117 protein-coding genes are annotated in these 115,343 nt (G+C 41.3%); 29 read left to right on the forward strand and 88 right to left on the reverse strand.

Going from position 1 to position 115,343, the window contains the following annotated elements:
- Positions 1-237: 237 nt before the first annotated feature.
- Positions 238-1,752: a M14 family zinc carboxypeptidase gene (locus tag N780_RS10365; RefSeq protein ID WP_052115008.1), complete on the reverse strand. Its 1,515-nt coding sequence runs from the start codon at positions 1,750-1,752 to the stop codon at positions 238-240.
- 169 nt (positions 1,753-1,921) lie between these two features.
- Complete coding sequence (gene trhO, locus N780_RS10370) at positions 1,922-2,899, reverse strand: oxygen-dependent tRNA uridine(34) hydroxylase TrhO (protein ID WP_036783515.1); 978 nt, start codon at positions 2,897-2,899, stop codon at positions 1,922-1,924.
- A 352-nt stretch (positions 2,900-3,251) separates the two neighbouring features.
- On the opposite strand from trhO (N780_RS10370), the gene N780_RS19830 reads away from it, so the two are divergent.
- Complete coding sequence (locus N780_RS19830) at positions 3,252-3,395, forward strand: hypothetical protein (protein WP_156969144.1); 144 nt, start codon at positions 3,252-3,254, stop codon at positions 3,393-3,395.
- 64 nt (positions 3,396-3,459) lie between these two features.
- Here the strand turns inward: N780_RS19830 and N780_RS10375 are convergent, their stop codons facing one another.
- Together N780_RS10375 and N780_RS10380 are read right to left on the reverse strand one after the other, a co-directional pair.
- On the reverse strand, positions 3,460-4,368 hold the full coding sequence (locus N780_RS10375; RefSeq protein ID WP_036783518.1) for an RluA family pseudouridine synthase: 909 nt from the start codon (positions 4,366-4,368) through the stop codon (positions 3,460-3,462).
- Positions 4,369-4,436: 68 nt separating this feature from the next.
- Complete coding sequence (locus N780_RS10380; RefSeq protein ID WP_036783523.1) at positions 4,437-5,420, reverse strand: 3'-5' exoribonuclease YhaM family protein; 984 nt, start codon at positions 5,418-5,420, stop codon at positions 4,437-4,439.
- Between the two features lie 183 nt (positions 5,421-5,603).
- Here N780_RS10380 and N780_RS10385 point away from each other — a divergent pair, with 183 nt between their 5' ends.
- The 3 genes from N780_RS10385 (at position 5,604) to N780_RS10395 (ending at position 9,222) form a co-directional block, all read left to right on the forward strand.
- Entirely contained in the window at positions 5,604-7,124 is a 1,521-nt protein-coding gene (locus N780_RS10385) for a glycine betaine uptake BCCT transporter (protein ID WP_036783525.1), read from the forward strand.
- A gap of 444 nt (positions 7,125-7,568) precedes the next feature.
- On the forward strand, positions 7,569-8,219 hold the full coding sequence (locus N780_RS10390) for a 5-bromo-4-chloroindolyl phosphate hydrolysis family protein (protein WP_052115009.1): 651 nt from the start codon (positions 7,569-7,571) through the stop codon (positions 8,217-8,219).
- The gene (locus tag N780_RS10395; RefSeq protein ID WP_036783529.1) at positions 8,212-9,222 is read left to right on the forward strand and encodes a toxic anion resistance protein; all 1,011 of its coding nucleotides are present in this window, start codon (positions 8,212-8,214) and stop codon (positions 9,220-9,222) included. Before N780_RS10390 ends, N780_RS10395 begins: the two co-directional genes overlap by 8 nt.
- Positions 9,223-9,424: 202 nt before the next feature.
- On the opposite strand, the gene N780_RS10400 is transcribed toward N780_RS10395, so the two are convergent.
- The 5 genes from N780_RS10400 to N780_RS10425 form a co-directional block, all read right to left on the reverse strand.
- A complete protein-coding gene (locus N780_RS10400) occupies positions 9,425-10,693 on the reverse strand; it encodes an L-lactate MFS transporter (protein WP_036783532.1) in 1,269 nt (422 codons plus the stop codon).
- A gap of 616 nt (positions 10,694-11,309) precedes the next feature.
- Positions 11,310-11,636, reverse strand: coding sequence for a hypothetical protein (locus N780_RS10410; protein WP_036783536.1), 327 nt, complete (start codon positions 11,634-11,636; stop codon positions 11,310-11,312).
- Positions 11,637-11,904: 268 nt separating this feature from the next.
- Complete coding sequence (locus N780_RS10415; protein WP_084599522.1) at positions 11,905-14,427, reverse strand: heavy metal translocating P-type ATPase; 2,523 nt, start codon at positions 14,425-14,427, stop codon at positions 11,905-11,907.
- 37 nt (positions 14,428-14,464) lie between these two features.
- Positions 14,465-14,818 (reverse strand): ArsR/SmtB family transcription factor, encoded by a 354-nt coding sequence (locus N780_RS10420; protein WP_156969145.1) that lies wholly within the window; start codon positions 14,816-14,818, stop codon positions 14,465-14,467.
- A gap of 205 nt (positions 14,819-15,023) precedes the next feature.
- Positions 15,024-16,562: a flotillin family protein gene (locus tag N780_RS10425; RefSeq protein WP_036783543.1), complete on the reverse strand. Its 1,539-nt coding sequence runs from the start codon at positions 16,560-16,562 to the stop codon at positions 15,024-15,026.
- A 632-nt stretch (positions 16,563-17,194) separates the two neighbouring features.
- Here N780_RS10425 and N780_RS10430 point away from each other — a divergent pair.
- On the forward strand, positions 17,195-17,401 hold the full coding sequence (locus tag N780_RS10430; protein WP_036783545.1) for a helix-turn-helix transcriptional regulator: 207 nt from the start codon (positions 17,195-17,197) through the stop codon (positions 17,399-17,401).
- Entirely contained in the window at positions 17,401-17,826 is a 426-nt protein-coding gene (locus N780_RS10435) for a hypothetical protein (RefSeq protein ID WP_036783547.1), read from the forward strand. Before N780_RS10430 ends, N780_RS10435 begins: the two co-directional genes overlap by 1 nt.
- Positions 17,827-17,889: 63 nt before the next feature.
- Here the strand turns inward: N780_RS10435 and N780_RS10440 are convergent, their stop codons facing one another.
- The 3 genes from N780_RS10440 to N780_RS10450 form a co-directional block, all read right to left on the reverse strand.
- Positions 17,890-19,575, reverse strand: a complete 1,686-nt coding sequence (locus tag N780_RS10440) for a glycoside hydrolase family 13 protein (RefSeq protein WP_036783549.1) — start codon at positions 19,573-19,575, stop codon at positions 17,890-17,892.
- 55 nt (positions 19,576-19,630) lie between these two features.
- Positions 19,631-20,632, reverse strand: a complete 1,002-nt coding sequence (locus N780_RS10445; RefSeq protein WP_036783551.1) for a LacI family DNA-binding transcriptional regulator — start codon at positions 20,630-20,632, stop codon at positions 19,631-19,633.
- A gap of 231 nt (positions 20,633-20,863) precedes the next feature.
- Positions 20,864-22,999, reverse strand: coding sequence for a 5'-nucleotidase C-terminal domain-containing protein (locus N780_RS10450; RefSeq protein WP_036783553.1), 2,136 nt, complete (start codon positions 22,997-22,999; stop codon positions 20,864-20,866).
- A 328-nt stretch (positions 23,000-23,327) separates the two neighbouring features.
- Between N780_RS10450 and N780_RS20270 the strand changes: the two genes are divergently transcribed.
- Positions 23,328-23,456: a hypothetical protein gene (locus tag N780_RS20270; RefSeq protein ID WP_269746705.1), complete on the forward strand. Its 129-nt coding sequence runs from the start codon at positions 23,328-23,330 to the stop codon at positions 23,454-23,456.
- A gap of 88 nt (positions 23,457-23,544) precedes the next feature.
- Here N780_RS20270 and N780_RS10455 read toward each other — a convergent pair whose 3' ends face one another.
- From N780_RS10455 to N780_RS10490, 8 genes are all read right to left on the reverse strand, one after another.
- Positions 23,545-25,521 carry an ATP-dependent helicase gene (locus N780_RS10455; RefSeq protein ID WP_036783555.1) on the reverse strand — a complete coding sequence of 659 codons (1,977 nt, stop codon included), beginning with the start codon at positions 25,519-25,521 and terminating at the stop codon, positions 23,545-23,547.
- Between the two features lie 190 nt (positions 25,522-25,711).
- Complete coding sequence (locus N780_RS10460; protein ID WP_036783557.1) at positions 25,712-26,266, reverse strand: NAD(P)H-dependent oxidoreductase; 555 nt, start codon at positions 26,264-26,266, stop codon at positions 25,712-25,714.
- A 21-nt stretch (positions 26,267-26,287) separates the two neighbouring features.
- A complete protein-coding gene (locus N780_RS10465) occupies positions 26,288-27,349 on the reverse strand; it encodes a M42 family metallopeptidase (RefSeq protein WP_036783558.1) in 1,062 nt (353 codons plus the stop codon).
- A 229-nt stretch (positions 27,350-27,578) separates the two neighbouring features.
- Positions 27,579-28,115 (reverse strand): hypothetical protein, encoded by a 537-nt coding sequence (locus tag N780_RS10470; protein WP_036783560.1) that lies wholly within the window; start codon positions 28,113-28,115, stop codon positions 27,579-27,581.
- Positions 28,116-28,865: 750 nt separating this feature from the next.
- Positions 28,866-30,665, reverse strand: a complete 1,800-nt coding sequence (locus N780_RS10475; RefSeq protein WP_232299524.1) for a S9 family peptidase — start codon at positions 30,663-30,665, stop codon at positions 28,866-28,868.
- A 222-nt stretch (positions 30,666-30,887) separates the two neighbouring features.
- The gene (locus N780_RS10480) at positions 30,888-32,141 is read right to left on the reverse strand and encodes a metal-dependent hydrolase family protein (protein WP_036783561.1); all 1,254 of its coding nucleotides are present in this window, start codon (positions 32,139-32,141) and stop codon (positions 30,888-30,890) included.
- Positions 32,142-32,156: 15 nt separating this feature from the next.
- Positions 32,157-33,353 carry a hypothetical protein gene (locus N780_RS10485; RefSeq protein ID WP_036783567.1) on the reverse strand — a complete coding sequence of 399 codons (1,197 nt, stop codon included), beginning with the start codon at positions 33,351-33,353 and terminating at the stop codon, positions 32,157-32,159.
- A 288-nt stretch (positions 33,354-33,641) separates the two neighbouring features.
- Positions 33,642-34,682, reverse strand: a complete 1,041-nt coding sequence (locus tag N780_RS10490; protein WP_036783568.1) for a phosphotransferase enzyme family protein — start codon at positions 34,680-34,682, stop codon at positions 33,642-33,644.
- A gap of 177 nt (positions 34,683-34,859) precedes the next feature.
- Here N780_RS10490 and N780_RS10495 point away from each other — a divergent pair, with 177 nt between their 5' ends.
- Entirely contained in the window at positions 34,860-35,039 is a 180-nt protein-coding gene (locus N780_RS10495) for a hypothetical protein (protein ID WP_198135851.1), read from the forward strand.
- A gap of 84 nt (positions 35,040-35,123) precedes the next feature.
- On the opposite strand, the gene N780_RS10500 is transcribed toward N780_RS10495, so the two are convergent.
- The 4 genes from N780_RS10500 to N780_RS10515 form a co-directional block, all read right to left on the reverse strand.
- Complete coding sequence (locus N780_RS10500) at positions 35,124-35,855, reverse strand: hypothetical protein (RefSeq protein WP_036783571.1); 732 nt, start codon at positions 35,853-35,855, stop codon at positions 35,124-35,126.
- Between the two features lie 319 nt (positions 35,856-36,174).
- Positions 36,175-37,002: an ABC transporter ATP-binding protein gene (locus N780_RS10505; protein ID WP_036783572.1), complete on the reverse strand. Its 828-nt coding sequence runs from the start codon at positions 37,000-37,002 to the stop codon at positions 36,175-36,177.
- Between the two features lie 15 nt (positions 37,003-37,017).
- On the reverse strand, positions 37,018-38,040 hold the full coding sequence (locus N780_RS10510; RefSeq protein ID WP_036783574.1) for a FecCD family ABC transporter permease: 1,023 nt from the start codon (positions 38,038-38,040) through the stop codon (positions 37,018-37,020).
- On the reverse strand, positions 38,040-39,092 hold the full coding sequence (locus N780_RS10515; RefSeq protein ID WP_036783576.1) for a FecCD family ABC transporter permease: 1,053 nt from the start codon (positions 39,090-39,092) through the stop codon (positions 38,040-38,042). The genes N780_RS10510 and N780_RS10515 overlap by 1 nt, the downstream gene beginning before the upstream one ends.
- 180 nt (positions 39,093-39,272) lie before the next feature.
- Between N780_RS10515 and N780_RS10520 the strand changes: the two genes are divergently transcribed.
- Positions 39,273-40,016: a (2Fe-2S)-binding protein gene (locus N780_RS10520; protein ID WP_036783578.1), complete on the forward strand. Its 744-nt coding sequence runs from the start codon at positions 39,273-39,275 to the stop codon at positions 40,014-40,016.
- Between the two features lie 46 nt (positions 40,017-40,062).
- On the opposite strand, the gene N780_RS10525 is transcribed toward N780_RS10520, so the two are convergent.
- The 9 genes from N780_RS10525 to N780_RS10565 all read right to left on the reverse strand — a co-directional run bounded on the left by N780_RS10525 (position 40,063) and on the right by N780_RS10565 (position 49,673).
- Positions 40,063-41,040, reverse strand: a complete 978-nt coding sequence (locus N780_RS10525) for an ABC transporter substrate-binding protein (RefSeq protein ID WP_036783581.1) — start codon at positions 41,038-41,040, stop codon at positions 40,063-40,065.
- Between the two features lie 431 nt (positions 41,041-41,471).
- Positions 41,472-43,496, reverse strand: a complete 2,025-nt coding sequence (locus tag N780_RS10530; protein WP_052115010.1) for a sigma-54 interaction domain-containing protein — start codon at positions 43,494-43,496, stop codon at positions 41,472-41,474.
- A gap of 89 nt (positions 43,497-43,585) precedes the next feature.
- Complete coding sequence (gene iadA / locus N780_RS10535) at positions 43,586-44,746, reverse strand: beta-aspartyl-peptidase (protein ID WP_036783583.1); 1,161 nt, start codon at positions 44,744-44,746, stop codon at positions 43,586-43,588.
- Between the two features lie 22 nt (positions 44,747-44,768).
- The gene (nhaC, locus tag N780_RS10540) at positions 44,769-46,220 is read right to left on the reverse strand and encodes a Na+/H+ antiporter NhaC (protein WP_036783584.1); all 1,452 of its coding nucleotides are present in this window, start codon (positions 46,218-46,220) and stop codon (positions 44,769-44,771) included.
- A gap of 245 nt (positions 46,221-46,465) precedes the next feature.
- A complete protein-coding gene (locus N780_RS10545) occupies positions 46,466-46,777 on the reverse strand; it encodes a hypothetical protein (RefSeq protein ID WP_036783585.1) in 312 nt (103 codons plus the stop codon).
- A 450-nt stretch (positions 46,778-47,227) separates the two neighbouring features.
- Positions 47,228-47,665, reverse strand: coding sequence for a hypothetical protein (locus N780_RS10550; RefSeq protein WP_036783587.1), 438 nt, complete (start codon positions 47,663-47,665; stop codon positions 47,228-47,230).
- A 160-nt stretch (positions 47,666-47,825) separates the two neighbouring features.
- A complete protein-coding gene (locus N780_RS10555; RefSeq protein WP_036783588.1) occupies positions 47,826-48,434 on the reverse strand; it encodes an ABC-2 transporter permease in 609 nt (202 codons plus the stop codon).
- Positions 48,415-49,296 carry an ABC transporter ATP-binding protein gene (locus tag N780_RS10560; protein WP_036783589.1) on the reverse strand — a complete coding sequence of 294 codons (882 nt, stop codon included), beginning with the start codon at positions 49,294-49,296 and terminating at the stop codon, positions 48,415-48,417. Before N780_RS10560 ends, N780_RS10555 begins: the two co-directional genes overlap by 20 nt.
- Positions 49,296-49,673, reverse strand: coding sequence for a GntR family transcriptional regulator (locus tag N780_RS10565; protein ID WP_036783591.1), 378 nt, complete (start codon positions 49,671-49,673; stop codon positions 49,296-49,298). The genes N780_RS10560 and N780_RS10565 overlap by 1 nt, the downstream gene beginning before the upstream one ends.
- Positions 49,674-50,142: 469 nt before the next feature.
- Here N780_RS10565 and N780_RS10570 point away from each other — a divergent pair, with 469 nt between their 5' ends.
- Together N780_RS10570 and N780_RS10575 are read left to right on the forward strand one after the other, a co-directional pair.
- Positions 50,143-51,363, forward strand: coding sequence for a hemolysin family protein (locus N780_RS10570; protein ID WP_036783592.1), 1,221 nt, complete (start codon positions 50,143-50,145; stop codon positions 51,361-51,363).
- Positions 51,364-51,525: 162 nt separating this feature from the next.
- A complete protein-coding gene (locus tag N780_RS10575) occupies positions 51,526-51,798 on the forward strand; it encodes a hypothetical protein (RefSeq protein WP_036783596.1) in 273 nt (90 codons plus the stop codon).
- Positions 51,799-52,307: 509 nt separating this feature from the next.
- Here the strand turns inward: N780_RS10575 and N780_RS19230 are convergent.
- The 8 genes from N780_RS19230 to N780_RS10615 form a co-directional block, all read right to left on the reverse strand.
- Positions 52,308-53,693, reverse strand: coding sequence for a sensor histidine kinase (locus N780_RS19230; protein WP_198135852.1), 1,386 nt, complete (start codon positions 53,691-53,693; stop codon positions 52,308-52,310).
- A gap of 8 nt (positions 53,694-53,701) precedes the next feature.
- Entirely contained in the window at positions 53,702-54,406 is a 705-nt protein-coding gene (locus N780_RS10590) for a response regulator transcription factor (protein ID WP_036783599.1), read from the reverse strand.
- 26 nt (positions 54,407-54,432) lie between these two features.
- Complete coding sequence (locus tag N780_RS10595; protein ID WP_036783600.1) at positions 54,433-55,383, reverse strand: ABC transporter permease; 951 nt, start codon at positions 55,381-55,383, stop codon at positions 54,433-54,435.
- Entirely contained in the window at positions 55,384-56,307 is a 924-nt protein-coding gene (locus tag N780_RS10600) for an ABC transporter ATP-binding protein (RefSeq protein WP_036783601.1), read from the reverse strand.
- A 446-nt stretch (positions 56,308-56,753) separates the two neighbouring features.
- Positions 56,754-56,894 carry a YvrJ family protein gene (locus N780_RS19515; protein WP_084599526.1) on the reverse strand — a complete coding sequence of 47 codons (141 nt, stop codon included), beginning with the start codon at positions 56,892-56,894 and terminating at the stop codon, positions 56,754-56,756.
- 58 nt (positions 56,895-56,952) lie between these two features.
- On the reverse strand, positions 56,953-57,168 hold the full coding sequence (locus N780_RS10605) for a DUF2922 domain-containing protein (protein WP_036783602.1): 216 nt from the start codon (positions 57,166-57,168) through the stop codon (positions 56,953-56,955).
- Between the two features lie 31 nt (positions 57,169-57,199).
- On the reverse strand, positions 57,200-57,421 hold the full coding sequence (locus N780_RS10610; RefSeq protein ID WP_036783604.1) for a DUF1659 domain-containing protein: 222 nt from the start codon (positions 57,419-57,421) through the stop codon (positions 57,200-57,202).
- Positions 57,422-57,797: 376 nt separating this feature from the next.
- Positions 57,798-58,604, reverse strand: a complete 807-nt coding sequence (locus tag N780_RS10615; protein ID WP_036783606.1) for an arylamine N-acetyltransferase family protein — start codon at positions 58,602-58,604, stop codon at positions 57,798-57,800.
- A gap of 270 nt (positions 58,605-58,874) precedes the next feature.
- Here N780_RS10615 and N780_RS10620 point away from each other — a divergent pair, with 270 nt between their 5' ends.
- Positions 58,875-59,195: a hypothetical protein gene (locus N780_RS10620; RefSeq protein WP_036783607.1), complete on the forward strand. Its 321-nt coding sequence runs from the start codon at positions 58,875-58,877 to the stop codon at positions 59,193-59,195.
- Between the two features lie 196 nt (positions 59,196-59,391).
- A complete protein-coding gene (locus N780_RS10625; RefSeq protein WP_036783608.1) occupies positions 59,392-59,784 on the forward strand; it encodes a DUF2500 domain-containing protein in 393 nt (130 codons plus the stop codon).
- A 360-nt stretch (positions 59,785-60,144) separates the two neighbouring features.
- Here N780_RS10625 and N780_RS10630 read toward each other — a convergent pair whose 3' ends face one another.
- Complete coding sequence (locus tag N780_RS10630) at positions 60,145-60,354, reverse strand: hypothetical protein (RefSeq protein ID WP_036783610.1); 210 nt, start codon at positions 60,352-60,354, stop codon at positions 60,145-60,147.
- Positions 60,355-60,453: 99 nt separating this feature from the next.
- Positions 60,454-60,750: a hypothetical protein gene (locus tag N780_RS10635; protein ID WP_036783612.1), complete on the reverse strand. Its 297-nt coding sequence runs from the start codon at positions 60,748-60,750 to the stop codon at positions 60,454-60,456.
- 302 nt (positions 60,751-61,052) lie between these two features.
- Here N780_RS10635 and N780_RS19840 point away from each other — a divergent pair, with 302 nt between their 5' ends.
- Positions 61,053-61,211, forward strand: a complete 159-nt coding sequence (locus tag N780_RS19840) for a hypothetical protein (protein WP_156969147.1) — start codon at positions 61,053-61,055, stop codon at positions 61,209-61,211.
- 28 nt (positions 61,212-61,239) lie between these two features.
- Here the strand turns inward: N780_RS19840 and N780_RS10640 are convergent, their stop codons facing one another.
- Complete coding sequence (locus N780_RS10640) at positions 61,240-62,100, reverse strand: phosphotransferase family protein (protein ID WP_036783613.1); 861 nt, start codon at positions 62,098-62,100, stop codon at positions 61,240-61,242.
- Positions 62,101-62,557: 457 nt separating this feature from the next.
- On the opposite strand from N780_RS10640, the gene N780_RS10645 reads away from it, so the two are divergent.
- The 4 genes from N780_RS10645 to N780_RS10660 all read left to right on the forward strand — a co-directional run bounded on the left by N780_RS10645 (position 62,558) and on the right by N780_RS10660 (position 66,457).
- Entirely contained in the window at positions 62,558-63,823 is a 1,266-nt protein-coding gene (locus N780_RS10645) for a hypothetical protein (RefSeq protein WP_036783614.1), read from the forward strand.
- A gap of 193 nt (positions 63,824-64,016) precedes the next feature.
- Positions 64,017-64,862, forward strand: a complete 846-nt coding sequence (locus N780_RS10650; protein ID WP_036783616.1) for an HAD-IIB family hydrolase — start codon at positions 64,017-64,019, stop codon at positions 64,860-64,862.
- A 147-nt stretch (positions 64,863-65,009) separates the two neighbouring features.
- A complete protein-coding gene (locus N780_RS10655; RefSeq protein ID WP_036783618.1) occupies positions 65,010-65,330 on the forward strand; it encodes an ArsR/SmtB family transcription factor in 321 nt (106 codons plus the stop codon).
- 257 nt (positions 65,331-65,587) lie between these two features.
- Positions 65,588-66,457: a permease gene (locus N780_RS10660; RefSeq protein WP_036783620.1), complete on the forward strand. Its 870-nt coding sequence runs from the start codon at positions 65,588-65,590 to the stop codon at positions 66,455-66,457.
- Positions 66,458-66,736: 279 nt separating this feature from the next.
- Here N780_RS10660 and N780_RS10665 read toward each other — a convergent pair whose 3' ends face one another.
- Together N780_RS10665 and N780_RS10670 are read right to left on the reverse strand one after the other, a co-directional pair.
- Positions 66,737-67,180 (reverse strand): GNAT family N-acetyltransferase, encoded by a 444-nt coding sequence (locus N780_RS10665; protein ID WP_036783622.1) that lies wholly within the window; start codon positions 67,178-67,180, stop codon positions 66,737-66,739.
- Positions 67,181-67,192: 12 nt separating this feature from the next.
- The gene (locus tag N780_RS10670) at positions 67,193-67,597 is read right to left on the reverse strand and encodes a hypothetical protein (RefSeq protein WP_036783624.1); all 405 of its coding nucleotides are present in this window, start codon (positions 67,595-67,597) and stop codon (positions 67,193-67,195) included.
- A 184-nt stretch (positions 67,598-67,781) separates the two neighbouring features.
- Between N780_RS10670 and N780_RS10675 the strand changes: the two genes are divergently transcribed.
- The gene (locus tag N780_RS10675; RefSeq protein WP_036783626.1) at positions 67,782-68,096 is read left to right on the forward strand and encodes a hypothetical protein; all 315 of its coding nucleotides are present in this window, start codon (positions 67,782-67,784) and stop codon (positions 68,094-68,096) included.
- A gap of 21 nt (positions 68,097-68,117) precedes the next feature.
- Complete coding sequence (locus N780_RS10680; RefSeq protein ID WP_036783628.1) at positions 68,118-68,624, forward strand: hypothetical protein; 507 nt, start codon at positions 68,118-68,120, stop codon at positions 68,622-68,624.
- 59 nt (positions 68,625-68,683) lie between these two features.
- Here the strand turns inward: N780_RS10680 and N780_RS10685 are convergent, their stop codons facing one another.
- The 5 genes from N780_RS10685 to N780_RS10705 form a co-directional block, all read right to left on the reverse strand.
- Positions 68,684-69,244 (reverse strand): hypothetical protein, encoded by a 561-nt coding sequence (locus N780_RS10685; protein WP_036783630.1) that lies wholly within the window; start codon positions 69,242-69,244, stop codon positions 68,684-68,686.
- A 98-nt stretch (positions 69,245-69,342) separates the two neighbouring features.
- On the reverse strand, positions 69,343-69,645 hold the full coding sequence (locus N780_RS10690; protein ID WP_052115012.1) for a hypothetical protein: 303 nt from the start codon (positions 69,643-69,645) through the stop codon (positions 69,343-69,345).
- A gap of 46 nt (positions 69,646-69,691) precedes the next feature.
- Positions 69,692-69,904, reverse strand: a complete 213-nt coding sequence (locus tag N780_RS10695) for a hypothetical protein (protein WP_036783632.1) — start codon at positions 69,902-69,904, stop codon at positions 69,692-69,694.
- A gap of 241 nt (positions 69,905-70,145) precedes the next feature.
- Positions 70,146-70,331 (reverse strand): hypothetical protein, encoded by a 186-nt coding sequence (locus tag N780_RS10700; RefSeq protein ID WP_036783634.1) that lies wholly within the window; start codon positions 70,329-70,331, stop codon positions 70,146-70,148.
- A 46-nt stretch (positions 70,332-70,377) separates the two neighbouring features.
- Complete coding sequence (locus N780_RS10705; protein ID WP_036783635.1) at positions 70,378-71,064, reverse strand: DNA alkylation repair protein; 687 nt, start codon at positions 71,062-71,064, stop codon at positions 70,378-70,380.
- 293 nt (positions 71,065-71,357) lie between these two features.
- Between N780_RS10705 and N780_RS10710 the strand changes: the two genes are divergently transcribed.
- Positions 71,358-71,774, forward strand: coding sequence for a hypothetical protein (locus N780_RS10710; RefSeq protein WP_036783637.1), 417 nt, complete (start codon positions 71,358-71,360; stop codon positions 71,772-71,774).
- 176 nt (positions 71,775-71,950) lie between these two features.
- Here the strand turns inward: N780_RS10710 and N780_RS19235 are convergent, their stop codons facing one another.
- Positions 71,951-73,171 (reverse strand): hypothetical protein, encoded by a 1,221-nt coding sequence (locus N780_RS19235; protein WP_052115013.1) that lies wholly within the window; start codon positions 73,169-73,171, stop codon positions 71,951-71,953.
- 183 nt (positions 73,172-73,354) lie between these two features.
- Between N780_RS19235 and N780_RS10720 the strand changes: the two genes are divergently transcribed.
- Together N780_RS10720 and N780_RS10725 are read left to right on the forward strand one after the other, a co-directional pair.
- The gene (locus tag N780_RS10720; RefSeq protein WP_036783639.1) at positions 73,355-73,558 is read left to right on the forward strand and encodes a helix-turn-helix transcriptional regulator; all 204 of its coding nucleotides are present in this window, start codon (positions 73,355-73,357) and stop codon (positions 73,556-73,558) included.
- A 1-nt stretch (position 73,559) separates the two neighbouring features.
- Positions 73,560-73,853, forward strand: a complete 294-nt coding sequence (locus N780_RS10725; RefSeq protein ID WP_036783641.1) for a hypothetical protein — start codon at positions 73,560-73,562, stop codon at positions 73,851-73,853.
- Positions 73,854-74,037: 184 nt separating this feature from the next.
- Here the strand turns inward: N780_RS10725 and trhO (N780_RS10730) are convergent, their stop codons facing one another.
- The 12 genes from trhO (N780_RS10730) to N780_RS10785 all read right to left on the reverse strand — a co-directional run bounded on the left by trhO (N780_RS10730) (position 74,038) and on the right by N780_RS10785 (position 91,774).
- Positions 74,038-75,006: an oxygen-dependent tRNA uridine(34) hydroxylase TrhO gene (gene trhO, locus N780_RS10730; RefSeq protein WP_036783643.1), complete on the reverse strand. Its 969-nt coding sequence runs from the start codon at positions 75,004-75,006 to the stop codon at positions 74,038-74,040.
- 134 nt (positions 75,007-75,140) lie between these two features.
- Positions 75,141-77,585, reverse strand: coding sequence for a DEAD/DEAH box helicase family protein (locus N780_RS10735; RefSeq protein WP_232299525.1), 2,445 nt, complete (start codon positions 77,583-77,585; stop codon positions 75,141-75,143).
- Positions 77,572-77,895, reverse strand: a complete 324-nt coding sequence (locus tag N780_RS10740; RefSeq protein ID WP_036783645.1) for a nucleoside triphosphate pyrophosphohydrolase — start codon at positions 77,893-77,895, stop codon at positions 77,572-77,574. The genes N780_RS10735 and N780_RS10740 overlap by 14 nt, the downstream gene beginning before the upstream one ends.
- 95 nt (positions 77,896-77,990) lie before the next feature.
- On the reverse strand, positions 77,991-79,682 hold the full coding sequence (locus tag N780_RS10745) for a DNA cytosine methyltransferase (protein ID WP_036783647.1): 1,692 nt from the start codon (positions 79,680-79,682) through the stop codon (positions 77,991-77,993).
- A 132-nt stretch (positions 79,683-79,814) separates the two neighbouring features.
- Positions 79,815-80,726, reverse strand: a complete 912-nt coding sequence (locus N780_RS10750; RefSeq protein ID WP_036783649.1) for a PD-(D/E)XK motif protein — start codon at positions 80,724-80,726, stop codon at positions 79,815-79,817.
- A gap of 14 nt (positions 80,727-80,740) precedes the next feature.
- On the reverse strand, positions 80,741-82,120 hold the full coding sequence (locus tag N780_RS10755) for a DNA cytosine methyltransferase (protein ID WP_232299526.1): 1,380 nt from the start codon (positions 82,118-82,120) through the stop codon (positions 80,741-80,743).
- Positions 82,077-82,787, reverse strand: a complete 711-nt coding sequence (locus N780_RS10760; protein WP_052115014.1) for a DUF6339 family protein — start codon at positions 82,785-82,787, stop codon at positions 82,077-82,079. Before N780_RS10760 ends, N780_RS10755 begins: the two co-directional genes overlap by 44 nt.
- A 15-nt stretch (positions 82,788-82,802) precedes the next feature.
- A complete protein-coding gene (locus N780_RS10765) occupies positions 82,803-83,747 on the reverse strand; it encodes a hypothetical protein (protein WP_036783651.1) in 945 nt (314 codons plus the stop codon).
- Positions 83,744-85,864, reverse strand: coding sequence for a hypothetical protein (locus tag N780_RS10770; protein WP_052115015.1), 2,121 nt, complete (start codon positions 85,862-85,864; stop codon positions 83,744-83,746). The genes N780_RS10765 and N780_RS10770 overlap by 4 nt, the downstream gene beginning before the upstream one ends.
- Positions 85,861-88,695: a Z1 domain-containing protein gene (locus N780_RS10775; RefSeq protein WP_036783653.1), complete on the reverse strand. Its 2,835-nt coding sequence runs from the start codon at positions 88,693-88,695 to the stop codon at positions 85,861-85,863. The genes N780_RS10770 and N780_RS10775 overlap by 4 nt, the downstream gene beginning before the upstream one ends.
- Positions 88,696-88,977: 282 nt before the next feature.
- A complete protein-coding gene (locus tag N780_RS10780) occupies positions 88,978-90,531 on the reverse strand; it encodes a DNA cytosine methyltransferase (RefSeq protein WP_036783656.1) in 1,554 nt (517 codons plus the stop codon).
- The gene (locus tag N780_RS10785; protein WP_036783658.1) at positions 90,521-91,774 is read right to left on the reverse strand and encodes a DNA cytosine methyltransferase; all 1,254 of its coding nucleotides are present in this window, start codon (positions 91,772-91,774) and stop codon (positions 90,521-90,523) included. Before N780_RS10785 ends, N780_RS10780 begins: the two co-directional genes overlap by 11 nt.
- Positions 91,775-92,031: 257 nt before the next feature.
- On the opposite strand from N780_RS10785, the gene N780_RS10790 reads away from it, so the two are divergent.
- Positions 92,032-92,475: a very short patch repair endonuclease gene (locus N780_RS10790; protein ID WP_036783660.1), complete on the forward strand. Its 444-nt coding sequence runs from the start codon at positions 92,032-92,034 to the stop codon at positions 92,473-92,475.
- A gap of 81 nt (positions 92,476-92,556) precedes the next feature.
- On the opposite strand, the gene N780_RS10795 is transcribed toward N780_RS10790, so the two are convergent.
- The 5 genes from N780_RS10795 to N780_RS10815 all read right to left on the reverse strand — a co-directional run bounded on the left by N780_RS10795 (position 92,557) and on the right by N780_RS10815 (position 97,841).
- Positions 92,557-93,864 (reverse strand): LlaJI family restriction endonuclease, encoded by a 1,308-nt coding sequence (locus tag N780_RS10795; RefSeq protein WP_036783662.1) that lies wholly within the window; start codon positions 93,862-93,864, stop codon positions 92,557-92,559.
- A 4-nt stretch (positions 93,865-93,868) separates the two neighbouring features.
- Positions 93,869-95,257, reverse strand: a complete 1,389-nt coding sequence (locus tag N780_RS19240) for an McrB family protein (RefSeq protein WP_052115016.1) — start codon at positions 95,255-95,257, stop codon at positions 93,869-93,871.
- 21 nt (positions 95,258-95,278) lie between these two features.
- Entirely contained in the window at positions 95,279-95,947 is a 669-nt protein-coding gene (locus N780_RS10805; RefSeq protein ID WP_036783663.1) for a hypothetical protein, read from the reverse strand.
- 394 nt (positions 95,948-96,341) lie between these two features.
- Entirely contained in the window at positions 96,342-96,608 is a 267-nt protein-coding gene (locus tag N780_RS10810; protein ID WP_036783665.1) for a hypothetical protein, read from the reverse strand.
- A gap of 234 nt (positions 96,609-96,842) precedes the next feature.
- Positions 96,843-97,841, reverse strand: a complete 999-nt coding sequence (locus N780_RS10815; RefSeq protein ID WP_036783667.1) for a helix-turn-helix transcriptional regulator — start codon at positions 97,839-97,841, stop codon at positions 96,843-96,845.
- Between the two features lie 301 nt (positions 97,842-98,142).
- Here N780_RS10815 and N780_RS10820 point away from each other — a divergent pair, with 301 nt between their 5' ends.
- Positions 98,143-98,430: a hypothetical protein gene (locus tag N780_RS10820; RefSeq protein WP_036783669.1), complete on the forward strand. Its 288-nt coding sequence runs from the start codon at positions 98,143-98,145 to the stop codon at positions 98,428-98,430.
- A gap of 45 nt (positions 98,431-98,475) precedes the next feature.
- On the opposite strand, the gene N780_RS10825 is transcribed toward N780_RS10820, so the two are convergent.
- Positions 98,476-99,060 (reverse strand): DUF4352 domain-containing protein, encoded by a 585-nt coding sequence (locus N780_RS10825; RefSeq protein ID WP_084599530.1) that lies wholly within the window; start codon positions 99,058-99,060, stop codon positions 98,476-98,478.
- A gap of 143 nt (positions 99,061-99,203) precedes the next feature.
- On the reverse strand, positions 99,204-99,419 hold the full coding sequence (locus tag N780_RS10830; protein ID WP_036783674.1) for a hypothetical protein: 216 nt from the start codon (positions 99,417-99,419) through the stop codon (positions 99,204-99,206).
- A 279-nt stretch (positions 99,420-99,698) separates the two neighbouring features.
- Here N780_RS10830 and N780_RS10835 point away from each other — a divergent pair, with 279 nt between their 5' ends.
- Complete coding sequence (locus N780_RS10835) at positions 99,699-100,205, forward strand: YcxB family protein (protein ID WP_036783677.1); 507 nt, start codon at positions 99,699-99,701, stop codon at positions 100,203-100,205.
- Between the two features lie 57 nt (positions 100,206-100,262).
- On the opposite strand, the gene N780_RS10840 is transcribed toward N780_RS10835, so the two are convergent.
- Positions 100,263-100,697: an OSTA/TMEM184 family protein gene (locus N780_RS10840; RefSeq protein WP_036783679.1), complete on the reverse strand. Its 435-nt coding sequence runs from the start codon at positions 100,695-100,697 to the stop codon at positions 100,263-100,265.
- 58 nt (positions 100,698-100,755) lie between these two features.
- Complete coding sequence (locus tag N780_RS10845; protein ID WP_036783681.1) at positions 100,756-101,598, reverse strand: winged helix DNA-binding protein; 843 nt, start codon at positions 101,596-101,598, stop codon at positions 100,756-100,758.
- 183 nt (positions 101,599-101,781) lie between these two features.
- On the opposite strand from N780_RS10845, the gene N780_RS20170 reads away from it, so the two are divergent.
- Positions 101,782-102,423, forward strand: coding sequence for a lysozyme inhibitor LprI family protein (locus tag N780_RS20170; protein WP_052115017.1), 642 nt, complete (start codon positions 101,782-101,784; stop codon positions 102,421-102,423).
- A 292-nt stretch (positions 102,424-102,715) separates the two neighbouring features.
- Positions 102,716-102,994: a hypothetical protein gene (locus tag N780_RS10855; RefSeq protein WP_036783683.1), complete on the forward strand. Its 279-nt coding sequence runs from the start codon at positions 102,716-102,718 to the stop codon at positions 102,992-102,994.
- Positions 102,995-102,999: 5 nt separating this feature from the next.
- On the opposite strand, the gene N780_RS10860 is transcribed toward N780_RS10855, so the two are convergent.
- The 10 genes from N780_RS10860 to N780_RS20275 form a co-directional block, all read right to left on the reverse strand.
- Positions 103,000-104,037: a serine hydrolase domain-containing protein gene (locus N780_RS10860; RefSeq protein WP_052115018.1), complete on the reverse strand. Its 1,038-nt coding sequence runs from the start codon at positions 104,035-104,037 to the stop codon at positions 103,000-103,002.
- 202 nt (positions 104,038-104,239) lie between these two features.
- A complete protein-coding gene (locus tag N780_RS10865; RefSeq protein WP_036783685.1) occupies positions 104,240-105,493 on the reverse strand; it encodes an aminopeptidase in 1,254 nt (417 codons plus the stop codon).
- A 233-nt stretch (positions 105,494-105,726) separates the two neighbouring features.
- On the reverse strand, positions 105,727-105,927 hold the full coding sequence (locus N780_RS10870; RefSeq protein ID WP_036783687.1) for a hypothetical protein: 201 nt from the start codon (positions 105,925-105,927) through the stop codon (positions 105,727-105,729).
- A gap of 117 nt (positions 105,928-106,044) precedes the next feature.
- Positions 106,045-106,206, reverse strand: coding sequence for a hypothetical protein (locus tag N780_RS19850; protein ID WP_156969149.1), 162 nt, complete (start codon positions 106,204-106,206; stop codon positions 106,045-106,047).
- Positions 106,207-106,243: 37 nt separating this feature from the next.
- Positions 106,244-106,900 (reverse strand): Type 1 glutamine amidotransferase-like domain-containing protein, encoded by a 657-nt coding sequence (locus tag N780_RS10875; RefSeq protein WP_036783689.1) that lies wholly within the window; start codon positions 106,898-106,900, stop codon positions 106,244-106,246.
- 549 nt (positions 106,901-107,449) lie between these two features.
- A complete protein-coding gene (locus N780_RS10880) occupies positions 107,450-107,719 on the reverse strand; it encodes a hypothetical protein (protein WP_036783691.1) in 270 nt (89 codons plus the stop codon).
- A 405-nt stretch (positions 107,720-108,124) separates the two neighbouring features.
- Positions 108,125-108,556 (reverse strand): PH domain-containing protein, encoded by a 432-nt coding sequence (locus tag N780_RS10885; protein WP_036783693.1) that lies wholly within the window; start codon positions 108,554-108,556, stop codon positions 108,125-108,127.
- Positions 108,557-109,034: 478 nt separating this feature from the next.
- Complete coding sequence (locus N780_RS10890) at positions 109,035-109,532, reverse strand: GNAT family N-acetyltransferase (RefSeq protein WP_036783695.1); 498 nt, start codon at positions 109,530-109,532, stop codon at positions 109,035-109,037.
- A 929-nt stretch (positions 109,533-110,461) separates the two neighbouring features.
- Positions 110,462-110,956: a hypothetical protein gene (locus N780_RS10900; protein ID WP_198135853.1), complete on the reverse strand. Its 495-nt coding sequence runs from the start codon at positions 110,954-110,956 to the stop codon at positions 110,462-110,464.
- A gap of 346 nt (positions 110,957-111,302) precedes the next feature.
- Positions 111,303-111,434, reverse strand: coding sequence for a hypothetical protein (locus N780_RS20275; protein WP_269746707.1), 132 nt, complete (start codon positions 111,432-111,434; stop codon positions 111,303-111,305).
- Positions 111,435-112,053: 619 nt separating this feature from the next.
- Between N780_RS20275 and N780_RS10915 the strand changes: the two genes are divergently transcribed.
- The gene (locus tag N780_RS10915) at positions 112,054-112,548 is read left to right on the forward strand and encodes a hypothetical protein (protein WP_036783703.1); all 495 of its coding nucleotides are present in this window, start codon (positions 112,054-112,056) and stop codon (positions 112,546-112,548) included.
- Positions 112,549-112,789: 241 nt separating this feature from the next.
- Here the strand turns inward: N780_RS10915 and N780_RS10920 are convergent, their stop codons facing one another.
- The 5 genes from N780_RS10920 to N780_RS10940 form a co-directional block, all read right to left on the reverse strand.
- A complete protein-coding gene (locus tag N780_RS10920; protein ID WP_036783705.1) occupies positions 112,790-113,182 on the reverse strand; it encodes a hypothetical protein in 393 nt (130 codons plus the stop codon).
- Between the two features lie 85 nt (positions 113,183-113,267).
- Positions 113,268-113,834 carry a DUF2812 domain-containing protein gene (locus N780_RS10925; protein ID WP_036783707.1) on the reverse strand — a complete coding sequence of 189 codons (567 nt, stop codon included), beginning with the start codon at positions 113,832-113,834 and terminating at the stop codon, positions 113,268-113,270.
- Positions 113,821-114,138 carry a PadR family transcriptional regulator gene (locus tag N780_RS10930; protein ID WP_036783709.1) on the reverse strand — a complete coding sequence of 106 codons (318 nt, stop codon included), beginning with the start codon at positions 114,136-114,138 and terminating at the stop codon, positions 113,821-113,823. The genes N780_RS10925 and N780_RS10930 overlap by 14 nt, the downstream gene beginning before the upstream one ends.
- A 200-nt stretch (positions 114,139-114,338) precedes the next feature.
- Positions 114,339-114,665 (reverse strand): hypothetical protein, encoded by a 327-nt coding sequence (locus N780_RS10935; protein ID WP_036783711.1) that lies wholly within the window; start codon positions 114,663-114,665, stop codon positions 114,339-114,341.
- 30 nt (positions 114,666-114,695) lie between these two features.
- Positions 114,696-115,277, reverse strand: coding sequence for a hypothetical protein (locus N780_RS10940; protein WP_036783713.1), 582 nt, complete (start codon positions 115,275-115,277; stop codon positions 114,696-114,698).
- Positions 115,278-115,343 lie beyond the last annotated feature (66 nt).

Here is a 115,343-nt window from a genome sequence, read left to right on the forward strand (position 1 = left end):
GCCATTTTTCCAAAGGCTTGAGTCGCTTACCTTCCTCTTGAGCCAGTTGCACCAAGACTTGAGCCGAATTTTTTGCTTCTTGAGTCGGTTTCAGTTTAGCTTGCGTCACTTCTCATCAGCTTTAGCCGCTTTATTCATGCTTGAGCCGCTCTCCCCGCCCGAACTTGGTCTGACGGTAACCTCTTGAGCCAAACTAAAAAAAAGTCGCCGTGCATGACCTCCATGCACAGCGACTTTTTATTGAATCGTGAACGTCATTTCTACAGGCTCTTCCATCTTTTGACCACCCGCAGATATGAGATCTTTCACATAAATGGTATAGGACTTTCCTTTTCTATAAGATTCTTCAGCATGAACCGTAATAAAGTTGTCTTCAACAACAGCATCTTCAAGAGGGACCGCTTGCCCTTCTGTTGTTTGAATGTATACATTATCCTTATTTACACTCTCTGGATCGATGTGTGTATTCAATTCAATGGTCCACGTTTTATCTTCTTCAATGTCTTTCTGTTCAGGAAGATCTTCAAAGTGAAGCAACTTGTCGAACACTTCATTCAGCTCTGGATCGTTTATCGAACAGTCCCCTTTACATTGCTGATACCAACTATAATACTCAATACTTTCTTCTTGAGATAAATGATAGTCCTCCATAATATCTAAGGCTTTCTCATAATAGTCATCAATATCCCGAGGAGGAAGAATGTCTCTCTCCGTTGCCCGGTCCCCTAAAACAACAGGCTGATCACCAGGAGTGTGTTCTGGAAATTGTAACTTAACCGACTCATTTGCCATCGCTAATCCCGCTTCCTTATTACGCCTCCACGTTTCAGGAAATGTGGCCGGATCCACATGTCTTTCCCCTGCGTATAAACCAAGCTCTGGTGTCAGGCTAGGGCGGTCAAACACCTCATTAATCCAATCCGTGTACCCAGAACCAGCATACGTTGGGACCATACGATAGCCACTAAGAGAAGCGTACAGTTCCGCAATGTCTTGATCGCGCCCTAAGTCTTCTTGATCCACATTAAAGTTCCAATAAATCACTCTACCAGATGTATGATAAGCAAGAGAAACTGCAGGGTTTAACAAATATGTAAGGTCACGCATTACTTTTGCCTCTGGAGCTTGAAATGGGTATTCACCTTTATAGTTTTTCCAACTTGGACTAGTTGTACTAACCTCTTCCCACCCAGAAGGATACTGACGATTCAAATCAATCCCTTGAACGTTTGCTTTCCAACGATCGAAATTAGAACTTCCATTATTCATTGAAATTAATGATTTGTGGATATCTTTTGGAAAAGCCTGCAGCCCTTTTTGTTGAAGAGTTACACCGTCTGGATTCACCATCGGCACAAACCAGAGCGTCCCTTTTTCTAACAATGATCGAACGTCATACCCTTCAATCGTTGTGCCCGCTTCAGCTGCTTCTGCATAAGATTCAATCATCTTCATGTTTAGAATCGTCGTTAACCACTCCCTGGCGTGATGCGATCCGTTATAAAAGGTATCGGCTTGTCCATTCCCCAATCGAACAAGAACGATATCTCTTCCATATACCGACTGCCCTATGGTATATAGTTCGATGAGATCCCCATATGTTTCATCAAGTTCCGCTAAGTCCTTTTTCATAGTTTCATAGGTATACGTGCTGTTTGTGTCTACGACTGATGCGGCTATTGTTTGATTTGATGCGATGAATGCTGTAAGAAAAAACGCCATTATGATTATTTTCTTTACTACTTGATTCATCATTTCCCCCCTTTAGTATAGTTCTTTTCTATTATATAAGACTTTAGGGATCGATAGGGGGAAAAATAACAATCTCCACGGAATGCGAGAGACCATTTGGTACGAAAACTTAATAAAGAAAAAAACCGCTTGGATCTTTATAGGTCCAAGCGGTTTGATACACCAACTATTAATTTGTTTGCTCTTGTGCTTTTTCTTCACCTAAAGCAAGTAGACGCTCGTTCCACTGTTCCTCCGTTAAGCCGTGCTCAACCACGTAGCGGTTACGGTAGTGAGAGCGGCACTCTGGGCTACAGCCGCGTACATATTTGTGCTCATTCTCTTCTGAAGTAATAATTTGTTTATTACATTCAGGGTTTGCACAATTAACATAGCGCTCACAAGGCTCTCCGTCAAAGTAGTCTTTCCCTACAATGTTGTGTTCAACCTGGTTAATCGGTACACTAATACGCTCGTCAAAGACATACATTTGACCGTCCCATAGTTGACCTTGTACTTCAGGGTCTTTCCCGTAAGTGGCAATTCCTCCGTGAAGTTGTCCTACATTGTCAAAGCCTTCACGCTTCAACCAACCAGAGAACTTCTCACAGCGGATACCACCTGTGCAATACGTTAAGATTTGCTTGCCTTCAAGCATTTCTTTGTTCTCGCGTACCCAGTCCGGAAGTTCACGGAACGTCTCAATATCAGGACGAACCGCACCGCGGAAGTGTCCTAAGTCATATTCATAATCGTTACGTGCATCGATTACGATTGTATTTTCTTCTTGCATACGTTTATAGAATTCTTTCGGCTCCAAATACTCGCCGGTTAAATCATGTGGATTAATATCATCTTCTAAACGAAGTGTTACAAGCTCAGGACGCGCGCGGCAGTGCATTTTCTTAAATGCATGACCTTCAGCTGCATCCACTTTGAAAGTAGTGCCTTCGAATAATGGATGATTTTTCATATTTTCCATATACTTTTCTGTTTGTTCGATCGTACCAGAAACCGTACCGTTGATTCCTTCACCAGCAATCAGGATACGACCTTTCAAGCCAAGCTCCTTACAAAACTCTAAGTGCTCGCTTGCTACTTGTTCCGGATCATCAATCTGAACATATTTGTAATACAATAACACCTGATAATTTTGTTGTTTTTCCATCTTAATTCCACCTCTATTTATATTTGCAGGATATAAAATTAGGCTACAATGAAACCAATCATATAATCACTACTACAACACTATATTTTATACACCCTCCCCCCTAAAAGTCAATCTCCATTTTCTTGGAAAACCCTTTAGCGAAGTGAAGCGTGCCAGACACCCTTCTCTCCTTTAGCGTACTGATGCGTGCCAGGCACGCACCTTTTCTTTAAAGCACTGAAGGGTGTCTGGCACGCGTTGCTCCTTTAAGGCGCTGAAGCGAGCTGAATCTTGATGTTTTATGAGGGCGATACAGGGGGAAGTGTTTAGTAACAAATACATTTAATCTATTAAAAGGAGTTGAGATCGAATGGGACTATTATCTAAGGCATATAAGGCTACGAGGTTAAAGAACGATGCGAGTGCCGTGAAGCATGGACGTGGCGGTGAACGGATGAAACATCGCGCAGCTGAAAAAGGGATTCGCAAAGTCGTAAAACGCGTCTTTAAGTAAACATAAACAAAAAGCAGGAAGCGCGTTCAACAATGAACGAGCTTCCTGCTTTTTTAGATTCTTACTATTTCTGCAGCGCCTTCTGAAAAGCCTGAGGGATTTTAGTTTCGAACTTCAATACTTTCCCTGATGTAGGGTGCTCAAAAACAAGCGCTTTGGCATGCAACCCAAGGCGTCCAATCTGATTAGAAGTTGCTCCGTATTTCTTATCTCCAACGATCGGATGGCCAATGTCTTGCATATGGACACGAATCTGATTTTTACGACCCGTTTCAAGCTCAAGTTCCATTAAAGAAAAATACTTATTCCCCTTTAACTTCTTATAATGGGTGACCGCATGTTTCCCGTCATTCTTACGCTGACTTGAATACATTAAGAATGTTTTCGTTTCCTTTAACCAGGACTCGATTTTTCCTTCGGGCTTCTTTACATACCCTTCCACCAACGCCACGTACGTACGCTCTTTGACCATGTCTTTCCAGTTATCCTGAAGCTTCAATTTCGCTTCTTCATTCTTCGCGTACACCATAATCCCAGAAGTGTCACGATCCAAGCGGTGAACGATAAAGACACGATTCTTCAGCTGCTCACGTTTCACATGCTCGGTTAATTGTTTATAAGCCGTTTGTTCCTTTTCCTTGTCTGAAGCCATCGATAACAAACCAGAATCTTTCTCAACAACGATGATATCCTCATCTTCGTGAAGGATCTTCAATCCATTAAACGTAACCTTCGAAGGCGCAGGTGTCTTTAACACTTTGACCGTTTGTCCTTTTTTGATTACAGTACTATGCTTTGTCACAGGTTCATCATTTACGACCACTTGGCCTCGGGTCAGGAATGATTTTATCGAATTTCGGCTCTTGCTTTTTATAGAATCCATTAAAAACGGTAGTAATTCAGTTGTCTCATGAACGTCAAATGTAAAGAGAGGTCCCTTTTTCTTTCTTGGTGTTGGTCCTTTTTTAGCCACAGTATTCCTCCTCAATGTATCCTTGTAAGCGTACCACGTCCAAAGAGGAGGTGCTACACCAATCTGTATTAATCTGATTGCGACGTACGGTAATACAGCCCCATCGGGAAAATTCGTTTCGCTTCGTTTTCCTGCAAGTTCTCATCCTGAAGACCGTACGTAATCATATTAATGCGGCTGTCCATCATATCGATCTGATGCACAACTTCTGCCTCTAGAATCTTACTCTCAACAGGACTCCCGTACTCAAGCTTCCCGTGGTGAGCATTAATGACGTGCATAAGCTCATACACCTCATCCGCTTCCTTGCGCGTCCAAGGAATCTCATCTTTTAACACCTGTACTTTGCGATCGATGAACATATTAATGATCGTAATATGTCCCAGGAAATTACCGACTTTTGAATAGTCAGGAGCGAAGTAATTTGTATACTCGACCACTTTCCCCATATCGTGAAGCGCAATACCAGCCATAACAAGGTCCTTCTTCACCTCTTTATACTGACCGGAAATATGATCACCCAGGCGGAGCATGGATACCGTATGATACAGCAAACCACCTGTGAAACAATGGTGATTTGACTTTGCCGCAGGGTAGGTAATGAACTTGTCTTTATGCTCATCATACAGACGCTGACAAATCTCTCTAAGCACCGGGCTCTCTATATTCCCAATATAATTTTCGTATTCCGCTCTCAAACTTTCAATTGGCTCTGGAGCTGATTCTAAATAATCTTCAACTTGAACAACTCCCTCTTCAGGGAAAGCAAACTCATCGATGGTCAACTGAAGCTGATCGCGATATTCACTCAATTTCCCTTTAATGTGAAGCACGTTCCCATTCTCGAAAACTTTCTTAAGCTGAGCCAAATCATGGTTGTTAAATTTATTCTCCCAAAGCTTTGTTGAAATACTTTTCTCCTGCTTGCCTAATGTAATATTAAAAAAAGGCACGCCACCTTTTGTCGTTGCTTCTTGCGCTGATTTCACAAGGGCGTAGCCATCAAAATAAAGTCCTGATTCATTTAATTCTTTAAAATCTGTAATCGTCATGTCGTTCTCCTCCTCTAATTCCTATCACGAAGTCATGTGAACCTATTATATCAGGATACACCTTAGACGAATAGAACCGATCTTTCCTCAACCAACTTTTGTTTAGACTGGAATGTTATGGGTATAGATGTATTAGACACAGGCCGGCCTTTCTAAATACGTAAAGTACGAAAGGAGAAACACATGAAGAAAGTCACATCAGTTTTTTGGATTACATTAGCCATTACACTAGCCGCATCCCTATGGGGTGTTATCGCACCTAAGAATTTCGAAGCCATATCAGGAAATATCAAAACGTATATATCGGTTCACTTTGGTTGGTATTATTTATTACTTGTATCCATCTTCGTCCTCTTTTGCCTTTATATGATTATAAGTCCATTTGGCAAAATTAAGCTCGGAAAACCAGGGGACAAACCTGACTATAGCTATTCCACATGGTTTGCGATGTTATTTAGTGCAGGTATGGGGATAGGACTTGTATTCTACGGAGCTGCTTCTCCCGTTTCTCACTATATCTCCACACCACCAACCGCTGAAGCAGGAACGAATGAAGCGATTCGCGATTCCATGAGGACAACCTTTTTCCATTACGGCGTTCATGCATGGGCTATTTATGCTGTTGTAGCTCTCGTTCTCGCCTATTTTAAATTCAGGCACGGCAAGCCAGGACTCATTAGCGCCACGCTTGAGCCTCTCTTTGGAGAAAAAATGAAAGGACCACTTGGCAAAACGATCGATGTCATTGCTGTCTTCGCGACTATCGTCGGAGTCGCTACAACACTCGGGTTTGGTGCAGCACAGATTAATGGAGGGTTCACGTACCTTCTTGGCATTGAAAAACAATATTGGATTCAACTCGTCATTATCGCTGTCGTCACTGTTCTTTTTATGCTGTCGGCCTATACTGGCTTGAGCAAAGGGATCAAATATTTAAGTAACGCCAATATGGGAATCGCTGGCGTGTTATTTGTAGCCATGCTCATCATCGGACCTACTATGTATATCTTAAATTCGTTTGTGGATACCCTTGGGAACTATGTTCAAAAACTCCCAGACGAAAGCTTACGTATCTCACCAAACAACGACGAAGAACGCCAGTGGATTATGGACTGGACTGTATTCTTCTGGGCATGGTGGATCGCCTGGGCACCATTTGTAGGGATCTTCATTGCTCGCGTATCAAAAGGACGCACCATTCGCGAATTCCTATCTGGTGTACTTCTGGTGCCATCACTTGTGAGTTTCCTATGGATGACAACGTTTGGTATCTCAGGTATTCAAGCACAAAAAGACGGAGCAGATATCGCAAAGCTTCCAGACGAACAAGCGCTTTTCGGTGTATTTGATCAATTCCCATTTGCCATCGTGCTATCTGTACTCGCCATGATGCTCATAGCAACATTCTTTATCACATCAGCCGACTCAGCCACATTCGTACTCGGTATGCAAACGACAAACGGATCACTCAATCCACCTAAAACCGTAAAATTCGCATGGGGCGTATCCCAATCCACCATCGCAGCTGTCCTTTTATACACAGGAGGACTAACCGCCTTACAAAACGCCCTCATCACAGCAGCCTTACCATTCTCATTCATCATGATTCTCATGGTCTTCTCCCTCTACAAGGCCTTACAACAAGACAAAAAAGAACTAGACCAACAAAAAAACAAAACCACATCAAGCAGTTACTCGGCTTAACAAACTAAGGGCACCTAATTGAGGTGCCCTTAGTTTTGCCATGAGAAGGTAATTGTTTCCTTAGCGATAGGCTAGAGGAAGGTGGTGCTATGTAATAGCTTAGGTTTCACGCCACTTGATTGAGAAATGTGCACTCGTGTTTTCGCCGATTCGAGCCGTTATCCACTATAACGCCAGGGGTGGCTGGGGAACGGGGAGACTCCTGTGGGAGAAAGAGGTCGACGAGACCCCGCAGGGCATGCCTTTTGCCCGAGGAGGCTCGACAGCTCGCCCACGGAAAGCGAGTCGTTCCCCAGCCACCCCTAGCACTTTCCAAGGTAACGGCGTGGTTCCGCATCAATCAAATCGAGAAATTTCATCAACTTTTGAAACCTACCCCTCTGAAAATACGTAAAGATGTCATATAATAGAAGATACAAGGAACTTCTTGAAGGAGTCGATAACATGAAGTCTGTATTAATGAAATTCCTCTATGGCGTTTTAGCATTCCACGTGATGGTGATCTCCTGGTTCATTCTTTTTCTCGGAGATCTGGGATTCACTTCATCAAGCTTGTTGTCTACCGTTTTCGCAATAGGGACCTACTTTGCCCTTCAGTACTTGGGCGATCGCAAGAAATTAGCAACCAACCAGCTGACGCGGAAAGATTACCAATACATTATGAAGAATATAAAAGAAGCAACCGAAAAGAAAAAACGGCTAAACAAAGCATTATTTAGCGTACGTTCTGTTCATGCGTTAAAAGAGATCGGACAACTTAACCGTTCCGTCTCGCGTGTTCTTAAAGTAGTCAAGAAAGAACCAGCTCGTTTTTATGAAGCAGACCATTTCTTCTTTTACCAGCTCGATTCGGTCGTTCAATTAACGGAAAAGTACACCTTCCTGGCCTCACACTCGTTAAAGGATGAAGAATCAAGAAAAGCGTTACATGAAACTGAAGACCTCATCCGTAAGTTAACTTTTGCAGTAGAGAAAGAGCTAGCCTCTATTCTTTCAAATGACTTCGAAGACTTAAGTGCTGAGCGAGAAATTGCTGAACACTCGATCCACTTACAAGGATCTGTTAAACCAGAGAAGGTCAAGCAACATGACTAATTATTCACTTCAACACGTTAGTGAAACGTTCCAAGAATTAACAGGACACCAACAACAGAGAGCGATTGAGCTAGCGCGGGAAATGAATCTGGGTAAGGGAACGATTGATTTTGGACAAGACGTACAAGAACAAATTCGTACCTTTTCCCATACCATCCTTGAGCAAGTAAAAAACAGCAATATGTCTTCAGCAGGAATGATCATGAATGAACTGCTTGAAAACCTTGAACACATTGACCCGGACGAGCTGTCGCATAAGAGGAAAGGCTTTTTCTCCAAATGGTTCCGTAAAGGCGATACAGTTCATGCCACTTTATCTAAGTATCAAAAAATCGGAGCACAAATGGAAAAAACAACTGTCCGATTACGACGCTCTCGGGAAAGCTTACTACATGATAACGAGGTTCTTGAGCAACTTTATCATCAAAACGAGATGTACTATGAGGAGCTATGCACCCTCATTGCTGCGGGCGAAATGAAGAAAGTCGAATGGCTCGAGGAAACACTCCCTAGCTTAAGAGCTGAACTCGAACAGACCGCAAATGACCTGACACCTCAGAAAATTCAGGATCTTGATGACGTTACAGAACAGCTGGACCAGCGCTTATATGACCTACAAGTGAGTCAGCAGATCGCCATGCAAACTGCACCACAGATTCGTATGATTCAAAAAGCGAATCAAACATTAGCTGAGAGCATCGAATCATCCATATTAACAACACTGCCGATCTGGAAACACCAGATCGCCATCGCCCTCTCTCAATATAAACAAAAAGAGGCCGGTCAATCGCAACACAAGTTAAATCGGAGAACAGATGAACTTTTTAAACGAACGGCTCATTTGTACCAAACTGGAACACATTCAAATCCTGCTTTAAACCAAACCTTACAAGAAACCCAGCAGGACTTTGTTGATCAAATTCGAAAAACAATCCAGCTTCAGCTTACAGAAACCGAACAACGTCAGGTCGCCGAACAGACACTTTCTTCATTATCTGAATAGAAAAAGCCTGATCCCTCGGTGGGCTTAACAAATTCGGTTTGGAGTACAAACAATAAAATAACACCCAAAACAAGAGATCCAATTCATATATGAATTGGATCTCTTGTTTTGCTTGATAACCATCCTACTCTTAAGAAAAAAAGTTGAACCCCATCGGTAAGACGGGATCCAACTTTACAATGCAAATCCTTTGGTTTCCTAATTAATAATTAACCGCTTCTTCTTGTTGCTGTTTTAGATCCTTCTCAGTCTTTTTAATGTCTAACTTCATAAGAATGGAGACAACAAGTGCTAAGAATATTAAAGCAAGAAAAACGTAAAATACAGCAGTGTAACTATCGGTTCTAGCCCGAATTTGCGAAACCATCATAGGTCCAAATACGCCACCTAGAGACCATGTAGTCAACAAGTACCCATGAATGGCACCGAGTTGTTTCGTTCCAAACAAATCACCAATAAATGCAGGGAGATTCGAGAATCCTCCGCCGTAACAAGTAACAACCAGTAAAATTAGAAACTGGAATAAGAAGATGTTTGTGGTAATCGGAAGCATGAAGAAAGCAACACTTTGTATTAAGAAGAAGATCATAAAAACATTAGGGCGGCCAATATAGTCTGAAGCTGTTGCCCAGCCAAGACGACCTCCACCATTAAATACACCCATAATTCCAACCATCGTGGCAGCTGCACCGGCTGATAACCCTACCACTTCTTGGGCCATCGGTGAAGCAACTGAAATCATCATAATCCCAGCGGTCGTATTAATAAGCATCATCGTCCATAGCAGCCAAAAACGCTTTGTTCTAACCGCTTCTTTAGAAGTCAATTGTTGTAAATCCTTTTTATAAACTTTATTCCCAGAGGCCATATTTCGTTTCATAGAAGCTGGCATCCAGCCTTCTGGGGGTGGGGCTATGTAAGAAGCACCTAATGTAATAAAAATAAAGTAAGCTGCCCCTAACACATAAAATGTATTAGATATTCCAATTGCAGTCATTAAGTTGGCTGCAACGGGCGCTGTAATGAGTGCTCCTGTTCCAAAACCAAGTACCGCTAATCCAGTTGCTAAACCTCTTCGGTCAGGGAACCATTTCACAAGAGTTGATACGGGTGAAATATAGCCAATGCCAAGCCCAAGTCCACTTGCTAATCCGTAGGACAATAAGAAAAATGGAAGTGAATCAATCGCGATCGCAACCCCTGAACCGGCTTGTCCTAAACCAAATAAAACTCCAGCCAGAATTGCTGATTTTCTTGGACCATTTTTTTCAACAAACTTCCCAAACAATGCTGCAGATGACCCGGCCAGTGCCATCATAATGGTAAATGCAATCGTTACTTGAGTTGGGGTCCAACCCATTTGTTCACTTACGGGGGTAGTATATACGCTATATGCGTAGGCACCTCCGATGGAAAGGTGGATGGAAATAGCTGATAAAGCAATTAACCATCTGTTTTTCATTGCTTGCATATTTTGTACCTCCTTCACTCTTTTTGTAAGCGGATACATAAAAGGATACAACGTGTTTCGCGAAAAATCAAACTATTCGAAATTATTTGATAATACCACAGGACCCATTATAGTATACAGGGAATTACAAAATCCTGCTAAGCGAAGCTTTTTCAGTGTGGATGATCGTTTCTTTAGCATTTTATTTAGTAGATGAACAATTTATATAAAAGCCTACTTAAGCGTTTATGTTGATATTTTCCAATTTCAGAAAGAGTGTATTTGTAGTGGTATTGTAATTAAAATTAAAAAATCTCAGTTTACTGAACTGAGATTTTTTCTATTTATCTTGATTTGCTTATTCAACCAGGGAACCCCTTACTTTAATGACCTCTTCCACTGAACCTTTGATTAAGAAGTGTAATAATAAAATTGATTAGAATACCTATTATTAAGAATAGAAGCAGTAGCATTGGACTGGCATCTTCCCATAAGAATTTTACAATTAAGAATATAATGATTGACCCTAATACTGCTCCTGACCATAATTTGAATTGAAATTTCCTCTTTTTATCTTCCATCTATAACACCATCCCTGTTCAACAATCGCACCTAATAGTGAAGTATCACGGTTCTTTTAATTAAAGCTTTCATTGTAATTTTGTATCCATTTCTTTCGTTTCAAAAATAAGGTTGTAATTAGAACGGCTTCGCCTACGACTAATAAACCGATGCCTAAAACTAATCCTCCAAAGAATAGAAATTCATTTACACCCCAAGCGAAGAAGAACCATCCTATAATTGCAAATACGCCTAATGCCAAGTTAATAGTACCTGCAATTAAGGTTTGCGGTAAAAACAATCCTGTTTTTATAATCATACTGGAACCATATTTAAAACTTACAAAAGTCGCTACAACCATAAAAATAATATATATAATCATCGCAACATCTATTTCCCTCATATACCTCACCCCTTTATATAGGTTTTACTATATAAATCCAACTCTCTTCTTCAACTATCCTGCCGCGTTAGTGTAAGTAGGTTCCTTCACAAAGTCTATATTCATACTAACATAAAATCCCAATATCTACTTTCAGATCATACCATACAAATGGACTCCTAAATAAAACACACAGATAACAAATATCTGTGTGTTTTCGGGTGTGAATTCGCTTTTTGTACTCCAAAATCAAAGACGTTACAGTGGGATCAGGCTTTTTTTCGTTCCATTATTTTTGCCTCATTAACCTCATACTGTTCAAAATAACAATCAGCGCAGCTCCCGTGTCACTAAGAACAGCCATCCATAATGTCAGGAAGCCTGGGAAGATCAGTAGAAGGGCTGCAAATTTTGTAACAAGCGAGAACCATACGTTCTGCTTAATAATCGATAAGGCTTTTCGGCTTAGGCGAATGGTGTGTGGCAATTTTTCAAGGTTATCTGCCATAAGCACAATATCAGCCGTTTCCATAGCGGAATCTGTACCGGCACCGCCCATGGCAATACCAAGGTCAGACGTTGCAAGGGCTGGAGCATCGTTGATTCCGTCTCCGATCATAGCTACTTGTTTTCCTTCTGCTTGTAACTTCTGAATGGCTGTTACTTTATCCTCTGGTAACAGTTCAGCGAAATAGCGGTCAATCCCTGTTTCACCAGCGATACGCTTTGCTGTTCCTTCATTATCTCCAGTCAGCATAACCACTTCATTGACCCCAACTCGCTTAAGCGATTGGATAGACTGGACGGTAATATCTCGTATCGTATCAGCCACTGCTATGATGCCCAGAATTTCGTGGCGTGTCCCTACTACAACAAGTGTATTCCCTTCTTGCTGCAGAGCGTCAAGTTCACCTTCCATGTCTCCAAATGAAACGCTCCATTCTTCGAATAACTTTGGTTTACCAGCAAAATAGTCTACACCATCAATGGTCGCTTGTGCCCCTTTTCCAGCAATAGATTTAAAGGCTTCCCCTTTTTTCGCGACAATTTGACGCTCTTTTGCATACGACGTGATCGCTTGAGCAATCGGGTGTGTGGAGTATTCTTCAATGGTCGTTGCAATCGCAACAAGTTCTTCTTTACTCCCCTTTGCCACTTTAACTTCAGCTACTTTCGGCTTCCCTTCTGTTAGGGTGCCTGTTTTATCAAAAGCCATCGCCTTTATAGCGCCAGCTTTCTCTAAGAAGGTTCCGCCTTTAATAAGGACCCCGTTCTTAGCAGCGTTCCCTATTGCTGAAACAATCGCAACAGGTGTCGAGATCACCAGCGCACAAGGACAAGCTACTACTAAGAGGGCAAGGCCTTTATAAAGCCATTCGCCCCAAGATCCCAAACCAACAAGTGGAGGCAGAATCATAACCGCAATCGCTAAACTAAATACAATCGGTGTATAAATACTAGCAAACTTATCAAAAAAGGCTTGCGTCGGCGCTCTCTTTTCCTGAGCTTCTTCCACCAGATGAATGATTTTCGCAATCGCTGTATCTTTGACTAACTTCGTCACTTTCACTTCAAGTGACCCGCTTTCATTAACGGTACCAGCAAAAACCGGGTCCCCTGTTGTTTTATCAACGGGAAGTGACTCCCCTGTAATCGGAGCTTGGTTGAGACTGGATTCTCCTGCTTCTATATCACCATCAAGAGGTACTTTCTCACCTGGTTTCACGACAATCACGTCGCCTATTTGAACGTGTTCAACAGCTTTTTGAACAAGCTGTCCTCCCTCTTTTACCGTTGCTTCAGACGGTGCCAGATTCATTAAACTCCGAATCGATTCTCGAGTCCGTTCAATGGAACGATTTTGAAGGGTGTTTCCAAGAGCGAACAACCAAACAACCATGGCTCCTTCAAACCATTCTCCAATAATCGCTGCCCCTATTGCCGCAGACGCCATGAGAACGTTCATATCAAGAGAACCGCTCTTAATCGCATAAAAGGCACTTCTGGCTGGCTTCCACCCACCAATGAGAATAGCCAAAGCGTAAAAGGCCGTTACCCAAAAAGAAGGTAGTGCTATAAAGGATCCAACAAACCCAAAGGCTAACAGAGTACCTGAGAGGGCAGTAGCCGAGAAGGAGAATAAACCTTTTTCCTTTGGTTCAGATGAGTCTGACGATTGTAGCGCTGCGTCAAACCCCGCCCGCTGGACTTCTTTTACAATTTCTTTTGACGTTGTAGAATGGCCGACATTCATTTTCCCTGTCGAGAAGTTCACGTGAACCTCTGTCACATTCTTATTCTTACTAAGGTGTTTTTCAATCGTTTTGGCACAGGAACTGCAATCCATTCCTTCTATTTTATAAGTTTCCAGATGTGTATGTTGGCTTACAGGTTCAGCTTCAAAACCAAGCTTTCGAACTTGCTTTGGAATCTGTTCGTACATTTCATTACGCTCAGCTCCAACCGCAAGCTTTCCTGTACTATAGCTAACTTTTGCGAAATGGATGCCTTCTGTTTTCTGCAAGCTTTTCTCAATTGTAGCTGCACAAGATGGGCAATCCATCCCTTTGATGTTGTACTCTTCTATATGTTCATTTGTTGTTGAAAAAGAAGCTTGAGACGTTGCTTCTACTGTAGCAGCTTGTTCTGTTGAACAACAAGAGGATACAGGTTCCTTTTGCTTCGCACTAGAAATGCAAGGATCTTCTCGTTCTGATTCTATTCCATTCGTTGAGCAACAAGAAGTCTCTTCGTCTCCTTCTGTTTGACTAGAGCAGCATGTGTCTTGTTGTTGCACCTTCTTTTCCTCCATTTTGAAAGTCCTCCTCTCTTGAAAGCAAGTGTATTTATTATTCGTTCGCGTGGATTAAGGCAATCGATACAAGTTGATGTACGTGATCATCCGCTAAGGAGTAAAAGACGAGTTTTCCTTCTTTACGAGATTTAGCCAGGTTCATATCACGAAGCATCCTCAAATGGTGAGAGGCTGTTGCGGTAGTGGAACCGATAATATTGGCCACATCACACACGCAAAGTTCCTTCTCAAGCGTTAACGCATAAGCTATTTTCATACGTGTTTTATCAGATAAAGCTTTAAAAAGTTGTTCAACACCTGATGCTTTCTCGATTTGTGGTTGGACACGCTGCACGAGTTCTTCATCGTAACAAAATGTGTCACAGGTATCTGTTTTGTTTGATTTCATTATTTTTTCACTCAAGTGGAAGACACCTCATTCTAATAATCATTTGAATATGTACTTACAGTCTATGATTCAATTATGAAAACGTCAACACATTTCAATCAAATGGATGTTTGAATGAGAAGCAGAAACGAACCATTTGCTAGGATCACTCGCTTCTGCGACATAAAAAAATTGCCTTGCTCGGATGCAAGGCAATTCAATCTTGTTATTTCGTTTCTTCATCTTCCTCTTCGCTCGTTAAATCTGGTTCTGCTTGTGCTTCTACGGAAGTGTGATCTTCTTTGTCTTCATACGAAGGTGCTTCTTCTGATTCCTTCGTAGCCGATGCTTCTTGCTTATGCTGATCTGGATTCAGGTCAAAGTTGTTCACGTTCCCACGTGATACATAGCTTTCAAGCATCGCTTTTAAGTCCATCCCTGTCGTTTCTTTCAAAGATTCTTGGATTCCAAGCATCGTAGACGTTACGCTGTTGGCCACGCGCGAGGATCCTCCTTGGGAGTTCGAGCCACCCATGTCGATGACTTTCATGTCTTTAATTTGAGATAGAGGTGCTGACACTTTCTCTGCGTATTCAGGCAGAACAGAAATGAGCATTTCCATAATCGCTGCTTCTCCGTAGTATTCCATCGCTTTTGCCATGCGTTCTTTCGACTCGGCTTCTGCAATACCGCGCTGGCGAATAACTTCTGCTTCTGATTCACCTTTAATGCGCTCTTGGTCTGCCTCTGCTTGGGCGCGTTTTGTTAACTCATAGGCCTCTGCATCCGCAATCGAGCGACGGCGTTTGTTCTCTTCTTCTTCGAGCTCAACGGCACGCTGTTTCTCGATATACTGAACTTTTAGCTCTTCTTCCTTCACCTGTTGAGCAAGCTTCTGCTTCTCAAGCTCCCCTGCTTGGTCAGCATTAGCACGAGCGCGGTTCGTATCTTTCTGGAATTCAGCTTCGCGAATATCTTTCTCTTTTGTAGATTCAGCAACGGCTGTTAGGCGACGGTTTTCTTCGTCTTGTGCTTCCTGGTCGTTCTTCGCCTGGTAGATGCGCGTTTCTTTACGAGCATCAGATTCTGCCATGTCTGCATTCTTCTGAACTTCTGCAATATGTGGACGACCTAGAGCATCGATATACCCATTCTCTTCATCCACGTCTTCTACATCATTTAGTGCAAAAGAAGTGATTTCAAAACCCATGCCTTTAAGGTCGGCTTCTGCAATATTTTTCACCTGTGTATTAACTTCTTTAAAGTCATTATAGATCTTCTCAATTGGAAGAGAGGCAATGATGGAACGAAGGTGACCGTTTAAGACGTCCTTTAATTCCGATTCACGCTCATTTTGCTTCTTCCCTAAGAATTTCTCCGCAAAGTTCGCCATAATCGCAAGCTCACTTCCGATACTGATTACAGCTGTACTTTGAACACGAACCGGAATACCTTCCTTCGTATAAGCTTTATCCGAATTAACCTGTAGCTGGAATGACGTTAAATCAATCGGTGTCGCTGTTTGGAACATACGAAGACGATATCCGCCACCGCGAATGATCTTAACAGAACGCCCATTGTCATCCTCAAACACGTTCTTCTCTTGCTCCGGATCCCCAAGCTTTGGCCCGGTCACAATAAGTGCTTCATTGGAACTAGCTGTCTTGTACCGAACACGGAAAATAATAAACGTAACGATCCCTCCGATTAACAACAGTGCTCCTAAAATGCCTAGAATAATAAAAATTACTGCTCCTTGTAACATCAAAGTCCTCCCTATTTTTCACTTTTCCTACATCAGTGTAGCAATCCTTCCCAACTCAGTCGACCGGTCATTTGGAAAAATTGTATGTTTCTTAGTAGTATTTACCGAAATAGGGTGGGCTTTGGTTTCAGGTTTTTGCAAAATTTTTAATTAAAATTTTGCTTAAGCAAGCTGATACACGTTATTAGAATAGGCCCGTTGCCACGAGAGTGCTAGGGGTTGCTGGGGGACAACTCGCTTTCCTGCGGGGAGCTGGGGAGCCTCCTCAATCGCTTTGCGCTTTCCGGGGTCTCCCCTAGGCTCCTTATCCCGCGGGAGTCTCGCAGTCCCTCAACACCCCCCGGCGTTATAATGGTTAACGGGCCCTATAACATTAAATGTGGTTTTAAGTGCTCGATTTCATATGGGCGGTTCCGTCGCTTCCCCATATGGAAAAGAGGAACCCGGAAAATGCGTTCGCTCACTGAAACGCCCCTCTGTCTAACGCTATGCAGTACCATCTTGAACGAATCTATTCAAAAAATAAGTCAATTTCATGTAATACACTGGAAATTAACAGAGCGATAATGTAACATATAAATTGAATAATGTAATATATACATTACATAACTCACAAGGGGTGAGATGTTAAGTTGAAAAACAATGTAAAGGTCGCTCGTGTGCAGGTTGATTTAACGCAAGCGCAGTTAGCTGAGCAGGTGGGTGTGACGCGGCAGACGATTAGTTTGATTGAAAAAGGAAAGTACAATCCTTCGTTAAAGTTATGTCTGGAGATTTGCTATGCGGTTCATAAGACATTGGATGAATTATTTTGGGTTGAAAGGGAGAGTGATGCGTAATGAAGAAGATTAAAGATGAGCGATTAGTGTTAAAGAATTTAAAGAATATCCGTACGGCTTACGTAATTCAAACCCTTGGTATTATAGGAATATTGGGGTATGACGTTATTCAGGGTGGCATGGATCGAATGATGGCCAATCCATTGTGGAGTGTCTTTATGATCACTGCTATTATCTCAAGCTTATTGTCGATGAACGTAAGCGTGGACGAATATCCAAGTCAACAATCGCCTAAAAAAGGGTTTTTGCTATCCATTATAGTTGTCACTTTTATAGCCATAGCAGCGGGAATAGCAATCTCATTGAGCTCAGGAATAACAACTGGCGTTTTAATCGGTGGAGTTATATTTATATGCGGCGTACCCCCATTTGCTTATCTATTTTACTTACGAAAACAGCGACGTGATGAAGAAGTGGATGGGTAAGAACGTTAATTTCCCTTATAAAAAGCGTCGGAAGCTGAAACAAGCTTCCGACGCTTTTACTCTTTATTTCACCGTAAACACAATCGCTTCATACGGCTCAAGCTCAACTTCTTTAAGATCCTCAGCGTCAACTACGTCCCCTTCACGGTTTGTTAGGAAGACTGATCCGCTTTTACCTGCAAAGTCTTCAAGCTGGGCTGTTTGCTTCTCACCTGTGAAGTTACACAATACCAGCAGCTGATCAGAATCAAGCGTACGTGTGTAAGCATAGATCGCTTCACTATCTTCTAGGAGAAGGTCATAGCGTCCGTACACGACAACTTCATTAGACTTCCGTAACTCGATTAGCTTTTTATAAAAATGGAAGACAGAATCCGGATCGTTCACCGCTTCTTCTGCGTTAATCTCCGTATAGTTTGGGTTCACCGCAAGCCATGGGGTACCGTCTGTAAATCCACCGTTCTTACCAGCATTCCATTGGAACGGTGTACGCGCGTTGTCACGCCCTCTATGGTGAATGCGCTCAAGCACTGAACCAGGATCTTCACCAAAATCATTCACTCGCTCTTCGTACATATTTAAAGACTCAAGATCCTCGTAGTCTTCAATACGATCAAAGGCTACGTTTGTCATACCGATCTCTTCGCCCTGATAAATGTAAGGCGTTCCTTTCATCATATGAAGGCACGTTGCGAGCATTTTAGCAGATTTCTTACGGTACTCGGCATCGTTACCGAAGCGAGAAACGACTCGTGGTTGGTCATGGTTGTTCCAATACAGACTGTTCCATCCTTTTTCCTCAAGGGCATATTGCCATTTTGAAAGAATAGATTTCAATTCTGTTAGTTTCCAAGGATTAAGGGTCCACTTCCCAAGCTCTCCCCCGCCAATATCCATATGCTCAAAATGAAAGACCATGTTCAATTCTTCACGGTCGTCCGCTGTGTACAGTTTCCCTTCATCAGGCGTCGCTCCTGGCATCTCACCAACCGTCATCACATCATACTTTGATAGCACTTCCTGATTCATTTCATGAAGGAACTCATGAATACGCGGACCATTCATAAAGTACTTTCCTCCATCACCGTACTGCTTACCAGGATGAACCTCACCATCTGGGAAACGTGGGTCTTTTGAGATAAAGTTAATAACGTCCATTCGGAAACCATCAATTCCTTTATCGAGCCACCACTTCATCATGTCGTACACATCTTTACGAACGTCTTCGTTCTCCCAGTTTAAGTCTGGCTGTTTTTTAGAGAAGATGTGCAGGAAGTATTCTCCTGTCGTTTCGTCATACTTCCAAGTCGAACCACTAAACGCTGACTCCCAGTTCGTTGGAGGCTGATCGCCTTTCCCTTCTTTCCAAATATAATAATCGCGCTTCGGGTTGTCTTTTGAAGACTTCGACTCGACAAACCAAGCATGTTCATCTGATGTATGATTGACTACAAGGTCCATCACTATTTTGATTCCGCGGTTATGAGCTTCCTCAAGTAACGTATCGAAATCTTCCATTGTTCCGAACTCGTCCATAATGGCTTGATAATCACGAATGTCATAGCCATTGTCATCGTTTGGTGAGTCATATACAGGAGATAACCAAATGACATCAATCCCTAGTTCTTTTAGGTAATCAAGTTTTTCAATAATGCCCGGGATGTCCCCAATCCCGTCTCCGTTACTGTCATTGAAACTCCTCGGATAGATTTGATAGACGACACTTTCTTTCCACCATTGTTTAGCCATACTAGATTTCCTCCCTTTTATAACGTAAACGTTTACGTTCACTTCTAAAAAATTTTCACCTGCGTTTTACCGAATCACGAATAACCAACTCATGAGGCAAAATCGCCGATTCTGCATCTTCCCCGTTTATTAAATCGACCATCATTTGAACAGCCCGGCTCCCCATACGCTGAAATGGCTGAGCAATCGTTGTGAGCGGTGGCACTGACATTTCAGCCAGAAGTAAATTGTCATAACCAACGATCGATACATCGTCAGGGATATGAATGGACTTGTTGTAAGCTGCTGAAATCGCGCCTATAGCCAGTTCATCACTTGCTGCGAAAATAGCAGTCAGTTCAGAATGACGATTCATTAAAGATGTGAATCCACTTTTCCCATCTTTATATTGAAAGCTTTCACATGGCTCGATAAGGCTATCATCAAGCGATAGTCCTGCTTCGCGCATGGCTAACCTGTACCCTTCTATACGCGGCCAACCGGCAATAAGATCGTCCGGATCTCCTGCCATCATGCCGATGTTCGTGTGACCCTCTTCAATCAAATGCCTTGTAGCCGCATAAGCAGCATGACGATCATCGACCTTCACATAGGGAAGGGGATGGTGATAGGACTCGGTGGAAACGAGCACTACAGGGATGTCCATACGAGAGAATATCTCGTAGTATTCATCTGTAACTGCTTCACTAACAAAGATGAGCCCATCCACTCGCTTCTCCTGTAAAACTTGCAAGTACTTGATCGTCTTTTCCCGGTTTTCGGCTGTATTACACACAATCACACTATTCCCGTGTTCATGCGCCTTTGCTTCAATACCATGTAAAATCTCAGCTGATAACAACCCGGAGACACTAGGGAATAGAACACCAATTGTACTTGTCTTTCGGTTAACAAGACCTCTCGCAATCGCGTTCGGCTGATATCCGAGCTCTTCAATCGTCTTAAGCACCTTTTGCTTCGTTTTCTCCGAGTATCCTGGTTGATCATTGAGCACTCTTGAAACTGTCGCAATGGATACATTAGCTAACCTTGCTACATCTTGAATAGTAGGATTCATTCCATCACCCGCTTTTACGTAAGCGTTTTCGTAAATCTATCTCTACTATACCTTCACCCTAAATCCTCGTCAACCTCTTTAACGCCCTACAGTACGAAAGCGTGTCTGACACCCTGCGGTAATTTACAGCATTAAAGGGTGCCTGACACCATTCACTTCTTTAACGCATTAAAAAGGCCTCTCCTATGAGGAGAGGCCTTTGGCAACAAATACATTTTGCCGCTATGCGATTTACTGGCCGGATGTATCGGTGATGCGGCCTTCTGTTTCTGGTGAGATGGTGTCACCTAGGGACTGCAGGTAGTCTACGAAGATTTCGTAGTCCATAAATCCAGGCTCACTTACTCGGTTTTCTTCATACGCTTTTTCAAATGTTGTGTAGCCATCGCCACCTTGGATGGTGAACAGGTTACTTGCCACTTTATAATCTGTGTCGGCTTCAAGCGGAGCATAACCGTCTTCTGTTTTAACTTGAACGTCAACAATACGCTCTCCAGCAGGCTTGCTGCTGTCGTACTCGAACTTCATGCCTGCAACAGAAAGGAATGCCCCAGATTTCTCAGGAGCCATAGCCACGCTATGCTCAAGAGCCTCTTCCATTTCAGCACCTGTCAAAGTCATGATTCCAAGTGCGTTACCAAACGGCATAACCGTCAGTACTTCACCTAGCGTGATTGGACCTTCGTCGATAGAAGCACGGATCCCGCCGCCGTTCGTTACAGCGATTTGTGTTTCCGGGTTAACGCTTTGTGCTTTTGCAAGCATACCGTCAGCGATTAAGTTACCAAGATTCGTTTCTTCTGTACGGACACTTGCGCGCTCACCGTTTAACACAACGTCTGTAGATACGCCAATCTCTTCTTCCTTAATTTCATTCACTTTCTTAGTGTAAGGCTTAAGTTTGTTTGCGAACCATGCATCTTCTTGCAGGCCTTCAAGTTCAATCAGTTCACCAGCAAAGTTCTTCACAACGCCATTTTCGTCAAATTCAACTTCAAGCGTTCCGAGGTTGTCGCTGTATTCTCCTGTTTGAACAAGAACAGTTGGCTCGTCGCCGTCTACCATCATTGGCTTAAGCTCTGTATGGGAGTGACCGCCAACGATGATGTCGATGCCATCAACCGCTTCAGCAAGGGCTACGTCGTTATCGTAGTCAATGTTATCGTTGTAGCCAAGGTGAGTAAGAGCTACAACTTTGTTTACGCCTTGTTCTTCAAAGGACTGCACCATTTTCTCAGCTTCCGCAATATAATCTTCGAAGGCTATGTCGACTGGACTTGAGATATCTGGCGTTTCCACTGTTGTTAAACCGAAGATACCCACCTTTTCTCCGTCAACTTCAGTTACGATCCCGCCATAGATTTCACCGTCTTCAGGATTAGATGAGACTTCATCTCCATTATTGACATCGTCAAACAGAGCATCTTTAGAGAAATCTACGTTCGCTGCCACAAATGGAAATTCTGCATTTTTCACAAAATCAGCAAGAGCTTGGTGACCGTTCTCGCTCTTACCGAGGTCGAATTCATGGTTACCAAATGTCATCGCATCATAGTCTAGCAAGTTCATGAACTCAAGGTCAGCCTGTCCAAGGAACTCTTGGAAGTAAAGCGTTCCTGAGAAAACGTCACCTGCGTCAAGAAGTAGAGCTTCAGGGTTGTCTTCACGGTACATATCAATGGCTGTTTTCTTCTTGGCGATGTTTTCGATGTGACCGTGGGTGTCATTCGTGTGCATAAGAGGCAGTTCGAACTTGCCGTCCTGCTCGCCCATCACTTCAAATGCTCTTTTAAGGAAAATAGCGTAGTCTCCGCGCTTAGCCATTTGATCCGTACCGAAAGCATCTTCTGAAACCCCTTCTGTCACGCCGTTTGCCAATAGAGCTTCAACTGCATCTTTATAGCGATCATTTACGTCATTAAAAGGAAGCTGATGAACGCCTTTTAAGCCAAACCCTTCCTCAATCCAAATGGCAAGTTCGCCACGGGTGATTTCATCGTGCGCACCGAAGATTGTTTCAGATTTACCGTTTGTGATGCCTGCTGCTTTAAGGGCACTAACTGCTGCCTCAGCACGATCTGGTACATCTGTAAAACCGGATGGTTCAACGTCTTCTGTATCAAGCTTCAAAACATTTGCAAGTAAAACCGCTGCATCGACACGTTTGATGGCCATATGCGTACCGAACTCAGTCTCAGAATACCCGTTCGTCGCCTCCATCTCGAGCAAGAAGTTCACAGCATCCGTATAACGCTCCGATACATCATTGAAATCTTTAGCATCTGCAGAAGCTGGAGCCGCCATCGCTGCCGCTACAGCTGTAGTCGCAGCTAAAGACGCGACCATTGTTTTGTGAGTTTTCCCCATGTAACTCTACCTCTCTCATGTTATGTATTTAGCCTTTCAAATCATCATTTCCTTAAATTGAAAAGACCATCCAAAACTAGTATATCAAACCGCTTTCACTAGAATCTATGAAATTTACAGAATTATAACAAATTTTACGGAATCGTGATACTTTTTGTCTGACACCCTGCACCTCTCTACAGCACCAAAGCGTGTCTGACACCCTTTAGTTCTGCACAGCACTGATAGGTGTCTGGCACGCTTTAGTTTGATGAAGGATTTTAGGCTGTATGATTGGAGTATAAGTGCAGTGGCTCGACTCATACTAATGCTAAAGGAGTTGATCCTAATGGATTTTGATTACGCTAATTTGCCCAAGGAAAAGCTACAGGAACTGAAGAAACTTGAAGAAGAACTGGATGTCGTTCTTATCGCTTTTGATTCCAAATACTTAGACCAGCCTGAAATCAACGAGTAATATACAAAACGTGCCAGACACCCACCTTTGCTTTAACGTAGCAAAGGGTGTCTGGCACGCTTTTGTTCTTTACTGCAGTACAGTGTTTTTATTCGATCCAGTTAATAAGGCTGGCGTCGAATTCGGATAGGAAGCGGGATGGTGTTGTTTCGACTTCCACTTTTTCACCGTCTTCGTTCTTTTCTTGTTTTTTGGCTGGGTAACTAAGATATAAATGGTCTTTTGCCCGGGTAAAGGCTACATAACATATGCGGCGCTCTTCCTCGATTGCGAATGGACTTGCTGCATAAGGGGAAGGAAATCCTTCTTCCTTCATACCGACAACAAACACAACCGGAAATTCAAGTCCTTTTGACGCGTGCACGGTTAATAGCTGTACGCGGTCAAAGTCCTCATCTTCCGTTAACGTCGCATCAACATCAGTACGTTTCACCCGTTCAATAAAGTCATCTAACGTAAGCGCCTCTTCGCTTGCTTCAAACTCTCCAGCCAGTTCAACTAACTTATCAAGATGGATCCGCTTCTCACGTCGCTGCCCTTCTTCAAGCCCTTCAAGCATCTCATCATAACCACTCAGTTGAAGACAAGCTTTCAGCCACTTGGCAACGCCCACTTTAGAAACCCCGTCCTGGAGTCTCGCAGCAAGCTTACCAAAATCACGAGCCCGCTCTAATGATTTTCCTTTCACACCAGGCAAATCACCCTCTACAAGGAGTGAAATAAAATCAACATCCTCTGTCTTAGCCTCGACGATTCGATCTACAGATGCCTTCCCAATGCCTCGTTTTGGAGTATTGATGATCCTTCTTAACGAATACGTATCGTGAGGGTCGGTGACAAATAAGGCGTAGGCAAGAAGATCTTTCACCTCTTCTCGTTCGAAGAAGCTTCCTTCCTTCACAACGGTAAATGGAATCTCCTCTTCAGGAAGAACCACTTCAAAGAGACTTCCGTCAGAATGGCTGCGATAGAAAATGGCAATGTCCTGATAGCTGTATCCCTCTTCATTTACAAGGCGTTTAATCTCACCTGACACCCATTTCGCTTCATCTTGAACGGTTTCACCACGGTACCCCGTGAGCCGCTCCCCTTCTTCCTGGCCAGTGAACAGGGTCTTGTCCTTCTGATCCTGGTTATGAGCAATCAGCTGATTGGCCGCTTCTAAAATGACAGGCGTCGAGCGATAATTCTCTTCAAGCCTTACCGTAAAGGCATCAGGGTAATGCTTATCGAAGTCTAAAATGTTCCGCATGTCACTTCCGCGGAACGCATAGATCGACTGAAAATCATCCCCAACGATTGCTAAATTGCGCGTATGTCCGGAGAGCAACTGAGCTAACACATACTGGGCACGGTTCGTATCCTGAAACTCGTCGATCATAAAGTACTGAAAACGCTCTTGCAGTTCAGTTAATAAATCCTTACTCTCCGTTAAGAACCAGACGCTTTTTAACAAAATATCATCAAGATCCATCTGGCCATATTCATCTAAGATGTATTGATACGTATGATAGACTTTTCGGAACAAATCAAAGCGTCCTCTTGTACCGATCTCATCCCGAATCATACGCTTCACACGACTGCTGTCGATATACTCATCCAGCGTCTCCCCATCGTATAAATACGAAGGCAAAACAAGTTCGCTTTTAAACAAAGAAATAAGAGAAAGAAGCTTAGCCGGGCGCGCAAAGTCTTCGTCCTCTTCGTCCACGTGCATCCCTTCGACGATCTTCTTTAAAACCTGGCGTGATCCAGCAGGGTGAAGGGTCACAAGCGTAGGGTCTGCTTCCCCTGTAATATGGAGCCCAAGACGGTGGAATGTGGATATCCACGCCTGACCTGCCGCTTCTTCTCCTACACGCTTTGCCACTTGTTGCTGCAGTCCGCGCACAGCTTTATTCGTAAACGTTAACATCATAATCGAACGGGGATCTACTCCTGTGTCGATTAGACGCTTCGTTCGATGAGATAAAACGGTCGTCTTTCCACTACCTGCTCCTGCAATAATGAGCATCGGTCCCTGCAAATGCCCCGCTGCTTCTTCCTGTTTGTCGTTTAATCTCATATCCGTTCTCCTTTTACTAGGGTATTGCTTCTATTGTAAAGGTAGGAAGAGAAGGTGTCTACTTGCCTGAGGCACGATGGACCTTTTATCTTTTATTTTCTCCAAAATTCTAGGTCAATAGTTGCGTATTCCATCGTTTCGTTCGAAAAATCCCTAACAAAATGTCGCTCCTTTTTACGCTTAGAAAAAATTAAGACAAAACATGTTTCCTTAGATGATCTGCCAAGTTTTTTCGATACTGCTCAATGTCTGGATGCTTCTTCACATCAAAACAAGAGAAGGTGTCCACCCTCGTCATCCCCGCATACTTATGACTTAAATGGAGATGAAACAAGATATCATCCACACCTTTCCCTTCAAAGAATTGATCCTTGTCGTGGAATGCTCGTTCAGGGGCGTTCCATGTTGTTGAGAACATGTAGCGCTTCCCACCTAATAAACCTCCTCCAATTCCATACTCTTTTGTGCCCCCACTAAAGTACACTCCGTGCTCATGTGTAACATCAATGTACTTTTTAAAAAGCGCAGGCACGCTGTAATTGTAAATGGGCGTTTGATAAATGATGAGATCCGCCCAGAATACTTTATTCTGCTCTTCCTCTTTATCGAAACCCTCTTTAAGGACGCTTGTTTCCACTTGAAAGTCAGACTGGAAGAGGTGGATTAACTCTTCAAACATCGTATCATTCAACCGTCCCTTTGAATGCTCATAGTACTCATGCCCGTTAATAATGAGAACGTTCATCTTCTCCCTCCTCTCATGTTTTTAAAACGCAAACGCCGACTCTTCATCATTCTCTTTCACAAAAGCAACTAACAGCTGCTCTACAGCCTTCAAATCTTCCATATCTATCACTTCTACCGGCGCATGAGAGTAGCGAGAGGGGATAGATAGGACACCAGTCGGTACTCCTTTATTCGCAAGCGCAACTGCCCCTCCATCTGTCCCAATACCTGTGAACAGCTCAGGTTGATAAGGAATGCTCTCTTTCTCAGCAAGCTCTATAAAATGATCTTTTACAGTTGGGTGAGCAATTAAGCTCATGTCCAGAATTTTAATGCCTGCTCCACCTCCAAGTTGAAGTGTGTCATCGAGCAATGCCTCTGGAGTATCACTTGTTACTGTGGCATCAAGGGCAATCGCTACGTCACAATCAATGGGTGCTAAACCGACTTGAGCTCCCCGAAGTCCAACCTCTTCCTGAACAGTAAAGAGGGCAACAACTTCTCCAGCAAAATCACGATCCCGAAGCGACTCAACCAGTTTCATTAACACCGCACAACCAGCCCGGTCATCAAGCGACTTTCCAACAAACCGACCCGTCTCTTCGTCCCCTAAATACTCTAGCTCAGACGCCCACGTCACCGTACTCCCCACATCAATTCCAAGCTTTGCGACCTCTTCTTTCGAACGAGCCCCAACATCAATATACAGTTCATGATGCTTCCGGACGCGTCCTGCATCATCAAACTTTTGGTAATGCGCAGGGATGGTCCCAATCACTCCACGCTTTAACCCATAACGACCTTTGACTCGTACTTTCTGAGCTAGTAAAATCCGGTCATCATGCCCGCCAAGCTTCTCAAACCTTAGAAGACCATTCGGTTCGATCTTCTTCACAATAAACCCAACCTCGTCCATATGAGCCGTCACTAAAACGGTAGGACCTGGCTTATTTCCCTTCATGCGAGCCGTCACGTTACCAATACCGTCCACATTCACCTCATCAAGCACAGACCTCATCTTCTCTTGTATATAGTACGAAACCTCCTGCTCATACCCACTAGGACCATGCAGTTCCGTTAACGTCTTCAACAACTTCTCCATACTCTCACCCCTTCACAAAATGAATTCGAAAAAAGTATAAACTTTCTGACTACTCACCGCAACACAAACGCCCCATCCCTGCACAGCGCTAAAGCGTGTCTGACACCCTGCTTCTCTCTACAGCACTAAAGCGTGTCTGGCACCCTGCTTCTCTGCACAGCATTAAAGGAATGTTTCTCCTTAAAGTAAGAAACTCGTTATGACGAGTGTCATAACGAGTACGGGATTCTTACATATTGGCACTGTTGTTGTTGTCATTTGTCTTTCCGAACAGGATGAAGATGAGAACGAGAGACACGACGTACATATATACATTCCAGTCGTCATCCGCGAATTCAAATGCATCCACAAACAATTCAAACGCAAACGCCAGAGCTAGTATAATCACACTGTATGCTAAGCCGATCCATCTTGCAAAATATAAAACTAGCAGTACACCAATAATGAGAGCCGTAGAGGCATTCCACGGTTCTTCAATTTTGATTAGTGTCCCACCAAGTGCCTGGTCTGTATAATAAGTACCAATGATCATCACAATCGGTAACAGTCTAACCGCATAGTAACCAGCAGATTTACCTGCCTCACTCCCCGATGCTTTACGCCCAGCCCATGCAAAGAAAATTGCAGCAAGCGGGTATCCAATACACTCATAGATTGAAAGTTTAATCGTTCCATCAAGCGCCGCGGATACAAACAATATACCAATTACGCCCATAAATACGTTTACAAATTTGGTAAACCAATCTCCCTCATTTGTTAATGCCATAAGCATGCTCCTCCTCAATATATAACCAGCCATTCCTTTGAAATCCATCAGACTCCCTACAAGAGAGCCTCATCTTTTCATTAGAGAGCCAGTCTACCGATACAACCTTATCTTTTTTTGTCTGATTGTAAATGTGTATAACCATCTCTACAGAACGATTCTATTAAACAAGGTACATACAAATTATAAAGAGGAAGATCTTGTATGACAAGATCCATTTTCCACCGCTAAATAGTCAGACAACAGGAAAAGCCTTTTCACACTAGCATTAATATCAACCGACCTAAAACACATGAATACTAGGAGACAAAAAATAGACAACACTTCTTAACAAAAAACTCCGATTCTAATGATAGAATCGAAGCTTCCTGAGTGAATGGTAGTTTTAATACCTAGTGTTAGAACGAAGAGCACTTTCTTAAGCGTTCAAATTTTGGTGGCGAGATACCCGGGGAAAGTGGCTGGATCACTAACCAGAGTGATGGGACACCGCACCATAGTGGCCGGACCCCTAAACAGAGTGACGGGACAACGCGCTAAAGTGGCTGGACCACTTAACAAAGTGACGGGACAACGCGCTAAAGTGGCTGGACCACTAGCCAGAGTGGCGGGACGCCGTACTAAAGCGGACGGACCACTAGCCAGAGTGGCGAGACACCGAACTAAAGCGGCCGGACCACTAAACAGAGTGACGAGACACCGCGCTAAAGCGACCAGACCACACCCCAGAGCGTCTAGACGCCCAACTTACTAACTCTTCACTGCCCCAACCCCAACATGCTGCTCAAAAAACTCCAGTACTTTCCGGTACACCATCATTTCATTTTCCTTCTTCGAAAACCCATGCCCCTCATCTTCTAACACCATATACTCCACATCGCGTCCTTTTTCTTTTAAAGCAGCGACAAGCTGATCCGATTCTGCCTGCACGACACGAGGGTCCTTACCCCCTTGAATCACAAGCATAGGCTTCGTCATTGTATCAACATACTGAATCGGAGAATCTTCTGTTAACTTCTCCTTATCCTTCACTGGGTCTCCAACAATTTGGGCCATCGCCGGCTTCCAATGTTCAGGGACAGAATCAATAAAGCTAAATAAGTCACTAGGCCCAAAGATATCGACCACAGCTTTAAAATAGTCTCCGTTCCGGCCATGAAGCAATAATGCCATATAACCTCCGTAGCTCCCACCCATTAACAAGATCTTGTCACGAGAAGCGTAGCCTTGCTCGAGCAGCCACTCTAATCCAGCTACGTTATCAAGACGTGGGCCGTGACCCCAGTCTCCTTCAACTTTTTTCATAAATTCTAGCCCATATCCTGTTGAACCTCTGAAATTAGGAGCAAATAACGTATATCCAGAGTACACAAGGAACGAGAATAAGGAACGGAATTTGGCCTGCTCCGCTGCCTGAGGCCCTCCGTGTGGCCAAAGGATCGTGTGCCCATTATCTACTTCTTTTTTCGGTCGATATAAAAGCGCCTCAATCGGAAGCCCGTCAAAGGACGGATAGGTCACAACTTCTGGGGCAACCAATTCTTCTTCTTTTACTCCAGGAACACCGAAATTAGTAAGCGTAACCCAGTTCTCCCCTTCCCTCTTATAGATATTCATAGGAACCGTAGCATCATTCCCGCGCACGTAAATGCTACCAGAACGGGCGACGACGATCTCATCTATAATGCTGACAGGTGCTTCTATTCGCTCTACGCGTTGGTTCTTTATATCGTAGTTGTACAAATAAGTCCTGACACCTTTTTGACTAACGAGATACAAAGAGTCCGTTTTTTGATCAAACTTCACATCCACTAAATCTTCCTTCTCAAGCTTAAGTACTCTTTCGAAAGTCTTCGTATCTATGTTATATCTACTTAAATAAGAGAAGTCACTTTCGTAATTCGTAAGCAGATAAATTTCAGATTCTGACACAAACACGCCTCCAGAGACCGTATGCTGATCTTCTGTTTCTGGTGTAAGAAGTAAGTCCTCTTCGTCAGATTTCACATAGGCAAGGCTATAGGTATTAGCGAAAAATTTAAAATAAAGGAAGCGCTTCTCTGAAGGACTCTTATCAATGAGGGCTGTCGATCCTTTATCCCCGTGTAAAATGATTTCTTCCTTATCTGTGTCAAGATGATACACGTACGATTTCATAAAGGTAGGATCATCTTTGGTCGATGTGTAGTATAGGCGCTTCCCGTCCTCCGAAAGCATAGGGTCAAAATGCTTGGCACCTTCAACACTGCGAACAGGCTTAAGCTCTCCCCCTTGTGAGGGGATGGCATAAATCTGACCGTTTTCATCTCCATCTTCATCACTAACGGCCAACATATAGTCTCCATTCCCATCATAAAGAAGCACATCCGTACTTTGATTATGAAACGTTAACGGGTAAGGAAATGTATTCGGTAAATCCATCCCCCATACGTTATACTTACCGTTTAAGTTCGTACTAAAGACAAGCTGCGTTTCATCCGGACTTACAGCAAACGTTTGAATTCCGTACGTTTGAAAAAATTGCTCAACATCTGGCTTTTGAAATTGCATCAGTCGACTCCTCCTTAAAAATTCCATTTCGTTACTCCTACACATTTCAACTTAAGGATACCGAATTCCTCTTTATTACCAGGTCTCCACTTCGATTCACAAAAAAAAGATCACAAACGTAAACAGGACCAGGGCCCGCTCCATCCTCGACCTATTTTTCCACCATAACCTAACAAAAACCCAGATAAGGCAATCAGCCCCATCTGGGTTCAGCTTCCAATCTTACACTCTCACAGGCTTCTTCAATCGATCCTTCTCAACTTTCCCGTCTTTCATCACAAACGCAATATTCTCTTGCTCCTCTAAATTCCGAACGTTTTTCAACGGATTTGTCTTCGTAACAATCAAGTCAGCGAGCTTGCCTTCTTCTAACGTGCCAAGCTCATCCCCCCAGCCCATGCACTCGGCTGCAACTTTCGTCGTTGCTTTAATCGTGTCTTCAGGGGACATACCCGCATCGACCATAAGGCCAAGTTCACGAAGATTCGTTCCGTGCCGCATCACACCAGCATCCGTTCCCATCGCAATCTTCACGCCGGCCTGATACGCTTTTGCGATACTCTCTTTATGCTGCTCGTACACATCTTTTGCTTTTTGAGCTGCGTATTCCGGGATCTTATCAGAGCGTTCGCTCGCTTCGATCACAGATAGCGGCGCGAGTAACGTCGGTACAAGATACGTCCCGTTCGCAAGCATCAGCTCGATTGCTTCATCGTCTAAGAAGATGCCGTGTTCAATCGAATGAATCCCTGCCCGGACAGCGTTCTTAATCCCTTCTGCCCCTTGAGCGTGGGCCATCACTTTTGTACCGCGGCGGTATTGCCCTTCTTGTACCATAACGCGAAGCTCTTCTTCCGTGTACTGCGTGAATTCAGGATGATCGGTAGGGCTGAACACACCACCTGTTGCGTGTACTTTTAGCACATCTGCTCCAGCACGCAAGATCTCGCGAGATTTCTTCCGGACTTCTTCCACACCGTCACAGCGGCCATCCGGCATACCTGGATAGCTGCGCTGTGAATTATCAATTCCTGATAGCATCCATTTATCCCCGTGACCGCCTGTAATCGTCATCGGCACAATGCTTAGCTGCATGCGAGGCCCCTGTGCGAGACCTTTTTGCACCGCATCTTTCACACCTGCATCAGTGAAGCCGCAATCCCGAACCGTTGTAATCCCAGCGTCGAGCGTTTTCTTCATATTGTGAACCGTTTTGTAAAATTTAAGTGAAAACGGCTCCTCGACTGTGTCATTGCCGTCCTCTAGCTCAAACATTAAATGAACGTGGGTATCAATAAGCCCCGGAAGAACATAACCCCCTTCTGCATCCACGACATTACCATCACTCGGTTCAGGTAGTTCGCTAGGTTGTCCTAGCGCTTCGATACGATTATCGCGGATGAGAATGTCTTTCTTTACAGGTTCTCCGCCCGTTCCATCTATGACTGTTCCATTCTTGATTAGCGTTAATTCCATTTCAAGACACTCCTCTTACAGTAATTTCACTAACACACTCGCGATGATGATCGAAGCAGATGATACGGATACAAACCCGCCGATCAACATCGGAGATAAAATATCATCAAAGATTGCATTTTGTTCCTCTTCCGTTTCCCCAACACTACGACTGACTTCTTGAGCTAAAAGATAATCCGCCGGGAATCCGTAAAGCGCTGTTAACGCAACAGAGATCCCTTTGTACGGATGCCATTTCAGGAATTTTGATGCGATAAAGCCACCAACAACAAGTCCTGCCGTACCGATTGCAATAACAGAGAAGATCACCGGAAGCACGTCCCAGATTTGAGCTGGCGTCACATCAGCCAGTGAACCAAGCACAATTAAGAGTAAGCTCACCATCGCAAGCCCAAATGCGTTCGCACGCTCTAGCGCTTTTGGCGGGAAGATGCCAAAGTAAGAACCAGCAATACCGATGATCAAGCCATAAATACTTTGGTGAATGCCTGTCACTTCCCCAAGCCCATAAGCGATTGTACCAGCGATCAAGATCATGAATAATAAGATAAACGGACTGTCTAAATAGTGCTGCGGTAACAGATAGCGTTTAGAAGATTCCTGATCTGTTGCTTCTGCTTCCTCATCTTCATAGCTCGCATCCGCTACAACAGAAGCCGCCATGTGCCGCTCTGCTGCGCCTGACTCTTTAAAGTAATACGCGTATTTTCTAAGTAGGTAAGACGTCACCGGCATACCCATAATCTTTTGTAAAATATACACACAAATCGCGATCGTCACGAGATTCTCAAAGCCCATCTCCTTCAGCGCATCTGATGTGACAAGATAAGCAATTAAGCCACCCGTCAGAGGCCCTGCACCTGCTACGGCTGATTCAAAATCAAAGAAGATTGGGATCACAAACAAGATTAATAGAACCGAAAACACAAGACCTGTCAATGAAATGATGACTGCTTTATATTGTTGCTTTAACCCTTCAAGCGGAACCGTCGTCCCAAGATGCACAAGCAAGATCGGGATCATCACCGTACCGATTGCGGTTAGTGTCGTGGATTCAATAATATTCGATGGAACCACTCCGGATTGAACTAATATATAGAAGAGAACCGATGCCACCAACAAACTCGGAAGCTTTGCCCGTGTCTTAAACGACACCATCTCTCCAACGGCTAAAACGCCAACCATGATTAAACTTGCAACTACTGCGTTCATTTGTTCCACCTACTTTCAAAAATATGTATAAAGACGCTTCTTTGGAATCCTTCTCAATGGAAGTTCCGTAAAGAGAATGTGATGATGAGTATACGAGTTTAAAAGTTGTGTGGCAATACATAATATTCAGAAAAGAAAGAGAAAAAATAAATTTGAAGAGATCGTCTGGGTTGGGCGGATGGCTCAAATCAGCACCATTACGGGCCCAGTCTAGACCAGCTCCAACTATCTACCCGCCTCACCACTAAAAAAGAGGTGACCCCCACTATGGCATCACCTCTAAACCTCTTATCTATTCAATTTAGAAATCTCTCGTTCAGCTCGCTTATATATTTTCTCATAATCCAAATCTACAAGAGGCTCATCATGGACGATTCTCTTACGAATCCCGTCCACCAATTCTTCCTCTTTCTCACTTCTATTCTCAGGTGCCCATTTCTTTTGAAAAACGGTATAAAGCTCAATATCACGAAGCTTCAAGAAATACGGAATTCTCTTGATCCACTCCAGGTCCAGATGGTTTTCCTGAAGGTATCCTACTAAGAAATGATACAGCACCTTTTCCCCGTATTCTGAGCGCACCGAAAGAGACTCGCCGCGATGTTTCCACCACACTGAATAATAGACAGGAATCGCTACATCGCTCACATAAAAATGATACGTACTATCATCAAAATCAAAGATATGGATATCCCCTTCGTGATAAAAGAAGTTGCCCGGATGAATATCGGAATGAATCAGACCAAAGCTCTCTTCTGTTTCAGGGAGACGTTTAAGATCATGTACAACTTTCTCCCCTTCACGTATAATCCTCTCATCCTTGCTGTGATCTAGGTACTTCTGGAAGTTCAGAAGGTCATCCTCTTCCCACCTGTCTCTCTTATGTTCTCCTGCCTGGTAGCCCCTCGTCACATGGTGCATATGCCCCACGGCTCTCCCCCAACCCTCAAACAGGTCAGGTCCAAACCGCTCATCATCCATTTTCACCAGTGAACCTGGAGCCTTATCGAATAGACAAATATAGAAGGAAGACCCCTCCACAGGAATCTCTTCCACAAGGACTCCATTAACCGATGTGTAAGCAACGGATACATGGGCTCCGTTCTTATGTAAAAAGTTCACCCACTCCAACTCTGCCTGAATGTCCTCATGTTTACGGTGAGAGCTATGAGTTAAACGCAAGATATAAGGCTTGCCGTCTTTATGTACCTCATAGACATAATTCTCGAAATCCCCAAGCTTTTTCGCTTCAGCACTCGTTGTCCCAAAGCGATTCGCTGCCTCTTCTAGCAGAGGATCACTAAATAATGCGTCAATCCATTGTTCCATCACGATCACCTTTTCCACAAGATTCTTCACTCTACCTATTCGATTCTCTAGAGAGAATCCCTTTTTAAGTTGCAGGTTAAATATCGGACTAATGTCTCTATTTTTGAAACTAAAAGTAAGCAGGAACGTAACAAATAATGGATAATCACCGAAATTTCAAAAAGGAGGATAACGTTTATGGAAGATAAAAAATGCCTTAAATGTGGAGGTACTGAATTTTCAGAGGGGACAGATTATACGCCCATCAGGAAAAGCAAATCATCGTTCAAAAGCTCAAATAAAATTTATACATTTTGTATGAAGTGCGGAGAAGTTGATTCGATACGTATTGAAAATCCAGCCATCTTCAAGCAATAAATCATGCCCCCAATTTATAATCCTGAAGCAACCTGGGGTGATGAGGGTACGAACAAAGGCCAAGCACCTCTCATCACCCATAACTTATTCCATTTCTTTCCCCGTCCTAACCGCCGCTTCACTAACCTTCAGCGTCATCCTCATCCGACTTAACCACTTCTCACTTTCCGTCATACTCCCAAGAACCCCATTCGTATCTTCATGGTATTCAAGCCCTTCTACGAGGCGGTGACCAATGGAGAGGTGTGCGAATCGATGAACAATCATAGGCCACTCCGCATCGGTCATGTCGGCATGGGAGTGTTCATTTATGTAGTGAGCACTTCTTTTAGAAAACATACAAGAACCTGCTGTGACATCGATCTCCTCACCTATTTCTAGGGAAAAGATTTTGTTCGCAATTCGTTCTGTTGCCTTCCACTCTTCTGGGTGGGTCTCAAATGCTCGTTCTGTTCTTCCTAAAATGACGTAATCTTTCTCATCCATTCCCTCTAACAAAGAAGTAAGCTCGTCTGGGTGATTCTCGAGCCACGTTAACAACCGGTCGAGATCACAATAATGAAAGACGTCACTCTCCCCCGTTAACCCAAAACAAACCACCTCTCGCCGCGCATGAGCTGCCCCTTTCTTCGGAATTACTTTCACACGGAAAGCGCTAGCCTTTAGATCTTCGATGAATGCAGGCTCTGTTTCCTCACTGACGGTTATAAACAACTCGGGGTATAGCTCCTCTAATCTTGACTTCCATTTCTTCCATAGCTGATGATGGTCTCCATCTGGATCATGGGTTACCGTTACTAGTGCTACATTGGTCATACGACAGCCTCCTATATTATACTGATAACGTCTCTACTGGACAGGGGGACAGGTTCATCGTCCCTTCGTTTCCCGAAATATCACCTTTTCGATAAAAAAATGAGCCATGGAAGCAGCCCGTGGCTCATTTTTTATGCTGGTCAGTGACCTTTTTCTTGCGGAGATAGCTCAAAAGGTCCCAGAAACCTCCTATCTACGCCCTTATGACTTATTACTCTACAAAAAAGGTAACAGAAAGCTCTTATCTGTGACATTTTGCAAGGAACTATGCTTCAAAAGGTCATAGACGAACCATTATTACCTCTCATAGAACCGCTTCTCACGTCCCCGTCCCCTCAAACGTAGGAGTCTGGTTCCTCCTACTATCTAATAGATCATAGGTGATCAATGCTGGTCGTCCGGTCCTTGGATCTTCTACCACCTCTGCATCAATTTGAAAAACGTTTCTCAATACCTCCGGTGTCATCACCTCAGAGGCACTGCCTTCTTTGACGACTTCTCCACTGTTCAACGCTAGCAAATAATCCGCAAAGCGAGCGGCGTGATTTAAGTCGTGAAGCACCATCACGATCGTTCGGTTTTCTTCCCTGTTTAAACGATCTAAGAGCTTCAACACTTCAAGCTGGTGAGCAAGGTCTAAGTAGGTCGTAGGTTCATCTAGTAGAAGCAGCTCTGTCTCTTGCGCAAGTGCCATCGCAATCCATACTTTTTGACGCTGTCCACCAGATAAAGCATCAATTGAACGATTAGCAAAGGCAGCGACACCTGTCACATCAAGGGCCCACCGGACGATATCCTTGTCTTCATGGGTTAACTTTCCGAACCCTCGTTGATGGGGAGAGCGTCCGTAGGAGACGAGCTCATAGACGGTTAATCCACTTGGCGCTTCTGGCGTCTGAGGTAAGATTGCCATTTTCTTAGCAATCTCTTTCGTAGACTGTTTGTGAATGGCCTTCCCATCTAAATAAACAGCGCCACTTTTCGGCTGCAGGAGACGGGCCATCGTCTGAAGGATTGTAGATTTGCCGCATCCGTTTGGTCCTATAATCATGGTGATTTGCCCGTTTGGAATGTGGACGTTTAAATCGTCAACGATCGTCACATCCCCGTATCCAATTCGCAGCTTTTCTGTTGATAAACTAGACATCCGTTCGTTCCTCCTTTAATTCGTTCTCATGAGTAAATAGATAAAGTACGGGGCGCCGAGTGCTGACACGACGATCCCAACCGGAATCTCAGAAGGAGCCAGAAGATTGCGTCCGATCATATCAGCCACAAGCAACAGCAACGCTCCCATTAAAGCAGATGTAGGAATAAGCAGTTGATGCCTTGGGCCTACTAACCTTCTAGCTAAGTGCGGGGCCACTAACCCTAAGAAGGCAATTCCACCCGCTACAGCCACACTCGCACCGGCTAAACAAACCGCAATAAATAGTAGAATCCTTCTCTCAGATTCAACGCGGGTTCCAAGCCCTGTCGCTAACCGATCTCCGAGGTTAAGAACATTTAAGAAACGTGCTTTATACATCGCTAAAGGAATCAAGATCACGATCCATGGCAGTGTTGCGAGAACATATTTCCAGTTCGTCCCCCAGATGCTCCCTGATAGCCAAATCGTCGCTTGCATAAAATCACGAGGGTTCATTTTTAATTGAAAAATAATTAACGCCGCACCAAAGGCCGCGTTCACTCCGATCCCGACTAAAATCAGTCGGATAGGCGTGACGCCATTTCTCCAAGCCAATAGGTAAATGAGCACAGCAGCAAGTGTAGCACCAAGTAAGGCCATAAAGGGCATAATGAAAATCGACATCGCCCCAAGAGATGTATTCAATCCATCAGAGAAATACATATATAACACAACAGCAAGTCCGGCCCCTGCGTTTATACCTAAGATCCCCGGGTCCGCCAGTCCATTTTGGGAGACCCCTTGTAAAATAGCCCCTGAGACCGCTAATCCAGCCCCTACTAAAATGGCGATAACAAGCCTTGGCAAACGGAAGTCAAATAACACTAACTCCTGTCGATCCGTCCCGGCACCAAAGATCGTCTTCATCACATCGACAGGGCCAATTTGAATGACTCCTGTGTGTAAACTGACGAGGAGGCTTGCAATGATAAGAGCCCCTAACAAGGCCATAATCCATAAGGCTTTCTTTTGCTTCTTCTGTAACGTATGGTTCATTACAACCCTCTCCCTTCTTTACGTGCTAAATACAGGAAGAAGGGGACGCCTACTAAAGCTGTGATCGCACCAAGCGGCGTCTCGTATGGAGGGTTAATCATGCGAGCTCCGATATCCGCCATGACTAACAAAAGCCCTCCTAACACCGCTGAGCACGGAAGAATCCATTTATAATCTAACCCCACTAAGAAGCGCGTGATGTGAGGGACAACAAGCCCAACAAAGCCAACACTCCCTGCAACAGAAACAGCCGCTCCTGTCATGAGTAATACGACAATCGTTCCCAGTACTTTCACCGTTCCCGTCCGTTGTCCTAACCCTTTAGCAACACTTTCCCCAAGACTTAAGATCGTTACAGACCGAGCAATGAAAAACGCCAGGGCTAATCCAATAATCGCAACTGGGAACACAAACTTCACTTGCAGCCACTGCGTTCCAGCGACTCCGCCAGCATACCAAAAGCTCATGTCCTGAGCCACTTCATAATGAATGGCAATACCTGATGATAGCGCGCTCAGTAAAGCACCAACAGCTGTCCCGGCTAGCGCAAGTTTCACAGGAGATAGTCCTCCTTTAGAGAACGCCCCAACAAGGAAAACTATCCCCGCCCCAAGGCCAGCACCAACAAAGGAAAACGACATGAGTCCTAAGTAAGTCATACCTGGGAAGAAAGCGAACGCAATCGCAATCATAAAGGTGGACCCATCTGTTACGCCCATAATAGAAGGGGACGCTAAAGGATTCCTGGTCATCCCTTGCATAATCGAGCCCGATACAGCCAGGAAACCACCCACCAAGGCAGCTACGATCGCTCTTGGCATACGTAGTTCTTGTATAATTTGGTGAGACGTGAGCTCTTCATTATAATGAAACACTCCGTCCCACACAGTCTTTAAATCAATATCAGCAGCTCCAAGTGACACAGACGCTGCCATTCCAAGAAGCATAGCGATCGTACCAGCTATAATAATCAATGAAGCGACGACCGGTCGACCCTTGGCTTCTTGTTTTTCATACTCTTGTTTATTTATCTTTTGTGCTCCAACTGACATTTTACATTCAACCCCAAACTAGCTTTATAACCTCGTATGAGCGTATTATGATTTCTACCATTCGTCAACGATATCCGCGATGTAAGACTAGATTTGTATTCGTCATCTCTTTAATTTATAATTGAAAACGATTATCATAATCATAGTTATAGATCGATAGATTCATTTAGGAGGAATTCTATGAGTACAGACCACAAGCAACAACTATACGCATTCCTGGCAGAGAAAGCCTTTATACATATAGAATCAAATTTTGGTGACAAAATCGACTATCGCATCAGTGACATTATTAACGATCAAGAACAAGCTCAAGAATTTGTTGACGTTCAAAAGGAGCATAGAGAAACACTCAACTCCACGATCGTTGGAACGTTGTTTGGAAAACGTTACTCTGTTCTCGGCATGGGAATTTTCACGTTGCTTGTTGATTATGGACTCCTGATCGATACAACTCCTGAGCTCGTGGGCATCAAATTAGAAGCAGGTAAGCCGAATCGATATTATATCGAAGAAACAGCTGTTAAAGAGGTGAACGAACTTTCAACTGAAGAAGTCGAACGTCTTATCCGAGTGTGTATTAAGGAGCATCATGAACCACTCTTCGATCAAGTAGCCAAGGCTTCTAAAAGCAAGTCCAGCCACCTCCATTCCCTTGTCTCCCACAACCTATTTCAACGCAGTCTTGTGCTAGGCCGTCAAGAAGGGGCAGACTTAGAGAGGATTCAACATTACTTAGACCTATTCACGACCGACCTTTTATTTAAAGACAATGAAACAAACCCACTTCAATTTACATTCGAACTCCATACCCCTGAAGAAGGAGACCCCTTTTATATTCGCAAACATTGCTGCCTCTCCTACTTAATCCATAAAGGAGATAAATCGCAGTGTTGCGGAACGTGTCCGCACTTGTTCTCCTCCTGATTGTAAGAAAGGCTAAACCATTTGAAACGGTTTAGCCTTTTTTTGATTACTTATTGATATACTCCATCGCTTCATCAACCATTTGGTCGCGACCAATCGCTCCCCACGCTTTGTAAATCCAGAAGTCTGTCTTCAGAACATTTCCGTTCTCGACAGCATCAAGATCTTTCCATAAGCTGCTTTCTTGAATGGAAGAGTAATTCTCTGGCCCACCGGATGAATCCACTTGTAAGAAGATATGGTCAGCATTCATTTCAGGAATAACTTCCATAGACAAGTCACCACGCTCTTTCGGGTCCGTTAAGTCAGAAGGCTCAAATCCAAGATCCGTATATAAAAAATCGACCATTGGGTGTGTCGTCTCAGGGTAAATTTGAATCACTTTCTCACGGATACGCAAGAAGGCTAATTTTTTGTTATCCAGCTTAGCCACTTCTTCTTGTGCCTTAGCTACTTTCTCTTCAAGCTCTGCAATCTTTTCTTCTGCTAGTGCTTCCTTATCAAAGATCTTTGCAATCTTCATAAGGTCCTGCTTCCAGAACTCAGGGTCATTGCGGTCCTCTTCAGATTCAGCACCAAGAACGATCGTTGGAGCAATCTTCTCCAGGTCTTCATAGATTTTTGAAGCAATATAATCATCGGCAAGAATTAAGTCAGGATTAATTTCTAAAATCTTCTCAAGGTTTACTTCTGCTGCAGATCCTACAATCTCAGCCCCCTGAAGCTGATCAGATAAGTAAGGGATGTAGTCGCCCCCATATTGAGGCTGTGCTGTAACACCAGCTGGCTTCTCATCAATCGTTAGCATGTGATCAAAGTAACTAGGACGAAGCGCAACCACCTTATCAACATTCTCAGGAATTTCCGTTTCTCCCTTTAAGTGCGTAATCGTTTTCGTTTCAGACTGCTTTTTCTCTTCCTCTTTAGACGCTCCCTCATCCTTTTGTCCTTCCGTCTCAGAACAAGCAGCTAGAAGGAATAAGCAAGCAACCATCGCAAACATTATGTATGATTTTAATTTCATGTCATGACCTCTCCTTATGTAGTATTAAATTATTATAGTGATAATGATAACTATTTTCAATTACGGAATCAAGACTTTTTTGGACAGGGGGACAGGTTCATCGTCCCTTCGTTTCTCGAAATATTATTCTCTTCGCAAAAAAGAAGAATGAGCCACGGCAGCAGACCGGAGCTCATTCTTTATGTTGATCTCTTACTTTTTATTGTGTGTAAAGCTCTTAAAGGTAAGAGATTACCTTGATCTGTGACCTTTTCATCATTAGAACACGTTAAAAAGTCACAGAAAACTCCTATCTCTTCCCTTTTGACTCGTTATAGTACCAAAAAGGTGAAAGAATGCCAGTATCTGTGACGTTTCCAAGTCACTAAGCTACAAGAATGTCACAGATCAACATGCTTTGTACGCTCAAATCTTCCTCCGCACTTCGTTCTTCAACCATTCACAGCCTCTTTCACATAAGCACGCCCTTCTTCCGTAATCGTACATCCACGTACGCCCTTATTCACCTCAACCCACCCTTTATCTTTCAAAGAATGAATAATCGACTTCACTTTCCCTTCCCCGATCAGAATGCCTTTTTGTCTCAATTCCTCCACGATCTTTCTTCTTCCAATGCCAAACTTTCGATGAATCATCAACAGGACTTCCTCTTCTTCTGAAAGACCTGAAGAATGCAAAGCTTTCCCCACTGCCTGCGGGGAAGCCCCTTCTCTCTTTAAATATCTAGGTAGCTCACCATAGCTAAGTTTACCGCTTACAGAGCGCATGTTCACAATGTATTCCACCGCATTCATTAACTCCCGCACGTTGCCCGGCCACGGATGATACTCCAAGAAAGAAATCGCCCCTTCATCTAAGTACTGACTCAAGTCATACACTTCTTCTTCCGCATAATGATTCAAATAATAGTGAAGAAGTGGAGGAATGTCTTCCCGTCGCTCTCTAATAGGAATGGTTTCAATCGGCAAGATATTGAGGCGGTAGTATAGATCCTCCCGAAAGGCCCCATCTCTCACCTGTTGTTCTAGATCTTTATTTGTTGCAGCGATAATCCTGACGTCAATCGGGATCTGCTCGGTGCCCCCTACTTTACGCACCGCCCCTTCCTGAAGCACGCGTAATAATTTCACCTGTAACGCAAGAGGAGCGTCACCGATCTCATCCATAAAAATCGTACCCGTATGAGCTTCTTCAAACAGCCCTTTCTTGCCACCTTTATGCGCTCCTGTGAACGCACCACTCTCATACCCAAACAATTCGCTTTCTAAAATCGAAGAAGACAAAGCTGCAAGATTCACAGCAACAAAAGGCCGCTTCGATCTCGCTGATTCATTATGAATGGATTGAGCCAGGATCTCTTTCCCTGTTCCGCTCTCTCCTTGAATAAGAATCGTTGATTGCCCACGAGCCATTTTTCTAGCCAGCCCAATCATTTCCTTCATAGAAGCATTCCGTGTATGGAGATGCTCGAAATTATATTGCGCTGTATAGGTACTGGACTTCATTTTCTTTCGCAGCTCACGGTCCACCTGTTGAAAGGTGTCATAGTTTTCAATCTCTAATAGATAGGTAATCACTTGTTCATGATCCTCAATCTTCTCAACGGATGTGATCAACGTCTTGTCGCGCACATGTACAATATGATCCCTTTCTGAATAGGCTTCTGACAGATCAAAGTCTCCCCCGAATAAGTCTTGTATACCAAACTCCTTCATCTCCCGTTCAGGAAAGATGTGAGTCATTTTCTCATTAAAATAGGTAATCCGCCCTGCCTCATCACAGAATAAAAGGGCTTTAGGAAATTTATCGAGAATCGTCATGTTAAGGAAGTTTGAGTAATCTAAACGCTGGTTCAATGATGATAGCTGTTTCGTCACGTTCATGATATCTTTCACATATTCAGCAGAAGCGAGCGAACCAGACGTCTCAAGCATGCCTAACTCCACTAGGACCTCGGTAATCGAGGTTATATCCACTTGTCTCGTGCCAATATCGATGACTTCTTGAACACGCTTTGGAATAAGATGAGGCTCACCTGGCGTAATCGCTACAGGGCAAGACGCATAGTGGCTCATCCCCGGGTAATAAGGATGGTAGGTGAATGAATCAAATCCGTGCCTTTTCAGTTGATCAATCGCTTCAGCACAACTGTCTTCTGTATCGTTCACAAGAAGAACGTGCTCATTCTCTTTTATGGATAATAGGGGCTCGATAAACTCATATCGAAGCGCTCTTCTTGCGATTATCACTTTCTTAGCCGTTTGAACCCTCTCATATACAAGGCGGTAAATGGTATCTCCGGTCAGCACGACTATGTCATCATCAAACGTTTCATCAAATCCCCTCTCAACAGAGAAACCACGAACGTTTACTTCTTCTCCTAAGTATCTGCTTAACTGTTCTACGACACTATGTAATGTATTCTCCCCTAATGAAATCACGCTGACTGTTCTCATAAGATGCCTGTCCCTCCACCCTTTTTCTTCTAGTATGAAAGAGCCCCTAGCCTTTGTCTAGTTTCCTAGATAAGCTTAGGGGCTCTCCATTATTCAAACGTTCCTTTTCGAACCGTATCTCCTTGGTGAACGAAGGAGACTCCGTTAATCATCACATCCGATATCGATAAATCTTCTTCATTTAACACCAACAAATCCGCATAGCTTCCTTCTTCAATTAAACCACGCTGACCGAGTCCAAGCCCTTGAGCTGGGTTCGTTGTAAATGGTTTAATCGCATCTTCTACAGAAATGCTTTCATCTCTAATGAGAAAGCGAAGGGCTTCTAGTGTAGGCTCAAAGCCAGCAACTTTCATCCCTGTTAACTGTCCGCCCTCGTCAAACACTGGCAAACTTCCATTTGCATCTGAACTTACCGTAATTTGATTAATACTCACTCCTTGATTTAGTAAATAAAGGAGGCTCTCAGCCGGGGTTAGGCTCTTGCTGTTACCTTTCATTCCAACATTCGAAGTAATATCTACAAGCCCCCCACGATTGGCAAATTCAACAGAAGCCTCTAGCAAATCAAACGTACGGTTCACATGCGTCGGGCTAAATAGACCAATAGGAAGATCCGTTTCTTCAAGAATTTGATAGAGCTGTTCGTAATGCCCCTTGCCGCTTCCCATATGCAGATGGATAAAGCCTTTCTTCTTCGCAAGCATAGAAGACACGCGTATGTAAGAGGCGAGCCGCTTTAACTCTTCCGTCGTTACATATGAGGAACGATGGTCTTCGATCGCAAGTTTTAACCCAAGAATCTCTTCTATAAATAAAAGATCTTCCCGAACCTCGCCTGTGATCGTATTCGAAGGATAGCCATATCCTCCTGTAAGCATATACGCATTCAACCCCTCTTCCCGCAGGGCCTTCGCTTTTGCTAAGAGGCTTTTAGGAGTTCTCCCTACGTCATTTGTACCAAGCAATCCAACAACCGTTGTAATCCCGCTTTCCACAACGTGACTCAGCTGAACCTCTGGTGTGCTCGACGCGAATCCTCCTTCTCCTCCTCCACCCGTTATATGAACGTGGCGATCGACAAGGCCAGGCATAACAATCGCGTTCGAACGATCCAACACCTCAACGTCCACGCCTGTTACATCGATGGAATCTTTGATTTCTATTATTTTGCCACCAGCAAGAAGAATATCTTTCTTGCCGATGGATTGTGGTGTATATACGTGTGCATGTTTTAGTAATCGCAGCAATTTCTAGTCCCTCCAGCATCTATTAAGCTTTGTATTGTGGTTGTTCTTGATTTTCTGCAGTCTGTTGTGTAGACGGTGTAATCTTTTCAATGGAAAACCCTGTAAACCCAAAGAGTATGGCAAAAATAAATCCAACGTAACACATCACCGCCCAAGGTAAGTACTCAATAACCGGAACACCAAGTGTCGTAGACATATAAACCCCTGCTAGTGACCAAGGAACAATTGGCACAACCACGGTTCCTGAGTCTTCTAATGTACGGGATAAGTTCTTCGCATGAAGGCCACGTTCCTGGTACACTTTTTGGAACAGTTCACCTGGAACAAGTATCGATAAGTAAGAGCTTCCGGTTGTAATCGCCATCGTTAAACAAGATAGAACAGTAGATAAAACAAGGCTACCTGTTGATTTCGCTACTTCATTCACTTTCTCAAGAACGACTTCAAGAGATCCAGTTTTACTCAAGATTCCCGCAAATGAGAATGCACAAAAGGCAATAAGCGTTGTGCCCATCATCGATTCCATTCCACCACGGTTTAACAGCCCGGAAACATCTTCTGATATAGAAGAAAGAGAAGAAGCTCCGCCCATCATCGTCACATCAAATCCACTTACACTCGCTACAAAAGCACTCTCAAGCGTCACGCCTTGCATCGTAACCCCGATGATAATGGCCGTTATAACAGAAGCTAACATAACAGGAATGGTAGGAAACTTCATAATTGATCCGGCTAGAACAATAATCACCGGAAGAATTAAAAGAATGTTCCAGTCATATAACGCATTTAACGTCTCAGTCATCATAGCTAATTTCTCATCTGCTCCTGCACTCGCATCAGCTGCCCCGCTTCCGGCAAATAAGTAAATGATGATTCCAACAAGAGCGGCCGGTATGGTGGTGTAAAGCATGTGCTTAATGTGTTCATATAAGTTACTCCCAGCAGCTGCTGGAGCTAAATTCGTTGTATCTGATAATGGAGACAGCTTATCTCCGAAATAAGAACCCGCCACTACAGCACCTGCTGTCATTGGAAGAGAAACTCCTTGTACGAGCGCAATTCCCATAATCGCAACACCCATCGTACCTGCTGACCCCCAAGAAGTCCCCGTAAACACAGAAACAACAGCTGTTACCGCGAATGCCGTTACCACTAAGAAATCTGGATTAATTAATTTCATTCCGTAATAAATCATGACAGGGATCGTCCCCGAGATCATCCACGTCCCAATCAGAATCCCAACTGTAATTAAAATCAATATCGCCGGCAGCGCTTTTGCCGTTGTTTCGACAATCCCCTGCTGCATTTCTTCCCATTTCACGCCAACTTTTAGGCCAACAAGAGCCGCAATAATCGCCGCAATAATAAGCAACGGCTCTGCCTCCATATGGAATACACCATACCCGATACCTAAAAGAAGCAGCATCGATACAATCGGCGTAATCGCTAATAAAAAACTCGGTCTTTGTTTCATCCTTTTTCCCCCTCAAAAGATTTTAAGCTTGTTTATGATTCTATGTGCAAATTTCATGCCAACTTTTAAAATGACTGAATTTTTCGACGTATATCGGGTTTAGCACATTTTGTCGGGTAGGTATTACTGGGATAAAAAGGGATGATAACGGGATTGGTTCTGTTTATATCCCACAAAAAAAGGACAAATCCATTTTCGGTTTGTCCTTTTCTAATTCATTCACAACCAAAGTGTTCGCAAATAAATCATTCATGCTTTGTTAATTCATAAATACGATCTTTAAAACTAACGAGGAACTCATCTTCACGATTCTTTTTATAAAAGATCTCCGTCCCTACTGGAAATAGAGTCGCCTCTTTATTATTCTGAGGCATCGTGCTAGGAGAATTGTACTTCACTTTTCCGTAGCTTTTTCCTAGATCTTCTTTAGAATAGTCCGAGACTTCTGCTCGGTACACTTCCCCATCTAATTTAATAAGGTTCAAGTTCTCTCCGTCACAACCAAATAGCAGTATTGTGGTTATAAAGATTAAACCAATGCTCATTCCTTTTTTCATTATCATACCTCTTTTTAGTCGTTTAGCTTCATTACAAACACATCCTCGCGACCGGACTCTCTACGCGCGCAAATCAGGATACCCTTGTTCGACGACGCTTCCCCAATGTTTCTTCAAGAATGGAATAACTTTCTGTACGATACACATTTCATTTGGTTTCATTTACCTGGACCATGGGGACAAGATTCCTGGTTGCGCCCCTCGCTCTTCTCTCTGACCTTTTACAAGACAAAGAGATGAAAAAGGGAAAAGATCCGCTTCCTCTGCGCCCTTCCCGCTCCACTACATAAGAAAAGGGCACGTATTCCGCGTATCCGTGCCCTTTTTTCCTTATAAAACTGTTTAAAATGTCATTGAGAAGCACTTGTGTGTGACATGCTCGAGCAATCAAGCCACGAAAAGGTCACTGAGCGTCTAACCTTACTGGCATAAGGGCGTGACCGCTCCCTATCAGTTAAGCTTTTCAGTGTCTGAAACAACGAACCCACAGTCATAATCAGCTTTGAATGTAACAAGAAATTCTTCCCGCTTCAGATCTGGTTTATTGTCCACCACCCGCTGAAGCCGAACCAATAGATCGATGAAGGTAAAGCCGTGCTCATCATTTCGAATATCTATAATTTTAAAAGGTTCCATATAGTAACCGTTCTCTTTCCTGCCTTCTATATACTTCCTCTCAAGAGCTGCAAACGTTTTTCCCTGTAGCGCCAGCGTTAAGGCATGCTCTATTTGGTCCTCTCGGGTTTTCGAGATCTTTATACCCGCAACCCATTCAATCGTGTCATTGGCTTTTTCACACTTTGGCGCCTCATCTTCAGCATAGATGGGTGTACCAACATTCAAAAAGATACCATTTACTATACATGCGAAAAGGATTTGCTTTTCCATCTCCATCATCCTACGTTTTAGTTACCATTAGGATTCCCAGCACATACACCACTATGCGGGAAGGTATGGGACAGTCCTCTTCGGCACCCTCTAGTGCATGTGGAAAAGTTCGCTCTTCTTCATACTACCGAAAGCAACCGAACCAAACCTGCACTCTAATTCAAAACACCTTTTTCTCATAAATCCGGATCGACACTATCCAAGAGAAGCCATACAAGCATCCAACCAAAACCACCATTCCCACATACAAGGAGGGAGTAGTGGTTGTCAGGATTATGTATACTTTCTCCCGAATTAGGTCGTTCAAATTCGGAATGAGCGTATTAACCAATAGCATATAGGCGCCGAATGCCACGATAGAGGCCACAAATAAATACTGACTTTTATATTGATAGCTAAACGGCAAGATAAATGAAGCTGCTATAAACACAAGAATCATCATAATCAGCAGGTGCTTCCAAAGCGTGATCTCACCATGGAAGACGAGGTTTCCCACAAATAGCGCCAAAGCCACTAGAAGAGTAAACAAAACGGCCACCACGTATTTTGAACTGACGATTTGTTTCCTTGTGTATGGCAAAGAGTTTAGCAACATATGTACATTCGACTTCTCATCCAAAGAGAATGTATTCGTAATCATCACGATGCTAAAGATAAGTCCGACCCAAATAGAAGAAACTCCAAGTGCCAGGTAGACACATAAAGCGAGCGCAAGAATGGCGAGCGTCTTCTTTTGCATCACAATATCTTTACGAATTAAGTTGAACATAGTCCGCCGCCCCCTTCTTCGTATAGAACATAATATCTTCAAGACTTGGTTCCTCAATTAGAACGGTGTCCCCAAATACATCTTCCACCCTTTCTTTGTGATCCGTTAAAGCAACAAATCCAAAGGAGTTTCTCTGAATCCCGATAAATTCCTGTTCCGTCTCTTCATCCAGCAACTCTAGCTCTCCTTTGACAAGGGCATAGTCTTCATTCATTTCAAAAAGATCCTTCGTGAAGATATGCTCACCGTTATGAATAAACGTTATATAATCGGCAATCGAATCTAAATCCGTAGTGATATGAGTAGAGAAAAAGATGGTCTTCCCTCCGTCCTCCATCAGGCTCCGAAGAACCTCAAGCAGCTCCCTTCTGAATATCGGATCAAGTCCAGAGGTCGGCTCATCCATGATAATCAGTTCTGCGTGATGGGACAGAGCAATGGTTAAGGAAGCTTTCATCATCATACCTTTTGAAAAAGTCTTCATCGGTTTCTTAAGAGGCAGCTGAAAGGTGTTCACATACTCATAAAAAAGATCATCATCCCATGTCTTATAGGCGCGTTTCACTATATCTTTCATTTCTGCTAAAGATAGGTGCTCATAGAAAACAAACTCATCATACACAAAGCCGATTCGTTGCTTAATCTCTTTTTCGTGATCCTTATAAGATAAGCCAAACACAGACACCTCTCCGCGATCTGGCTCGAGTAAGTTCATTATCAGCTTAATCGTCGTAGACTTCCCCACTCCATTTCCACCAATAAAACCGTGCACAAATCCTTTTCTCACGGTTAGCGAGAAATCCTTCAAAGTAAATCCTTTAAACGATTTCGAAACGTTATTCAGTTCCACCACCGGTTCCATCATTCTTCCTCCCTGTACAAAATAGTAAGCAACTCTTGTAATTCAGTAAGGGTAAGACCAACGTCTTTGCTGTTGTGGACCGCCGCTGCTAATTGCTCTTCAATCCCCTTCATCTTGCTTTCCTTAATCATTTCTTCATTCTGATCGGATACAAATGAACCTCTCCCTACAACAGAATAGATAAATCCATCTTTTTCTAATTCCTCGTAAGCCCGCTTCGACGTAATCAGACTGACGTTTAGTTCTTTCGCTAGCTGACGCATAGAAGGTAGAGAATACCCCGGCTTCAGCTCATGCGAGAGGATCTGATCTCGAATTTGTTCGTAAATTTGTTCATAAATCGGTTGCTTCCCCCGATTCGAAAGTATGATGTTCATTCCAAAACCTTCCTCTTCGTATATGTACATTATTATATACAATATACACAATATACACAATAGAGAATGGTAAAAAATAGGGCGAGGATAAGTGCAGGTTTCTTACACAAGGGACTAGGTGGGGGTTTCAAGCGGGTGCTCTGTTACCTTTTTTTAGTTCGGATAGGCTAGAAAGGTAAACGATCCATTCGCTCTATAACCTCCCCCTCCACTAAACTAGAAAAAGGGCACAGATCCCGCGTATCTGTGCCCTTTTAACTTGTGACAGAGTCAAAAAAGTAAACGATCTCTTCTATCTGTGACATTTCCGAGCCAGACCCCCACGAAAAGGTCCCACACCCCCTCTAACAAAAGCTCGAGAACGATCCAGCGCTTTCGTTATAACTCTTCTCCATTTCTTTTCACAACCGATTTTGATATAGTTGTAGAAGTATGAACTTGAACGGACATCATAAGGAGGAACGAAGTCGTGCTCATAGCGATTATTATACTGATCTTCGTCTCTGCTTTCTTCTCAGGGAGCGAGACCGCCTTGACGGCAACGAATCGAATGAAGTTGCAGACAAGGGCAAATAACCATGACAAAAAGGCCGAAAAATTATTGTACCTTGTCTCAAGGCCTAGTGAGTTTATCACCACCATCCTAATTGGAAACAACATAGCCAACATTCTATTGCCGACTCTTGTGACCATACTCGCTGTCGAATATGGCATTAACGTCGGAATTGCGTCCGCTGTCCTGACCATTACAATCATTATCTTTGCAGAAGTAATTCCGAAATCGGTCGCGGCCACTTATCCGGATCGCATTGCGACGACGGTGGCTCCCATTATCCGCTTCTTTATTATTATTTTTAAGCCGATTACGATCGTCTTAAATAAACTGACGGACTACTTAAACAATGTGCTCTCAAATGGGCAACAAGAAGAAGCATCGATCTCTAAAGAAGAGCTTCGAACGATGATTGACATCGCTGGGTCTGAGGGGACATTTAACGAAGAGGAATCGAACCGAATTAAAGGTGTGTTCGACTTTCAGAACTTAAATGTGAAAGATGTGCTCCAAACCCCACGCGTGGATGTAGAAGCCATCCCTCATACCGCAAGATTTGAAGAAGTACGAGAAATTGTGATGCAGCACCCTTATACGCGTTACCCTGTCTTTCGGGATGACATGGACGACATCATTGCTGTCTTCCATTCGAAGTATCTCCTGAACTGGGACGCAGATCGTGAACAGTCATTAAAAACATTTTGTTCCAATGAGCCGTTAATTGTGTATGAGTTCCAAAAGGTGGAGTGGGTATTGCGGAAGATGAGCCTCGAGAAGCAGCATATGGCCATTGTGCTCGATGAATACGGCGGCACTGAAGGAATCATTACACACGAGGATATTATCGAAGCGATGATCGGACTCGAAATTGAAGATGAACTAGACCCGGATGATGACGCGATTGTTGAGAAACTATCTGATACAGAACTCATCTGTGACGGGAAAGCCACCTTGTACAAGGTCAACTCCATTTTCGACACCGATATCCCGGAAGATGAGGACGTACTCGCTGCATACATTTTGAATGAGTTAGATGATCACCCTGAAGAAGGAACCGTTCTTGAGCGAAACAACCTAACGTTTAAGATTCTTGAAATGGACGGACGTTCCATTTCACGAGTTCAGATTATTAAGTAAAAATAGCTATAAGACCCCCCTTACAGTCTTATTAGCACTAAAAAAAGAAAAATTTATATGTAGAGGTTGCCTATAACATGAATTACTGTATAGTAGTTAAAGGAACTGTTGAATGGGCAGACTAATGAGCATTAATGAAATTCTGAAATTAGAGGTGTTTATATGAATTTTAACAATATAAAAAGCAAGCTCGATAGCTTAGGCGCGATCCAGTCGATCACGATTTCTTACCTTGAAACGAGAGAAGACGATGACTCGGCATTTGATGTTTATGTAAACGTCAAACACAACACGAACGCAAAAAACGATTTTGAATCCATTATCGTAAAAGAAGAAGCTTCATTAGAAGAAGCAGAGAGCATTGCTCAACGCCTGACGAATTCTCTAGGCCGTTATTATAAGAACGTTCAATATTTAGGACATGAATTACAGTAGAAAAAAAGCGACTCTATTAAGAGTCGCTTTTTTATTTATTATCCAATCGTACCTATTGCTTGTAAAATCATCACACCAATGCCACAAGAGATCACTCCCACCAAAAAGGTGACTAAAGTGAATCCCCACCCCTTTGACTCGGTCTTTTTAAGATATAAGCTATAGACAAGTGAGAGAATAATACCTATTATAAGTGCTCCAGACGTTGTGTTAGGAAGAAATGTCTCCATACTCAAAACGATCACCTCAGTTCAATCATCTTACTTTATTGGAGCCGGGTCAAGGGGACAGGTACCTTGTCCCGCCCAAGCAGCCGATCTCTTACCTTTCACTTGCGCACAGCTTTTAAAAGGTAAGAGATAAGCTTGATCAGTAACCTTTTCCAAACCTCACTGACTAAAAAGGGTAGCGAAGCACCGGCTCTCTTACCTTTTGAAGCATCATTACCCCAAAAAGGTAAGAAAGCACTAAATTCTGCGACGTTTCTAAGCTAGCAATAGCCAAAAAGGTCACAGATCCACAACCTCTCCGTTCACATACAACGGCAAAGTGATTACAAAAGTACTCCCTTGACCTGATTCGCTCTCTACATCTATCTCCCCATCATGAGCTTTAACGATCGATTTCACAATGGAAAGTCCAAGACCCGACCCACCATGCTGAGTCGAGCGTGACTTTTCAGCACGGTAAAAGGAAGTAAAAATATAAGGCAGGTCCTCTTTGTCGATCCCTTGACCATTATCCACGACACGAATTATTACATTTCGTTCTGACTGATCCGGGCGCACCTCGATCCAGATTCGAGTCCCCCCATACCTACACGCATTATCAATCAGGTTACTCATCACCTGTTCAATACGAATCGGATCAAGGAGAATGCTCCTGGGCTGAGGTTCAATTGTATAGCTTAGCTCCACCTCTTGTTCTTGGAGGTCAAATTGATATTTGATAAGTTGTTTCTCAAAGTACTCCACAACGTTGACAACTTCCTTCTCAATCGCGAGCTGATCGGCTTCTGACTTCGAGAACTCAAATAAATCTTCTATTAAATGATCAAGATGCGTCGTTTTATCATGAATTACCTGAAGATACCGCTGTTTCATTTCTTCATTCCGCACAACACCATCCCGAAGCCCTTCGACATAGCCTTTAATGGAAGACAAAGGAGTGCGTAAATCATGAGAGATGCTTGCAATTAATTGCTTTCTCGCATCTTCATATTGCTTCTGCTTCGTAAAGGAATCCTTCACATGCTGCCTCATGACGTTGAATCCTTGAATAAATCGTCCGATCTCATCTCTTTTCTTATACTGAATCGGATAATCAAGGTTGCCGTTTCTCATTTCTTCTGTAGCCTGATAGATTTGTTTTAAAGGAGTCAGCACGGTCCGGGAGATATAGGTCGTCCAGATGACCACCATTAGAAGCAACGTGAGCACTCCGATCCCCACACTTAGAAGAAGAATATGAACAATGTCCGTCATTCTTTTAAAAGGTTCACTTTGAGCAGAGTTGGCGCGAATGGTTACGCCCCATTTCCTATCTTCCTCTCCCGCCACTTGAATGGTGAACGTATTGAGATTAGGTAAGAAGCTATTTAGTTCCTCTACCTCTATATAAGTTCTGGAATCAAAAAGGACTTCATCACCTTCTCCTTCGATCGTGATATTCATTTGATAACGATCAAGAAGGGTTTTGATTTCCTGGTAGAAGGCGTCCTGATTCGGAAGCTTTTCCTCATTCATTCGAATTTCTCTTCGTACATCTGTGAATAACTGGTCCAGCTCATCCTCATCATTCGCTATTTGGTTGGCCCCAAGGTAAAAGGTTAAGATCGCTGCAAGAATGGGAACGAGAATCGTTGACAAAAAAGCAAAGACAAGCCGCTTTTTCAAACTAGATTTCATAAAGAATCGTTGAATTTATATCCAACGCCCCATACCGTTTCTATATATTGCGGCTTCGTTGATTCGCTTTCAATCTTGTCTCTTAGTTTACTCATATAGACCGTTACTGTATTGAGATCCCCAAAGTCTGTATACCCCCAGACCTTCTCATAGAGTTGTTCCTTGGAGAATACCTGTCCCTTGTTGGATAACAACACATAAAGCAGCTTAAATTCCTTCGCTGTTAAAGTCACTTTTTCGCCTTTCACATACAACTCATGCCGCTTCACATCTAGCTTCAAGTCTTTATACTCCATGATGTCTTGATTCTCTTCTTCACTTTGATTCGAGAAATGTTTATACCGACGCAAATGAGCTTTGATACGTGCCACTAATTCTCCAGGGCTAAAGGGCTTCGTGATATAATCATCCGCCCCGATCCCGAGTCCGATGATTTTATCGGTGTCACTTTTCTTCGCACTCATCATTAAAATCGGGATCGTTGATTCCTTTCGAATCCTACGGCAAACCTCAATGCCGTCCATATTCGGAAGCATAATATCCAACACTGCTAAAATAGGTTTCTCTTGATGAAATTGAGCAAGGCCCTCCTCCCCGTCATGGGCAAGGATCGTCGTGTACCCTTCTACATATAGGTAATCCCTCACTAACTCCCCAAGTTCCTTCTCATCTTCCACTACTAATATTTTATCTCCGTTCATAACACCCCGCCTTTATACGTCCTACATCACGCAGCAACATCCCGTTTCTTGAACACGACCCACGTTAATGTAGTAAAGATTACAAAATAAACCAGTAATACCGTTATTGAAAACGTCATCGTCATCCCCTCAACTAATGGAGTACCATTTGTGTATTGCTGAAGGTTTGTATTAGCAAACAACACATACTTCACCCATTCATAGCTGCTTAACAATTGGGTGATCTGTGGCCCAGTGAACATTAAAAAGATCGCAATGCCAATCGCGAGTGAACTGCTTCTGAAAACGGTCGAAATCATAAACGCCAGCGTCACCATCATAAGCAAATCAACGCTATTGAACCCGAATAATTGAATAATGTGAGTAATCATATTAGTCTCTTCTACGCTGCCATTGTTATACACGAGATAAGGTTGATCCACACCCCCGAGCCCAAAGAGCACGCTACCTACCAAAAAGGAAAACAGGAATAATAAGACCAAGCTGAACAACGCAAACAAAATCGTTGCGATATATTTTGATAGGATAATCTTCGTACGATTAACAGGCCTAATCAACAACAACTTAATCGTACCCCAGGAGAATTCACTTGCAACCATACTACTCGCAACCACTATCGTAAATAGCGCAATAATACCTGTGAAGTTCGTCGCGTCTATCATGAAGCCTAGCACAGACTGGGACTCAACAGGAGGAATATCTTCGTCGATTCGGTACTCATTAATTGCAACTTGTTGCTGAACGTACGTTTCACCCGCTCCTTTTAAGGGACTTTCCTCTAGCTGCTTTTGTAACTGAGCATTTTCTATTTGCAGGGTTTCTTTCCAATTCGTATTTTCATTTGATTCCATTATAAAAGCAGTGAAGGCCCCTAACCCTAAAACAGCGAAGAGAATTAATCCAATCATCACCCATGTTCCTAATCGTTTATACAGCTTCATATGTTCATTTTGAATTAAATTCATCATTTTAACCATTTACTTTTCACCGCCTGTCATTTCTAAGAATTTCTCTTCTAGCGTCGATTGGATACTCGAAATGCCATATACCCTGATGCGATGCTCAACAAATAACTCTGTCACATCCGCAATTTCCTCGTAGGAAACGGTCGTATCTATGAAACCATCTCCCACGCTTTCTACTACGGAATCATACGTAGACCGCAGCAATTCGACCGCCTGATCTAGTGGAGACACGTGGTAACGCATCTTGTGTTTCGAAGATGAGCCAACAAAGTCCCTAACGGATTCCACACTAATTAATCTACCGTTTTGAATAATTCCAATACGGTCACACATCAACTGCATCTCAGACAGAAGATGACTCGACACAAACACAGCCATGTTCTCTTCATGAGCGATTCGACGGATATAATTTCGAATCTCACGAATCCCAGCAGGGTCGAGGCCATTTGTAGGCTCATCGAGAATTAATAAAGAAGGCGAATGAAGCAAAGCTTGGGCTAATCCTAATCGTTGCCTCATGCCAAGTGAATAGTTCCCAACTTTATGTTTAATCCTTTCTTCTAAACCTACTAACTTCACCACCTCACGAATCCGGTCCTTTGAGATCTTCTTCGGAACCATCCTCGCGTAATGAATCAAATTGTCATAACCAGAAAGAAATTTATACATCTCCGGATTCTCAATAATCCCTCCAACATGAGCAATTGCCTTCTCGAAATTCTCTTCAATACTATGATTGTGAATCAGGATTTCTCCTTCTGTGATATCCATTAGCCCGACCATCATGCGAATCGTCGTCGTCTTCCCCGCCCCATTAGGACCGAGGAACCCAAACACCTCGCCAGGAAACACCTGCAGATTGAGATCGTCAATTATGGTGGACTTGCCGATCCTTTTTGTTACATGATTCAACTCAACGACTGGCTTCTTACTCATAACCATACCTCCCTTTCAAGCTAAACCCATTATGACAACAAGGTCTTATCAATCACTTATAAAAGTATTAAAAAAGTATTAAAAGTGGTCCAGGGGGACAGTGGGCCGCGGGGACGGGTTCCTTGTCCCAGTTGGGCCGCGGGGACTGGGCCGCGGGGACGGGTCCCCCGTCCCGCCGCACAAGCAGAAGATGTCTTACCTTTCTCTTGCGTGGCCACCTTAAAAGGTAAGAGAGCAGCTTGATCTGTGACCTTCCAACAGTCTTACCAGCTAAAAAAGGAAGAGAAGCACCGAATCAATTCCCTTTTGACGTATCTTCACCCCTGAAAGGTAAGAGAGCCCCCGTATCAGTGACGTTTCCGGGATAGAAATAACCAAAAAGGTCACAGATCCTCTTATAAAGAAAAAAAGGACTTAAAGGGAGCGCTCCCATTAAGTCCTTTTTCTTATCCGACCTTCATTTGTTCAGCTAAATGATGGATGCTCGCCACAAGCATGTCGAGTTTTCCTTCCATTCGATGCAACAGATAAAACGTCACAAGAACCGGAAAGCCAACCTCAGGTACCCACGTCATCCATTCCTCCATCGCTCCTCACCCCTTGCCTTACCCAAAAAGGGAGAGGATCCCCTCTCCCTTTTTCAGATTATAGTTCGATATCCGCTACGTTTCGCTCGACGATTCTAGCCTCTTTCTTACTGACAAGGTCGCCACCGCTTGAAGTGAAGCAGTTCTGCGTCACGATCTCATCCATGGCTGCATTTAATGCCACCACATCCACCGGTTCGATCGGATCATCAAGTGATATCGTTACTGTACGGCCGTCCTGATTTTCAAATTTCATTTCAAGTTTCTTCGCCATCTTTACCTCCCCTTTCGTTTCCGTTTAATCATTAAGCACCAAGAATTAGGCTTGAGTCATTGCGTTCGATGCCAGATAATTTGCGCTGTTGAAGCGGATGAAGGGCATTCGCTACCGCAAATAGCTGATCAGCCGTTGCTTCTGTCTTCACGTTGTTGAAGTTCTTGTTCTTGTAAGTCATGTTCCCCTTCTCATCAAGACCATCTTCTAACACAATCTGTAGCTGAGATCGGAATGTGTTTGTGATTGCCATGTCGATCACCTCCTTTCACTTCTATAATCGTTCAGAAGCGAAAGGTGGGTGCCTATGGTTTAGAAAATAATTTGAGTCAGGGGGACAGGTTCTTTGTCCCGTCGCCAATCGGGGTGCAAGGATCAGTCGAACTGATCTGTGACCTTTTATAAAAGAAGCATGCCTAAACTGGCAGTGATCACCCTTCTCTATGACCTTTCCACCTCATAAAACGCAAAAAAAGTCACAGATAGCCAGTATCTGTGACCCTTTTATAGAGATAAGACTCCAAAAGGGAAGAGAAACGTACTATCAGTGACTTTTTAACTGCAAATAGTCATGAAAAGGTCACTGATAACTGATCTACTTTCTAAGAGGAGCAGGTAGCCCCTGTTTCTTATTCCTCTCCTCTGTCTTCAAGCACATAATGAAGGTTGAATCGTTCCCTAGCCAGCCTCACAAAATCATCATACGCCAACTCTTCCTTCATTTTCTCCCCGTCTTCCCACGTAGTCATCGATGAAGAGGTTAGTGTCTGACTCCCGCCTTCAAGAAGCTGGACGGCGAGAGGGCTTTTATTAAACTTAGATTTCTCATGCGTCTCGATCAAGTGCTGAATCTCATTCATTTCATCTTCCACGTGAACAAGAGGCACTGCGCTAAACGCATAGCCAATTCGCCTCGTATCATCTTTATCCTTTACCTTCACTTCAAGGACATGGTCACCATAATCCGTATCGAGCTGGCTTACTTTAAACTCCCCGTTACTTGATGTAACAAGCTCCCCTGTCATGGGAACGAGGGTTAACGGCAGGTTCCCCCCAAATCCAACATCCATCAAGTAATCCCCTGACTCGTCATGGACAATGACCGCTGCATGAGTTCTGCCAGTATCAGACCACTGATCCTCGGCCGCGTTATACACCTCACCGCGCACAAGTGAAACCTTAAATCCATTGTCATGCAGAAAATAATACAAGAGAGGGTTCAGTTCATAGCAAAGCCCTCCCTCCTGTTGGTCAAGAATCTTGTGACGAAGATTCTCCTTAGAGATCTCCAGACTGTTTTTGTTCAGAATCCGAAAGTTCTCAAACGGAACCGCCCAGGCTGTTTTCTCAAGCACTTCAGAGAGGTTTGTGATTGTAAGTCTTGTTTCGACTGGCAATCCAATTCGCTCTCTATAAGCCTCATTGAATGACTTCAATCTGCTTCACGCCCTTTTTTATTTGTTACTGTTTATTATGGCACAAACGTATATGGAGAAGAAGAATCCTGCTCCTGTTAGAACACAATCATCTGCCCCTTGTAACGGGTGGTCACTGATTCTGTGAGTGGTGGTGTATTCACTAAGTTATCTGGTTATTTATGTTAAAATGAAATCAACAGTACCAGTGAGTTTATAAAAAACTGTACTTTCATTCTTCGATATTCCGTATTCATTTATATTAAAAAGAGATATAAAGGAGCCAATCATATGACCGAGGTCGATAGTGCAATGACTCTATATATTTTGTTTATGATTATAGCGACTTTTGTAAGCTTTACATATGGTTCGATCATGATTCGAAAAACGGGACTGTTTCAACAAGGAGTCCTCATTGCCGGAACGCTTAACTTCCTATTAGGTTTAGGTGCCCTCATGGGTTGGTTTTTCTTTGCAGGTGCTATCAATGAATTTTTATTATTTGGAGGTTTGGTTTTAGGTATTGGATTATTAATAGCAGGCGAGGCTGTGTTGGTGGCAATTTTATTACTGAAACGGAAGAAGTGGCTACAAATCTACCATGATAGTTAAAATCTGCAGAATAATAGTAACCACTAACAAACGAGCGCATGAGATGAAGAAGAAATTTATAAACTACAAAAAGCAGGGTGCTCTTCTCCATCTCACGCGCTCCCCAAGGAAGAAACACCCACATATTTCATTTTCCGTTTATACTGAAACTTCCATCGTGTAAAATCGTACTTGATAGAGAAAGGAGTTGATTCGGATGGGATCAGGCATAAACCAGGGACCTTCAGATCTAATATTTTCAATCGGGCCTTATTTTATCGCTATTGTGTTTATCATCGTCATCGGCAGTTTTCTCTTTGCCGTTTTCTCTTCCATTAAGCAGTGGAGTTACAACAATAAGCAACCGATATTATCTGTGAATGCGAAAATAATTGGTAAAAGGACGGAAGTTAAAAAACGTGGCAGCGCTGGCGATGATCACGGATCTAGCACTCGTACATACTATTACACAACATTCGAGGTCGAAAGCGGCGACCGGATGGAGTTACCGATGGACGGACGCGAGCAAGGCTTATTAGCTGAAGGTGATGTAGGAACGCTTACCTTTCAAGGGACACGATACAAAGGATTTGAACGCATGGCGGGCTAAGGGGACAGGCGGGATAAGGGGACAGGTACCTTGTCCCGCCCACACTTCTTGGAATGTTTTCGCACAGGGATGGGTTCACTTACCTTTTACAGTCACCAGCAGATCTTATATCAAGAGAGGCGCTCAGTGATCTTTTCCTATAAAAAAATCGAGAAAAAGGGCAGAGATGAGCCTCATCTCTGCCCTTTTGGCTATATGTATAGATTGAAATGTAAGGGAGAGCACTAATCAGTGACCTTTTGATGCCTTGGAGCGCTTAAAAGGTCAGAGATCAGCACTCCTTTTCTCAGAGGAAGCACGGAGCACCCTCATGTTGATCCCTCGTCATGTAATAATCAAACGATATGTAACTGCTATCCATTATTTCGACTCCAGGTTCTTAATGAGTCGGATCGCCCAGTATAAAACAATCCACGGAAGAATATACTTCGTCACCCACTCTACCATACCAAACATAAAGATAATAATAGAATCAGGGTTCACCCCAAAATAGGGTGCCGTAAAGTAGAGGACCACTATGGCCACCACAACTAACAACATGTCTTTCCAAGAAAGATCACTTAGCTTCATAGAAATGTTATACACTCCCTTCTAAAAAAATTAACAGGGACGGGTTCACTGGCACTTCCAATCCTGTGCCAAGGGACCCGTCCCCGTGGTACAAACACCTTATGTATGATTATATTTTTCCGCTACTTTACGCTCTGCTTTATGGACAATGTAAAAACAAAACTCTGCTACAAGAATTCCAAAGATAGAAACCAAGATATTGCTACCTATGTAAAAGGCTATCGCAGCTAACAAACCATCCATGAATAAAAGGAAACCTACTGTAACAAGAACGGACACTATCAAAATGTGGATAACGTTAAGCATTCTGAAATAGAGTCTTAACAGGATGCTTAACGAAAACACAACAACTTGAGGTAAAAGTAAATACACAAGAGTGAAAAGGCCAACTCCCACTCTTCCACCTCCTTATGTGATCTTTATAATAATCTTATTATTAGTTTAGCACATTGGACATGGGGGCAGGTTCCTTGTCCCGCTTCTTCTTCGAGGCTAGGGGTTAGGCACCTCCCCACTTGAATAATTAGTTATGCAATACGGAGGATTATTGGAATATTTATGGTAAAATGAATTAAAAGTTCCTGCTATTTTTCACAACTAAGAGTTGCATTTTGACAATCTTGAAAACCCATAAGGGACATTACATCCGCACTGCGTTTTTGTCGTTGTGTCATCAATACAAACAGGAGGTGAATGCTATGGGTATCGTTATTGAAATTTTATTAAATCTGGGCGTAAATCTCCTTTCTTTGCTTTTCCCAAGTAAGGAAGAAAGAGAAGAAAAAAAGCTAAAGAAAGCGTACTACAAACGGTTGAAAGAGGAACAGGAAGAGGAGCAGAAACGAAAAGACTACTAGGGGATAGACCCTTGCCCCTCCTCCTGAGTTACACCACCCACTTTTTTAATATCTCTAAATTAACTTCCAAAAATGAAGCATTGTCCTCCACCCCTCTACGCTTACACCACCCAATACTATTAAAAGCGTCCGTAAATTGATAGAAAGGTAGCACCTTTTCTAAATCAATCAGCGGTCTCACGGACTTATAACCATCTTGATAAGCCTGGAATAAACGATCATCACAACTCAAAAAATCTCGATGAAGCTTCGTGAAGTCGATTTCGGTGGAACCAAATCGCACGCTTTCAAAATCGATAACTCCTGACACGGTTTCTTCATCCACTATAATATTGCCCGGCCGAAAATCCATATGTACAAAGCTTGGCCCGTCTGGCGCTGGGAGCTCGTGCTTCATCTGTTCGAATTTCTTCAACGCTTTCCTATATAAGGATTCATCAAGAACGTCACGAACATCCTCTGCAAAACTATAAAACTGCTTTTCAAGAAAAGTGGACCAGTTCGGAAATTCATTTTTAATTCCCTTCAATGACTTTTCAGGCGGACGAATAGAATGCATCTCTGCATGAAGAACCCCGACCTGGTAAGCGATATTTGGTGTAGCTGCCGTAGTTAGAGGCTTCCCTTTTAATTCAGACAAAACGAATGCTCCAGGACACTCCTCATCCCCTTCCCAATGATCCAATAGGCTAGGAATGGCAACTTTCCCTTTTAAGATCTCATACGCTTCCAATTCTCTCTGAAATTTTAATTTAGAAAAAGGAATTTTCAGATAGACCCGTTCCCCCGTAGACAACACACATTGATAAACTGTAGAGCTAAAAGAATCCTCTACCTCATTCATAGATTCCACTTGTAATCCTAACTGTTGGATGACGCGATTCAACATTACCTTACCCTCGCTTTCATGATAAATTTCTTCCCCTAAACTTTGAGATGCCTGTAATGCACATCGTACAAAACCTTTCTTTTTTGGTAATGGTTGGATCCCAAACTCTATCTTTTACCTTAATAAAGATAACCTGAAAGAGCAAACCGCGGGATAAGGGGACAGGTACCTCGTCCCACCTTAGCAAAGGACGAAAGATCTCTTACCTTTTACAGTCATCCATTTCCTAAAGGTAAAGGAGACCCTCAATCTATGACTTTTCATAGGGAAATGTAACAAAAACGGCAGAGAAGCGCTTGATCTCTGACGTTATCTATTAAAAAATATTTAAGATGTAACTGATCCCCACTATTTTCCTAAGGAACCACAAGAAGCCCCCCTGCATCACACTCTCTCGGAATTGAAACCTTTCCCCATCATTTTCGTACAATATAAGAGTTGATAGGAGGGCCTTTGATTGAAACAAAAACAAGAAGCAATTGCAGAACGGATGAAAAGGAAGTTTGGACTTGAGGATTATAGCCTAGAGCGCACACATCTTCACAGAGAAGTCGAAGCGTTTGAACAAACACAATATATATATAACATGGAATGGTTTCCGGAAGGCTCAGGGCCCGTTGAAGACGACTTGAACCCAGAAGGAACGGCATCCATCGATGTTGACTTACATACTGGAGAATTAAGAAGTCTGATTTTTGTAGGTGGTGTGAGTGAGGCAAAGACCCCAACATTGCATGATGAACAAGACGTCATCCATTGGGTTGAAAAGGAGACAGGACTCACACGCGGGGAGCATTTCATTTTAAAAAGTAAACAGGATCGAATATACATGTTCTCCTCGGCAGTAAACGGGATTCAAACCAACCCACCGGGCATCATTTCAGTTGAGTTGAATGACAAAGATGAGCTCGTGTTCTTCACCATTCACGGCTATTTTCCAGAAGTGCATGAGGTACAGGATGAATCTTTTTCTTTATCTCTAGAAGACATTCCTAATCTCATCACGGACCAATTAATGCTTGTAAACTTTCCTATAATGGAAGCCAAACGTTTTGAATCGGTCTATGCATTAGAAGAGATCTACATAACGAACGACGGCAAAAAGACTCGTCCTTTTTACATTACCGATTCGGTTCATCTTGTTCCCATTGGCGAAAGGATGACCTATGAACCACGTGTAGATGAGCGTTTTCATGAAGAAAAGATCGATTTATCTGATGAGGTGACCGTTGAACAGGCAGAAAAGCGTGAGCCCCATCCTGATCTGATTCCTATATCAGAAGAAATGGTTGAAAACACACGGGTTGCAGTACACCGATTCTTACAAGTGGTGTACCTGGGTGATTCCGGTAACTGGACCTTACAATCTGTGGAACGCGAAAATGGCTATCTACTAGCACGAATTGAAATCGCGAAGAAAACGAATGACTTTTATAAGAGAAAGTTACATCTCTTCCTAAACACGAACGGCACTAAAGTACTTACCTACGTTGAGAATGATATCTTCAGTGAAATGACAGCCGATTTCGAAGAAGCAGAAGCAGCAACCGTAACAAAACAAGAAGCCTTGAATCTCCTAAACGATAAAATCACGCTCACCCCTGTATACGTATTAGATCACACGAAAAAACAATATACGTTATACGGGAAGCTCGACTGTAAGTATGGAGTAGACGCACATAGCGGTGAAATAAAACGTTTATCTGACGTTGGTGCGGGATGAGGGGACATGGGGATGAGGGGACAGGTCCCTTGTCCCACAACTTCTCGCTTCAAAGAAAACGACACCAAGCTCTCTAATCTCTTACGTATCCATGGACGCTCTAAGCCTCAACCTGATCAGTCTTTCTATAATCATTTACACACTATACAATAAACTTATTAATCCTAATGAAATCTCAAGGAGGTATGAACATATGGACGCCAACAAAATAACGAAATTCAAACAAGTCAAAGACGTTCGCAACCCGAGCACTATCGTATTCTTCGATTTCGACGAGACGTACTACCCCCATGAACTTAACCCACATCGATACGATAAGCTCCGTGAATTAGAAAACTACTTATTGAACCAATCAGAAGAAGGAAAGCTTGTGTTTGGCTGGGTGACAGGGAGCAGCGTGGAATCCGCAATGGATAAAATGGAAACTGGTGGCTTATCACTACTCCCCCACTTTATAGCAAGTAGCTTAGGGACAGAGATCACCTACTTTCATGAAAACTCCTTCAATAAGAAAGATAGAGAATGGAAGGGATTCTTAGATCAAACTATATTCTCACCTGCCCTAGTTGACCGCATTGTAAAAAGCCTAGAGGAAGAACACAGCATTTTCTTAAAAGCCCAAACGAATTTGGGCGATGCTCCCTATAAGAAAAACTTCTACTACCAGGAAGAGTCTTCATCAGTCGATGAAATCAACCTTGATACGATCCGAAAAAACGCCTATCACAATGGCATCGCTGTAAATATAAACAAGTGTAACCCTTTGGCAGGTGACCCCGAAGATAGCTATGATATTGACTTTATCCCGCTTGGAACGGGTAAGGAAGAAATTGTGGCATTTATGCTTCGTAAATACCAGGTGAATAAAGCGAATGCATTTGCTTTTGGAGACAGCGGGAATGATTTACGCATGCTCCACGCGGTGGGGAACGGATTCTTGGTGGCAAACGCTACAGAAGAGGCCAAATCGAAGTATTCCAAACAATCGCTCGGCAGCTATTCAGAAGGCATCCTTCACACATTACGCTCGTTGAACTAAACAACCACAGGTAAGTCAATTATGATTCGACAAGACACAACCTCATACAATAAAATCAATTTTTTTTGATTAATACAATTGACTTTCCAATCTCTGCATGCAATACTTATATTAATCAAAATAATTTGATTAAGGAGATGGAGCCTCATGAAAGAACTGCCTATCATAGAAGTCAATGAAACTACAGACTTTGCCCCTTATGTCCAAAAGTTTAAAGCCTTAGCCGATGAACAGCGTTTAAAAATCATGAACATTCTCACCACTAACGGCAGATCATGTGTGTGTGATTTAGCTGAAGAAATGCAGTTACCACAATCGAAGCTCTCTTATCACTTGAAAATCCTTTGGAAAGCCAATGTAATCACAAAGGACACCGAGGGAACCTGGAGTTATTATGCAATAAATGAAAACGAAATAGACGCTTTGTTGTCCGAACAATTGTGTTGTTTATTTAAACCTAGTAAATAAGCGAATGATTACTAGGTTTTTAAATACTTAATAAATCAAATTTATTTGATTAAGGAGGAAGATCGTATGTTTTATGAATTTGAATACTATGTGTTAAAAAATCATCACATGCAGCAAAAGAAACTTCAAAATGTCAGCCCGCCACGTAAAACTCGGAGCTATAATCCCTTCAACTCCATGAAGAACATATTTACATTCGGATCAAAACCATCACCTAAATGTTGCTCTGTTAAATGTTGTTAGGAGGGGAATGAGACATGATCATGGAAACCCTGAAGAGCTTTATTATGATTGGATTTGAATTAGTTGCCTTATTTGTGGGAGTTTCATTTCTAATGAATTACCTGCAAAAATACATTCCCTACGAAAAAATAGACCAATACTTTTCTGGCAGGAATAAATTTCTGGGTTCTGTATTTGCCGTTGTCTTTGCGTTTGTTACACCCTTTTGTTCTTGTTCCACTATACCGCTTGTTGTGAATATGCTTCAAAAGAAACTTAACTTTGGATTCGTTATGATCTTCCTTTTCGCCTCTCCTTTATTAGATCCAACGATTCTCACCGTAATGGGTGTCATTTTAGGATGGAAGGTCACGATTATTTATACGATCATTACCACCGTTTTCTCTATTCTCATTGGGTTGGCTATAGAATATATGAAATTTGATAAATACGTAAAGAATGTGGTGATGACAGGATTCTCCTTACAAAATAAAATGGACTCTTCCTTTAAATCAGCCTGGAGAGAAACAGTCGGGTTAATGAAGACTGTATTCCCCTACCTTCTTATAGGAGCTCTGATCGGTTCATTGATTCATGGAGTCGTGCCTACTGAAGTCGTGTCGAATGTGTTTGGGGGAGATGCCTGGTGGCTCATTCCAATTGCAGCCGTTATCGGTATCCCGTTATATATAAGGTTGTCTAGCATGATCCCTATTTCTCAAATCTTAGTGATGAAGGGCATGGCACTTGGTCCTGTAATGGCCATGTTAATTAGCTCAGCCGGAGCCAGCCTGCCAGAAGTTATCTTACTAAAGTCTATATTCAAGAAACCCTTAGTCATTACGTTTGTCGTATCCGTTATCCTAATGTCCACAGTCTCAGGATTTATTTTCTATATGATATAAGTACGCTCAATTAATCAAAAAAAGTTGATTAATCGAAAAAGGAGGTGATCCCATGAAAAAACTACTCCAAGCCCTAACAGGTAAGAACAAAAAGAAAGGTTCAGACTGCTGTAAAGTTGAAATTAAAGAAACCAAATAAACGGGATGAGGGGACAGGTACCTTGTCCCGCAATGTAAGGCTAACAGAAGTAAGTTCAAGAGAAGGGCTGATTTGAGAAGTCTTTCGATCATTAAACCAGAAAAGGGCCGGGATCTACCGCATCCCAGCCCTTCGTTTTATCACACACAATATTCAAAGATAAGCTCCCCATTCGGATCGCGCTCATGTATGTACTCAAACCCCAAACTTTCATACAAGTACCGTGCCCCTCTATTCTCCTCTATAATACTTAAGTAAAGCACATTCACCCCGTAGTCCCTCGTGACAACATCGATCAGCTTCGTCATCACCAATCTCCCCAGCCCTTTTCCCTGCTCATCTTGGTCAATAATCACCCGATCAATCCACGTTTCACCATTTCGACCCACACACCCATACATCGCAAACCCGACTACCTTGTCATCAGAATAGATAGCAACAGGATGCCACTCCGGATAAGCCGCCGCTTCCTCCAAGCATTCATCGACTGTTTCGATAAAATGTTCCTGCTCGGGCTTCACCCTTACGCCTCGAACAATTCTTTCATTCTTTTCATCAATCTCCTGAAAATAGACCTGGCTCATGCCCATCCCCCATCATTTCACAAACATATCTCTTAAAATGCCCCCATGTTCCGGACGCAACACGCCATATCGCCGCCCTTCTTCCTCACTCATGATCACAGCGAACACTGGCTTATCAGTAAACCAAATATCATATTCCACTAACCGCTCCGGCATATCTTCTTCTTGTTCATAGTAATACACCGCCCTCACATCGGCCTTTCTCACCATACTGGCATTTTTATCCTCCCATTGAATCTCCTTCATAACGTCACGAATGGTTTGGATCGAGTCGGCATCTGTAATCATGTCTACACCTGTGTTGTCCTCCCCTGGAGTTACGTGTTGAACATCTACTCTCGTGAGCTCCCCGAACCTCCCAGAACAAGCTGTTGTCACGAATAATACAAAAAGAACAAGCAGAATGCGCTTATTCATATTCCATGCACCTCCAAAGATATAGACATTTCGACCGCAGAAAGGTTAAATCTAACAAATGATAGATGAGCCATCTGCCTTGCTTTTTTTGTAAGTCGTTTACTGGATATTTGTGTTAAAATGTAACCATTATACATAAGGTCGTTGAATAAAATAAGTAAAAACACAAAGGAGAAATCTAACGATGTACGGTAACCTAAACCTTGCAAGCCTCTTTCTAGGACTCCTTGCTTGGGGCCTTCCCATGATCAGCCTCATGCGTGACCATTCAAAAGCAACGAACAACTGGATGATATTATCCCTCATAAGTCTTAGCGCTTGCGGGATTTCACTAGTCTGCCAGATTCTATACATCTATCACAAGGTGTCGGTTGGAGATCTGGCGGCTCTTATGGACACCATGTATGCCGTGGCTATTGTCTCTTCCATTCTACTTATTGTAACGATTCTACTAAATGCCATTACACTGAACGTGTATCGCAAAGCAAAAACATTCTAATATTCGATTGGGAGGAAAGAAATGAAGTTTTTAAAGAAGTGGCTCAGACTTGAGTTAATCGTCATTGTAGTCATTGGATTAGCAGCACTAGGGGGCCAGTATATGAACGCGTACTACGAGGACAAAGAAGAAATGGAAACGTTCCTAGATGAATATTATAATCAGGTCCTCCTCACGTCTAGCTCTGCCTCTTATGTATTAGCGAATACAGATGACCCTGAGCAGCTGGAGAAAGGGATAGATGAATTAGCCAAGAGGATCGATAAGCTCGATACCTTGCTCTCCACGGGTCACACCTACGTGGATGACCATATTTCAGTGAAAGGTTTCGCCGAATCTGTTGAGCTACAAGAGATCGAGAACAGCACACCATCAGAATCACAACTAAACAACATCGAGAATTTGAAAAAAGCTATGGATCACATAGCCGGCGAACTGCGTTCAGATGATCCGGCTCGTGACAATAAAACGGTTAGTGTAGAAACGTTTAATGACATTTTGTCTGAGGGTATCGATTACTTATTGTAAGCTCTAAGGAGTAAGAAACAAGGGCTCTGTAACCTTTTGAAGCAAGACGTTTATCCAGGTTACAGAGCCCTTCCTTTCTGGCTATCCCGCTCTTTTCTTGGCCAAATAAAATACGTAATCGCGATCAAAAGGTCAACCCCTAACGCAACGGTCCATATTCGTAACACGTTCCCTAACGCTTCTGTTCTAGAAGCGTCGTCTATGAAGAAAATCATCCCCAATAAAAGGCCCGCACCAATCATGTAAGAGAAGACATGTCTCCCCCATCCTTTTAGGTAATGAATGGAGAGCTCATACCCAGTCCGCTTTGTTGGTTTTGACCCTTCTTTTGTTATATAGTATTGAAATCTCTTGTCCGCCCATTCGATCATACTTTTCCCAAAGCCAATGGAAACGCCTATATAAACGGCAGCAACAGCATGTGCCGTTGTGGCGGTCGCTCCTCGGTATAAATCGAACCCGGTCATGAGTAATAACAGTAAATCAATGACAGGGGTTAGCGCTAAGAGAAATAATCCCAGCTTATCTTTCTTCAGCATATACCTTGTGAATAATCCTAAACCAATGACGACCCAAAACCCAATTTCACAGGCCACGATCATCCAAGCAATAACGTTCAAAAAGCCACCCCCCAAATAGAACGAGAACGTTTTATACGATCTGCACTCTCCCACCGATAAACTACGCTAAGATCATCCACTGTATGACAACAAACCAGTTAATGCAAAACCATCGCCATCATGACAGCGGTCAGAACAGTAACTACAAAAGACCCGACAATCATCCATTGCGGTACGGCTTTGTTTCTCACTTTCGCTATAAATAATTCACTCCCATTAACAAGTAAAAATAAAAGCAACGCGGGAATGCCTAATGAATCAACCGTTATTTCTTTACCCATAACAACCATCAAAGGCACAAACAAGAGCCCATATATAATCGCCATGTTAAACCCATTGCTCCTCGGACCTAAGACCCCATCCCTAGACTTGTTTACTTTAGGTGTAGCAGATGTCGACACCTTTCATCCCTCCCCTTTCAAATAAACTTAGGGGTAATGTAAGCACTTAACTACCGTAAGAGTCATGATCCCCCTCTTTGCCGTTCGCCTTTTTAGTTTGATTCTTTCTAAGTCTGTAATAGACCACCCAGAATAAAATAACGACTCCAATACCACAAAAGGCTGCAGATTCCACCGGAAGAAAATAAATAAGTGACATAGCAGCTATTAAAAATGGAGGCATCAGCATCCAGTAAAGTTTGTTTTTTAAGTGACTCACCCTAAGCCTCCCCATTTATCTTAACTAGCATAATTTACCATTATTTTAACACACTCCTATTCAATATGGTGAATACGATATCTTTTTAAAAAACGAACCTCCAATTAGTATGGAAGTTCGCTTCTCTATGATCTCGGGTTTCACCAAAGACGTTTATTTACATTTTCTTATGTAGAGTTACCTCGCAACTTGCTGTCTGCTTACGTATATAAAACAGAATTTAGCTTTAAGAATGCCGATTTTATAGCCCCTGATCACTCTGCTCTTCTCTTATCAAGCGGGATTCTTCCTTTTTTATTTCCAAATCAATCTTCTTTTCCTCTATCTCTAACTCTTTCTTTTTTAGGTCTGCTTCTAATTTCTTCACATATCCATAATAGATCAGTGCCAAGCCCGTCATAACGGTAATATAAAAAAACAAACTCATATGATTCCCTCCTCTCATGGGGACAGGCCCCTTGTCCCACTGCCATTCAATTAACGTGCTTCTTGATATACTTCAATCCTTCACGTCTACTTAATTTTGATAACGAATCGTTCCTATCCATAAAATCCTGCACCCAATCGGCATCTGTTTTTGAATATTCTCTTAGAATCCAGCCAATCGCCTTATTGATAAAAAACTCATCAGATCCCGTGTTTTCTCTAATGATATCCTCAAGTAATTGAAGATCAGTCTTTTCTTTATATTTCAGCTGGAATAAGATCATTACGCGGCGCAACCAAATATTTGGCGACGCTCTCCACTCTTTCCCCACTGTTTGCAAAAGGTGAGGATATTCCGCAAACAAACGAGAGGCATGCTTGCCGGCGATATGGTCCACCGTGTCCCACCAGGATTTATGAACGGTCATGTATTCAATCAGCGCGGCTTCCTGTTCTCTGATGCCGTATTTCTTTATGTATTCATCCACTAGTCTCAAGGCTACCATTTGGTATTCTCGTTCTTCTTTTGACCAAAGCACCTTTACCACAGCAGGGATCTCATCTGGTGAAGGGATACCTTCTTGTTTGATATGCTCCTTCATAATGACTTTCAATGGCTCAGCCTGGATGCCGTAGAATGAGAATTGGTTACGCATGTATTGGGCCATCTTTTGGGCTTTTTCTTCGTTCTGATTGTCTTCCATGCGTTCTTGTAATGGTTCGATCGAATACATATCATTCGCCCCCTTTTATGTATTGGCTTCATCATCTATAAGTTTCATTATAACAGCGATTTGAGAACCTGTTTGACAGTTGCTACTAATCTGCCCTGTCATTACTAGAAGACCACATTTGAAGTTTTATAAAAATAAGGTAAAATTAACTAATATTTAGAAAAAAGATTGGAGCTTTCAACATGTCTATCGTTTCGTATTCCAAATTCAATATTTTCAAAGACCACATACAGTCACGATCTAAGCCAATCAACACATGTATCCCATACCCTATACAGAAAGGTGGATTCTAGTTGAACGAAAAATATCTTGGTTTGACTCTTCTTTCTTTTATACTCATCTTTTCACTAGGCACTATGGTAGTAGAAACACTAGAAGGCACAAAAATTACGACGTCAGAATACGTTGGATTAACTGACGACCTTGGCTTGATACTCTTCTTTGCTTTCTATTGGTTCATCGCTTACTTTCTCTTCTGTTTAGTTGGGTTCTTAGTGAATCGGTACTTTCACTCGTTCCTTTTAAAAATGGTTTTGTTCCTAGCAATATCCTTAGGCATTGCACATTGGTTTTTCAACCATTTATATGGGTATGGAGATTTTATACATGAATATGACCTTAATATTGGGACGTTTTATATTATTTTCTTTTTGTGTGGTTTAGCCTATTCTGTTTTAGAGCATGTGATCTACCGTATGCAAAGTAAATAGGCTACAACTTTGGTTAGTTGCAGCCTATAATTCTTATATATCCTTCTATCCTCTTTCGTGAACCGCTGGGTTGTTTTGCCGAATTAATTTCCCTTGGACAACCCTGATCTATTAATCTAAATAAGCTAGAACCATCCCTACGCTTCTTAGAGCTTCTCTAAACTTTCTTTAATGAATCACACCCTCACAAGCAACGCCTTAAACTCACTATTCTTCTCGTCATCAAGAATCAAAAAGGGAACCCACTCTAGCTGATATTCCTCCCCCAATGACAGTACTCCTTCACGAGCTACCATCGTTCCCGTAGAAGCTTCCACCTTCCAAGCAAGATCTCCTGTTAGCGTTCTCCCTTCATGAATACGAAAATCAGAATCTACCGTATCCGTATTCACCGGTTTCTCCCAATATAATTTATCGTTCGTGATTATTAGCGCATAGGCACTCACATCACGTCTATCTTTCGTTATATCCTCTAACTTACTGAGATCACGCAGGTAATCGTACCTCCCTTGATCCTGAGCTCCCTGGTGTTTTAAATCAATATGTATATCATTATGAAGGGTGTTAAGCTTCGCTGTTTTATATCGGACTTCAATCGCTAAGACCTCCAGACCTTTTTCCGCCCACAGATCCACCTTTTCATTTCCTACCTGCTTATTCAAATCTACAGAGTATCCGATTGATTCTAAGTGCGCAGTCAATTTACTCGTAAGATCCTGTTGAGAGGTGGGTACTTGTTCTAAATGGGTGAACGAGTTGAACCACTCTTTTTCATCTTTGGATACCTTCTGAATCATATATTGAAAATCTCCACCACGGTTAGGGAATTGACTATAGGAATGCCAGTTCATCGTATAATTCCCTTTTAGTGAAAGGGCCTCTTCTCTTCCCTTCATCGTCCCTTTTCCAGTTTGCTCACCCCAGCTTAACGTTCCATGGATCTCTTTTCCTTCATGAATTCTAAACTTACGGTCAATTGCATCTACATTCTCGTTAATAGAATAATAGGAAGAGTCATTGGTAAGGAAGATAAGGAACCCTTCATCTGCCACACCTTCTGAAACCATCTTCTCCAACCGCACTAGATCTTTTAACACGTCATACCTTCCTGTATCTTGTGCCCCTTGCGTAATGAGAGAGAATTCTTCCTCTTCTAGCATGTGGTCAAACTGTTTTGTTTTGTACTTTAGTTCAATAGCATACTTATACCCATCGATAACAGCCAATATATCTAAGTACACTTTCGTACCCACTCCATGAACCTTCATTTCTAAACGAATTTTAGCATCAGGATAGCTCTCTTTAATTTCCCAGGCTAACGCATGCTGGAAATCTGCTTCGTTATGAAATAGAGGTCGTTTCTGGGACAGTTCTTTAATGATACGTTCTATGTTCATGAAATCCCCCCTAAGCATAAATATCCCTCGTCACCATTATACATCATATTTTTAACTAGTCTTGAGGTAGCACCACAGGGCCTGGTTCATACAAGGGACCTGTCCAGTCTTCCGAAAAATTTTTTGCTTCATTCCATATACTTTTGTAAGAAATATTTTACAATATTAAACAGAGGTGGGCAAATGTTACAAAATAAGTTAGTAGTTTACCGAGCAGAGAAAGGATGGACACAAGAACAACTTGCAAAAAGGGTTGGGGTTAGTCGTCAAACCATTGCAACTCTCGAAAAACAAAAATATAACCCTTCACTTATTCTTGCTTTCAAAATAGCAAATGCTTTTAAGAAGCCATTAACTGAAGTTTTTGATTATAAGGAGGACGTGTAGAATGCTAATGTTAAAGTTTCTATTCATTGCTTTAATATTTCTTGGTCAGATGTATTTATTGAAGTTCCAATCGAGTGATGAAGCAAAAGATGAAAGAGGTAAGGAAATTAAGTACAAAACAAATAATATGCTATTTATTACGTTGTATGTAGGTATTGTTTTATTAGTTGTACTCCATTTGCTTGAAATTGTTTCAACCAAATATATACCTGATATATTATTGTATTTTACACTCTTACTAAGTGTTTTTGGGAGTGTGTTTCTTTATATCAACAAGACCAAGCAAAATTATTAAACGCGGACCATGGGGACAGGTTCCTTGTCCCGCTTTCTTATATCAAGTAAAGAGGCTTAGACACAAGTTTAAAATAGCTGGTTATCAGTTCAAGTCATTAAAAACGCAGGAAATCATGATTTTCCAATCAGATTTCCTGCGTACTATTCATTTTAAGAGAGGTGTGTCCCAGCCTCATATTTATTTAAGCCTTTTCGACACTATCCTCTTCTTCTATTTGATTTAAACGAGCCTGCACATCTTTCTCACTAAGTCCATGCTCTTCCACATAACGATTACGCGGATGTGTACGGCACTCGTGACTACAGCTACGCATATATTTGTGCTCATTCTCTTCCGTCATAATCATACGACGGTCACAATCAGGGTTGCCACAGTTAGCAAAGTGTTCAGCTGGTTCGCCTGTGAAGTAATCCTCACCAACGATAGTATGCTCGACCTGATTAACCGGTACAGTCAGACGATCGTCAAAGACAAACATTTGACCATCCCATAGCTGTCCTTTTACTTCAGGATCTTTTCCGTAGGTAGCAATACCGCCTTTAAGCTGTGCTACCTCAAATCCTTCTTTCATCATCCAGCCAGAGAACTTCTCACAGCGAATTCCGCCTGTGCAGTACATCATGACTTTCTTGCCTTCAAACATTTCTTGGTTATCGCGAACCCAATCAGGCAGATCCTTGAACGTCTCTACATCTGGACGAACGGCTCCGCGAAAGTGTCCGAGGTCATATTCATAATCATTGCGCGCGTCAAGAACGATTGTGTCCTCACGCTGCATTTGTTCCATCCAGTCTTTCGGCTCTAAGTGCTCGCCTGTAATTTCATTTGGATTATGGTTATCTTCTAAACGAAGCGTCACAAGCTCCGGACGATGGCGCACATGCATCTTCTGAAATGCATGATCGTCTGCTGCGTCTACCTTAAACGGCATCTCCGCAAAACGCTCATCCGCATGCATCGCATCCATATACGCTTGAGTCGCCTCAACCGTTCCAGAAACGGTACCATTAATCCCTTCTTCTGCTACGAGAATACGGCCTTTTAAGCCTAACTCGTTACAGAACTTTAAGTGATCCTTTGCGAACTGCTCTGGATCTTCGATTGTGACGTACTGGTAATACAGTAGTACACGGTAATCTTGATTTTCCATATTCATTTCCACCTCTTCTTTATATTTCCCAGATATAAAAAATAAGGCATTGATGTAGCTATAAGAGCTACATTCACTTACCATCATTTATTACAACATATAATTGTAATGGGGATGGGGGTAGGAAATCAAGGTTATTCTTTCTTCCATTTTCGTTCAAAGTAGTATTTCAAGCGGTATTCGCATATCTCTTCGGTCATCTTTTTTAAAAGTGCTCGATCTTTAGTCGGTACTTCAAAATTAAGAGAAAATACATTGTTTTCATACACAAGTAGCCCCTTGCTACTTCCGCTCCACTTCGTCAGCGGCATTTCACTTACGAGGTTCGCTACTTTTTTCTTGTCGTACTCAATAAGTGCCTTGGTATTTTTACTTGTGAAATCTATGTTTTTACGGTAAGGCTTTTCTGTTAAATAGGAATGGAAATAAGGAGCTATCTCCTCTGGTGTTACAGACTGGACCCAATCCACTTCACCCCGGTCCAACATATACTTCAATACAACCATCTTGTAACTCTTCGTCATAGGTGTTCGTTCTACTTCCTCTATCCAGTCCTTGTAGGTTTCATATATCGTCTGTTCTTCTATTGTTAATTCATCGTTTGCGCTAAGGAAACCAGCATAACTCTTCCATATCTGCTTGAATTCCTTGACAGATACAGTGCTGTTCAGATGCATTTCCCAGTAGGTTGGGCGTCTGCCAAGCTGTTCTTTCACTTGATCATAAGCCAACTTCACACGGTCTTTTCTCGGGCTTCGCTTCTTAAGTAGCTCTTCCAACAGTTGAACAGCCTTAACGTCTAAGTTGATCTCACAATTAGCAGGTGTTACCGGGTGAACTTGTCCCTTTTTCTTACCTTCACCCTCTTCTGTGCCGAGAAGTTTCAGTTTCACATCTGCATTCCGATAATTACCGATTAAGTCAATAACCGTACAATGCGTTTTTTCAATATGCTTACGTAAACCACGACCAATTTGCTGAGTAAAGACGACAAGTGATTCTGTAGGCCTAGCAAATAACAGTGTATCAACAGAAGGGATATCAACGCCCTCATTAAATAAATCAACCGTAAAAATCACATCAATTTCTTTTCTATCAAGCTTATCGATCGCTTCTTTACGTGACATTCCCTCCGTTTTGGAATGCAGACTAATCGTTTGATAGCCATGAGAATTAAAGTAACGCGATAAGAAATTTGCTTGTTTAATAGACGAACAAAAACCGATCGTCCTCGTTTGTTTATGTTTCTCCCAGTTACTCAGAATGTTATCAGCCGTGTGTTCTTGGAGCTGGGCTTGTGCCAATTCCTCCTCATCATAGCGACCTCCAAGCCAGGTTATCTCTGAATAATCAATATCATCATAGACACCGTAGTAATGGAAAGGAGACAACCATCCTCCTTGAATCGCCTGGATAAAGTTCATTTCATAAGCTACGTTTCCATCACAAAGGGCAAAGATATCCTGACCATCGGTACGTTCAGGAGTTGCGGTTATTCCCATCAGGAATTTAGGAGAAAAATAGTCTAACACCTTTTGGTAAGAGCGGCTTGAAGCATGGTGAAACTCATCGACAATAATTAAATCAAAATCATCTGGATTAAATCTCTTCAAATGGTCTTGAATACTTAACGTAAAGATCGATGCAAAAATCATATCCGCATCTGCATTTTTCTCTTTCCCGTTGTAGATCCCAGCAAGCTTTCCTACATTCACATGTTCGAATGAAGCTTTAGCCTGATGTAGAATCTCTTCTCGGTGAGCAACGAAAAGGATTCTGTTAAAATGTTCAGCAAAAAAAGCAGCCAGATATGTTTTTCCTAACCCAGTCGCCATTACAACCATCGCTTTGTCGTATCCTTCTTCATACGTCGTTTGTAATGAGTCAAGGGCTTCAGGTTGAGCAAACCTTGGGCTCGGTTTTTGTTGCGTTGTTATGTAGGGTTCTGATGGTTCATTTATCTCTTCGGGGTGAGTATCTGGTCCAAGCGTGAGTTCTACCTCCTCCTTCGCAGACCACTTCTGAGCAAGATCAGGGTATTTCTGTCTAAAAGCAGCATGTTGCTCCCTATAGGTTTTTAAAGTCTCATGATTTACTTTCATTGTATTCTCTGCATAGAAAAGATGTATATACTGCTCCAAGGCGTCTTTATACACCTCACCTGAAACTTCATTTGGTATGGAAACATTCCACTCCACCCCTGAAGTAAGAGCAGATTTAGATAGATTCGAAGATCCCACAATTAATGAACCTTGATCCTTAACATTAAACAAAAATGCTTTCGGGTGAAAAGATCGACCATTGCTTTGCCAAAGACGAACTTCCACCTGGTCATGAGGTAATTCGCTAAGTAGAGACAATGCCTCGGGCTGTGTGACGTATAAGTAATCCCCTGTAAGAATTTTAATATCCGCTCCTCGAGCAGCTGCTTCTTTAAGTGCAGGGAGCACCATCTTAACTCCTGACTTCATCACAAAAGCACTTAAGAGATAGATGGTAGAAGAAAGTTGGATATGGTGTAATACTTCATCTATCAAGTTGCTTGTTAGTAACTTTGGTTCCCGGCTAGTCTTCAACACTTATTAAAAACACCTTATCGTAGAATGAGCCACGCTTCTCAGCTTTTTCTTTACGCACCTTTTCCACTTCCTCCATTGAAGAGCCATGTTGTTCCGCTAGGACATTCATAAGTTCCAGCATATCAGCAAGTTCCTCAAGAGCATCTTTGTCGTTATCAGCATTTAGGTATTCTTCTGTTTCTTCCTCTAGTTTCTTTCTAAGTTCAGAATGGTACTCTTCATCTGGTAGTATATTGGTTTTAAATGATTTTCCAGTCTTCTCTATGACTTGTGGGATTAGGTCTCTTACTAGTTTATTATATGTAGGCATTCTATTACCTCCGCATTATATTTGATACTATGTTAGCACTATTGTTAGTTCTGCTAAAAGAAAAGCCACCGGGAAAGTGACTTTTCTTTTACTTTTTATACACTTGTAACTTCTGGATAAAATAGGGTTCTTAAAGGGATTTTTGCTTTGGACCCCATTGATTCCAAAAGAGCTTCAGCAATAGCTCTTGCCAATAATGGAGGTACAGCATTCCCGACTTGCTGATATTGGGCATCCTTACTTCCGCAAAAGATATAGCTATCAGGGAAAGACTGCAGGCGTGCTGCTTCCCTAATACTCAACGCCCGATCTTTCTTTGGATGAATCCACATTGATTTACGTACATTAACCACAGTTCGGGACGTTGTATTATAATCCAATCTTTTATAAACCGTATTCTGCGTCCTTTCTTGGTTGCTGTAAGATGACTTTAATTTATCTTCTAAGTCATGAAAATTTTGACCAGGTGTTAAACTTTTATATCTTTCCTCAACCAATGCAGTACTTTTTGTTCTTATATGATTATATAAATCGTCTTGCTTGTCATTTAAATAAATATTTAGAGGGTTCTCCTGAAGATCATTATATAATTTTTCATACTCTTGTTTATTAACAGAAGTGGTGGTGATCGACTCTGATGGCTCTATTCCCTCTAAATCTCCAATCGCTTCGTATATTGTTTTAAAGTCACTCTTGTCGTAGAGAAGTGGAGGGATTTCAATAGTGTCCTTTTTTAGGTGATCCTTCTTCACACCCATCAAAACAAGTCGATTTCTCTCTTGAGGAACCCCATAGTGTGCAGCATTAAAAATATAACTTTTATCATTAATTATATAGCCTAGTGTATTAAGCTTGGTTATAACATATTCAAATACATTGAATGTATGAACTTTAAGAATAACCCTTCCGTTATATACAGTATATTGTTGGCCTGTTAGTTGATTTTCCTTCACTTCATCCATCTTCATTATTAGCTTTTGAGCTTCAGTGATTTGATATAAAAAGCTATCTAAATTATTTTTAATTATTTGTTCCTCAATACTTCCGGCCAATGTATCAATTAGCGATGAGTAAGCATCCTTATACAACTGGTTCACATAGCTTACGTGGTTTAATCTGTCGTTTATCATTTTTTTAAATACTCTTAAGTTAGTAGGTTTATTAAGGTATCCTAGAGCTTTACCGGGAGAATCCTTTAATTTTTTTTGTAATGCTAACAACTTCCCTAAGAATTCTTCCTGCATAATGTAACTACTTAAATCACTTTGTTTCAGTATTTCATTGTTTAGTGCTGTCGAATTTCCAATAGCAATTTCTTCTTCTTGAATATTAATACCAAGATCAAAAATTTCTTGTTTCTCTTTTTCCGTTAAGAAAAATTTATGCTTTTCAGATACCATTGTTTTTACGTTTTCCATAGCAAAAGCTCTTGGATTTATCATCTCAATAGCTCTAATATATTGCTTAACTAATTCATTATTATTTGAAATCAAAGTATTTTTTTGTCGGTTTGCATTAGAAAATCCCTGACATGGAGGACCTCCTATTACTACGTCGATATCTTGAAATTCGTTTTTTAAAGATCCATTTTCATCGCAATAGACTACCTTCCTTATATCCCTTTTAATATAAGGTGTGTCGTGTTGCTTCCTTTCCGCATTTAACTTTAACGTTTCAATAGCACTTTCATTGTTTTCTATAATGGTCTTCACACGGAAGTTTCCAGTTTGTTCAAAACCTTCACTCATTCCGCCAGCTCCTGCAAATAAGTCTAGTACTTTAAACATCTTTTAGCTCCTAGTATTAATTTACTTCTATTTTACTAAACAGATTGTACATTAGCAGCACTTAAATCCTGGCAATATACAATAAATAAGTACCCTGCCTGAATAGACAGAGTACTATTTATATATGGAAGGCTATAGTAAATCAACATTCACTTTTTCATAGTCAGTATTAGTCAGATCAACCTCAAATGTCAGAGACTTAACAGATGGATCATCCAAGCTTTTTATAAATTCCATGACCTCTTGACCAGGAAATTTATCATCTACAGGGTACTTCCTCATCTCGAGAAGTTTGTACTTTTCACTCCTGGCTAGTGAACCTTCAGCGAAACCAACAGCTTCAACCTCTCTATCAAGTTCTCCTCGATCATATCCGATGGTTATTAAATCCTCTATTAACATATCAACACTGACTCCTAGAGGAGATTTTTCAAAGCGACATAGAATAAGGTGCATATCATCACGTGCACTCGTAATTTGAAATTGACTGTTTACACTAATAATCTGCTGATACTTTGAGGTAGTAGATTTCACTTCATACGCAACGGTATCTGATTCCAAATCATGTGTAGAAAAATCAGTTGGCTTCCATTTTACATGGGTTCCTTCCTGCGCTAGATGTTTAACACTGAACATTTCACCCAAAATGCTGTGAACCAAAGGATTCTTCACAGCATTTCCAAGCAATTCTCTCCAACTCATCCACCATGTGAATGGGTCCTCAAGTATCATTTGTCTATTAACATCTTGTAACCCCAAGTCAATAAAGTCTGCACAAACCGATGCGAATTCATTTCTTAAACCTATGAGGGAAGAGGTTAATAGTAGAAACTTTTGTTGTTCATCTCCCAGTTCCAGTTCTGTCGTATAAAACTTTACATTCGCAAAATCTTCAGCTACTTTCTGTTCCTTTTCAAATCTGATACCTACACCGTAACTACCATCCATAAACATAAAAGTTCTCGCATCACATTCTTCAATATATCTTGATTGTCCTTTTTGAAGACTCGCAAATGCATCCTTGATTTCATCTAAGATATTCATTATTCCACCCTCTTCTATACAGAAACACTTTCCTGTTTAGTGCGTTCCAAATCTTGATATATTTGCTCTGCGATAGCATTTGACAGAAGTGGAGGTACTGCATTACCTATTTGTCTGAATGCCTCCCCCATAGTCCCCGGAAAATGGAAATGATCAGGGAAGGATTGAATCCTAGCTGCTTCTCTTACACTTATCCCTCTTGGTTCCCACGGATGGATGTGACTATACGTGTCTGTGGATAAATGAGCTACAAGGGTATGAGAGGGTAATGTTCGTATTAACTTCTGCCACTTATTTAAAAATTTCTCTGTGCTATATGGAGGGACAATTTTTTTTCTAAGTTTTTTATATTCTTCACTATCGGAGGATCGGATACCAAGCATTTCGCATTGTTTATTAAACATTTCTTCTGCTACCAGAGAAGCATTGTAATAATTGTCTCCTTCTTTCATTCGCTCAAAAATTTTAAAGTCCCTTTGGGTTTTCCTGAAAGAATGACCATTTACCATCCCAGCATCTATTCCGGACCAAGTCCTCATTTTAGTTTGAAATACATTCTGTGCTTCTGAAACATATGGAAATTTTAAATGTAAAGGATAAAGTTGATACTTACTCTTAGACGTTTTAAATAAATGCGGCAAATCCGATATGCTCTCTTCAACGGTTACCCATTCTGGTAAATCATCACCAGGTAAAGGAGCTGGTATAAAATGCTTGTTGGTTGCAAACTTTTTAGCCCTTCTGATACCAGGTGTTTCCTTTCCATTAATAGGTTTATGAGTAGGGAGGGGGAATGAAGAAGCAGTTACTTCCTCATCTCTATACCCAATAACAAACACTCTCTCCCTAAGCTGTGGTACTCCATAATTAGCTGAATTTAAAACAGTCCACTTCGCACTGTAATTGTTATCCTCCAGAATTTCACACACGACTTGCGGTACGTTCATGCCATCATAATTAACCGACTCCATGACATTTTCCATGACAACGACCTTAGCGTTAAGTTCAAGAGCAATACTAAGATAATCTTGAAATAAGAAACCTCTTTTATCATTTGTGTGAACTCTCTCTTCACCTAAAGAGCGTAATTTTGCCCGGCCTATTTGCGAATAGGCCTGACAAGGTGGCCCGCCTATTACAACAACGTCCTCATCTTCTAATTCTTTTTTCAAAGGTTGAAAGTCCATCTTTGTTATATCCCCGCAATGATGGTCTCTGTTCACCCCATCCTTCCAATGCAAATTATAGGATGCAGTATCTACGGCACTCTTTTCTTGATCAACACCAGAAATGATGTCATATCCTGCTTGTTTAAAGCCGTAGGAAAACCCTCCGCAACCTGAAAATAAATCAACTACTTTTAACTTCTTCTCTTGCATTTTCAAAATAATCAAATAGCTCCTTCACATATGATTGTTGTCCACCAGGATGTAAATCTGGTTCGACTGTTTTGGCTCTGGCTGTGTTTAATTTCATCACTTTACGAAAGATTTGATTATTTCTTCCTTTCTGTTCTTTGGTTAAAGAACCATAATGTCTGATAATTTCTCTGGTCAAGGTGACACGATATCCCAACGAACCTGCTCTTTCCACTAATTGAACGATATCATCCGTTGTATTACTTTTAAGCACTTCTCTGGTTGCTTCTTCGCTCCCCTGCCAAGATAAGTGAATATACCACCAAATGGCTTTTAACCATATACGTCGAGGATCTTTCCAAAAACGCCCTTCTCTCATGCCCCAACGATAATAAACAATATCAGGTATAACTTCTAAAGATAAATACCTCCAAACATTATTGTTTGAGGCCGTTCTAACATTAAAACTAGGATATTGGTTAAAGATTTGATAAACTTTCAAACCATATTCCATATCAAATCGATAGTTCCCTTTAATCAAGTCTTCTTTATTTATTTCTAAGAAACTCAAAGTGTCTTCAAATGCAGCCATCAACTCACTTCTTAAGTTCAAGTCATTTGACTTTTCATTGACCTTAGGAAAGCCATTCCATCCTGACATAATGAATTCAGCTTTTTGTTTACTTAATTCTTCCCATTTCATTTTTCAATTCTCCCCTTACATGTGATCCTCTAGATACTGCCTTATTGAAAAACTTAGACTTTCCGGCGATGATACGTCCCACCCAAAAGTAGTAATGAAGTAATGTATGGCTGCTCCAATACTCCCCGGGACCAAATCATCTCCAGATTTAACGTTTTGCCATGAACCAGATTCTTGGGCTTTATGAATGATCGTCTGTAACGAGGAAGCCATTATCTCGAGGAATAAAGGAGAGTCTTGAATCTTTTTCCCACTGTATACTTGATCGAAATTTTTATGAGCAGTATTTATACAGATCTTAACGTTTTCTTCATCAAATCCATCTTCAAGTATATCGGTCCAAGCACACACAACCCACCAAAGCGGCATCGTTTCTTCTGCTACCTCGACAATAGGGAATACGGATCCATTCCCTTCCAAAACTATTCTTGTCGTATCAATCGTACCTAAAATAAGTCCCGGCTGATTCCCAAGGTGAGTTTCATTATCTCCCGCATTACCTGGTTTAGATATATATACAATCATTTCAAGATATAGTTCATGCTTCAAATTACCAGGTGAGAAATCTAAATCCAGATCAATTTGAACAGGCGAAGCAGAGGCAGCATTAAATGTCGTTAATTTCTGCGCTCCTCGCATGTTTACAGATTTAGAGCTCCACAGAACCCCTACTGCCAATTCCGCATCTTTAGGCACTACACCATATTGGCCAAACAAAAATGCAGGGTTACTAATGTATGAGGTTCTTCTAACTATTAAGTTTTTATTGTCCGGGTCCCATTGGTAACCCGGATCTTCAAACTTAATTAAGGAGACTGATGAATTCACATCAAGATACTGAGTCTCCATATCTTGTACTACATCCGTTGTATAAGAAAATTTAAAAGGGCCTGGTTCAAAGCCCAATTTTGTAGTTAGTTGTTCGTCTATAGTTGGATATAACGCTATCGCTTGGCTCATTTGTCATCCCCCACATTATCTTTCGAAGCCAATGATCCTTGAATATTAGATTGAGTAGATTTAAAGGTAATGCTTCCATTTAAAGTAACCGGAGCGCCAGATTTGTTACTAACATTCATTCCAAAAGGCACATTAAAACGAGTTGTAACATTACGATTAATAGAAAACTCGTCGTGTTCAACCGTCTGTTCGCCTAATAGTTGAATAGGTTCTTGATTTTTTACAATATTATTTTTACCTACTTTCACGCTATCTAGATTGGCTGAAATAAAGTTTAATGGAAACGCTGAGCCTATGGTATCTTCTTTCTCCCATTTATCAGCTTGGATATCTCCACCCTCTGAAACTACTTTAAGCTCCAATAAACTAGATTTAACCTTACTACCAATAGTTAAAGTGAAAGGTAAGCTAACGGAACCAGCAGTGAAACTTGGATTCCCAGTAATCTTTAAAGTCGATTTTATCCTCGGGTCCTTCTGGTTACCAGGCTTCGTTCCACCTCCTGGTTTAGGACCTGATTGTTTCCCAAAGTTTTCAGGAGGAAGTAAAATTTCCGCTATAGCTTTTCCGACACTTGCATTTTTCCGCTCATGTTTGTCTTTATTTTTGTCCTTATATTTATCACTAATTTTTCTTCCAACATGTCCTTTAATTTTATTTACAATTAAAGGATTGCGATCATTGATGGTCCAATCCCCCCATGAAGTATGGTCAGCTTTTTCACTCTTCCTTAAATATTCCTCAAGAAGTACGCCGTTATATTCCGATTTAAGCTGGTTCTGTGAGTTAGGGATAAATAAACCTATTAGGAATTCATCTTCTTTAGTACTTGGTATGTTTTTCACCCAGCTGCCACTAGCATCGTAATTAACTATCATTCCCGGCTTTCTTATGTAGCTCATTAGAGGGGGATTCATGTCAGTTTCCTCTTGGTAGCTCACATTAGCATGCAGTAATGGATTAGCATTGTTATGCGGATAGGACATTAGAAGTTGATCTTTTGTTAGTTTAGCGAACGCTATAACTCCCGCGTTACCACTAGATGTAAATACGTTTCTTAACGAGATATCTTCTTTATAGATCTGCTCCTCACTTGTTAATAAAAGACCTTTCTTCTTTTTAAGTGAGAAAGATGTAGAGTTATATAAATCTTGGATTACTTTAAACGCTGGTAACATATCCTCAGCATTTATTCTCTTTCCATTTATACTCGTTACTAAAGGAAGGTTATAACGATAATTAACGTTTGTTATTCTTGGAGCATACCAACGCTGAATACAAATGCTCAGATAGTCTTCTAATGAAGATGTCCACCAATTTTGTCCGGTAGTTGTTGCCTTAGCATTTTTAATTAATTTATCTTCGTTTATATAAGGTATAATAATTGAGGTTCCTGTTTCTTCCCCCTTATAAGGTTCAACATTCAGATCACCAAGGAGCTCTTCAATTTCTTCATCATTTGTTAAAGGAATAGTCGTACTATGCTTGTCATTTAATGCTTCAGAAGAGTTATCCAGTTTTTTACCCCACCAGGCTATTCCTCGCTTAGGTCCTTTATCAGGAGATTCTAATAAAGTCTTTTTAGCCTTTTCATCCTCAATAAGACAAGCAGCTATGCGGGATTCGTATGCACCTGATTCTGTCTTTACGCGGCTGTAATAGATAACTAATCCGATGCCAATCCGGAAGTACACTGTTTTCCCAAGGCCCCATGAGCCCCCTGCTCCTTCTTTTTGTTGTGGTTTACTAATCTCATAGATTAAATTGATTAAATTACCGAAATTCATATCTTCAGCATCTTCATAAGTCAAGGGGCCTTCCAAACCCGTAGTATGGCCGTCTCTTACTTCCAGTAGCTTAGGTTTCTGACCTTGATACGCATGGTTTAATTTCTCTTCAATGTCTTCAAAATGGCGATTTACAGCTTCGGGAGTAAACTCTTTCACATTGTAATCAACCTTAACACTTTCAACACCATCTCTTGCTGCATCCGAACTATTCTGTATGGATTCACGGACAAGAAGATCAATAGTAGGAAGCTCATTATTTTGAATGAGTCTCATTAATGAACTTCCACTCTCAGACATTCTTTCATGTTTCGCTATTTCTATCTTCATTCTTCTTCTAAACCACCTTTATCTTTCATTTTATCAACGGGAATATCAATTTGAAGCCCTCCGTAGGAAGCACCTGTCTTGGGATTAATACCTGGGATACGAACACTGATACCTATGATGTCCTCTGGAGCGTCCAAATTGATTCTTCTGTCCCCTTCTTTGTTAATGTTTTCAGATTGTTTTTCGCCCACTGTTGAACCTTGATCAATGCAATAAATAAGGAGTTGTGGGGTACTTCCCAATTCAGCTTCTTGTCTAATCTGGGTTACATTCGGATTACTGGATGATAATTTTTTCTTAGATTCTTCTGTCAACTTTTCTTGTTTAACATCAGCTAACAAGTCTTTAGGAGCCCTTAGCACCCCAATGTTGAATGTTGTTTCATCAGAACTGTTCTTTTTCTTATTACGTGTAACCTTCCCGACACTTAGTCCATTAGAGAAACTCCACTCATTCTCTTTTTCATTGTTAACATTGCCCTTACCAGAAACAACCACATTCCAGTCACCTAAATCACCATTCTCGGTGACATTTTTAATCCAATCAATGAATGCTGGTAATTCATCTTTACCGAATGTTCTGGTCTTTTGATGGAATGAGAACTTCTCTAATAACTTAGAGGCTATATCATTAAACTTCACATTTCTATAAACATAGGAGTTCTTGAAATCAGAAACTTCTTCACCACTCAATTCTGATAAGAACGATTCCGTAAGTTCTTTATTATGTCTCATCTTTTCTTCATCATTTTCAAAGAAAATCGTTTGTGGACTGGTACCTGTGAAGTCCAGTTGTACTTTCAGTGCTGATTGTTGTTTATCATTCGAAGTAACGCGTAACCATGTTGGCCTTGGTGTGTTTTTCACACGTGGACCGAATGTACTGGGATCAGCAGAACCTATCGAGAACTGTTGAAGAGTGTCTCTAAGTTCATATTCTAAAGTCGCAAGGAACTCAAACTTTTCTTTCGTATCTTCCGTCATCCAAATTCGAGGATATAATTCGTATTTTGGTCTATATCCAAACCATCTTCCCATTTGCATTAGTGTATCAGCTTGAAGGGAACCTCTTAGGAAATAAGTACTTACAAGCCCCTCAATAGTTAATCCCCTGGAAAGAGTCGTACCACCAACGACTATAAAGGCAGTAGCATGCCCCAATTCTTCATTCTTCTTTTCGTCAGGGTAAGCTAATCTTACATACATCCCTTCATCATTCAAGCCATTGTTTGCACTATTATCCACACATAGATGTATATTTTGGTGATAATCCAGTTCTTCATTATCATCCAAAGGGATATGAGTAACATCTTTAATTAAGGTTGCTATAGAAGCTTCAATCTTATTAAATGGCATGAACCCGTACATTTTTTCGTGGTTCCCTGAATAATCCGGATATGCTTCAGTAAAATCATCGTAATTAAATCTATTAGTCTCTCGTTTCCAGACTTTCTCACAATGGCGCAAAAGATTCCGTTGACTTTCTTTTTTGAGCCATTCTCTGATTGAATTGGCAACATGAGTATGATGCTCTTGCTTTTGGCTTGTATGAACCATCATACTTATTGGTTTTTTATACCCATTCAATTTCATCGAGGCTGTAGCACATAAAAACCAGCATATTGAGTCTTTTAGTGAATCCGGCAGCTTGTTGTGCTCCCCTTTTTGCATCGTTTTAATCTCGTTGTAATCGTTATCATCGATTTCACGCACAATATCCATACCTTGGTGTTTTTCATTACCTTCAACACCGAAAATTTCTTTAGGCCCAAAATATTGAGTCACGGTACTTAGAGTCTTTATAAAACTGCTTGGGTAAAGTGATTCATCAGAATACTCGTTTAAGAAATTCGCGTATGGAGTAGCCGTGTAACTAATATAGTTCATCGCTTTCGGCTGCGCATAACTCACTTTGTCATTTTTGGTCTTTCCTGCTACCAAGTTTACAATTAGGCGGTTAATCGCTTTTCTTTCATCAGTTGTAACGTCAGCCGTGTTAATGCTCCCCTGGTCAGCCTCATCATCGATAACGAGAACCTTCATCTGTTTATATTTGTTCGGGTCCTTTTGCATCCAATCGATTAAACCTTCTAATCTTTTTTTGTTCTTTAAACAAACATACAAATGAGCGTTTTTTGAGTCGTGTAAATGTAGATTTGCTGTCTGTGAGCTAAACGGTGCATGGGCGTTGACATTCTCTAAAGGCCTCCAGTGGATGTTACCAGGATGGTTCAAATCTTGTATTAAACGTTCTTGAGTCTGTTTCCTCAAGTTTTCTACCATACCTGATAATACAATAAACATATTCCACCCATGATCTGCAGCCATTGCCATAAGAGCAGCCATATTCGCTGTTTTTCCTGATTGCACATTACCTACAACCATTCCTTTAACAGGTTCTACATCTCTTGTATCATTGCTAAGGCGTTTAAGTATAGATACACTTGATTTTTCAATCTCATCAATAGCCGTTTCCTTAAACCCTTTCTCCTTTAATTGTGATTTATACAATTGCCATGATGACTTCTCGTCCATCGGTATTTCACTTCCGTTATTTTGTGTAGAATCTGTTATCATTGCACTTTTACTACGCGCTTGGAAGTATTCAGACTCTTCTTCATTGCGTTTGATTCTTTTAACAATTTCCTTCCATTCTTCATTCTCCAAATGTTCGTACAAAAAAGTGAACTCAAGATTATTAAGAAAAGCCCTGAGACCTTCTTCATCTTCACTTCTTCCCATTTCAATTTCAGACCACTTTAGGCCCTTTTTCCGCACATCCCTTATCCAATTTCTATAACCATCATAACAAGGCATACTTAGATCTTTCATTTTGCCACTCCCCATTTATGTATTGCTATTAAATTCTTTATATTCGAAAATTCTTTAACTACATTTGTAACTTTTTCTATTAATACTTCATTTTACAAGTATATGTAATTTTAATACCAGTAATATTTTATCATACATGGAAGAATAAATTGAACACTCCAAGCATAAGTGATATAGGTAAATACTACCTAGTCCCCATATATTGACCATACAAAAAAAGGTGTACAAAAATATGTACACCTTTCGAAAGTTCTATATTTTAATGAGCAGTTAATTAATAGTTTATTGAAATAACTCCATCTGAACCTGACTCTTACTCAATCTGTCTAAATACCCTTTAATCACAGAAGCAAACGCCCTAGCCATCAACGGAGGCACAGCATTCCCAATCTGCATATACGTTTTCAAATAAGGCCCTAAGAACACAAAGTCATCAGGAAATGACTGCACCCTCGCTGCTTCTCTTGGAGTCAGGCTCCTTACTTGAGTCGGATGAATATGAGAATGGCAATCCATTTTCATATGAGCCGTAATCGTTCGGGAAGGTCTGTCAGCAATGAGCTTAAAGTATTTATCCTTGAAGATGTGACTCCTGTGCTGGTATGGCATAATGTCAGCGATTCGTTCGCTTGTACTGTCATCGCCTTGAGCCATTCGTCTGTAGATCTCCAAGTTATTCTCATTGTTGTAACGTGCTTTATGATTGAAGACGAGTGGTGAAATTGTTTGTTGATTGATGATATCGAGGTAAGTGTTCGAGCCGTAGTCATTGCGGTCTACCTTTTTACCGGATATTTCACTGTCTACTTCTGTCATGTTCTTCATTTCACCAGATTCAAGAGGTTTAATTTCCTCAAGAGCATCTGACAGAGTAAACTTCGGCTTTCCTTCTGTCTGTTCCATCACGTCTGCTACAATCTTATCGTAATCAATCTCGATGGTCTCTTCCACATCGCTTCTGACACCAATGTAAATTAACCGTTCACGGTTTTGAGGTACGCCGAAATCGTGAGAATTAAATACTTTGTAATCGATATTGTAATGGACTTCCTCACCATTTACATCTGCCTTTATACGGTTAAAGTCCTCCACAACCTGATCCGCCACTTTCCTCATACCTTTAACGTTTTCCATCACGACAAACTTTGGCTTAAGTTTTTCTACCGCACGAATGAAATACTTATACAGTACGTTTCGGGGATCATCGATAATACGCTGCTGGTTGGCTGTGCTGAAAGATTGGCAAGGAGGGCCGCCGATTACGACATCAATGTCTGTATCCACGTAGTCTTCTATATGGTCTACTACATTTTTAATATCATCATTTACAATTTTGTGACTCGGCACTTCCGGGTGATTAAACTCATAGCTTTTGGCGCTCAGTTCATCTATTTCATTAACAAGCTCTATTCGGAACCCCTTCTGTGAGAATCCAAGACTGAGCCCCCCCGCTCCTGCGAAGAAATCTGCCACAGTGAATGGGTGTGTTTCTTTAACCTGTTGTTGCAATTCAGCTCGATAACTGTTGTAGAACTTCTTTAACAAGTAACCAGTTTCAGCTTTCTGCTCATGGTAGAACGTTAAGACCTGTAGAAGACGTTCAAAATCCGATGTCCCAATGGTCTTTTTTACTAAAGGTAACTCTTCTTCTGAATTAATAATCCCCATATCTATTAGCTCTGCAGCTGCTTTAGCTGAATCAGCTTGAACATCTTCTAACGAGAGTTGACGAAGGCTTGAATATTCTTCGATCATACGGATGATCAACTGAACTTTTTCAAGGAAGAATTTCTTTCTCTCCTTCAATGATTCTTCGGAGATATTCTTAAAAAGCATGAGTCTTGCTCCTTACATCTTGAGTTTCTTGAATCTGAATTAAATAGTGTTTAATGGTGTTGGCAATTTGTTTAGCCATCAGAGGTGGCACTGCATTGCCTACTTGTTTGTACTGTTGAGTACGAGAGCCCATAAATTTAAAGTCGTCAGGGAATGATTGAATCCGGGCTGCTTCCCTCACGGTAAAGGTTCGGGCCTGAGCAGGGTCAGGGTGGATAAATTGGTTCCCATCTTTATATAGGTGAGCAATGATGGTTCGCCCCGGTTTATCCGCACGCTGAACGACATAACTGTTATTAAACAAACGCTTTTTAGCATGAACTAAATGCGGGGCATTCTCATACAGTTCGCTTAAGGTCCATAAGTTCTGACTCATCAACCTGTATCGCTCCATGTCCTCTTCATTGTGCCCACGCGCATGGTGATTATAAAGGTATCCAAAATCCGGATTCCTCAATTCACTCGTATACCGGTTCAGATCCGAATTGTAGAATTCAATCTGGTCTTTCCCCTCACCTGGATGAAGCTTAGGCAAATCACTAATCGCTTCTCCTACTGTAACGTAAGGAGTCAGATTCTCATCAGGAAAGCCATTTATATCGTGGTGAGTATAAGGAATCGACTCATAAATCTCTTCTGGAGTAACATCAAGATCTTTACGTACTCCGATAATAATGACACGCTCACGTGTTTGCGGAACGCCGTAATTTACAGAGTTCAATACAATCTTTTTCAGATCCTTTGTTACCTGATAATTCTCAGACATACGGTCCAGGATTGTGTCTATGATTCGCTTGTCCTCAACATGAGCATTCAAAATCCCTTTTACATTCTCAAAAACGAAAATTTTCGGGTTAAAGTAGTTGATGATATCAATGTAATTCTCAAACAAGTAATTACGAGGATCATTCTTCATTGAATCAGGATCTTTGGCTCGTCCAAGTGAAGAAAAGGACTGACACGGAGGACCTCCGACGACAATGTCTACTTCTTCTTCACCGACAAGATTTGCCACCTTATTCGGGATCTCTGGATTCGTCATATCCTCGTTAAGTACAGAAGCCTGAATTTCTTCTTCACTATAGTTGTAGTAGCGCATCCGCTCTTTTAACGTCTCACAGGCATGAGAATCAATTTCCACGTGTGCCATAGCTCTGAAGCCAGCTTGGTAGAACCCTTCACTGAATCCTCCGCAGCCTGCGAATAAATCTATAAAATTAAATTGCTGTTCTTGAAGATCCATTCAACAGCACCTCCATACTTATCTATTCATCTATAGTTGTTATTATTTATCTGATCGTTTATCAATTCTAGAACATTATGATATTATAACCGATTTCGCTATATAATTTAAGTGGCCTAACTATTAAATTATTTCCTTTTCTACTATTTCGATTATACCACACAAAACGTATGTTCGCTTAAGAGTTGCCTCGTTTAATGACTACCAATTGCAGGAATACTATACCTATACAACCTTTCATATAAAGGAGATAAACCATGAGTGATGTCCATTCTCCACAAGTACGCAGAAAGAATATGAAAGCCATTAAAGGAAAAGATACCTCAATCGAAACCAATGTTACAAAGGAGTTATGGAAACGGGGATACAGGTTCAGAAAGAATGTGAAAGATCTATACGGAAGCCCCGATATAGCCATTAAAAGATATAAGATTGTCATCTTCCTGGACTCCTGCTTCTGGCATGGCTGCGAGATTCACGGGAACATGCCGAAGAATAACCAAGAGTTTTGGTTTCACAAGTTACAACGCAACAAGGAAAGAGATGAAGAAGTGAACAGTTACTACTTTAATAAAGGTTGGCACGTCCTTCGTATTTGGGAACATGATATCAAATCCAACCTATTGTCCACCGTGGATTCCATTGTGGATTTTATTGAGGATGCTAAAGAGCGTGAACAAATAAAGAAATTTATACGATAAAGGTCCTGCCGGAAGATTGGCAGGACCTTTATTATTTATTGAAGAGAATATACACTGTCGGCGTGGAAAGTATTATTTGTGTTATCTCTCATCATAAACGAGTGAAAGATTGAACTCAGATTGATTCAAGTAAGATCTATACACTTCTTTGGTATTTAACCTTACTAATTGAATATCTTTCATATCTCCCATGAATGGCAGCCGAACAGACCCAAATACTTCGCTTTGCATATAAGACGGCATTAAGAATACATTCTCCCATTGATAGCCATCAAATTCAGGAGATAGCTTCAACGCTTGCTCGTACAAATATTGCTTGGAGACGTCTCCCACTCCCGGAACGTTGTTTTTTAATTTTCCCCGATGATCAAACGTTGTCGTGTAATATTTGGCATCCATAATATAGAACCGCTTATGTTCTTTATCATTTCGGAGAATGTCAGGAATGATTGTCTCTGTTTCAGTCCCCCTACCTGTTCTGGCATCTGTCCAGATAGGTTTTGGAATATAGGATTTGTAATCATCATATTGGTTATGGAGCACGTAACCGAGAACCTTTTCCCAGACGACATGGAACGTTCTGGTTCCAAATAGTTTTAAGTGGTCCCAGGCGTTTGCTCCCTTTTCTCTTGCCAGGAAGAAGTATAATGTTTTAAGAATGGACAGCTTCTGATCTGAGAACTGTTGGTGCATTTCATTTTCAATATGATATAAAGCATACTCCAAGCTCCCAATCTCTTCCCACTCCACTTCAAAGTCCAGAGGAGGATAATTGAAATAATCCAAGAAAGACAGCTCACGCATATATAAACTGCATTCTGTCAGGACGTATTTGTGAATCAGCCTTACAAAATCTTCTTCATCATTAAAGGTCGCTTCTGTAACCAGATCAAGATAGAAGGGCTGCCCGTTACTCATGTACGCATCATGCTCTTCTATTGTCTTATTCCAGTTAATCTCGCCTTCACCATTCAGTTCATACAACTTTTTCTCATTTGAATAAAGTCCATTCTCGAAATAATCCCCAAGAATAAAATCTGCCGTAGCAAGATAGTTAAAGTTCTCCTCTGTCACTTCATCTCCCATGGTATCCAATTCATATTCATCAAGGTTCTCGCGTTTCGCATATTCCATAAAAAGAGACATCAGCGCGTTAGCATGGCTTTTATCTGATACATCTTCAACATACTTTGGCAAGCAGAAGACAAACTTCTCGTGCCATTCCATGAAGCCAACATAGGAGACACTGCACACATCACTCCGCTTCCACTCTAGCATTCTTAATCGTTGCATTTCTGCGAGAAAGTCTTCCCACTCATTCGAGTTTAGTTCCAGTTTTTGTTTCAATTCACTTGTCGTGTATGGCTTCAATTCCTTTAAGAATACCACCTGATTACTCCTGTTCTGCTAAGGCTTCTGTGAATGCGTCTGAGAACACATTTTCCTCGTCCTCAATGTACGCTGTCACAATTTGCGAGAATGATGGGTATTTGAATAGTTTCGTCTTATCCGTTTTAAGGATATCCTCAGCCAGATACATCAGCAATTTGTTTTGGAAGACTTTCTGAAAATGCTTGTCAGAGGCTTCTAAATCCGTCTTCTTAATAAAGAATGGACCAATTAATTTATCCTCTTTAATATTTCGGACATGCTGTAGTAAGTAATCATTCAGGGTTCTGCGGAAATGATTCCACTTCATCGTGCCGATTCCCTTAATGGTAATGTCGATGTCTCCAATCTTTTCTTCACTCGCATTAATGCTAATAAATTCAAAATCAAATCGGCGTTTGAATGCACTATCTAGTGGAAAAACTCCTTGGTCTGAGGTGTTCATCGTCGCCCAGATATATAGGTTAGAAGGAAGATGGATCTCATAGTTTACTAGATCCGCATCTGTCTGAGATTCAATATATTCCTTCACCTCTTCTGAGGCAACAATATTGTATTCACTCTTCCCATCCTCGTTCCGATCTAGTAACTGAAAGATATCGCCAAAGACAGCCGCTGTATTCGCGCGGTTGATTTCTTCTATAATCAAAACGTAATTTCTTTCCGGATGGTTCATGGCTTTAGTGACCGTACGTAACAAAGGACCGGCAACAAGATCATATGTAATCTTACTCTTATCCTCTTTCATCGGGCGAGGTTTATAGGCGCCTACAAACTGTCCATAGGAGAAATTAGGATGGAAGGTAACCCGTTCATAATTCGAGCCGAAATATGTCTTTCTTTGCTGGTCGATTTGATAACTCTTTCCTGTGCCTGGTGCACCAAATACGATCCAGTTATGAGGTAGATGTTCATCCTGAGGGTTCTTCTCAGGTGCTACATAATCTTCTTTCGTTTCATGAATCACGGGTTGTTCAGTTTTCACTTCATAACGATTTGAAAAGTCTTCAAACATATGTGAGAACAACGTGTTAAATGATGCTTCAGATATTTGATGCAATTGTCGATGATTATTACTTTCTAACAGATTATAAGTTTCTTCATCTACTTGCTGCATCTTTCGCATAGTAAGCCCATAACCCGTTTCATAGCTTTTGTGCAACACTAAGTGAGTATGATCAACACCAGTCACTTCAAGCATATACCTGATTTCACCTACTGGCTTGTCAATAAAAACAAGTATCTTATCACCTGCGTTTATGGACTGTTCATCAAGTATGTTTCCTCGTTCACTCGTTGAATCCAGACTCATCTTAAAGCGTATGTCCGATTTAGATTCTATTATGGAAAATGTGTTCATTATTGCTTCGATTGATAATATCCAATAATTCATGTGCGGTCTCCTTTAGTGTGTTTAGGTTTCAGTATCTATTTCGTGAAATTTCCAATCATATGGTTTCGCCATTCTAAACGTTCCATCTTCTTCTCTTTCCAAGATGATCACTTTCAGCGGTCTATCTTCATAAAAATGTTCAATTCCTTCAAATTGATACACCGGTGTTTTCTTAGTAGATCCACTTCTAAGGAAAACATCTTCCTTATAGTTTATATCAATTGCAACAAAGACATTATTGTCCTTAATTTGAATAGAGCTCTCGTTTGATAGAAACCGTTCGAAACGTTCCGGGTGCCAAGTGTAATAAGCATTTGTTTTATTATGATAACGGAGAATCATTCTTTGATCATATTTAATATAATCCATAAAGTACTGCGGCTCTTCGCCGTCCATAAATCGTTTCTCCAATATGACCTCATCACCTGCATCAAGTGCCTTGTTCCTTACATATTCTGCGAACTCTTTTACAATGCGGCATTCTGCACCGCTTCTGGGAAAGGTCACTTTCATGCTGTATTTATCACCAGTCTCTTTATCAGTAACATCAAATTCTTCCGCATGGTTTTTAGTGAAGAAAGCATTTATTACTTCATCTCCCCGTTTAGGAAAATACAAATAATAATCGTTTGTCCCTGATTTCCCTACATTTGTTAAGCTTAACTGGCTTATAAATGAAATTACTCTCATCTTGAGTCTCCCTTTACTTTGATCTCTCTATTATTATACCCCTTGCCTGACATACCTCACTCTATAATGATCCAGGGGCGCTTGCCAACATGTGGAAGCTTTAAAGTAGCGTGGGGACGCTGCTCCCTTATGTTTATGTATGGATGATCTGTTACCTTTTCAATACTCTTTCATGCAAAAACGTCAGAGAACATGCGTTTCTCTGACGTTTTTTTGTGTTTGTTCTCTATAAAAAGTCATAGATTTGCGCTATCTCTACCTTATGCCCATGTAAACAGATGAAATCGTAATAGATCGACCTTCTCTAACTTTCATTGCTATTATGTGAGAATAAAACGTCAGATATGAAGGCGGCGGGACAAGGGACCTGTCCCCATATCCCATAGCTTTTTATCTAATCCTCTTTAAAATACTCCTCAATCTCCTGCCCCATAACATCCCACTTCGACTTCAGCGAAGCTTTAGGGACATCATAGTGCTTCTCATATTTACACATCTTACAAGAACAATTCATTCTCGCTTTATCCAAACGACCAGGTTCTTTAGCCCATGGGTGGTCTTCATTCCCATCCACGGCCCCCCATACGTTTTTCACGATGTTTAATTTTCTTTGAATCACTCTGTTTCGTTGATGCCTGTAATACGCTTGACTACGTTCCATGTTTCCACGTCCTCTCCTTGAGATCAATACCATCCCGCAGAGAGACCCAAGGAATCACTACATCTCTACAGGAAGGTATTAAATGACGTGGTTAGAACAACAGGAACAATAATATTGATTAATTCCATATATTCAAACCTCCCGTGTGTCTATCATATCATTTTGCCCCTATTTAAGTCATATCTGTTAAACTTCTAGACTCTTCTTGGTCATTAAAATATAGCTATATATGAATCATTCGTACTCCTCTAAACCATACCCCTCACACATAGCCAGAACTTCCTCCCGAATCTCTTCCTTCAACTCTTCAGGCGAAACGACCTTAGCCTTCCGCCCCCACTGCATAATCCAAGCAACTAACCCCGTACTCATCTTCGCCTTCGTTGAAAGCAAAAAGTGCTCTTCATCGACTTGCTGGATGGAGGCTTCTAGGCCGAATCGGTCGAGGACGACGTTTAGGAGCGAGGCGTGGAATTGAACCTTGATCCAGGTGTTCTCGCCTGCGAACATGTGGAAGCTTTGGTCAACGTAGTCCTGGACGTTGAAGTCTTCTTTTCTGAAGCGTTCTTCTGAAAGCCGAATGTTTCGTATGCGGTCTAGGCGGTAGTGGCGCATTTCTCCAGTGCCGCGGAACCGGCCTATTAAATAGTAGAAATCATTTTGCCAGATCAGGGCATAGGGTTCGACTTCATACGTGCTGCCTTCTCGGTTGTATTCGAACTCTTTCTTCATATTGTATTTTCCGTACTGGTAGTGGAGGACCTTTTGTTCAGCGATGGCTCTATGTACATGATCGATGTTTAGCTTCACAAGCTGATAGCCATCATCTGCTGATTGGTTGAACAACACAGGGTCGGGTAATTGCTTGGCGATATGTTTACTCGTCAGCTGCTTGATCCGCGGGATTAAATCCTTCTTCTCTTTCTCTGTAATGAACTTGGCTGAGAGAACAGCGTCGATCAACAGACGCAAGTGGTACGTTTCAAAGACTCGGTCCTGGTAGCTGTACATCATCTTCCCGAATTCGCCCTGGTTCTGGATCACTTCGACCCCTGCTTCCGCAAGGACTTCCATGTCACGTTTTAACGTTCGGTTATCAAACTTAGCCTCTGAGCCAAAGACTACCTTCAGTTTTTCTTTAATCTCTTTAATGCTTAGTTCGTGATATTCGTCGGTTTCTTGGGATAGGATCTCTTGAAGCTGCAATAACCTGGTATTGTTGTTTAGTTCCAAATGTGAGACCTCCTCTTTCCTTTTCCAAATTCTATTGTAATGCTCTATTTCTTCCAAAACTACCCTTTGAAAGAGATTCCTTGTTTTGGCAATCCTCTCCCCACTTATGATCGGCATTTCTTTCAGTTTGAGATTCTACTATTCAATTGTTTTATTTATCCAGATTAGGGTACTAACCTATAACGAATGCACGCATACACTTGGAAGGATTGCTTCCTTTTTATAGTTTTTCACCTCAGAGCTCTACCTACATACATGTCGACCTTTCATTTAGCTCTTGAACAATTCTGGGAGGGGTAAGATGGTAAATGGTTTGATGCTGGTATTGTCACTGATCGGGCTCTCCATTGTTCTGAATGGGATCGCGATGGTTAAGACTGAGGTGAGAAAGAGTCCCGTGAAGAGTATCATGATGATCTGCTTAGGTGTGTTAACCCTCGTTTTCCTTTATCTCGTTCCTTACAGCTTCTGGCGCCTAACAGGTTCCCACGTCAATTGGGGTGGTATGCTAGCCGTTGCTGCAGCTGGGATCAGTGTTATCGTATATGTTCGCTGGCTTTACATGGTGAGAATCAATAAGACTTCATGATAAAAATAAGCCCGATCCCGCCACTTGGGAGGAGCGGGCTTTTCGTTAGTTCAAATTAATGTTCACACTCTTCGTTCCCCAGAAACCTGCGTCAGCTTTGAGTGTTAGATCACTCATTTGTACGTCAGATCCTACCTCAAATACAATCATTCCTTCTTTCTTTAGACCTGGGTTGATCTCTTCAAAGAACAACATCTTATCTGTTGGAATGACCATCATAAGATCTCCATCGTTCTTCGGGCTGTATTCTGTTCCATCATTACTTACAAGGGTAAAGAACTCTGAGTCTGTCGTAATGGCTTCGCTCTTGCCGTTGTTAATTGTTACGTCTAACACGATAAACTGATTGTCTGTTGTGACAGGTTCTGTGTACTCATCGCTACCTTCAATCGTTGTTTTAGACTCGGCATTCGTTACCGTGAAGCCAATATCATCGATCGTTGCCGTTTCACCGATTCCGATCGTTTCTGTTTGTTCTTCTTTCGTCTTTTCTTTTGGCTGGTCATTCGATGTACCTTCTGTTGATGTCGTTGTGGAGTCATCCCCACCGGTTGCAACAGCGATAATAATTCCAATCACTACAATCGCTCCAATAATTGTTAAGCACCCTGAGAATAGTTTCTTCATCATTCATTCCTCCTGTTTCTTTGTTACCCTCATCATATAAAAAAGGGTGAGCAAAAATATGCTCACCCAACACGTGTTCTCTTTCTTTCATTTTTATTCGGATATCAGGGATTCAACCAACGAACGTAAGTCGATTCGACAAGTACCTATTCGATCTGATGCTCATCGTTGTTCGAGGCGTTCCATTTCTTGTCGCGCATCAACATGATGTCGGATACGATCGCCCATAACGTAAGAAGCAATACTCCTCCTATAATATAGAAGTTAGGGCCGAGCGTAATGGATGGCACAATCAAACCTCCGATACCTACCTTCAGAGCAAATTCGGTGAACTTCCACTTCGAGTTTGAACGTTTTCTCATTTTCCTTACTCCTTTCTTCAATATGTAGAATAGGAAGAGCCGGAACGGATTTAATCTGACCTCGTTTTATATATAAGTAGTACGTTACGGAATTCACTAATATCTACAACCATAACATGTAAATAGGAGGCACTCTATATAGCGATGAGTAGGGTGGTCGTTTAGTAAAAGGGATTACCCTAGCTACTCAAAGTGCCTCACTTTATGACCAATGACCTATGAGTTTGTATGACCATCGAAAAGTTCGGGTATAGATTACTAGCTAAAGGAGTGGTTGTTTTGGAAAATCGTGAGTCTGTTACCGTGAGCGGAACCATTACATTGGATGAATTCAAGAAATACCAGGCCTATCATGTACGGAGGATCAACCTGTCCTTTTTCTTCGTGCTTCTGGTGATGTTTACATTTATGTTCGTAAGTGTGATTGATGCGATATGGTTTGTAAGCATCTGGTTTGCGGCTTTGTTCGCTCTTGTTCCATCAGGTCTCTTTCTCCTTTCCGTAAAGGTGTTTAACCGGAACCGTGCGAAGAAAGAGTTCGACAGTGATGCTGTCGCGCATAAAGAGATGACTTACACGTTCAGTGAGGAGGGGGTTCAGCAGAAAGGGAGACGCTCTGATAATTATTATGAATGGAGTGACTTCTCCTCATTTCAGGAGACCCCCGAGTTGTTCCTCCTGTATGTATCGAAGCGTAAAGCGATTGTTTTGCCGAAGCGATTTTTTGAGAACCAAGAGCAGCAGGAGCAGTTTAAACAAATCGCGCGAGAGCATGGATCCAGGTAAATAACGTTTCCAACTTAAGCGGCACAATAACAGACCCGTGCCGCTTCTCTCTTCCCATTAAAAACTCATCTCCCAAATCTGATAAAACATCACGAGTATAAATACGATAGGTACAAGAACGGCAAGGGGAACAATCACCTTTCGATACTTGTACACGAATGAAGATTTGTAGTGACTCCGATCATTAAACTTCTCTCTTGATTCCTTATGGAAAGCTGTGCGGAGCATGTATACGAACCCTGGGATAAAAAACGAGATGAGTACGGCCACGAACAGGTAAGGCCTGATCTCCTCAAGTGTCAATCCGTTCCGTCTCAAGTTCTCACTGATTAAAAGGATTGCTGTGATTGGAACCATTAAGACGACCCGGATCATATGTCTGTGCTTCGTTTTCTTCTCTTCCTTCGTACTGCTTTTATAATCGTTGAACACATAGATCCCGTATAAGAGCAGCGCTATAAAAGCTATGAATGAACCGATGATGAAAAGCATAACCTCTCCCCTTTCCCTCTTCCTCTACGATGCTCTCCCGTTATACGTTTCACCCGGATTAAGCTTCATCTAACCAATTATAGTAAACAGAACCACTGCACTGAATCGTTTCCCTCCGCTTCTCTTGACGCAAAGACTCAAGAACACAGCTATACAAATACCCACAGAATTCCTTCTTAATCTTGCCTTGTTTGTAAAGGAAGATCGCTTGCTTGAATGTACGCGTGATGCCCTCCAGGTACGCCTCAATGCTCTGATGCATCTGTTCTCTTTTGTAAGCTCTATAAATGCATTCCCATACCCGGTCGACTTCTACAGGTGTGAAGAATGGCTTTGCCTCTTCAACAAAGGATGTTGGGATGTAAGAAGGCAAAAAGGTGTAATCCATATCGAACCTGAAGCCGGCTCTTCCTTCGATCTTCTTAGTCTTTAAAGATTGTTTCTCTCCCTGCTTATTCTCTGCTTCCTTGTGAAATTCAGGCGTAGATCCGTTGGGAGACGTGAATTCCGCCTCGACCGGTACCGTATCAACTGCCGTGTCAGGTAGGGTGTCATCGCACGGTGTAAGAAATGCTTCTTGAGGCTGAAAGAGTAATAGATTCACGCCACGTTTACCGTTTGGGCGGATGGTCGCCACTCTTTTAATCAAATTCATGTTCTCAAAACGATTGATCGTGCGAATGACCGTACTGCGGCTGCGTCCGGTCGTTGAGACAATCGTGTTTACTTTGGCGAATGAGACACCAGGATATTTGACCGAATGACGCCATATGTATGTCAGGATCTCGAGATTCCCCTCAGATAGCTCCCATTTATATCGACGAAGAAACCCTCTTACGTGTTGGTCTAATTCCGCAACGGATGAGAATGTTTGGTACTTTTTAAGATGATTGATGTTCATCGACTCCACCTACTTTGTCCTTTTACATCTATAATCATCTTCAGGGGGCAGTTCGGTGTCTATTCTTTGAATCTTTTTTATAGAGTTAGCAAGAAGAAAATAGGAATATATGGTAAAATAAACCTCATTGTGGGCAAAATCGTAACCGAAAAGCCTGCATGAGTTAATGAAGGGGGCAGGAATATGGGAAAGATCCGCAAAGGAGGTCTTTTTTCTACGGGACTTCTTATCGCATTCGTCTTTTTGCTTACATCATGTGATGAGGGAACAAAGAATACGGATGGCACTTCCACTGAACATCAGGAGAACCAAACCTTAGCTCAGACTGAACAAGAAGACAAAGAGCAAGAAACAGAAGCAGAGAGCGCGAACACAGAAACACCTGTGAAAGAGACATCCGATAAGACAGAGAAGACAGAACAGGAAACAACGGTCACAGAAAGTACCTCTGATACAACAAACAAACAGTCGATGCTAAAAGACATGTATGTGGAAAAAATCGAGGAGGCCAGAGCCGAAGTGGCGAATCTAGAACCAACAGATTCCTCGACCTATGCTCTGAAAAAAACGGAAAACGACAGATGGAAGATTTGGGATAATTTATTGAATGAGACCTACCGCGTCCTTGAGGAACAATTGCCTCCTGAAGAAATGGAGCGTTTAAGAGAAAAACAACGCGAGTGGCTTACATACAGAGACAATAGCGCCCTTGAAGCGTCGGAAAAGTTTAAAGGCGGCACACAGGAACAGCTGGAATATGTGAGTGTGTTGGCAAACTTGACTGAGGAAAGGTGCATTGAACTTGTGGAAGGGTATATGAGTTGAGGAGAAGCGCGGGGACGGTTCTGATCCTTCCTTATATTAATAGATGGAGGATCTATTACCTTTTCAATCCCGTTTCATACAAAAACGTCAGAGAACATGCGTTTCTCTGACGTTTTTTGTGTTTGTTCTTTATAAAAGGTTACAGAGAAGGGCTATCTCTTACCTAATGCCCCCTGTATACAAATGAAATCGTCATAGAACGATCAGAAGTCGTCATAAGATAAATAACTTTCAACCCTTTAGTCCATATTAACCTTAAGCATCGTAAGATTAATATGATGGAGGAATAACGTTGAAAGATGAAGTATTTAGCAACCAATCAATTATTAATGATTTACATATGGAAGAGAATTTAGAAAAGGTTCTGACTGCTGATTTTCTAACACAACAAAGTCAATACAATAATTTTGAGGAATTTAAATATTACTTCCCTTTCCATATTTCCGAGTTACAAATCCCCTACAAAAACTTTCAAGGAGCAGTTTTAGACAATCACATCAGTGATACAACAGATTTTGATAACTGGGAGGAATTTATATACGCAGCAACCCAAACATACTATTTGTATTGACCCACTTAAACACCCGTTGTACTTGTCTTTATAGAACATTTATAAACAAGGTCTCCAAATGAGCGGATGTCTTTGAGATAATCGTATCCTCCTGAAGAACCATACCGATTGAACATTCTCACTGCTACTATGTTTTCCTCTGGGATGACTAGCAGAGCTACATTTGTGTAGCCAAGTAATTGATAGGAACCCCTTGGCACTGCATCACCTATTTGGTTAAAGCTATGATTCGTATCTTTTACAAACCATAAACATCCATTCTTATGGATAGGAAGTTCCGGGTTAGGCGTCTGTATGGATGTTGCCAATTGAATGATCTCTTTCGGAATAAGCTGTTGATCTCCCCATTTTCCTTCTTTTAAATGAAGATATCCCCATAACGCCAGCTCCTGGGCAGACACATACATATTCATTCCAGAACCATCCACTACATCAGTTACAGTCCAATAGATGTTATCAGAATCTCGGATGGTGTTCGTAATTTTTGAGTGAGGCTGACTCATCTTAATCCACTCTGTTGATTGGAAACCAACTGGATCAAAGACCTCATCTTTAACAATATCAGCAACGGACTTCCCTGTAGTTTTTTTAATTATCATGGTCAGTAAATCAATACTAGGGCCTCGGTATGCCCATGATTCACCTGGATGAAAGTCACTAACTAATTGGCCGTCAACTATATGTAATCCATGTGTGTGAGTTAACAAGTGACGAATGGTTACCCCTTCATATGGGGATAGATGAGAATCTTCCACAAACTGTGCTACCGGATCATCCATAGAAAAATAGCCATGATATATAGCATAAGCCGCTGCAAATCCGATATAAGCTTTTCGGACAGATGCGATGTGGAATTGAGTATCTACTTGAACCTCTCGAGCATCACTTGCATGTGACTGTTTACCAAAATAAGACTCTGTTACGACTTTGTCATTTTGGATAATAAAAAGCGCGCCACCACTTGCTCCTAGTTTTTCAGCACTTTCTTTTACATGAGTATGTACATCCTCAAACAAGTTTGTGTAATCATGGTTTAACTGCAAATCATTCGCTCCCCTTCAAAATTAATAAATGCCTTTTATGATTGGAGACACTGGCCCCTTGAAGCGTGGGGACGGTTCTAGTGCTTCCTCAAGTTAATAAATATCAGCTCCGTTACCTTTTCAGTACTGCTTCATTTAAAAACGTCACAGATGGATGCCGCGGGACAAGGGACCTGTCCCCCTATCCCTTGCTGTAGACGATTTAGAATCGGAAATCCCCATCCTCCATTAGCAAGTCATCAGTCCCATCTTCTTGAATGCCCACTACTCTCATATCTTCGCTACCAAAGGTCACATTGACTGCTAATAGTGAAGTATTCAGACCGGCAGCCTTCAACTCTTCCTCAGATTGGTTAGAGCTATTTTGAAGATTGGAGGGAGATGCATTTCCGATGCCGATGTGACAGGACGTATTTTCATCAAACAATGTATTGAAGAATAGATTATCTGCCTGAGCAAGTGGAGATTGATTAGAGACCAAAGCGATTTCACCTAGATAATGTGAACCTTCGTCTGTTTCGATCAGATTTTGTAACACTTCTTGGCCCTTTTCGGCATAATAGTCTGTAATCCGTCCATCTTTAAAAATAAGATAAAATCCATCGATGATACTTCCTTCATAGATAAGAGGTTTAGTCCCTACCAATTTGCCATTCACCTTATTTTTATGAGGAGCCGTAAATATCTCTTCCGTAGGAATGTTCGGAAAGAAAGGGATACCTTCTTGATCTATGACAGCTCCTCCGATATAGAGATGGTTATCAGGCAGCCCCACTAATAAATCTGTTCCCCGGCTATTTGTAAAATGCAGAGCTTTGTATTGGCTCTCGTTTAAGGTTTCTTTTCGAGATTCGAAGGCTCTATGATGATTCTTCCAATCTTTTATAGGATCTTCCCCGTCTGCGCGAGATCCTTTAAAAATCAAGTTCCATAATGAGTGTAAAGCTTCTTCCTTGCTTAGGCTCGGGAATACGTTCGTTGCCCATACTACGTTTGGGACCGCTAGAAGACACCAGCGTATTTCATGGGATCTAATTTTCGCATGATAATCTCTTAATTGGGTCCGAGAAGCTTTTTGGAACCGATTTATCCGGTCTGCAGAAACCTCCTTAAAGACATCTAGGTTTTCAGAAATAATATGGATGTAAGCAGCACCTTCATCCTCCCACTCTTTAAAACGGGCAGCCTGCCAATCAGGGTAGTGATCGATGAACCGATCTGCTGAATGTATGTAAAATTCTTTGGTAGATTGTTCATCTTTCCAATCTATATATACATTTGAAGCTCCTGTCTCGTAAGCTACCGTTTGGATGAGGCGTGCAAATGGAGCATTTTGTATATCACTATGAATAATCAACAATTGATCTTTCTGCAGATTTACACCAGCTCGTACAGCAAGTTCTGCATACTTTCTTAACTGTGCTTCCCTTATATGTTCGTATATTCCTTTTGTCATTTACTATCTCCCCTGTGAGGTTCTTATAATTACACCGTGAAATCCTTGCATACTTAAACGGACCTGCTCTTTTACTTCAATAAGAAAGGTGCGTTCTCCTTGTTAAGAAGCGCACCCTTTAGTGAATAAGTTATTTGGTTCTAATTATGTAAATGCCTAATAAACTGTAACTATTATCCAGCGAAATGCTAGGAAAGAGTATGCCCTAGCTTTAACAACCATCGCACTCTTTTTCAGTTTTCGTTTAAAATCTCTTTTAAACGACGAACAATATCCACTTCGTGTGAGTCATCTAAATCTTCCATATTCACTTCAAGATTGGAAAGGATCTGTTCAAATTCAGTCAGTTTGGCACTTTGTTGAATCAACACAATTCCCATAATTACATTTGAAAGTAAAATTAGAATTAATATAATATTATACGGCTTTTTCATAATTGCTTAACTCCTTCGAAACTTGCCCCTCACTTAATAAGATAAGGCTAACATCCTTATTGAATGAAAGAAGCGATTGTTCTTGTCCACAATCGCACCCATTGAAGAAAGGTAGCTTTATTTAGATACAATGAGAGATTGTATTTCTTCGTCCTCAATTACTTTTCCGTCGACCGAATACGCCTTTACTTTATAAGTAATTGAGCTTGTAGGTTCTGGTACTGATAAAAAGTAAAAATGTTTACCATCGCTCTCGACTGTTTTAGCTTGGTTTACCATTCTGCACACCTATGTTTTTCGGAGACATTTACTACAATTAAAGCGTCTCATCCAATTTTTGAATCTTTGAGTTAGAAATTAAAAATACATTGCCAAAAATATCAATCTTGTCTCCCTTTACACGGATCGCACAATCTTTGTTCGAGGCATAAATATCTATTTCTTCCGATAGGGGAGAAAGTTCGCGTTGGACCAGTGAAAAATTATTTTCAAGATCAAAATGAGACAAGACGGAAAAATGATCGAGACCGATTCCGGTATAAACAGAGTTCTCTTCCACTTCATCTCCAAAGTTACTTGAGCTTAACCATTTAGCGGACATATTGATAGCACCTGCGCTTGCTCCCATCACAACCGCGCTGCTTTCTTTTATAGATTCGGATAATTCATATTCCAACAAAAAACCGTTTTGTTCCAGGATGTTTCCACCCAACAAAAAAATGACTGAAGCATTTCTGATTTTCGCTTGGGCTTCTTCCTTATGTACGCGATAATTAATTAAATGGTATTCATCAAACCTAATGCCAGCTTGGTCAAGCCAGGAACGTTCAGTAGCGCCATCATCTTCATAAACGGATGGATTCGAGCTAATCATAGCAATCGATTTTCTATCAGTTATATCATCCCGTAACAGCCTGCTCAAAGTCTCTGGAAAGAAATTGTTAAACCAACCTAAATAATAGTGAGTTTTCATAAGTACCTCCGTAGAAAAGTGTCAAAGCATTTAGTCCTTGCGTCACTTATTCTGTTTACTTGTTACGAACAAAATAGTATCAATATGGACTCGTTGTTTCACACAAGTTAAACAACGTTCTTCGATTTATTCGCTCCATATATGTAATACCAATTATTTCAAAACGCCTCAAAGCTTACAATAATTTTTTCATAAAAAAACGCGATATCTGGTCACCGCGTTCATTAGTTAGGAACTTAAAATATTATCTTCAACAAACCCACCCTTTAGGAGAAGAACTTACTTTTGGTTTGAAATTAACTCTCTCAATTCATCAATCTTTTTATCCATTTCATCGAGCTTTGTCTTTGTATTGTTGAAAAAATGAGCAACTCTTGAAATTAAGAAAATAATTATTAATAAAACCATAATATTTAAAATACTACCAACTATACCCACTATACCCCGCCTTGAAAAATTTTTCTTACTCCATAATCCTGCCGCCTTAACGAAAGAAGCGACTGCTCTTATTCAACAAACACACAGGCTTGTTCAATAGTTATTACTAAATTATTCTGACGTCATAACTGGTGACTCTTGCTTTTCCCATTCCGTTGGTCCTTCGTTTGGCTCGACAAATTTCCGCCAATAATTACCTGTTTTCTTATCAAATATGATTATATTTTGTTCATTTGCTGAGATAAATTCATATCTATATTGCTCTTCCGATACTGGGCTTACCTTATTATCGCTTTCAAATGATTGAGAAATAAACCAAGAACCTAAAAGAATACATACACCTAAAAAGATGACAGATATAGATTGTATATTTTTGCTCATACTTCCCCTCCAACATTTTCATTACTTGCTTGTTCCACTAACCTACTTATTAGTGAAAAAGCCATTGTTCTTATTGAACAATCGCACCCTTTAGTTGCATTAAAACTACTTACATTACCCTTAAAAGAACGTCCCTAATGCCGAAAAAAGCATAACAAATGCACCAAAAATATACTTATAGCCACGCTTATCTTGGCGACCTTTGATGATTTCCACTGCCGTTAGTGTATGTGTAACAGATGCAAGGGCGAGAACAATATAGATAGGTATATTGAAGTCCAAAAATAAGTAAGATACAGCAAGTCCAATTACTACGACTAAAAGGATACTATTTACTCTTTTTAATATATTTATTTTTTCTCCCTCCTTAAAAGCCTCTTAAACTATCCTGCCTCGTTAGTCTAGCTAATTCTCAACCTTTATATCTGGATTTTCAGATGTCAATAACTGTATAAACTCTTCTTTATTCTCAGGTGAAATGCCAATGACCTTATAATCACCATAGAGTATAGAGAGTCTATCAATTGAAAGAGCAGGTGCAGTAATAGGACTTCTTTCATTACTTACTTTGATTATATCTCTACTTTCAATATTCCTCTTAATAGGGCCAAATCTAATTGTTAATTTTCCATTTTCGATACTGTATCCTGTCCTAAACCAAATCCATGTAATGCCCCCTAATAACACCCCTGTTAGAATATAGCCGAATATGCTGTTATAAGTAATAAGCTGGAATCCAAAAGGTTCTGAACCAAATCTGTAAATAAGTACAATAAACACTAAAAAACCATAGTACAATAATCTTGACCAAATATCCTTTTTAGAAGAAAAATACATCCACCCATCTCCTTATTAAAATAAAGAATTAAAAGTCTCTCCCGTATTAGAATAACTCCAAGAAACATATTTATTTTTTTCTCCTTCATATACATAGAAGAAGTAAATTTACAACTTAATAAAATCTACGATTAATGACAAGAAAAGTTTCAAAATTATACCAATATCTCGAAACTGAATCTTCTTCAATCCTATCCGTTAGTAAGAAGTGATCGTTCATTAACGAACAATGGCAACCCTTTAGTTGAACAAGTGAAAAGATCTCTAGCCTAAATAGGCTAGAGATCTTCTTTTTTCTTTTATCAACTTTCCTTTTTGCAAATCTTTCAGCATTCCATGTTCTAATCGTCTCTCTTACCTTTTGGCCATTATATGATGGGAAAACTTCTCAAATAGCCTGTCCCCATATCCCTTGTTAATCTGCTCCTAATGGAATAAGAGTTCTAAAACTATTGTACCGTTTACGCAATAAGGTTTATTATAGAATCTTTGACATATAGTATTCATCTACATATTCACCATCAATAAACAAGGAATCTCTTTTTGTTCCTTCTATTTCGAACCCTTGCTTTTTATACAAAGATAGTCCTGCTTTATTTTCAGTAACAACTGTTAATTCTAAGCGATGGATATTATGGTCCTTCGCCCATACTTCTAATTCTTTAAATAATTTTGTTCCTATTCCATGCCCTCTATAATCTCTTAATATCCCTATAATAATATATACAGAATGCTTGTTTCGTGTTGCGTTGCCGCCAATAGCAAACAAGAATCCAACAAGTTCATTCGCTTGTTCTCCAACGAATATAGTTGAATTCTCACTTTCTTTAATAGCCTCTATTTTTTTAGATTGTTGTTCAAAATCAACTTTTCTTTCCCCAGCTTCCCAAAGCATATATTGTGAGCTTGCTTCGATTTCCTCTGTTAAAAGGGCAAATTTTTCAGCATCACTACCTTTTATTTCTCTTATTTCCATATAGCTATTCTCCTTGTTAACTACGTTTATTTTTTGTTAAAGCACCCGTTAGCTTAATAAGCCGCCCCCCACCTTACTGTTATCCTGAGTTTAATTTAATCAATGATTTCTCCACTTAAAAACTTTGTATCACAATAAGGGCAACGATATATATCATTTAAATCAGTGTCCACATCAAATCGTAATGGTAGTCTCCTTTTGCATACTGGACATCTCCATAAAGTAAAAGCCATTATAAAAAAGATTGCTAATAATGATATACCAAGGATAGTTAGCCATCTAAAACCTAAAAATATATTTATTACATTAAGAGGTATGGCGATGAATAAACATATTAACGAAATTTCTCTATATTTCATTATGTCTTTTACCTTTCGTGACATAGTTATCCCCCTTTTACAAACACTTACGTATAATATTGGTAATGGTTCCTTATAGTCATAACTTTAATATAAATTGCAATGAGCGATTGATTTCCTTCTTAAAAATTACTGCACCGTTAGTTTAAGTGCTTCCTTTCTCAAACTCCACCTATGTACTTTAACATTATTCATTTCAAAAATATTACATTTAACTATACGAAATAACATCAGTTTTGACTATGGTTTTAACTTGCTTTCCATGGAAGCGCCGGGATAGTTCGCACACTTCCTGATTGTAATATATGAAGGAACTGTTACTTTTTCAAAACTGTATCGTGCAAAAACATCAGAGAAAATTTGTTTCTCTGATGTTTTTTGTGTTTGTTCTCTATAAAAGGGCACAGATAGAGGCGGCCGGACAAGGGACCCGTCCCCTATCCCACTACTCTGTCACTTAATCAAATGAAGCATTCAAGGATGTCGCTTTCCCTAAAGCGGCGAGACAAGAAACTACTCCCCATACCATTGAAAAAACAGCTTTCATCATTCAATCGTTCCTTCATGATATTACGCATTATGTAACTGTTCACTAATAACTATTGTCATCACAATTATAATTAATTGCTGCATTTCTGTTATCTGTTTATTACTAGTAATGGAATATTGATCTCCTAGCACTAAAGATTCTTTTAAAGTTGGATTAGGAACTGAGCGCTTCTTAATGCTTGAAAGCACTAATTCACTTGCTTCCTTCTCTTTTACAAAAAAGTCCAATGAACCATTTCTACCTCTTGCAATAAGAAAGTCATCTCCATCAGGGGAGACAGCAAGTATTTTTTGAGACGTCATTTTTAATTCTTGTTGTAGTATAGAGAGTTTATTCCATTCTGCATCAAAGATATCTATTTTCTTATTGAAACCTCTCTTTTTACTTATATAGGCCATGACCTTTGCTTTGGGATTCGTTATGCACAGGAGCTTACTCCCTACGGAATGTAAATGAATTAAATTCAGCAATTGATTTTTCCAATCTCCCGAAGTATCTATGGTTTCCTCAATCATTCCTATTAATTTCCCATCAGAACGTATGGAGTACTGATGACTCTGACTTTTCATTATGGACTCTTGTTTTATCTGCAAGTTGGAATATGTTGAAAACAATGGATGAATCACTTCCTACATTAGATGCTTATTTACCTTAATCTGTTTTAGTTGATTAATTTTACTTTAATCAAAAAAGCAGAGATACTATTCATAGATCTGCCCAGGTTACCAACAAAACGCTTGCTCACAATGAACAATCGCGTCCGTTATTGGAACAGTATTAGTAAGCAGATTTATTTTTCTTTAGATTTTGATATTAAATAATTTAATGGTCCAACAAAAATGAATCCCCCAGCAGCTATACCTAAAAAACCGCAGAGTATGATAGCAGTTCAACATCCTTGCCTACACTATATTCTATAATCATAAGAAGGATAGTCATAATGGTTGGAGCTACGAGCGTCCAAAATAACATTACTTTGATAATCTTTGGCATCTTTCTCCTCCCATAAACAATAGCCACTATACAGCTATCGCCACCAATAGTAAAAACCCTTTAAAATCTTCTATTTAACTTTACTGTCTTTCTTTCTATTTGATAATGTCAACCAGTTATATAATAGTAAGATTAAGAACATTAAAATAAATATCCCTATATTATCAACCCACTTAATCTCTTTATCAAAAACTAACTGCCAAATAATTGATACTACAAAAAATATAAAGGGAAAACTAATGCTATTCCTCAACATATTACTACCCCCTGCACTTATAAAGATTCCAATATACACCCTGTTAAGATAATACCTCCTTCGGTTTTATTGCATTCTTTTCACAAATTCCACCTATGTACTTCATTCCAGTTTTCAAAAATATTACATTTAACTATACTAAATAACACAGGTTTTGACCATGGTTTTAACTATCTTCCCACGGAAGCGCCGGGACAGTTCTCACGCTTCTTGATTGCAATATATGAAGGAGCTTTTACCTTTTAAGTACTGTTTTTTGTGTTTGTTCTCTATAAAAGGGCACAGATAGCGGCGGCCGGACAAGGGACCTGTCCCCCTATCCCATACGGTGATCAAAACCAAATCACAAGAGGGGTATTTCAGTTGTTCAAGGCCCAAAGCAAAGTCATCAAAAATCTATTCCGAATGTCTGGCATTGCGCTTGCCTTAGGTTTAGTGCTTTTGGTTAGTATACTTTGGAAGGAATATGAAGTGAAGACCGTTGACCAAACCGTCAGTAGTGTGATCATGACGATTGAAGACAGTAGCTTGTCTGAGCAGAAGACTAAACAGATTACTTCCCTTGTTGAAGGAAAAGATGCCATCGAGTATTTTGTAGTATATAAAAATCCAAACGCTTCCGCATTGCAAGAAGAGGGAGGTCGAGAGATTGCCATAGAATATGGAGATACTTCAGTTAAACACTCCGAAGGCTACGGTGCTGTGGTCAAAGGAGTTCATCAAGATAAATACCGTACGGTTGCAGTCTATGAAAGCAGTGATAAGACAGGTCTTTATTCTATTTCAATTGGATCATTTATAGTGTTTGTCGTACTTAGTCTATTCGCATTAATCTTAAGAGCAAAGCCAAGTCGTTAACATAAAGAGGAACTGTTACCTTTTCCATACTGTTTCATGCAAAAACGTCAGAGAACATGCGTGTCTCTGACGTTTTTTGTATTTTGTTCTCTATAAAAGGGCACAGATAAGTGCTATCTCTTACATTTTGCCCATGTGGCCCAGTAAAAGTGTCATAGATTGGTCGCCTTTGTTACTTTTTAGTCATTAGGTAATGAGTAAACGTCACAGATAGAGGCGGCGGGACAAGGGACCTGTCCCCCTATCCCACAATGACAACTTCCTCAGCAAAGCATATTACTGGTAGCTGCTCTAAACAGCTGTCCTTAATGTTAGCTTTTAATTCAATGTTTGGCTGTAAATCTTCAAAGCTCAAAGGTTCTTTATTTTCATTCATCACCTTTGTTCCTTCTTCAATTGTCACCCACATTTGTTCATCATCTTCTTCTGTTTCTTGTTTTAAATCTAGTAACACTCTTTTCGTTTTGATATCTACTTCGGTTATAACCCCTGCAATGTGGTAATCTTCTTCGGTTGTTTCCTCATCATGTGTTGAACCACTCGTGTTTTGACTTTCATCATTACTAGTTTGTTGACAGCCAAACAGCCCGATTAATAAGATCAAGAAAGACAAACTTACCATTCTCTTTTTCAAGACCGTCCCTCCTTTATATAGTTAGACGACCTATCAAAATAAAAGTTACATGCCACAAGCAATGAATGGATTCACTAAACTACCGTTATGATTTTTCTCTCAACATGGAATACTTCACATAAGCTTTATAGTAACTTCCAGCAAAGATGCCAGCCATAAGTATAGGAAGCAGCTTCAAGAGAACAAATGGAGTTTCAAAAATAAGTGCTTTCCAAAATAGTGCACCGTTCATATCCCAAAGGCCTTCATGGTATAATCTCGTGTCCTTGTAAATCATAAAAGAAAACACTAAACAGAGCATCCCGAACCACAGTGAATAATTCATTAATCGTTTATAATAATTGCCTTGTGATTGGCGATCGGAGAAGATTTCATTTTGGCCATTATCTTCTTTTTGCCAATATCGGATCCCAAGCCCGGCGCCCTTAATATAGTTCCAGCCGAAATCCTCGTAGATTCCAATGTATTCTTCAAGCTTTTCCTTGGGTAAATATTCTTGATAATCAAGTCGCATCACATATTTCTGATCCGTTTTTTCGAAGGTGTACAATCCTAAACTATTAATATGTGTGCAGCGATATCCTTTTTGTAACTGTTCGTTCAGCCATTCCTCTTCTTTCTCAATATTAATAAACACCTTAAACCTCTTCATTCACTTCACCTTCTTCATATAAAGATAAAATATGCGAGAGCCTCTCTTGTTCCATCTTCAGAATCGTGCTTCCTTCTTCGGTAATCTTATAGATCTTTCTCCGACCTGAATGTCCAACCGGTTCAATCCAACCATGTTTACTCAAGTTTTCAATCGCCCCGTATAATGTACCAGCTGCTAAGCTAACGGAACCCTTACTCATATGTTCGATCTTCTGCATGACCGCGTAGCCGTGGAGAGGCTCGCGTAGTGCTAATAAAATGTAATGCATGGTTTCAGACAACGGCAATAATTTGTGTTTCATTTCCTCATCCTTTATTCAGTTCAACTATATAGTGTAACTTAGTAATAACATAATACAGTTGAACTGAATAATCAATACTATTTTATATTTTTTTCCAAAGGACTTGCAGTACCCTTTCGAATTAGACCAATACATAAAAAGAGTCGATTTCCTTTACGTTCGGAAATCGACTCTTTCCACCTATCTTGTGAGGTGAACTTTTAAGTAGCGCTATGGGTTCTTTTTCTCGAAAAGCTAACTAATGCAAGGGATAAACAAAGCATGCTCAACGCCCACACAACGCCAGAGATCCCGATCTGGAGCGAGATTTCTTCTGAAGCCATTGGATGAGTGTAGTCAAAAGCGATTCCCTTTAATGCGAAATAGACAGCAATCGAAACGAATAGCAGATGCAATAACGTCCATATGTAACCTGATTGATTTTGTTTATTTCTTATCCATAGAAAGATTGTGACCAAAATAGCGATCCCCATAACAATCGAAAAACCACCAATTAACAGACTCATAACTTCTTGTTCTAATGGCATAAGATACCACCTCCAAAATAATTTGTTTGTTTAAAAAGTAAGGACTGCGGTTGAATTGTAATAGGATCCAAAATGTTCTTGAACTTCCTCGTTCTCATCTAAAGCTTTTATTGGCCCCCAAGCGTTACGTTTATAAAAGTAACGGCCTGAGTTGGTAGAGATAATTTCTATTGTTTCAACTTCGTTATTTACTTCTGCTGTAATAGAAGATATACGTTTGTCCTTCACCTTTCCAAATACGACCGGTATTTCTTTTGCTTTTCCGCTCTCATCTTCAGTGTGCAAAATTTTGTGATGTGCAGCGAATGAATTGTTTCTTACTGAGTCTACTGACGTATCAATTACTTCCCAGTTAGAATCACTATGTTTAGTCAATATAGCAATCCCTACTCTTTCATATGGATCCTTTTCATCTGCATTGTAGGCAGAGAAGAGGACTAGTGTTCCATAGGTTGTTTCCTGTTTGGATATAGTCTTTTGTACTTCTACTGCGTCTGCCCAGTGATTGTTTATTGCCTCTTTGGGTGATTCGTTGCTACACCCTAGAAGTATAAAAACGAAAGATAGTATGATTATGTGCTTCATAAATTGGTAGTGTATTTTTCTGAACAAGGGAAGAATCCTCCTCAATGGTGATACACAGTTGTTATAAAAAGGGAATTTCCCTTTAAGTGAAAC

Origin of the sequence: Pontibacillus chungwhensis BH030062 (assembly GCF_000770675.1) — a bacterium.
GTDB classification, from domain to species: Bacteria; Bacillota; Bacilli; order Bacillales; family BH030062; genus Pontibacillus; species Pontibacillus chungwhensis.

Coding starts and splice junctions, on each gene's coding strand:
- N780_RS10365 (WP_052115008.1), bottom strand. CDS start 1,752: ATGAATCAAGTAGTAAAGAAAATAATCATAATGGCGTTTTTTCTTACA.
- trhO (WP_036783515.1), bottom strand. CDS start 2,899: ATGGAAAAACAACAAAATTATCAGGTGTTATTGTATTACAAATATGTT.
- N780_RS19830 (WP_156969144.1), top strand. CDS start 3,252: ATGGGACTATTATCTAAGGCATATAAGGCTACGAGGTTAAAGAACGAT.
- N780_RS10380 (WP_036783523.1), bottom strand. CDS start 5,420: ATGACGATTACAGATTTTAAAGAATTAAATGAATCAGGACTTTATTTT.
- N780_RS10385 (WP_036783525.1), top strand. CDS start 5,604: ATGAAGAAAGTCACATCAGTTTTTTGGATTACATTAGCCATTACACTA.
- N780_RS10390 (WP_052115009.1), top strand. CDS start 7,569: ATGAAGTCTGTATTAATGAAATTCCTCTATGGCGTTTTAGCATTCCAC.
- N780_RS10395 (WP_036783529.1), top strand. CDS start 8,212: ATGACTAATTATTCACTTCAACACGTTAGTGAAACGTTCCAAGAATTA.
- N780_RS10400 (WP_036783532.1), bottom strand. CDS start 10,693: ATGCAAGCAATGAAAAACAGATGGTTAATTGCTTTATCAGCTATTTCC.
- N780_RS10410 (WP_036783536.1), bottom strand. CDS start 11,636: ATGAGGGAAATAGATGTTGCGATGATTATATATATTATTTTTATGGTT.
- N780_RS10415 (WP_084599522.1), bottom strand. CDS start 14,427: ATGGAGGAAAAGAAGGTGCAACAACAAGACACATGCTGCTCTAGTCAA.
- N780_RS10420 (WP_156969145.1), bottom strand. CDS start 14,818: ATGAAATCAAACAAAACAGATACCTGTGACACATTTTGTTACGATGAA.
- N780_RS10425 (WP_036783543.1), bottom strand. CDS start 16,562: ATGTTACAAGGAGCAGTAATTTTTATTATTCTAGGCATTTTAGGAGCA.
- N780_RS10435 (WP_036783547.1), top strand. CDS start 17,401: ATGAAGAAGATTAAAGATGAGCGATTAGTGTTAAAGAATTTAAAGAAT.
- N780_RS10440 (WP_036783549.1), bottom strand. CDS start 19,575: ATGGCTAAACAATGGTGGAAAGAAAGTGTCGTCTATCAAATCTATCCG.
- N780_RS10445 (WP_036783551.1), bottom strand. CDS start 20,632: ATGAATCCTACTATTCAAGATGTAGCAAGGTTAGCTAATGTATCCATT.
- N780_RS10450 (WP_036783553.1), bottom strand. CDS start 22,999: ATGGGGAAAACTCACAAAACAATGGTCGCGTCTTTAGCTGCGACTACA.
- N780_RS20270 (WP_269746705.1), top strand. CDS start 23,328: ATGGATTTTGATTACGCTAATTTGCCCAAGGAAAAGCTACAGGAACTG.
- N780_RS10455 (WP_036783555.1), bottom strand. CDS start 25,521: ATGAGATTAAACGACAAACAGGAAGAAGCAGCGGGGCATTTGCAGGGA.
- N780_RS10460 (WP_036783557.1), bottom strand. CDS start 26,266: ATGAACGTTCTCATTATTAACGGGCATGAGTACTATGAGCATTCAAAG.
- N780_RS10465 (WP_036783558.1), bottom strand. CDS start 27,349: ATGGAGAAGTTGTTGAAGACGTTAACGGAACTGCATGGTCCTAGTGGG.
- N780_RS10470 (WP_036783560.1), bottom strand. CDS start 28,115: ATGGCATTAACAAATGAGGGAGATTGGTTTACCAAATTTGTAAACGTA.
- N780_RS10475 (WP_232299524.1), bottom strand. CDS start 30,665: ATGCAATTTCAAAAGCCAGATGTTGAGCAATTTTTTCAAACGTACGGA.
- N780_RS10480 (WP_036783561.1), bottom strand. CDS start 32,141: ATGGAATTAACGCTAATCAAGAATGGAACAGTCATAGATGGAACGGGC.
- N780_RS10485 (WP_036783567.1), bottom strand. CDS start 33,353: ATGAACGCAGTAGTTGCAAGTTTAATCATGGTTGGCGTTTTAGCCGTT.
- N780_RS10490 (WP_036783568.1), bottom strand. CDS start 34,682: ATGGAACAATGGATTGACGCATTATTTAGTGATCCTCTGCTAGAAGAG.
- N780_RS10495 (WP_198135851.1), top strand. CDS start 34,860: ATGGAAGATAAAAAATGCCTTAAATGTGGAGGTACTGAATTTTCAGAG.
- N780_RS10500 (WP_036783571.1), bottom strand. CDS start 35,855: ATGACCAATGTAGCACTAGTAACGGTAACCCATGATCCAGATGGAGAC.
- N780_RS10505 (WP_036783572.1), bottom strand. CDS start 37,002: ATGTCTAGTTTATCAACAGAAAAGCTGCGAATTGGATACGGGGATGTG.
- N780_RS10510 (WP_036783574.1), bottom strand. CDS start 38,040: ATGAACCATACGTTACAGAAGAAGCAAAAGAAAGCCTTATGGATTATG.
- N780_RS10515 (WP_036783576.1), bottom strand. CDS start 39,092: ATGTCAGTTGGAGCACAAAAGATAAATAAACAAGAGTATGAAAAACAA.
- N780_RS10520 (WP_036783578.1), top strand. CDS start 39,273: ATGAGTACAGACCACAAGCAACAACTATACGCATTCCTGGCAGAGAAA.
- N780_RS10525 (WP_036783581.1), bottom strand. CDS start 41,040: ATGAAATTAAAATCATACATAATGTTTGCGATGGTTGCTTGCTTATTC.
- N780_RS10530 (WP_052115010.1), bottom strand. CDS start 43,496: ATGAGAACAGTCAGCGTGATTTCATTAGGGGAGAATACATTACATAGT.
- nhaC (WP_036783584.1), bottom strand. CDS start 46,220: ATGAAACAAAGACCGAGTTTTTTATTAGCGATTACGCCGATTGTATCG.
- N780_RS10545 (WP_036783585.1), bottom strand. CDS start 46,777: ATGAAAAAAGGAATGAGCATTGGTTTAATCTTTATAACCACAATACTG.
- N780_RS10550 (WP_036783587.1), bottom strand. CDS start 47,665: ATGGAAAAGCAAATCCTTTTCGCATGTATAGTAAATGGTATCTTTTTG.
- N780_RS10555 (WP_036783588.1), bottom strand. CDS start 48,434: ATGTTCAACTTAATTCGTAAAGATATTGTGATGCAAAAGAAGACGCTC.
- N780_RS10560 (WP_036783589.1), bottom strand. CDS start 49,296: ATGGAACCGGTGGTGGAACTGAATAACGTTTCGAAATCGTTTAAAGGA.
- N780_RS10565 (WP_036783591.1), bottom strand. CDS start 49,673: ATGAACATCATACTTTCGAATCGGGGGAAGCAACCGATTTATGAACAA.
- N780_RS10575 (WP_036783596.1), top strand. CDS start 51,526: ATGAATTTTAACAATATAAAAAGCAAGCTCGATAGCTTAGGCGCGATC.
- N780_RS10590 (WP_036783599.1), bottom strand. CDS start 54,406: ATGAACGGAGATAAAATATTAGTAGTGGAAGATGAGAAGGAACTTGGG.
- N780_RS10595 (WP_036783600.1), bottom strand. CDS start 55,383: ATGGTTAAAATGATGAATTTAATTCAAAATGAACATATGAAGCTGTAT.
- N780_RS10600 (WP_036783601.1), bottom strand. CDS start 56,307: ATGAGTAAGAAGCCAGTCGTTGAGTTGAATCATGTAACAAAAAGGATC.
- N780_RS19515 (WP_084599526.1), bottom strand. CDS start 56,894: ATGGAGGAATGGATGACGTGGGTACCTGAGGTTGGCTTTCCGGTTCTT.
- N780_RS10605 (WP_036783602.1), bottom strand. CDS start 57,168: ATGGCGAAGAAACTTGAAATGAAATTTGAAAATCAGGACGGCCGTACA.
- N780_RS10610 (WP_036783604.1), bottom strand. CDS start 57,421: ATGGCAATCACAAACACATTCCGATCTCAGCTACAGATTGTGTTAGAA.
- N780_RS10620 (WP_036783607.1), top strand. CDS start 58,875: ATGACCGAGGTCGATAGTGCAATGACTCTATATATTTTGTTTATGATT.
- N780_RS10625 (WP_036783608.1), top strand. CDS start 59,392: ATGGGATCAGGCATAAACCAGGGACCTTCAGATCTAATATTTTCAATC.
- N780_RS10630 (WP_036783610.1), bottom strand. CDS start 60,354: ATGAAGCTAAGTGATCTTTCTTGGAAAGACATGTTGTTAGTTGTGGTG.
- N780_RS19840 (WP_156969147.1), top strand. CDS start 61,053: ATGGGTATCGTTATTGAAATTTTATTAAATCTGGGCGTAAATCTCCTT.
- N780_RS10640 (WP_036783613.1), bottom strand. CDS start 62,100: ATGTTGAATCGCGTCATCCAACAGTTAGGATTACAAGTGGAATCTATG.
- N780_RS10650 (WP_036783616.1), top strand. CDS start 64,017: ATGGACGCCAACAAAATAACGAAATTCAAACAAGTCAAAGACGTTCGC.
- N780_RS10655 (WP_036783618.1), top strand. CDS start 65,010: ATGAAAGAACTGCCTATCATAGAAGTCAATGAAACTACAGACTTTGCC.
- N780_RS10660 (WP_036783620.1), top strand. CDS start 65,588: ATGATCATGGAAACCCTGAAGAGCTTTATTATGATTGGATTTGAATTA.
- N780_RS10665 (WP_036783622.1), bottom strand. CDS start 67,180: ATGAGCCAGGTCTATTTTCAGGAGATTGATGAAAAGAATGAAAGAATT.
- N780_RS10670 (WP_036783624.1), bottom strand. CDS start 67,597: ATGAATAAGCGCATTCTGCTTGTTCTTTTTGTATTATTCGTGACAACA.
- N780_RS10675 (WP_036783626.1), top strand. CDS start 67,782: ATGTACGGTAACCTAAACCTTGCAAGCCTCTTTCTAGGACTCCTTGCT.
- N780_RS10680 (WP_036783628.1), top strand. CDS start 68,118: ATGAAGTTTTTAAAGAAGTGGCTCAGACTTGAGTTAATCGTCATTGTA.
- N780_RS10700 (WP_036783634.1), bottom strand. CDS start 70,331: ATGAGTTTGTTTTTTTATATTACCGTTATGACGGGCTTGGCACTGATC.
- N780_RS10705 (WP_036783635.1), bottom strand. CDS start 71,064: ATGTATTCGATCGAACCATTACAAGAACGCATGGAAGACAATCAGAAC.
- N780_RS19235 (WP_052115013.1), bottom strand. CDS start 73,171: ATGAACATAGAACGTATCATTAAAGAACTGTCCCAGAAACGACCTCTA.
- N780_RS10720 (WP_036783639.1), top strand. CDS start 73,355: ATGTTACAAAATAAGTTAGTAGTTTACCGAGCAGAGAAAGGATGGACA.
- N780_RS10725 (WP_036783641.1), top strand. CDS start 73,560: ATGCTAATGTTAAAGTTTCTATTCATTGCTTTAATATTTCTTGGTCAG.
- trhO (WP_036783643.1), bottom strand. CDS start 75,006: ATGGAAAATCAAGATTACCGTGTACTACTGTATTACCAGTACGTCACA.
- N780_RS10740 (WP_036783645.1), bottom strand. CDS start 77,895: ATGCCTACATATAATAAACTAGTAAGAGACCTAATCCCACAAGTCATA.
- N780_RS10745 (WP_036783647.1), bottom strand. CDS start 79,682: ATGTTTAAAGTACTAGACTTATTTGCAGGAGCTGGCGGAATGAGTGAA.
- N780_RS10750 (WP_036783649.1), bottom strand. CDS start 80,726: ATGAATATCTTAGATGAAATCAAGGATGCATTTGCGAGTCTTCAAAAA.
- N780_RS10760 (WP_052115014.1), bottom strand. CDS start 82,787: ATGAAATGGGAAGAATTAAGTAAACAAAAAGCTGAATTCATTATGTCA.
- N780_RS10765 (WP_036783651.1), bottom strand. CDS start 83,747: ATGAGCCAAGCGATAGCGTTATATCCAACTATAGACGAACAACTAACT.
- N780_RS10770 (WP_052115015.1), bottom strand. CDS start 85,864: ATGAAGATAGAAATAGCGAAACATGAAAGAATGTCTGAGAGTGGAAGT.
- N780_RS10775 (WP_036783653.1), bottom strand. CDS start 88,695: ATGAAAGATCTAAGTATGCCTTGTTATGATGGTTATAGAAATTGGATA.
- N780_RS10780 (WP_036783656.1), bottom strand. CDS start 90,531: ATGCTTTTTAAGAATATCTCCGAAGAATCATTGAAGGAGAGAAAGAAA.
- N780_RS10785 (WP_036783658.1), bottom strand. CDS start 91,774: ATGGATCTTCAAGAACAGCAATTTAATTTTATAGATTTATTCGCAGGC.
- N780_RS10790 (WP_036783660.1), top strand. CDS start 92,032: ATGAGTGATGTCCATTCTCCACAAGTACGCAGAAAGAATATGAAAGCC.
- N780_RS19240 (WP_052115016.1), bottom strand. CDS start 95,257: ATGAATTATTGGATATTATCAATCGAAGCAATAATGAACACATTTTCC.
- N780_RS10805 (WP_036783663.1), bottom strand. CDS start 95,947: ATGAGAGTAATTTCATTTATAAGCCAGTTAAGCTTAACAAATGTAGGG.
- N780_RS10810 (WP_036783665.1), bottom strand. CDS start 96,608: ATGGAACGTAGTCAAGCGTATTACAGGCATCAACGAAACAGAGTGATT.
- N780_RS10820 (WP_036783669.1), top strand. CDS start 98,143: ATGGTAAATGGTTTGATGCTGGTATTGTCACTGATCGGGCTCTCCATT.
- N780_RS10825 (WP_084599530.1), bottom strand. CDS start 99,060: ATGATGAAGAAACTATTCTCAGGGTGCTTAACAATTATTGGAGCGATT.
- N780_RS10830 (WP_036783674.1), bottom strand. CDS start 99,419: ATGAGAAAACGTTCAAACTCGAAGTGGAAGTTCACCGAATTTGCTCTG.
- N780_RS10840 (WP_036783679.1), bottom strand. CDS start 100,697: ATGCTTTTCATCATCGGTTCATTCATAGCTTTTATAGCGCTGCTCTTA.
- N780_RS10845 (WP_036783681.1), bottom strand. CDS start 101,598: ATGAACATCAATCATCTTAAAAAGTACCAAACATTCTCATCCGTTGCG.
- N780_RS20170 (WP_052115017.1), top strand. CDS start 101,782: ATGGGAAAGATCCGCAAAGGAGGTCTTTTTTCTACGGGACTTCTTATC.
- N780_RS10865 (WP_036783685.1), bottom strand. CDS start 105,493: ATGACAAAAGGAATATACGAACATATAAGGGAAGCACAGTTAAGAAAG.
- N780_RS10870 (WP_036783687.1), bottom strand. CDS start 105,927: ATGAAAAAGCCGTATAATATTATATTAATTCTAATTTTACTTTCAAAT.
- N780_RS19850 (WP_156969149.1), bottom strand. CDS start 106,206: ATGGTAAACCAAGCTAAAACAGTCGAGAGCGATGGTAAACATTTTTAC.
- N780_RS10875 (WP_036783689.1), bottom strand. CDS start 106,900: ATGAAAACTCACTATTATTTAGGTTGGTTTAACAATTTCTTTCCAGAG.
- N780_RS10880 (WP_036783691.1), bottom strand. CDS start 107,719: ATGAGCAAAAATATACAATCTATATCTGTCATCTTTTTAGGTGTATGT.
- N780_RS10885 (WP_036783693.1), bottom strand. CDS start 108,556: ATGTATTTTTCTTCTAAAAAGGATATTTGGTCAAGATTATTGTACTAT.
- N780_RS10890 (WP_036783695.1), bottom strand. CDS start 109,532: ATGGAAATAAGAGAAATAAAAGGTAGTGATGCTGAAAAATTTGCCCTT.
- N780_RS10900 (WP_198135853.1), bottom strand. CDS start 110,956: ATGATTGAGGAAACCATAGATACTTCGGGAGATTGGAAAAATCAATTG.
- N780_RS20275 (WP_269746707.1), bottom strand. CDS start 111,434: ATGCCAAAGATTATCAAAGTAATGTTATTTTGGACGCTCGTAGCTCCA.
- N780_RS10925 (WP_036783707.1), bottom strand. CDS start 113,834: ATGAAGAGGTTTAAGGTGTTTATTAATATTGAGAAAGAAGAGGAATGG.
- N780_RS10930 (WP_036783709.1), bottom strand. CDS start 114,138: ATGAAACACAAATTATTGCCGTTGTCTGAAACCATGCATTACATTTTA.
- N780_RS10935 (WP_036783711.1), bottom strand. CDS start 114,665: ATGCCATTAGAACAAGAAGTTATGAGTCTGTTAATTGGTGGTTTTTCG.